Below are 114321 nucleotides of genomic sequence, written 5' to 3'. Positions count from 1 at the left end.
CGCACTCCCTCGGGTGCCTCCAGTGAGAAGCCGCTGCCCCGCCCCTCGACCACGTCGACGATCAGCCGGGTGTGGCTCCACACCTCGTACTGGTTGCGCGACATCCAGAACGTCACCGGCTCCGCCACGCCCTCGACCTGGAGCTCGGCGAGCAGGACGTCCGAGTCGCCGGTGCGGAACTCGCCCTCCGGGTAGCACATCGGCGCGCTGCCGTCGCAGCAGCCGCCGGACTGATGGAACATCAGCGGGCCGTGCGTCGCGCGCAGACGGCGTAGCAGGTCGGCGGCCGCGGGGGTGAGTTCGACGCGCGGGGTCTCCTCATACATGGCAGCAAGGGCAGCACGGGCAACGTTGCGAGAGGGTTGCACGCGGCTAGCGGCGGCCGCCGCCGACGGTGACGAAGCCCGTGGTCCGCGCGCCGGTGACGTTGTCGTAGACCACGTCACCGGTGGACTTCCTCCAGATCCTGATGCGGAAGGTGTCCGGGGCGTCGGTGGCGAAGACGCGGAAGCCGTAGCCACGGCTGTCATTGACCTTGCCGGAGCCCTGGAAGATCGCCCGGGGCCCGCTCACCACGAGCCAGTCGGAGCCGGTGGAGCGGAACTTCAGCCCGGCCCGCGCGAAGTCGAGGTCGGCCTTCCCGATCGGGACGGTGGCTCCCTTCGGGTACGTGGCTGCGAAGGAGAAGGCCGCCTTGCCGGTCAGGCCGGGCCTGGCGGGGCAGGCCCCGGCCGGCGAGGTGATCACGCCCGTGCCCAGCGCGGGGCCGGCGGCGCGGTCGTGGACGACCAGCTCGGGGAGGGCGGTGCTGTCCGAGGCGTCGTCGTTGTCGGTGACGGTGACGACCGGGCGGTGGATGCCGGCCCCGGCGTAGGTGTGCTCGGATCGGCAGGTCGAGCCCTCCGCCGTGCCCGCCGTCGGCTCGGTGCCGTCCTTCCAGTCCACCCGGCAGGTGTGGGAGTCGCCGACGTCGGCGTCACGGAACTCGGCCGTGACGGTGACCCGGTGACCGGCCGGGACGGGGGACGTCGGTCCGGTCGACGAGACGATCGCCGGAGCGCGGTTGACGATCGGGTCGACGCCCTTCAGCGTCGGGACGACCTTCTTGATCAGACCGTCGGAGTCGAACTCCAGCTTGTCGACGGTCGTTTCACGGTGGGTGCCGTCACCGCCCGGGATGGCGAACCGGTGGTAGGCGATGTACCACTCGTCGGTCTTGGGCACATGGACCACCGAGTGATGGCCGGGGCCCTTGATGCCGAGGGAGAGGTCCTTCTCAAGGATCACTCCGTGCTTGGTCCATGGCCCGGTGGGGGACGGGCCGGTGGCGTAGGCGACGCGGTAGTTCTCGTCCCGGGTGTCGTTCTCCGACCACATGAAGTAGTAGGTGCCCTTGCGCTTGATGACGAAGGAGCCCTCGTTATAGCCGCTCGGGGTGATGTCCTCGACCTTCGCGGTGTCGATGGACGTCATGTCGGCGTTCAGGGGCGCCACGTACGCATGCCCGTTGCCCCAGTACAGGTACGACTTCCCGTCGTCGTCGGTGAAGACCGCCGGGTCGATCATCTGGCCGCTGAACTGCCCGGCCCTGAGCAGCGGTCGGCCGAGCGCGTCCCTGAACGGACCCGTCGGTGAGTCGGACACCGCGACCCCGATGTTGGCGTCGGCGCAGAAGTAGAAGTAGTACTTCCCGTCCTTCTCGGCGATCCTCGGCGCCCAGGCCCTGCTGTCCGCCCAGGAGATGTCCGGACCGAGGTCGAGAATGACGCCGTGGTCCTTCCAGTGGACCAGGTCGCTGGAGGAGTACGCCTTGAACCGCGTACCGCTCCAGCCCTCGAAGCCGTCGGTCGTCGGGTACAGGTAGTAGGTGTCGCCGAACCGGACGATGTTCGGGTCGGCGTTGAGACCCGGCAGTACCGGGCTCTTCATGACGAGCGCCGAGACCGTCCAGGTGCGCTTCTTGCCGTCGGAGCCCGTGACCTCGTACGTCACCGGCTTGCTGAAGTCCTGGACGCTGCCGGAGGCCGGGCTGATCGCCGCGCCGTGCGCGAGGGTGAACTCCGGGGCGAGGGCGGTGAGATCGGTGCCCTCCCGCATCGGCAGGGTGATCCTGCCGCCCGCGTTGTCGACGAGCGCGTCGACCTTGAGCGCCGGGTGTGCCGCCTTCGCGATGCCCGCGGTGTTGCCGCTGAGCTCCATCACCTCGGCGGCGGTGAGGGCCCGGTCGTGGACGCGGAAGTCGTCGACCTCGCCGCCGAAGTACGGATCGGCCGCGTACAGGGATCTGCCGAGATAGCCGCTGTAGTCCTTGTTCGCGTCGTACAGCTCGGACGGCTTGACGGTGGTCGTCGTGCGGGCCGCCTCGACGCCGTCCACGTACAGGACCATCGTGCCGGTCGAACCGTCGAGGGTGACGGTGACGTGCCGCCACTCGCCGGGCGTGAGCCGCGAGCCCGCCGTCAGCTTCGACTCCGCCGGCCAACTCGCCTTCGTGAGCGCCGAGTACAGGCTGGCGCCGCCGTTGGAGGGGGTGGCGAAGAGGTACCTGTCGCTGTCGGGACCGAGGCCGAACAGCCACTGGAAGTTGTCGCCGCCCTTCCACTTGGCGAACGTCGAGACGGTGACGCTGTCGGCGTCCTTCAGCACGCCGTTCGGGATCTTCACATACGGCGAGTTCGAGTCACCGGACATCCTGAACGAGCCGCCCTCGACTCCGGTGCCGAAGTGGGGCGTACGGACGTACGTGCCGTGGTGGCCGTGACCGCTGGAGTCGCGGGCGATGGTGCCGCCGGTCTCGTCGAAGTCGTAGTGCAGGAGCAGGTCGGCCGGGGTGCCGGGGCCGTTCTCCGTCACGGTGACCTCGGCGCGGACCGGGATCGCGGCGCCGTCGGACAGGCTGCCGGTCACGGTGAAGGCGCCCGCCTGCGCGTACTTCGACTCCGGGACGTCCTCCCAGGTCACCGCGGCGGGACGCGTCACATCGTCGGCGTATGTGGCGATCACGGTGGCCGGCAGGACGGGCGCCCGGCCGATGCCGGTCCGCACGGAGACATCCTCGACGCCCTCCACCAGCTGGTCCGGCTGGTAGGCGCGCAGCAGGCGGTCGTACTCGGCCAGGGTGACCGGAAGCACCGTGCCGTGGCGGGGCTTGGCCGGGAGGTCGTAGCCGGTGGACGGGGTCCAGGTGCCGGAGGCGAGGTCGGTCGTCTCGAAGGGGATGTAGCCGCGGCCGCCGAACTCGTCCAGGAAGGCGTACCACTTGTCCTCGGTGTTCGACTTGAACACCAGCGGCCCCTCGGCGGCGCTCATCGCGCCCTTGCCGATGCCCGCGGCCACGGCGTCCCAGGACGGATCGAGGAGGGAGTCGCTCCGCTCCTCGAAGATGAACTTGCTGTCGGGGGTGGATGAGGTGTTGTTCCGCTCGTCCTTGGAGAGGCGGAAGCACGTCCCGTCGTGCTGGATCACCGTGGAGTCGATGACCGAGTAGCCGCGGTCGATCCAGACCTTGGGCTCGCTGAAGGTGTAGAAGTCGCGGGTGGTCGCGTACATCATGCGGTTGTACGTGTCGCCGGAGTGCGCCTCGTCGTCGTACAGCTTCGACGCCCAGAAGACGACGTACTCGCCGCGCCGAGCGTCGTAGAAGGCTTCCGGCGCCCAGGTGTTGCCCGCGCTGTCGGGGGAGACCTTGACCAGCCGCTGGTTCGTCCAGTGGACGAGGTCGGTGGACTCCCACACCATGATGGACCTGCTGCCGGTGCGCTGGGCGGCGTCCCAGTCGCCGTTGCCGTAGATCCTGAGGTCGGTGGCGATCTGGTAGAACTTGTCGCCCTCGGGGGAGCGGATGATGAACGGGTCCCGCAGGCCCTTCTCGCCCAGCGTGGAGGTCAGGACGGGCTTGCCGTCGTTCAGCTCCCGCCAGTGCAGCGGGTCGTCGCCCTTGCTGAGCGCTGTGTAGAGCTGTTCGCCGTCGGCCGTGCCCTCGCCGGTGAAGTAGCTGAACATATAGCCCTTGAGGGCCTCTTGCCTCGGCAGCTCCGGCACCTTCGCGGTGAGGACGCGGGTCGTCCGCGCCTCGCCCTTGGTCACGGTGGCGGTCAGTTCGACGGTGGTGGCGCCGGTGCCGTGGGCCGGGCGGTGGACCAGGCCGTCGGAGGTGATGACGTCCGGCTTCGCGGAGGTCCAGGTGACGTCGGTGCCGTGGTCGCCTTGGACGGGCAGCGTCAGATTGCCGCGTACGTCGTCGAGATTGCGGACGGTGAGGGACGCGGCGGCCCGTTCGGTGGCGGTCCGGTCGTCGAAGTCGGGGAGCACGGTGACGTCGAAGGTCTTGGTGTCCGTCACCGTGCCCTTCTTCAGGGTCGCCGTGAGCGTGGCGTGGGCGTCGGGCTGACCGGCGGTGGGACGCGTCACCCTGCCGGAGTCGGACACGACGGCCGGGTTGTCGCTGGCCCAGCCGATCGTGGAGCCGCCGGCCGCACCGGCCCTCGGCAGGTCCAGGTCGGCGACGACGGCACCGGTGTCACCGAGGCTCAGCGCGGCCTTGTCGTCGGCGACGCCCTGGGTGGCGACGGGGAGGGCGAGTTGCTCCACCTCGGCGGCGGCGAGGGCGCGGTCGTGGACCCGGAAGTCACGGATGCGGCCCTTGAAGAGCTTGTCGCCGGAGTAGACCGACCTGCCTATGTAGTTGGCGGTGGTGGTGCCGGAACCGATGGAGCCCGCGGTGATGCTGACGGAGGTGTTGCGGGCGACCTCGACGCCGTCCTCGTACAGGACACCCGTGTTGCCGGTCTGGGTGTAGGTGAGGTGCTTCCAGACCGAGCGGGCCAGGTTGTGGGAGTCGGCGGGTCTGGTGGTCTGCTCGGTCGACCAGTTGCCGCTCGCGATGGAGGTCCGCAGGGAGTTGCCGGTGGTGAAGAGGTAGCCGTTGCCGTTGCCGCCGCTGGAGTTGCCGAAGCCGTAGATGAAGTACGGCGTGGTCTGGGCGGAGTCGACCATCACGTCCAGCGAGACGGAGATCGAGTCCATGCCCTTCATCACGTCGTTCGGCACCTTGAGGTAGGTGTCGGAGCCGTTGAAGGCGAGCCCCTGACCGGTGCCCGACCAGTCGGCGGTGCCGTTCACCGTCGCGTCCCGGCCGTGGCCCGAGGCGTCGGGCACGGTGCTGCCGGAGGCGGCGTCGAGCTTGTACCAGAGGGCGAGACCGTCGGTGATCTGCGTCGCCTCGGCGGCCTGAGCGGGAAGGGCGGGGGCGGTGAGCCCCAGCAACAGCGACGCCGCGGTGAGCCCGGCGAGCCGGCCCGTCAGGCGTCTCGCTCGGACACGGACACGAACACGGGCACGTGCGATGTACGGCATGTCGAGTTCCCTGCTGAGGCATGGCGGGGCCTCGGCCATGGGCACCCTGCCGTTTCGGCTGTGTGACGTCGTGTTGCGAGAGTTTCAATCGGGGCGTGGTGGGTCGTCAAGGGTTTTCGAACGATGTCCGACTGGTCGAACAGCCTTGGTGCCAGGGACCGACCGGCAAAGACGGGCGTGATCAGCGGTCGCGCTTCGCCCGGCGGGCCTCCGTCAGCATGGGGAGCAGCGGCAGCAGGGAGATCACGACGACGAGGGCGACCAGCGGCAGCAGATAGTCGTCGATGTCGGGAACGGACTCTCCGAGGCCGTATCCGGCCAGGACCAGACTCTGCGTCCAAAGCAGCCCGCCGACGATCTGCCAGATGGTGAAGGTCCGCGCGGGCACACCGAGCGCCCCGGCCGCCGGGTGCAGGACGGTCCGCACCATCGGGACGAAACGGCCGATCACCAGGGCCTTGCCGTAGCCGTAGCGGGCCAGCAGCTTCTCCGCCCGTGCCGCCGTGTCGCGAACGCGGCGTCTGGAGGTGCGGGCGAGCAGGGCCCGGCCGCCGTGCCGGCCGATCAGGAACCCGACCTGGCCTCCCACCAGGGCGCCCACCGCCGCGCACAGCAGCACCTGCCACAGGACCAGCCGGGCCGCCCGCTCGGCGCTCGCCGCGCACAGCACACCGGCCGGGAGGAGCAGGGTGTCGCCGGGCAGGAAGAAGCCGACGACCAGCAGGCCGGACTCCGCGAAGATCACCACGAGGACACCGATGGCCCCGAAGGTCGCCAGCACCGCGTCGCTGTCCATCGGGTTGACGGCGATCATCACCCTCACCTCCCGGCCGCCCTCGGAGCTCGCCCTCCGTCCGGCATCTGCCCGCTTCGATCCGCTTCGGTCCGCGAAGCCGGGCGTCAGGCCCGCCCGTGTGCCTCCTGGGAGCGCCGCGACAGCGCGTCGATGACCACGGCGGCGAACAGCACCCCGCCCGTGATCATGAACTGGACGGCGGCGGGGGTGTCCGTGATCGCCATGCCCGATCCGATCGACTGGATCACCAGCATGCCGAGCACAGCCGTCCAGGTCGAACCACGGCCGCCGAACAGGCTGGTGCCGCCGATGACGGCCGCCGCGATGGCGTTGAGGAGCAGCACGCCCTGGCCCGAGGTCTGGCTCACCGACGTGATGCGCGAGGCCAGGAACAGACCGCCGATCGCGGCCATGGTGCCCGAGACGGCGAGTACCGCTGTCTGCACCCCCGTAACCCGCAGGCTGGCGCGCCGGGCCGCCTCGACGCCGCCGCCGAGGGCGTAGACCTGGCGCCCGTAGTGCGTGCGGCGCAGCACGATGTCCAGACCGGCCACCACCACGAGGAAGATCAGGAGGGCGAGCGGCAGGCCCTGGAACCGGTTGAGCAGATACGCCCCGGTGAACGCGATCACCGCGAGCCCTCCCGCACGCAGCACGATGACCTGGAGCGAGCGGTGCGGCATGCCGGCTGCTGTCCGGCGCCGCAGGTCCAGGTAGGAGACCAGGAAGACCATCCCCGCGGCGAGCGCCGCCAGTCCGTAGGCGACGGCGTCGTCGGTGAAGTAGTAGCTGGTCAGCTTGGCGACGAGCCCGTTCTCGTCGAGGTTGATGGTGCCGCTGGTGCCCAGGATGTACAGCATCAGGCCGTTCCAGGTGAGCAGCCCCGCGAGCGTGACGACGAACGCCGGGACGCGGGTCCGGGCGAACGAATAGCCCTGCACCGTGCCCGCCGCCGTGCCCGCGAGCACCGCGACGATGAGCGCCAGCCACTCGGGCACGCCGTTGTTCACGTTCAGCACCGCGAACACGGCCGCCGCGAGGCCGCTGATCGAGCCGACGGACAGATCCAGTTCACCGAGCAGCAGCACGAACACGATGCCGACCGCGATCAGGCCCGTGCCGACGATGTCCACGCTGAGATTGGACAGGTTCCGGGGTGAGAGGAAGTTGTCGTTGAGGGACTGGAACGTGATCCAGACGACGGCGAGGACGAGGATGACGGGGAGCGAACCCACTTCACCGGACCTCAGCTTGCGCCGCGAGAAGGCGACCCAGCTCTCCAGGGTCCGGGCGACGGACGTCCCGCGCTGCGCCTTGCGGGCCTCGGCGGTGGGTGCGGCGGGGTCCGTCTGCGGGTCGTCCGCCTTGTCGCGCGTACTTTTCACCTCGGCGCCTCCTGATGGGCTCACCACGCCGCCTCCTGATGCGCCGGCCGGCGGGGCGTGTTCTCCGTCGCCCCGGTGATGCAGGAGATGATCTGCTCCTGCGAGACGGTGTTCACGTCGAAGAAGCCGTTGTTGCGGCCGAGCCGCAGCACGGCGGCCCGGTCCGCGAGGGCCTTGACGTCGCCCATGCTGTGGCTGATCAGCAGGACACCCAGGCCGCGATCCCGCAGTTCGTCCACCAGGTCCAGGACCTCGTTGGTCTGGTTCAGGCCCAGTGCGGCGGTCGGCTCGTCCAGCAGCAGCACCCGGGGCTCGCCGAGGAGTGAGCGGGCGATGGCGACCGTCTGCCGCTGCCCGCTGGACAGCGACACCACGGGGGCGCGCAGCTCGGGGACGCCCCTGGTCAGGCGCTCCAGCAGGGCCAGGGTGCGGCGCTCCATCTCCATCTCGTCGAGGAAGCCGTATCGGCGGATCTCGCGTCCCAGGAACAGGTTGCCGACGACGTCGAGGTTCCCGCACAGCGCGAGGTCCTGGTAGACGGTGGCGATGCCGAGGTCGCGGGCTTCTTGGGGGCGCCGGATGTGGACGGGACGGCCCTCCCACTCGATGACCCCCCGGTCCGCCGGGGCGACGCCGGAGATCACCTTGACCAGGGTGGACTTGCCGGCGCCGTTGTCGCCCAGGAGCGCGACGACCTGCCCGGCATGGATCTCCAGGTCGATGTCCACGAGGACCTCGACGGCGCCGTAGCGTTTGCACACGCCACGCAACGCCAGCAAGGGGGCGGCAGGCACGGAGCACCATCTCCTTCCCGTGGCCCGGACGGAGCCGGGCCAGAGGTCAGGTCAGCCCGGCCCTGGCACAGGCGGCGTCGAGACCGGGGCTGCAGATCTGCCGGACCGTGTACACGCCGTCCTTCACCAAGGTGTCCCTGATGTTGTCGACGGTCACGGAGATGGGGGTGAGCATGACCGCCGGGACCGTCTTTCCGGTGCTCGTCCTCACCTCGTCCTTGGCCACCCGGTCGAGGTTCTCGCCACGGGCGGCGGCCACGGCCATGGCGGCGCCGGCGGAGGCCTCCGGCCGGAAGGGCTTGTAGACGGTCATGTACTGATCGCCGCCGACGATGCGCCGCACGGCGGAGAGTTCGGCGTCCTGTCCGGTGACCGGGGGCAGCGGGTCGACCTTGTTCGCCTTGAGCGCGGAGATGCTGCCGGCGGCGAGGCCGTCGTTGGCGGCGTAGACCCCCTGGATGTTGCCGACGCCGAGCGCGGAGATGGCGCCGGACATGTTCATGTTGGCGCTCTCGGGCCGCCACTGCAGCGTGTCGTACTCCTTGCCGATCTTCACCTTGTCCGTCAGCACGGACAGCGCGCCCTCCTTGAACAGCACCGCGTTGGGGTCGATGGGATCGCCGTTCATCATGACGATCTGGGCGCCGGGCACCTTGTCGCCCATGGCCTTCAGCAGTGCCTGGCCCTGGAGCCTGCCGACCTCCTGGCCGTCAAAGGAGACATGGCCGGCGATCGGGCCCTCGGCGAGACGGTCGTAGGCGATGACCGGGATACCGGCCTCGTCCGCCTTCTTGACCGTGGTGGCGAGCGATTTGGCGTCCACCGCCACGAGCAGGATGGCGTCGACTCCCTGGGTGATCAACGAGTTCATCTGCTGCTGTTGCATCGCCACGTCACCCTTGGCGTTGCCGTGCTCGATCGTGCACGTGGGGCACAGCTCCTGGATCCTCTTGTTCAGCAGCGGCCGGTCCTGGGTCTCCCAGCGGGCCGTGGTCGCGTCCGGCAGCAGCACACCGATCCGCGGCCCGCTGTCCGTGTCGGAGGCGCTCCCGCCGTCCGTCCCGCAGGCCGCGAGGCCGACAGCGACGGAGATCGCGATCATGGAGAGGGCCGCATTCCGTATGGGGGCCTTCGAACGAGAGATCTCACTGGTGAGCATGGCGACACCTGGCCTTCTCACATGTCGACCACTTGGTCAGTGTGACACCGGGCGTGGTGATCTGCGAACGCAGCGAGGGCGCCCCGCAGGGCGGGCGAGAGAGCAAATATGTCCGGGTCATCCATATATGCGATTCTGGTGGTCGGGCGCCGTTTCGCCGCGCTCGAGCGTGCTGCGAGCGAGGGCGCCCCGATCTCCTTCGGCACCTCCGGCAGGGACGGGAGGAAGGTTGCGGACATGCCTCACGACGGCCGGGCCCGGACCGGAGTTTCGGCGCCGGGGGCATCCGAGGCCGGCACCGCGGACAACGGTTCACCGCCCACCGGGCCTGAGGCCGCCACGAGTGATCGTGCCCTGACCTTCGCCGGAGCGGAACTGTCGGCGCTGTACGTGCCCGCGGCCGGGGGCGAGGAACTCGAACTGCTGGAGACGGCCGGCGGCGTCCCCGAGTACCGGCTGCCGAAGCGGCTGCCCCTGTCCGGCGGCTCGGCCGCGGTCCACGCCTTCCGCACCGACCGGCCCATCTGGCTGAACGCCGCGGCCCTCGCCTCCTATCCCGAGGACGCCCCCTCCTCGCCACGGGCGCGAACGGCGTCGCTCGGCGCGCTGCCGCTGGGGGCGGAGGGGGAGCGACTGGGCTGCCTCGTCGTCGTGGGCGCCCTCGCGGACGGCTTCGACGCCGGGCAGCAGCGTTTCCTGGAGCGGTACGCCGTCGCCGTCGCCCGCGCGCTGCGTGCCGGGGCGGACGAGTCCCCGCTGAGCCGCGCCCTGCGGGGGCTGCGCGTCGGCTCGTTCGTGCTGGTGCCCGACACCGGTCTGATCGAGGCCGACGAGGCGCTGCTCGAACTCGTGGGCATCACGCCGGACGACTTCGACGGCAAGGTGGACACGCTGCTCGCGCACGCGCTCCCCGAGGACATCCCCGCGCTGATGTCGGTGACGGAGCCGTCCCTGCACACGCTCGGCCAACGGGAGCTGGAGTTCCGTGTCCGCCGCCCCACCGGCGAGGTGCGCTGGCTGAGCCTGAGCTGCCGGGTCCCGGCGAGAGCCGGCGACGAACCGGAGCGGGTGCTGGGCGTGGTGACGGCGACGCAGGTCAAGAGCCGCGGCGTCGACGACGTGTCCCGGATCCAGTGGCTGACCGCCGCACTCGACGAGGCCGCGACCGTCGGTGACGTCGGACGGGTCGCCGTCACCGCCCTGCGCGAACCGCTCGGCGCCGACCGGGTGGCGCTCGCCGATGTGCGCGACGAACGGCTCATGGTCACCCTGCTCGACCCGCCGGATCCGGACTCCTGGCCGCAGCTGTGGCGCGCCCAGTGGCGTTCGGAGTGGCCCGACGCACCCGTCAGCGCCCTGCCCACCCTGCAACTGGCCCTGCGGGACGGCCGGATGGATCTCTGGCCCGCCGGCACGGCGCTCGAACCGGGACTCGCGGGCGTCGGCCCCGGCGGACTGGCCGTCCTGCCGCTTCCGGCCAAGGGCAGCGTCGCCGGGGTGTGCCTGGTCGGCTGGGACGAGCCGCACGAGTTCATCCGCGAGGAGCGATCCCTGCTGACCGCCACCGCGGCGCTCGTCGGGCAGGCACTCAAACGGGCGCACGCCCACGACGCCGAGCAGGAACTCGCCACGATGCTGCAGCGCAGTCTGCTGCCCCGGCGCCTGCCCGAACTGCCCGGCGGGACGGCCGTCGCCCGCTATCTGCCGGCCCGGCGGGGGCTCCAGGTCGGTGGCGACTGGTACGACGTCATCGCCCTGTCCGAGGACCGGGTCGCGCTGGTCATCGGCGATGTCCAGGGGCACAGCGCCGCGGCCGCGACGATCATGGGCCAGATGCGCACCGCGGTCAGGGCGTACGCGGTGGAGGGCCACCCGCCCGACGTGGTCGTGTCGCACGCCAACCGTCTCCTCGTCGGCATGGAGACCGACCTGTTCGCCACCTGCTGCTATGTCGAACTGGACCTGGAGGAGGGCACCACCCTGTTCGTCCGGGCGGGCCACCTCTCGCCGCTGCTGCGCCATCCCGACGGCTCCACCGAGGAGGTGCAGATCGAGGGCGGCCCCCCGCTGGGCATTCTGGCGGAGGCGGAGTTCCCCCTGACCGCGGTCGCGCTCACCCCCGGCACGGTGCTCGCCCTGATCACCGACGGTCTGGTCGAAGCCGCCGACCTGCCCCTGGACATCGGCATGGACCGTACGCGCGCCGCGCTCGCCGGGGCCGATCCGGCGGATCCGGCGCGGATGGCCGACGCGCTGCTGGGCGACGGCGGCCGCCGCGAGGACGACGTGGCGCTGTTGCTGCTGCGCTACGACGGCATGAAGACCCGGCCGATCCGGGCCGGCTGGGTGGTGTGGCGACTGCCCGACGCCGTCATGCACGCCCGCCGCTTCACCGCCCGCACCCTGCGCCGCTGGCAGGTCCAGGAAGCCGCCGACGCGGTGCTGCTCGTGGTCTCCGAACTGGTCACCAACGCCCTGATGCACACCCAGGGGTCGGTCCGACTCGACCTGGTGCTGCGCGGCAACCGGGTCCGGGTCAGCGTGAGCGACTCCTCGCCGCGTGCGCCCGCCAAGCCGGTGATCGTGGACTGGGAGTCGACCGGCGGACGGGGCCTGCTGCTGGTCGAGGCGGTGTCGGACGCCTACGGCACGGTGCCGGTGGCCGGTGGCAAGCAGGTGTGGAGCGAGATCACGGTGCCGCGGGGCGAACCGGCCACCGCGGACGCGAAGGCATGAACGGATCGAGGCGAGCTGCGATGAGGAACCGTACGCTGCACGTCGTCGCGGCGCTCGTCGCGGGGCTGATGACGGTGTCCCTGGCCGCCTGCGGAGGGGACGACCAGGCGGGCACGGAGAGTTTCACGGTCGGCCTGCTGCTTCCGAACCGGGTGACCCCCCGCTGGGAGCACGCCGACAAGCCGCTGATCGAGAAGCGGCTCAAGGAGCTGTGCGACGACTGCACCCTGATGTACGCCAACGCCGAGAACGACGCGGCGAGGCAGCGGGAACAGGTGTCGTCCATGATCACCAAGGGGGCCGAGGTCCTGCTCCTCGACCCAGCTGACAGCAGGGCACTGCGCTCGTCGATCCAGGAGGCGCACCAAGCGGGTATCCCGGTCGTCGCGTACGACCGGCTCGCCGAAGGCCCGATCTCGGGCTTCGTCAGTTTCGACGGCGCGAAGGTCGGCAGGATGCAGGGCGAGGCCCTCCTGAAGGCCATGGCGGACCGGGGGAACGGCCGCACCGTCGTGATGATGAACGGTGATCCGAGCAGCGCCAACGCGGCGTGGTTCCGCGAGGGGGTGCTGTCCGTCCTCTCCGGCAGGGCGACGATCGCCAGGTCGTACGACACCGCGGGCTGGAGCCCGGAGAACGCGCACGCCAACATGTCCGCCGCCATCGCCGCCCTGGGGGCGGACCGCATCAGCGGCGTCCTGGCGACCAACGACGCCATCGCCGCGGGCGTCATCTCCGCCTTCAAGAAGGCCGGTGTCAAGGACCTTCCCCCGATCACCGGCCAGGACGCCGACCTGGAGGCCGTGCGGCGCATCGTCAGGGGCGAGCAGTACATGACGGTGTACAAACCGTTCGAGAAGGAAGCCGCCGCGGCCGCCGCCATGGTCGTCGCCCTCGGGCGCGGCGAGGACGCCGAGGACGTCTCGACGACGCAGACCGACAGCACCACCGACCAGGACATCCCCTCCATCCTGCTCACACCGATCGCGGTGACGGCCGCCGACATGGAGAAGACCGTCGTCCGCGACGGCGTCTACACCGTCGAGCAGATCTGCATCCCGAAACTCCGCGCCGCCTGCGACAGGATCGGGCTCACCGGATGAGGAGCACTGGTCGGCGGGCCACGCCGGGCGCAGCATGGGAGAGGAGCGACCAACGGAGGTCAGCCATGAAGACCGAAGCCTCGGACTACGACCGCTGGCTGTACTCTCACACGCCCTCCCAGGCCGAGGGCGAACGCGAGGAGCCGCCTGGGCGTGCGGCCGTGGAGCAGCACCCGGACGTCCCCAGGACCGAGCCGTCCCAGGCCGAGGGCGAGCGGACGGACGACACCAGTACCAAGTGACCGACGAGCCTCCCCGCGTCGACTCGCCCACGCTCGGCGCCGCCCCCCGGCGCTGGATCTTTCGGCATCGCCGATGCATACTTTGAACATGTTCAAAAAGGGGGAACAGGGCATGCGTCAGCAGATGGTGCCGGCTCGGACCGATACGCCCGATTCACCCGCCACCGCCCTGGGGCCCACCGCCCTCGTCCTCGGCCTCGTCTCCACCCTTGGGGCGTTCGTCCTCTTCCCGCTCGCGTGGATCGCCGCGGGCCTTGCCGTCACCTTCGGGGCGTCGGGCATGCACTACGCCCGTCAGGGCATCGGCCGGATGTGGGCCGCCACGCTCGGAACGGCCCTCGGTGTGGCCGGGTTGCTCGGTGTCGTCGCCCTCTTCGGTGTCTAGTTCCGGTCACCCGGCAGCCGGGGTACTGGTGGAACGGCGGGCCCAGGCAGGCGTCCAGAGCTCGCCGTCCGGGCGGTCGTGGCGCACGGAGGTCAGAAACTCGCGGAGTGCGGCGAGGGCCGGGTGCGGGTTGTCGGCTCGCCACAGGAGTGAGTGCGGGTAGACCGGGGTCGGGTCGCGCAACGGGATGAGCCGCATGTCGTAGCCGGCGGGCCGGACCAGGGGTGTCTGTACGCCGAGGAACGTCGCCAGCGTGGAGGAGGCGGCGACCCTCTCGATGAGCGCCTCCACCCCGAAGTTGGGGCCGGTCGCCTCGATCGTCAGCCCGAAATCGGCGGCCAGCGCCTCGTAGTACGCGGTCCACTCCGTGCCGGGGACGTTGCCCGGCATCCAGATCCGGTGCCCGGCCAGCTGGGCCGGGGTGACCGCGGCGGCGCCGGTGAACGCGTGGGCGGGGCCGGTGAACAGGTGGAGCGGCTCGTCGTGGACCGGGGTGATCTCGATGCCGTCGGGGATCAGCTGACCGGGCATGGTCACGGCGCGGAAGGTGGCGTCGATGCTGCCGTCCCGGACCGCGGCGACGGCCTCCGGTGAGCCGGCGAGGGTCACGACGTCCAGATCGATCCCGGGATGGGCGCGATGGAAGTCGCGCAGCAGACCGGCGAGCGAGACCCGACGCCCGATCACATCGACGCGCAGGGCACGACTCCCGGGACGCACGGAGGCCCTCGCCCGCGCCTCCGCCTGGAGCAGGGCACGGGCGTGGTCCAGGAACGCCTGCCCGTCGACGGTGAGCTCCGCGCCACGCGGCGTACGGGTCAGCAGGCGCACCCCCAGCTCCCGTTCCAGCGCCGCGACACGCTTGGAGACGGCCTGCTGGGTGAGGGACAGGTCGACGGCGGCCTTCTGGAACTGACCGGCGTCCGCGACGGCGACGAAGGTTCGGACGGCGTTGAGGTCCACGCGGGCCAACCTATCCGTCCCATCCGTACGTCTCGTTGCGCGTGCGGGGCTTGGCGAGCGCGTACCTCGATACATCGGACGAGTTGGAGAGGCCTGCTGTCGCGGATGCCGCAGCGTCCCCAATGATAGGTCGGTTGACAGGTCCATGAACCCTGCTAGGTTCCGCGATACACCCGATGTATCGAAGATCCGTCAGGTCTGGAGGACAAGGATGACCTCACAGCCGGAGCAACGTGCGAAGGTGGCCCGCCGATCCTTACTGGGCACCGCGCTCGGCGGCGCGGCAGCCGCGGCCCTGCCCGGGACCGCCCACGCGGAAGAGCCCTCGGAGAGGGTGCCGCCTCCCGTGGCGGACGGCACCAGACGCCCCTGGCGACTGCGCGACACCATGGCTGCCGACGGCGCCTGGACGGCATTCCTGCGCGGCCAGGACCTGCGGTGGACCAGGCTGCCCACCCGCTGGTACGAGGGCCCGTTCCTCGGCGACGGGCTGCTCGGCAGCATGATCTACCAGGAGCCGGGCGCGGGCCGGATCCGCTTCACCGTCCAGCACGGCCGGGTCCAGGACCACCGGCCACAGTTCGGCAGCGGCTGGGGCACCTGCCGACTGCCCGTCGGACACCTCACCCTCGACCCGGTCGGCACCGTCACCGCAGTCGACTGGCGGCTGAGCCTGTGGGACGCCGAACTCATCGGCACCATCACCACCACGGTCGGCACCCTCACCCTCGCCGCCCTCATCCACGACGAGGTCCTGGCCGTCCGCGCCAGGGCCGACGGCGACGAACGCGTCGTCTGGACCTTCCACCCCGAGGAGGCCGTCAGCCCCCGCAGGATCAGCGAGGCCCCGCCCACCGGCTACACGGCCAACCCGCCCTGGACCACACGGACCACCCCCGACGGCACCGAGCAGGTCCTCCAACCCCTCACCGGCGGCGGCGGTACCGCCACCGCGTACCGCCGCACCGGCGACGACCTGCTCCTCAGCGTCGGACACGGCTTCCCCTCCGACACCGCCGCCGAGACCGACTCACTGCGCAACCTGCGGCGGGCGACGTCGTACGGCAGCCTGAGGCGACGGCACACCCGCTGGTGGCACGCCTTCTACCGCAAGAGTTTTGTGTCCTTCCCCGACCAGCGGCTGCAGAGCTTCCACTGGATCCAGCTCTACAAGGTCGCCTCCGCCAGCCGGGCGGGCGGCCCCGTCATGGCCACCTCAGGACCCTGGCTGGAACCGACGCCGTGGCCCGCGGTCTGGTGGAACCTCAACGTCCAGCTGGAGTACTGGCTCATCCACGGCTCCAACCACCTGGAACTCGACGCGCTCGCCACCACCGTGCGCCAGAACCAGGAACAGCTCATCGCCAACGTGCCCGCCGCCTACCGCGCCGACAGCGCCGGAGTCGGCCGCAGTTCCGACATGTTCGCCAACCGCGGCGTGGGACAGCCGGGCACCGGAGCCGAGACCGGCGACCTCACCTGGGCGCTGCACAACGTGTGGCTGTCCTACCGCCACTCCATGGACGAGTCCCTGCTGCGCGACACGATCTACCCGGTCCTGCGCCGGGCGATCAACTACTACCTGCACTTCCTCACCCCGGGCAGCGACGGCAGGCTCTACCTGCCGAGCACCCTCTCGCCCGAGTACCCCGTAGTGCCCCCGAAGGACACCAACTACGACCTCGCACTGATCCGCTGGGGCTGCCGAACACTCATCGAGTCGGCCGAACTCCTCGGCATCGACGACGAGTTGACCCCCCGCTGGCAGGAGGTGCTGGCCCGGCTCACGCCGTACCCGGTCGACGGCAACGGCTTCATGATCGGTGCCGACACCCCGTACGCGCAGTCCCACCGGCACTACTCGCACCTGCTGATGGTGTACCCGCTGTACCTCGTCAACTGGGACCAGCCCGAAAGCCGCGAGCTGATCACGAAGTCGGTCGAGCACTGGCACGCGCTCACCGGCGCCCACCGCGGCTACAGCTACACCGGGGCCGCCTCGCTGTACGCGATGACCGGTGACGGCGACACCGCGATCGGCTACCTGAGGAAGTTCTTCGACCCCAGCACCCGCTACCCCTGCCAGGCCAACACCCACTACACCGAGGCCGGTCCGGTCATCGAGACGCCGCTGTCCGCCTCGCAATCCCTGCACGACATGTTCTGCCAGAGCTGGGGCGGGGTGATCCGGGTCTTCCCGGCCGTGCCCACCGCATGGGCGGACGTCACCCTGCACGACTTCCGCGCTCAGGGCGCCTTCCTGGTCAGCGCCGTCCGCAAGGCCGGAACCACCAGGTTCATCCGGATCAGGAGCCTGGCGGGCGAGCCGCTCCACCTCCGCCACGGCCTCACCGGCACCCTCACCGTCCTCCTCGACGACGGCACCCCGGCCCGCACCCGGGACCTGGGCGAGGGCACCCTCGCCATCGAGCTGCCCAAGGGCCGAGAGGTCCTCGTCCACGCCGGCTCGCGCCCCGACCTCGTCATCGCGCCCGTCGCCGTCAGCGAACCGGGTCCGGCCTGGGGACTGCCGTAGCCACCGTCCGAACGGACGCACAACAGGGAGGGTTCACATGGCGTTTCCCCTCAGGACCGCGGTCGCCGTGCTCAGCGCCGGGCTGGTGGCCGCACTTCTCACGAACGGGCCCGCCCGGGCCGACCAACCCGAGCATGTCTGGACCGTGTCCGGCCCCGCCGCGCAGGAACCGACAGCGCGGATACGGCTGGACGACACGACCGGCACCGTCAGTCTCTCGGTGGCCCGCGGCGGTCGTACGGTCATCGAGCCGTCGCCCGTCGGCATCGTCACCGAACAGGCAGACCTGTCAAAGGACTTGAGGTTCCTGCACCGCAAGGACCGGCTGGTCGACGAGCGGTACCGGGCCGAATCCGGCAAACGACTGGACCGCCGGGTCCGCATGAACGAGACCCGGCTGTCCTTCGCCACGTCCGCGGGCGCCCGGCTCGACCTCGTCGTCCGCGCCTCCGCCGACGGCGTCGCCTACCGGTACGTCCTGCCCGCCGGGTACGGCGACGTCCTCGGCGAGTCCTCCGCGTTCAACCTGCCGCCGGACGCGAGCGCTTGGCTCGGCGCCTACCGGGTCGACAACGAGGGCCAGTTCGCGCAGTACACCGCCGGCACGGCACCGACAGGCGAGTACTCCGACCAGGCACTGTTCGAGACCGACGGCGGCTACACCCTGCTCGCCGAGTCCGACCTCACCGGCACCTACTCCGGTGCCCGGCTCGCTCACGACCAGGGCACCGGCACCTACCGCATCAAGCTCGCCGACGAGCGCGTCCCCACCGACGGCCCGCTCGCCACCCCCTGGCGGGCGATGGTCACCGGCGACCTCGCCACCGTCACCCGCTCCACCTTCACCGACGACCTCGCGCCCGCCGCCAAGGTCCCCGACACCTCCTGGATCAAGCCCGGCACCGTGCTGTGGACCTGGCTCGCGGGTGGCAAGGAGGCAGGCAAGAGCCTCGCGGCACAGAAGGCCTACGTCGACTGCGCCGCCGAGCGGAACTGGCCGTACGAGGCAGTCGACGCGGGCTGGTACTTCAAGGCCGACGAGTGGGACACCACCGACCCCGACTGGCAGACCAACAGCTGGATGCCCGAACTCGTCGAGTACGCGCGCGCCAAGGGCGTCGGCATCATCGTCTGGATCCACCAGCGTGACCTCGACACACCGCTGGAGCGCGCCCAGTGGCTGCCCACCCTGGAGCGGTGGGGCGTCAAGGGGGTCAAGATCGACTTCATGAACTCCGAGGCGCAGCCCATGCTCCGGTGGTACGACGCCATCCTCACGGAGACCGCCGCCCACCACCTCATGGTCGACTTCCACGGCTCGACCGTGCCCAAGGGCATCCAGCGCACCTGGCCCCACGTCATGACCCTGGAGGGCGTCGCCGGAGAGGAGAAGCGCACCAACACCGCCGCCCATCTGACCACCCTGCCCTTCACCCGTAACGTCATCGGCTCCATGGACTTCACCCCCGGCGCCTTCCAGCGCGTCGGCCTGCGCCCCAACTCCGACGCAGCCGAGGTCGGACTCACCGTTGCCGCCGAGTCCGGCCTGCAGATGTTCGCGGGCACCCCCGAGTCATACGACGAACGGCCGCTCGCCCGCGCCTACTTCGACCAGGTTCCGGCGGCCTGGGACGACACCCGGCTGCTCGCCGGCCGGCCCGGCCGGGAAGTCGTGCTCGCCCGGCGCAGCGGGGACCGCTGGTTCCTGGGCGGCGTGTACGCCGGCGCCGCACGCACGGCCGAGGTGCCGCTGACCGTCGGTCCCGGGCGGTGGCTGGTCGAGACGGTCGAGGACGGCGCCACCGGGCTCGTACGGAACCGGCGGGTACTGCGGGGCGGCGACACGCTGAGCGTGGAGATCGTCACCAACGGCGGCTTCGCCGGCATCGCCTGCCCTTGGCGCCCACGCATCACCACCTGTCACCGCCCCGCCGGTTCACACTGATGAACATTGCTCACGTGGGTGTACAGCGTCGAGTCCGTCGTGCAAGGCTCGGTCAACTTCGTTCTCCGCCTGAGCAGTTGGAGGAACCGGCATGAGTGTTTCCCGGCGCACTGTGCTGGCTACGGCGGCCGGTGCCGCGGCGCTAGGTGCTTCCGCGGCGCCGGCCGTGGCAGCGGACGCGACCGCCGCTCGGGCACCGGCACCGACCCTGCGCACGTTCCGCGCGGCGGCCGACTACGCCGTCGACAAGCTCCACGCGGTCGCACCGACCGTGACCGCCTTCCCCGTCGGCACCAAGTTCGAGAAGTGGGCCTACTCGCAGAACGGCGACTGGGTCGGCGGGTTCTGGCCGGGCACGCTGTGGATGGCGTGGCTGTACAGCAAGGACGACTCCTTCCGCACCTGGGCGCTGGCGTCGGCGGAGAAGCTGGCCCCCCGCCAGTACGACACCGGCACGCACGACCTCGGATTCCTCTTCTCCCCCTCCTGGGTCACCGCCTGGCGGCTGACCGGCGAGGACAGATGGCGCACCGGTGCCGTCAGGGCGGCCGACTCCCTGATCCAGCGGTACAACCCGCGCGGGCGCTTCATCAGAGCGTGGGGTGCGCTGAACGACGAGCGGAACGCCGGCCGGGTGATCATCGACACGATGATGAACCTCGACCTGCTGGCGTTCGCGAGCGGCGAGACCGGCGACGGGAAGTATCTGGACATCGCCGTGGAGCACGCGAAAACCGCCCAGCGGGTCTTCCCGCGCCCGGACGGCTCGACCCCGCACGTGTACGACTTCGACCCGGCGAGCGGGGCCGCGATCGGCCCGAACACCGTGCAGGGGTACAGCCCCACGTCGTGCTGGTCGCGCGGACAGGCCTGGGGGTTGTACGGATTCACCACGATGTACCGGCGCACCGGGAACCGTGAGTTCCTGGCCACCGCCCGCAAGCTCGCGGACTTCGCGGTGGGGGCCCTGACCCCGGACCACGTCCCCGTGTGGGACTACCGCGCCCCGCAACAGCCGTACGACATCAAGGACGCGTCGGCCGGCGCGATCATGGCGTGCGGACTGCTCGACCTGGCCGTGGCCACCGGCAGGCAGACCTACCGCGAGGTCGCGCTGCGGCTGCTCACCGCGCTGGCGGAGACCTGTCTGACGAGGAACTCGACCCGCGCGGACGCAGTGGTGGCCCGCTGCACACGCAACCGGCCCAGCGAGGACGGGGTCGAGATCTCCCTTCCGTACGCCGACTACTACCTGTTGGAGGGCATCCTGCGGGTGCTCCAGCCGCAGGACGTCGACCGGGCGATCGACCTGTCCACGGTCTGATCGCCCGGTCGGGGCGCCGCTCAGCCCGCGATCGAGTCCAGCTGTTCCGCCGCCGGGCGCAGTACCCACAGGTCGCCGCCCGGCGGCTCCTCCAGCAGTGGTACGGCCCGTTGGGCGTTCCGGTCCCCGGCGTCGGCGGCCGCGTGGACGACGTCGGTCGCCGCGTACCGGCGGAACTCGAGCTCCGGATGCGGCCAGGCGGCGGCACCCGTCGCGGCGGGCAGCAGATAGTCCACCGCCTTGAACAGGCTCTGCCCCTCCGGTCCCCGGTAGGCCCACAGGTCCACCCCGACGTGCCGACCGATGGCCGCGAGCCGGGTGTAGGCGACCAGGTCGAACGTCGAGTAGTGCCAGCTCCTGGTCCGGGTCAGCTCCTGGGGCTGGCTGCCGTCGGGCGCGATCTGCGGCGCGATGCGCCTGGACCGGGCCTCCAGGACCGTTCGGCGGGCGAGGTCCTTGTCACCGGTCGCGTACGCCAGACCCGCGAGCTGCATGTCGTAGAAGGTGCCGTGGTTGTTGGTGGCGGCGGCCTCCTGCTTGCCGAAGTCGCTGTTGCGGAGCCAGTCGCGGAAGTCGGTGTTCCACCTGGTCATGCCGCCGCGGTCCTTCGCCGTCCAGCCCGGGGCGCCGGTCGCCAGGAGGGCGAGTGCGTCGAGGACGCTGGTGTACGACTGCGAGAAGTCGATGATGCCGATGGCGCGACCGTCGTACTTGCACGGGATGAACTGCGCGTGGTTCAGGTTCGGGTTCATCCTCGTGGCCGGATCCAGGAACCAGGTGCGCAGCACCTGCCCGGCCTTCTCGGCGTATCGCCCCTCGCCGGTGTAGTACCAGGCGAGGGAGAGGTCGTAGGCGGAGTCGAAGGTCTTCTCGACGTCCTGACGGTCGGTGCCGGAGTCGACCTCGGGGTTGCGCTCACCGTCGCGCTGGACATAGGGGCAGCCCCAGGGGTTGTCCGGGGTGGGGGCCTTGGCGGGCCACCAGTACGGAGCCTGGCTGAGGTAGTCGTGGACGTCGCCGCCGGGAGCGGGCCGGGGTTTGTCGACGACGGTCCACGGGCCCTGGTCCAGCCACCTGTCGGCGCGGGCCGTCAACGCCGCGACGGCCCGGCGGAGTTGGGGGTCGCCGCTGTCGAGGCGGATCTTCGTCTGCTGGAGGCGTACGCCGTCCAGTACGGCGGTGTGCGGGACGGGAGGCGCGCGGTGGGCCTCTGTCCGGGCCGCGGCGACGGGGGCGACCGCGGTGGTGAACGCGGCCAAGGCCACCAGCAGGACGCCCAGTCGGGGTCGTGCACTCATGTCCGCTCTCCCATGCTCGAGGTTCATGGATATGTCCATGGATATGAACGACGTTCAGGAATGCGTGCGATCGGCGTGAGCATGACATGCGGGTTCGGAAGTGCGAAAGGGGCGTGCGGCGACTTACTGGTTGACCCCCGCCCGGCGCTCCACGATGCTGTGTTGCGGCAGATGAGATGTGTGCCGTAATGAGCAACATCAGCTTCAAGTCTCTCGACCAGCCGAGGAGTGGCCATGACGCACCAGGTCCGTGCTGTCGTCGCGCGGGGCAAGGGCGCCCCCGTCAGCCTGGAGACGATCCTCGTGCCCGACCCGGGCCCGGGCGAGGCACTGGTGAAGGTCGAGGCCTGCGGGGTCTGCCACACCGACCTGCACTATCGCGAGGGCGGCATCAACGACGACTTCCCCTTCCTGCTCGGTCATGAGGCGGCGGGCGTGGTGGAGTCGGTGGGGGAGGGTGTCACCGATGTCGCCCCCGGTGACTTCGTGATCCTCAACTGGCGTGCGGTGTGCGGGCAGTGCCGGGCCTGTCTGCGCGGACGGCCCTGGTACTGCTTCGACACGCACAACGCCAAGCAGAAGATGACCCTGCTGGACGGCACCGAGCTGGCGCCGGCGCTGGGCATCGGCGCGTTCGCGGAGAAGACGCTGGTCGCGGCCGGGCAGTGCACAAAGGTCGACCGGGCCGCCTCGGCGGCCGCCGCGGGGCTGCTGGGCTGCGGGGTGATGGCGGGCATCGGCGCGGCGATCAACACCGGGAGCGTGGGCCGGGGCGACTCGGTCGCCGTGATCGGCTGCGGCGGAGTCGGGGCCGCGGCCGTCGCGGGGGCGAACCTGGCGGGCGCGGCGAAGGTCATCGCGGTGGACATCGACGACCGCAAGCTGGAGACGGCCCGCTCGATGGGCGCCACGCACACGGTCAACTCCCGCGAGACCGATCCGGTCGAGGCGATCCGCGAGCTGACCGGCGGCTTCGGCGCCGACGTCGTCATCGAGGCGGTCGGCCGCCCCGAGACGTACAAGCAGGCCTTCTACGCCCGCGACCTGGCCGGCACGGTCGTACTCGTGGGCGTGCCGACCCCGGAGATGAAGCTCGAACTTCCGCTCCTGGACGTCTTCGGCCGCGGCGGCGCCCTGAAGTCCTCCTGGTACGGCGACTGCCTGCCGAGCAGGGACTTCCCGATCCTCATCGATCTCTATCTCCAGGGCCGCCTTGACCTGGACGCCTTCGTCACGGAGACCATCGCGCTGGACGACGTCGAGAAGGCCTTCGAGCGGATGCACCACGGCGACGTATTGCGCTCGGTGGTGATCCTGTGACGTCGAGCGTCCGTATAGAACGCCTCGTCACCTCGGGCACGTTCTCGCTCGACGGCGGCACCTGGGACGTCGACAACAACGTGTGGCTGGTCGGCGACGACACCGAGGCGATCGTCATCGACGCCGCCCATGACGCCGAGGCGATCGCCGGGGCCCTGGGGGATCGCGCCCTGCGGGCCATCGTGTGCACCCACGCCCACAACGACCACATCGACGCCGCGCCCGAACTGGCCGCGCGCGCCGGCGCCCCGGTCCTGCTCCACGGCGACGACCTGCCGCTGTGGAAGCAGACCCATCCCGACCGGGCACCCGACGGCGACCTGACCGACGGGCAGGTCCTCACGGTGGCCGGGGTGGAACTGACCGTGCTGCACACGCCAGGCCACGCCCCCGGCGCGGTGTGTCTGTACGCGCCGGCCCTGACAGCCCTCTTCAGCGGCGACACGCTGTTCGCCGGTGGCCCGGGGGCGACGGGACGGTCGTACAGCCACTTCCCGACGATCGTCGAGTCGATCAGGGAGCGGCTGCTGACGCTGCCCGGCGAGACGGTCGTGCACACCGGACACGGGGAGACGACCACCGTCGCCGACGAGGCACCGCACCTGGGGGAGTGGCTCGACCGAGGGTTCTGACCGTCGCCGCCGTGGTCGTCGTGGGGCGCCCGTTCCGCCTGTTTCCGCAGGTGGTTCGGGCGCTTCGGGCTGCACGGAGAACGCGCCGCGGACCGGCCCGAAGCGGGCCTTTTGACGCCTTGACAACGCTTCGGAGCCGCCCTCAGACTGGCGTTGCGTCAATCGCAATCCGTTTCGCTATACGCACCGAGGTGTCATGATGATTCCCGCGTGCCGTCTCGCGGATCTCCCGCGAGGCGAGGCCCACCGGCTCGACATCGATCCGCCGGTCTCGGTGTTCCACACCGAGGATGGCGAGCTCTTCGCCATCGACGACACCTGCACCCACCAGGACGCCTCGCTCGCCGACGGCTGGCTGGAGGGCTGCGAGGTGGAATGCCCGCTGCATGCCTCGAAGTTCGACCTGAGGACCGGCGCGGTCGACGCCCCGCCGGCCAAGCTCCCGGTCCGCACCCACGAGGTCGTCGTGGAGGAGGGCATGGTCTACGTCCAGCTCTCCCTGGACGCCCCCAACCTGCCGCCCTGCGTCGCAGCCCGGCTCGCCGGAGGTCCCGCGTGAGGACCGTCGCCGTGGTCGGCGCCTCGCTGGCCGGCCTGTCGGCGGCGCGCTCGCTGCGCAAACAGGGGTACGACGGGCGGCTCGTCGTCATCGGGGACGAGCTGCACCGCCCGTACGACAGGCCCCCGTTGTCCAAGGAGTTCCTGGCCGGCACCCTCGGCGAGGCGGAACTCGCGCTGGAGACGGACGACGAGGACCTGCGGGCCGAGTGGCTGCTGGGCACCCGTGCCGTCGCGCTCGACCGCACCGACCGTGCCGTCCGGCTCGACGACGGACGTGAGGTACGTGCCGACGGCGTCGTCATCGCGACCGGCGCCGCGGCCCGCACCCTCGCCGGTTCCGAGGGGCTGGCCGGGGTGCACACCCTGCGCACCCTGGACGACGCCCGCGCCCTGCGGGACGAACTGGCCCGCGGCGGACGGCTGGTGGTGATCGGCGGCGGGTTCATCGGCGCCGAGGTCGCCTCCACCGCCCGCGCCCTGGGGCTGGACGTGACAGTGGTGGAGGCCGCCCCGACACCGCTCGCCGGACCGCTCGGCGAGACCATGGGCGCCCTTGTCTCCGCCCTGCACACGGACCACGGCGTACGGCTGTTGTGCGGGGTGGGCGTCAAGGGGCTGAGCGGCCGGACCCAGGTCGACGCCGTTCTGCTGGAGGACGGCCGCACCGTTCCCGCCGACATCGTCGTGGTCGGCGTGGGCGCACGCCCCTGCGTCGAGTGGCTGACGGGCTCCGGCGTCGAACTCGACAACGGCGTCAAGTGCGGCGCGGACGGCCGCACCGCCCTGGCCGGCGTGGTCGCGGTCGGCGACTGCGCCAACTGGTACGACCCGCGTGCCGGTCTGCACCGGCGCGTCGAGCACTGGACCGGTGCGCGCGAACGCCCCGACGCCGCGGTCGCCACGCTGCTGGCGGGCGGCGCGACGGCACCGGGAGTGCCCCGGCCGCCGTACTTCTGGTCCGACCAGTACGGCGTGAGGATCCAGTTCGCCGGTCACGCGGCCGGTGCCGACAGCGTGACCGTCGAGGCGGGCGCCGCGGACGACCGCGACGTCCTGGCCGTCTACCGGCGGGCCGGGAACCCGGTCGCCGTGCTCGGGATGAACCAGCCGCGGCTCTTCACCCGCTTCCGTAAGCAGCTCGCAGCCGCGACGTCTTGACACCGGCCTTGCGCCACCCGATGCTGCGGTTTCACATGGCACGCAGCGTTGCTCCATGCACAACGCCGTCCGGAGTCGTTCCTCCCGGCGCGTGAATGACCCCTCCACGACGTTCGACGAGGAGTGCACTGTGACCTCGACCAGCCTGCCGGACAGTCTGATCGCCACCCTCCCCGGCACCGCCTACACCGATCCGGCGGTCTTCGCCCAGGAGCAGGAACGTATCTTCGAGACCATGTGGTTCTGCGTCGCCCGCGCCGCGGATCTGGCCGCGCCCGGCGCGTTCCGCACCGTGGACGTGGGTCGCGAGAGCATCCTCGTCACCCGGGCGCGGGACAAGAGCATCCGTGCGTACTTCAATGTGTGCCGGCACCGCGGAGCCAAGCTCTGCACGGAGGAGTCCGGCGAGGTCAAGCGGGCCTTCCAGTGCCCCTACCACGCCTGGACGTACGACCTGAACGGCAAGCTCGTCGCGGCACCCAACCTCACCAAGATGCCCGACGTCGGCCGCACCGAGTACGGCCTGGCGAGCGTGGCCGTACGCGAATGGCTCGGCTATGTCTGGGTGTGCCTCGCGGAGAACCCGCCCTCCTTCGAGGAGGACGTCATGGGCGAGATCGTCGCCCGCCTCGGCGACGTCGAGTCGATCGACCACTACGACATCGGCAGCCTCTCGGTCGGCGAACGGATCGTCTACGACGTCAGGGCGAACTGGAAGCTGATCATCGAGAACTTCATGGAGTGCTACCACTGCGCCACCATCCACCCCGAACTCACCGAGGTGCTCCCCGAGTTCGCGGACGGCTACGCCGCGCAGTACTACGTCGGCCACGGCGCCAAGTTCGGCGAGGGCGTCCAGGGGTTCACCGTCGACGGCTCCGAGGGCCTGGACCGCATTCCCGGGGTCGGCGAGGACCAGGACCGCCGCTACTACGCGATCACCGTCAGGCCCCAGGTGTTCATCAACCTCGTCCCCGACCATGTGATCTTCCACCGGATGTATCCGGTCTCCGTGGACCGCACGATCGTCGAGTGCGACTGGCTGTACCTCCCGCACGTCGTCGAGAGCGGCAAGGACGTCAGCAGGTCCGTGGAACTCTTCGACCGCGTCAACCGCCAGGACTTCGAGGCGTGCGAACGCACCCAGCCCGGCATGAACTCCCGGATGTACGCCAAGGGAGGAGTGCTGGTGCCCAGCGAGCACCACATCGGTGCCTTCCACGACTGGGTCAACGAGCGGCTGGCCACTCCCCGGCCGTAGTCTGGCCGGTCAGCCCAGATAGCCCATCCGGTGGCTGATCTCCTCGGCGCCCTTGAGCAGCATCGGGGAGAGCTCGTGCAGGCGCTCCTCGGTGAGCCGGTAGGCGGGCCCGGAGGCGCTGAGGGCCGCGATGACCTCGCCGTCCCGGTTGCGGACCGGGGCGGCCATGGCGTGCAGACCGATCTCCAGCTCGTCGAGGGTGAAGGCGTACCCGCGCTCCCGCGCCTCGGCGAGGTTCTTCTCGAGCTTCGTCTTCGCGGTGATGGTGTGCGGGGTGACCTTCTTCATGCCGGCGGCGGACAGCACCGCGGCCCGCTCCTTCGCGGGCAGATGGGCCAGCAGGACCTTGCCGCTCGACGTGGCGTGCAGCGGCGTCAGCTGGCCGACCCAGTTCTGCGCGGTGACCGCCCCCGGGCCGCGCACCTGGTAGAGGTTGATCGCGTAGTGCTCCTGCATGACGGCGATGTTGACGGTCTCGCCGAGCTCCTCGGCGAGGCGCTCGCACACCGGACGGCCCTGCTGCGTGATGTCGATACGGCCGGTGACCGCGCCGGCCAGCCGCACGATGCCGAAGCCCAGCCGGTACTTTCCGCGCTCGCCCGCCTGCTCCACCAGACCGCGCGCCTCCAGGGCGCCGAGTAGCCGGAAGGCGGTGGACTTGTGCACGTCGATCTCGCCCGCCACCTCGCTGACACCGGCCTCGCCACGCTGGGCGAGGATCTCCAGCACACTGATGGCTCGATCGACCGACTGCACTCCGCCGGCCTGCGTGTTCGACGTTTCCGTGTCAGGGCTGTAGTTGCTCACAGTAAAACTATACGCGTAGTAAACAACGTTGCGGCAAGAGACGGACGACTCCATGAACCTGTCGGAAGTTGCGCGCATCGCAACCTGGTGCGTATAGCGATACCGGCGCTAGCATGCCTCGCGTATCTACGGCGCGAGCGAGACGAGGCACCATGGCTCCTGTGCACTACGACTTCGTCATCGTCGGCGGCGGATCGGCCGGCAGCGCACTGGCGAACAGGCTCTCCGCGGACCCGGCGAACCGGGTGCTGGTCCTGGAGGCGGGCCGCTCCGACTACCCGTGGGATGTGTTCATCCACATGCCCGCGGCGCTGACCTACCCGATCGGCAGCCGGTTCTACGACTGGAAGTACGAGTCCGAGCCCGAACCCCACATGGGCGGCCGCCGCGTCTACCACGCCCGCGGCAAGGTGCTGGGCGGCTCCAGCAGCATCAACGGCATGATCTTCCAGCGCGGCAACCCCATGGACTACGAGCGTTGGGCGGCCGACGCCGGCATGGAGAGCTGGGACTACGCGCACTGCCTGCCGTACTTCCGGCGGATGGAGAACTGTCTCGCGGCCGACCCGGACGACGAGTTCCGCGGCCATGACGGCCCCCTCGTCCTGGAGCGCGGCCCCGCGACCAACCCGCTGTTCACCGCCTTCCAGAAAGCCACCGAGGAGGCGGGCTACGCCCCCACCGACGACGTCAACGGCTACCGGCAGGAAGGCTTCGCCAGGTTCGACCGCAACGTCCACCGCGGACGCCGGCTGTCGGCCTCGAAGGCGTACCTCAAGCCCGTGATGAAGCGGCCGAACCTCACGGTGAGGACCCGCTCCCTCGTCACCCGCGTCCTGTTCGAGGGCAAGCGCGCCGTCGGTGTCGAGTACCGGCGCGGCCGCGGCGCGCTCCAGCAGGTCCGTGCCCGTGAGGTCATCCTGTGCGGCGGCGCCATCAACTCCCCGCAGCTGCTCCAGCTCTCCGGCGTCGGCAACGCCGAGGAACTGCGCGCCCTCGGCGTCGACGTCGTGCACGACCTGCCGGGCGTCGGCGAGAACATGCAGGACCACCTGGAGGTCTACGTCCAGTACGCCTGCAAGCAGCCGGTGTCCATGCAGCCGTACATGGCGAAGTGGCGTGCCCCCTTCATCGGGTTGCAGTGGCTCTTCCGCAAGGGCCCGGCCGCCACCAACCACTTCGAGGCGGGCGGCTTCGCCCGCAGCAACGACGACGTGGCCTACCCCAACCTGATGTTCCACTTCCTGCCGGTCGCGGTCCGCTACGACGGCTCCTCGCCGGCCGGCGGGCACGGCTACCAGGTGCACGTCGGGCCCATGTACTCCGACGCCATCGGCTCGGTGAAGATCAAGAGCAAGGACCCGCGCGAGCACGCGGCGCTCCGCTTCAACTACCTCTCCACCGAGCAGGACCGCCGTGAGTGGGTCGAGGCGATCCGCGTGGCCCGCGACATCCTCAACCAGCCCGCGCTCGCCCCCTACAACGGCGGGGAGGTGTCGCCCGGTCCGAAGGTGGCGACGGACGAGGAGATCCTCGACTGGGTCGCGAAGGAGGGCGAGACGGCCCTGCACCCGTCCTGCACCTGCAAGATGGGCACCGACGAGATGGCCGTCGTCGACCCGTCGAGCCTGCGGGTGCACGGGCTTGAGGGCCTGCGTGTCGTGGACGCCTCCGTCATGCCCTACGTCACCAACGGCAACATCTACGCGCCGGTGATGATGATCGCCGAGAAGGCCGCCGACCTGATCCTCGGCAAGGAGCCGCTCGCGCCGTCCAAGGCCGCGTACTACCGCCACTCCGACGCGCAGAAGCAGGCGGAGTAGACGTTGGGCGCCGCAGGGCTGCGGGCACTGCTGCACAGCGTCCGCTATGAGGTGCTGCCCGCCGGGTCGACCGAGGACAAGGTCCTCGCCCATGTGCCGCGCGACATCGCCGTCACCGTGACGGCGTCGCCGGTCAAGGGCCTGGAGCCGACCCTCGGTCTCACCGCCCGGCTCGCGGCGCACGGCTACCGGGTCGTCCCGCATGTGCCGGCACGGCTGTTGCGGGACGACGCCCATCTGAAGGAGGTCGTCGACCGGCTGCGCGAGTCGGGCGTCGACGACCTCTTCGTACCGGCGGGTGACGCCGATCCACCGGCCGGGGCCTACGAAGGCGCCCTGCCCGTGCTGCGCAGGCTCGGTGAACTGGGCAGCCCCTTCACGCACATCGGCGTCACCGGTTACCCCGAGAGCCATCCGCTCATCAGCGACGACGTCACCGTCCAGTCCATGTGGGACAAGCGCGAGCACGCCACGTATCTCGTGAGCAACCTCTGCTTCGACCCGCGGGTGCTGGGGGAGTGGGTCGGCCGGATACGGCGCCGGGGCATCACCCTGCCCTTGTACGTGGGGGTCGCCGGGCCCGTGCAGCGGGCCAAGCTGCTGGCGATGGCGACGAGGATCGGCGTGGGGGAGTCGACACGTTTCCTGGCCAAGCACCCCTCCTGGTTCGTGCGCTTCGCCGCGCCCGGCGGGTACTCGCCCGACCGGCTGCTGCGCCGCGCCGAAGGTGCCCTCACCGCCCCCTCGTCGAGGGTGGCCGGCCTGCACGTGTTCACCTTCAACCAGATTGCGGAGACCGAACGGTGGCGCCGTGCCCTGCTGGAAGGAGTGGGCGGCTGAGACGGGGTAGGGGAGTGGAATGGCCCCCGTCTCCACCTGGCAACTGACCCGAACCTTCACCAGCGCGTCCGGTGACGTCCGCTGGGACCGGCTGGGTCACCCGGACCGCCCGCCCGTCGTCCTGCTGCACGGCACACCGTTCTCCTCGTACGTCTGGCGTGCCGTCGCCCGCTCACTCGCCCGGCACCATCAGGTGTTCGTCTGGGACATGCCCGGCTATGGGACGTCCGAGAAGGCGGCGGACCAGGACGTCTCCCTGGCCGCGCAGGGCCGGGTCTTCACCGAGCTTCTGGGCCACTGGGGCCTTGCGGAACCGCTCGTGGTCGCCCATGACTTCGGCGGGGCCGTCGCCCTGCGCGCCCATCTGCTGCACGGTGCCCGCTACCGCGCCCTGGCGCTGGTGGATCCGGTGGCGCTGGCGCCGTGGGGTTCCCCGTTCTTCCGGCTCGTCGGCGAGCACTCCGACGTCTTCGAGCGGTTGCCGCCCGCACTCCACCGCGCCCTGGTCTATGAGTACGTCGCGTCCGCCAGCAGCCCCGGACTGCGTCCCGGAGTCCTCGACCGGCTCGTCGAGCCCTGGCTGGGCAACCCCGGCCAGGCGGCCTTCTACCGGCAGATCGCCCAGGCCGAACAGCGCCACACCGACGAGATCCAGGGCCACTACGCCGGGATCGACATCCCCACGCTGATCTGCTGGGGTGAGGACGACACCTGGATCCCGGTGGCCAGGGGACGCGAGCTCGCCGCCCTCGTGCCCGGCGCGCGATGGGAGCCCATCGCCGGCGCGGGGCACCTCGTACAGGAGGACGCCCCCGCGGAACTCACCGCCGCACTTCTCGACTTCCTGCGGAGGCAGCTCTGACGGGGGCGCCGTGCACCCACGTATACGACGTCATATGCGACGTCGTATACGACGCTGTATGCGCTGTCGTATACGACGTCGTATACGCCGTCGGATACGAGTCAGCGGAAGACCACCGTGCGGTTGCCGTCCACCATCACGCGGCTCTCGCTGTGCCACTTCACCGCGTGCGCGAGCACCTGCGCCTCCACGTCCCGGCCGACCATGACCAGCTCGCCGGGGTCCAGCGAGTGGTCCACCCTGACCACGTCCTGCTCGATGATCTGCCCCTCGTCCAGGTCCGGCGTCACATAGTGCGCCGTCGCGCCGACCAGCTTCACCCCGCGCGCGTAGGCCTGCTCGTACGGGCGGGCGCCCTTGAAGCTGGGCAGGAAGGAGTGGTGGATGTTGATGGCGCGGCCCTCCAGCCGCTTGCACAGGTCGTCGGAGAGGATCTGCATGTAGCGGGCCAGCACCACCAGATCGATGTCCAGCTCCTCCACCAGCTCCAGCAGCCGCGCCTCGGCCTCCGGCTTGGTGTCCCTCGTCACCGGGATGTGGTGGAAGGGGATGCCGTAGGTCTCCGCGAGCCCCTCGAAGTCCCGGTGGTTGGAGACGATCGCGGGGATCTCGATGTTCAGAGAGCCGGTGCGCCGGCGGAAGAGCAGGTCGTTCAGGCAGTGGCCGAACCTGGACACCAGGATCAGTGTCCGGGTCGGTGTGGCCGCCTCGGTCAGGGTCCAGGAGATGCGGTAGGCCTGGGCGACGGGACCGAAGCGGTAACGCAGACTTTCCAGATCGGCGTTCGGATCGGACACGTCGAAGTGGACCCTCATGAAGAAGCGGTCCTGAAGTCGGTTGTCGAACTGCTGGCTTTCCAGGATGTTTCCGGAGTTCCGGACGAGAAAGCCGCTCACGGCGTGGACCAGACCGGCGCTGTCGGGACAGGAGAGGGTGAGGACGAACTCACGGCCAGGGTGCGGTCGAGGGGACTTGGTGGACACGTCGGCCTCCGTCGGTGCGTATTGCACAACATGGTGAGCGATACGCAACATGGTCGGGTCGGTGCCTCTCGCGGTCAAGGGTGGCAGTGCAAGTGGTCACGCGGCGAAATCGTCACCGGCCACCCCCTTGACGTCTGTCTGGACATTCGCCAGGGTGTTCCACCACAAGCAATCGGGTGCACGATGCGCAACGAATTTCTGTTGAAAGGCTCGGCGCGTGGCAGACCTGTACGTGGATGGTGAATGGCGGGATCCGGTGGCCGGCGGCCTACGGGAGATCCTGTGTCCCGCCGACGGCACCCCCGTCGCGACCGTTTCGGAAGCGACCCGTGCCGACTCCGAGGCGGCGATCGCCGCGGCCCGCCGCGCCTTCGACGCGGGGCACTGGCCGGGCACCCCGGAGCGCGAGCGCGGCGCCCTGCTGCTGCGCACCGCCGACATCGTCGAGCGTGCCGCCAAGGAGTTCGCCCGCGCCGAGTCGCTGGACACCGGCAAGCGGCTGGTGGAGAGCGAGTACGACATCGCCGACGTCGTCTCCTGCTTCCGCTACTACGGCGCCATCGCCGGGACCGACGCCGGCCGTGTGGTGGACACCGGCCGTGACGACGCCGTAAGCCGCGTCGTGTACGAACCCGTCGGGGTGTGCGGCCTGATCACCCCGTGGAACTACCCGCTTCTGCAGGCCAGTTGGAAGGTCGCCCCGGCGCTGCTTGCGGGCAACACGATCGTCCTCAAGCCCAGCGAGTTCACCCCCTCCACCTCGATCCTGTTGATGAAGGCGCTGGAGGAGGCCGGGCTCCCGGCCGGTGCCGCCAACCTCGTCCTGGGCGCCGGACCCGAAGCGGGCGCACCCCTCTCCGAGGATCCCGCCGTCGACCTGGTCTCCTTCACCGGTGGGCTCCAGACCGGCAGGCGCATCATGGCCACCGCCGCCGCGAGCGTGAAGAAGGTGGCGCTGGAACTCGGCGGCAAGAACCCCAACGTCGTCTTCGCGGACGCCGATTTCGACACGGCCGTCGACTTCGCCCTCACCGCCGTCTTCCTGCACTCGGGGCAGGTCTGCTCGGCCGGGGCCCGGCTGATCGTCGAGGACTCCCTGCACGACCGCTTCGTCGACGAGGTCGTGCGCCGCGCCCGGCAGATCCGTCTCGGCGGCCCCTTCAACCCGGAGGCCGAGACCGGAGCGCTGATCTCCGCGCAGCATCGGGAGAAGGTCGAGGCGTATGTCGCGTCCGGCCTCGCCGAGGGTGCCGTACTGCGCTGCGGCGGCGCGCGGCCCGACGACCCCGCGCTGGGAGACGGCCACTACTATCTGCCCACCGTCCTCGACGAGTGCCGGCAGGACATGAGCGTGGTGCACGAGGAGTCCTTCGGACCCGTCCTCACCGTGGAGCGCTTCACCGACGAGGACGACGCCGTACGCATCGCCAACGACACCGAGTACGGACTCGCCGGAGCCGTGTGGACCGAGGACGCCGGCAAGGCTCAGCGGGTCGCCCGGCGGCTGCGCCACGGCACGGTGTGGATCAACGACTACCACCCCTATGTGCCGCAAGCGGAATGGGGTGGCTTCGGGCACTCGGGCGTGGGCCGGGAGCTGGGACCGACCGGCCTGAACGAGTACCGAGAGCCCAAACACATCTGGCAGAACATCCAACCCCGGCCGCAGCACTGGTTCCGCGGCTGAACGCCGAAAAGAGGTCGAACGTGACCACACAGACCGAGGTGCCGCAGCGGCGCGGCACGCCCCAGGACTCGGGCCCCACCCCGGTCATCTCCGTGCGCAGGCTGTGGAAGGTGTTCGGCCCCAAGGCCGACCAGGTGCCGGAATCCGAGGAGCTGCGCGGTCTCACCCGCCGCGAGCTCATGGACCGCACCGGATGCACCGCCGCTGTACGCGACGTCCACTTCGACGTCTCGCCCGGCGAGGTCTTCGTCGTCATGGGCCTGTCCGGCTCCGGCAAGTCCACGCTGGTGCGATGTCTGACCCGGCTGATCGAACCCACCGCCGGTGAGATCGTCTTCGAGGGCGAGGACATCCGCCAGGCGGACGCCGGGCGCCTGCGCGAGCTGCGGCGCCGCAAGTTCTCCATGGTCTTCCAGCACTTCGGTCTGCTGCCCCACCGCCGCGTCGTCGACAACGTGGCGTTCGGGCTGGAGATCCGGGGCATGGGCCGGGCGGAGCGTGTCAAGCGGGCCCAGGAGGTCGTCGAGCTGGTCGGCCTCGAAGGCTACGAGAACTCCTACCCCGACCAGCTCTCCGGCGGTATGCAGCAGCGTGTCGGCCTCGCCCGCGCGCTGGCCGGCGAGCCCGACGTGCTCTTCTTCGACGAGCCGTTCTCGGCGCTCGACCCGTTGATCCGCCGCGACATGCAGAACGAGGTCATCCGCCTGCACCACGAGGTCGGCAAGACGATGGTGTTCATCACCCACGACCTCTCCGAGGCCCTCAAGCTCGGCGACCGCATCCTCATCATGCGCGACGGCAAGATGGTCCAGTGCGGCACCGGCGACGAACTCGTGGGCGCCCCCGCGGACGACTACGTGCGCGAGTTCGTCAAGGACGTGCCGCGCGGCGATGTCCTGACACTGCGCTGGATCATGCGTCCGGCGCAGCCCGACGACGCCCTGGACGGACCCGAGTTGGGTCCCGACGTCGTGGTACGCGAGGCCACGCGTGCCGTACTGGCCGCCGAGAAGCCGGTGAAGGTCGTCGAGGACGGCAAGCTGCTCGGCATCGTCGGCGACGAGGAGATCCTCGCGGTCGTCGCCGGACAGGAAGGCGACGCGTGATGACCGTCGCCATCGAGAAACCCGAGGAGACGGGGACCGCCGGACCACAACCCGCCCCGGCCAAGGGCGCGTTCAAGGTCTCCCGCTCCATGGTCGTCGCCGCGATCCTCGTCGTCTGGCTGGTGCTCTTCGCCGTGCTGCGCGGCAAGCAGACCCTGTCCCTCGCGGCGGCCGACCTGACCGATCTGCACCGCTGGTTCAACGAGGTCAACGACTCGATCGGCGCGAACCGCAACTCCAACCCGCTCTTCCTCTACTTCTTCAACGAGATCCGCCTGGTCATCGACTCCCTCGTGACCTTCGTGCAGGAGCTGATCTCGCAGCCCTCCGCAGACCGCCCCCTGCCGCAGATCGGGTGGCTCGGCGTCGTCGGCATCGTCGGCGGTGTCTCCTGGGCCGTGGGCAACTGGAGGGTCGCGCTGCTGGCGGTGGCCGGCTTCACCTTCCTGGGCCTTCAGGGACTGTGGCAGGAGAGCATGGACACCCTCGCGCTCACCGTCTCCGCCGTCTTCGTGGCGCTGCTGTTCGCGATCCCGCTGGGCGTGTGGGCGGGGCTGTCCGACCGGTTCAACCGGATCGTGACGCCCCTCCTGGACTTCATGCAGACCATGCCGACCTTCGTCTACCTGGCCCCGCTGACTCTGTTCTTCCTCATCGGCCCGGCCTCCGCCACCATCGCCACACTGATCTACGCGGCACCGCCCGCGATCCGTATCACCGCGCACGCCATCCGCTCCGTGTCCAGGACCACGGTCGAGGCCGCCGACTCGCTCGGCGCCACCCGACGGCAGACCCTGACGAAGGTGCTGCTGCCGATGTCCCGGCGGACCGTGGTGATGGGCGTCAACCAGACCATCATGGCCGCCCTGGCGATGGTGACCATCGCCGCCCTGATCGACGCGCCCGGCCTCGGCAAGACCGTCGTCCAGGCGCTCCAGTCGCTCGACGTCGGCACCGCCTTCAACGCGGGTCTCGCCATCGTCGTGATGGCCATCGTGCTGGACCGGGTCACCACCGCGGCGAGCGCACGTGCGGAGGCGGTCCGAAGGTCCCAGAACCGCTTCCAGAACTGGCGACGCCCGCTGCTGGGCGTGGGCGCGGCCGTCACGGCCGTACTGGTCTATCTCTCACACACCTATGTGTGGGCCGCCGAGTTCCCCGGCGAGGGCGGCATCGGAAGTGCCGTGTCCAGGGGAGCGGACAGCGTGACCACCTGGGCGCAGGACAACCTGTCGGGCATCACCAACGCCATCCGCGACGTCCTCACCAACGGTCTGCTCAACCCGTTCCAGACCGTGCTCACCGACTCCCCGTGGTGGCTCGTCGGCGCCGCCCTGATCGCGCTCGGTGCCGTCCTCGGCGGATGGCGAGCCGGCCTCACCACGGCGATCTGCGTCGGCCTGCTGGTCGGCACCGGGGTGTGGTCGGACAGCATGACGACACTGGCCTCGACGGTCGTCGCCACGGTCCTGGTGATGCTGCTCGGCATCGTCTTCGGCGTGTGGATGGGCCGCAGCGCCCTCGTCGACCGGCTGCTCCGGCCCAGCCTGGACGCGGCCCAGGTCATGCCGCCGTTCGTCTACCTCGTGCCGTTCCTCGCACTGTTCGGCGCGACTCGCTTCACGGCCATCGTCGCCGCCGTCGTCTACGCGGCGCCCGTCGCCATGAAGATCATCGCGGACGGGGTGCGCAATGTGCCCGCCACCACCGTGGAGGCGGCCACCGCCGCCGGGTGCAGCACCTGGCAGATCATCACCAAGGTCCAGCTGCCGATGGCACGCAGCGCCCTGACTCTCGCCACCAACCAGGGCCTGATCTATGTGCTGTCGATGGTCGTGGTGGGCGGCCTGGTGGGTGCGGGCGCCCTCGGCTACGACGTCGTGGCCGGCTTCTCGCAGGGCCAGCTGTACGGGAAGGGGCTCGCCGCGGGGCTCGCCATCGTCCTTCTCGGAGTCATGTTCGATCGGATCACTCAGGCAGCGGCTCGCCGCACCATCGCATAAGGAGCACCACATCATGGCAAGACACTGGCGAGCAGGGGCGGTCGGCCTGGCGGTCCTCGGTCTCACCCTCACGGCCTGCGGCGGCGCGAAGGTCGGGGACGACTCCGCGGGGTCCGGCTCGGGCGATTCCGGCAAGTGCGGCACTTTCAATCTCGCGGTCAACCCCTGGGTGGGTTACGAGGCCAACGCGGCGGTCGTCGCCTACGTCGCGGAACACGACCTCGGCTGCAAGGTCGAGCAGAAGGACCTGAAGGAAGAGATCGCCTGGCAGGGCTTCGGGACCGGCGAGGTCGACGCCGTCATCGAGAACTGGGGCCACGACGACCTGAAGAAGAAGTACATCACCGACCAGAAGACGGCCCTCGAGGCCGGCCCGACCGGAAACAAGGGGCTCATCGGCTGGTACGTGCCGCCGTGGCTGGCCAAGGCGCACCCCGACATCACCGACTGGAACAACCTCGACAAGTACGCGGCCGAGTTCAAGACCTCCGAGTCGGGCGGAAAGGGCCAGCTCCTCGACGGCGACCCGTCGTTCGTCACCAACGACGAGGCCCTGGTGAAGAACCTGAAGCTGGACTACAAGGTGGTGTACGCGGGCAGTGAGACCGCGCTCATCCAGGCCTTCCGCAAGGCGGAGAAGAACAAGGAATGGGCGATCGGCTACTTCTACGAGCCGCAGTGGTTCATGTCCGAGGTACCGCTCGTCAAGGTCAAGCTGCCCGAGTACAAGGAGGGCTGCGACGCCGACGCGGAGAAGGTCGCCTGCGACTACCCCGTGTACGAACTGGACAAGATCGTCAGCGCGAAGTTCGCCAAGTCGGGCAGTCCCGCGTACGACCTGGTGAAGAACTTCAACTGGACCAACGACGACCAGAACGCCGTGGCGAAGTACATAGCGGTGGACAAGATGGCCCCCGAGGCGGCGGCCAAGAAGTGGGTCGAGGCCAACCGCGACAAGGTGGACGCCTGGCTCAAGTAGCCCCTTGAGAAACGCCCGGTGGGCGGTGCGCGGAGACGTGCGCCGCCCACCGGGCATTGCTGTTTTCCGGGCCGTTCCCGGACGTCACCGGGCCTCTTGACACCCACCTGCGCGGCGGGCACATTGAGTTGCGCAACCTGAATCACGTTGCGTAGAAAGCAACTGAACCGGAGGTGCGGCGATGGCGGGACCCCGAGTGGTCATCATCGGAGCGGGCGTCGTGGGCGCGGCACTCGCGGACGAGATCTCCGCACGAGGCTGGACCGAAGTGACCGTGGTCGACCAGGGCCCGCTCCCCGCCACCGGGGGCTCCAGCTCGCACGCCCCGGGTCTGGTCTTCCAGACCAACTCCTCCAAGACCATGACCGAGCTGGCCCGCTACACCGTCGAGAAGTTCTGCTCCCTCGAAGTCGACGGCAAGCCCTGCTTCCTCCAGGTCGGCGGCCTGGAAGTGGCGACAACCCCGGAGCGCCTCGCGGAACTGCACCGCCGCCACGGCTGGATCACCGCCTGGGGCATCGAGGCCCGGCTGCTGACCTCCGAGGAGTGCGTCGAGCAGCACCCGCTGGTCGACCGGGACAAGGTCCTCGGCGGCCTCCTCATCCCGACGGACGGGCTCGCCAAAGCCGTCCTCGCCGTCGAGGCGCAGATCCGCCGCGCCACCGAGCGCGGCGTGCGCTTCCTGGCCCGCCACGAGGTCCTCGACGTGCTGAAGGCCGACGGCGCCGTGACCGGCGTCCTGACCGACCAGGGCGAGATCCCCGCCGACATCGTCGTGTGCTGCGCCGGCATCTGGGGCCCGAGGATCGCCCGCATGGTCGGCATGAACCTCCCGCTCACGCCGCTCGCCCACCAACTCGCCTGGACCGGCCCGATCCCGGCCCTCGCCGGCCAGACCCAGGAGGCGGTCCGCCCGATCCTGCGCCACCAGGACGCCGACCTCTACTACCGCGACCGCTTCGACGGCATCGGCATCGGCTACTACGGCCACCGCCCCATGCCGATCTCCGCCGACGACATCCTCTCCGTGGACGAGGCCGACGACATGCCCTCGGTGCTGAAGTTCACCGAGGAGGACTTCGAGGACGCCTGGACCGAAACTCGGTCCCTGCTCCCGGCGACGCGCGAGGCGAAGATCGAGGAGGGCATCAACGGCCTGTTCTCCTTCACCACCGACAACTTCCCCCTCCTCGGCCAGTCCCCGGACGTCCAGGGCTTCTGGGTCGCCGAGGCCGTCTGGGTCACCCACTCCGCGGGCGTGGGCCGTGCGATGGCCGAGTGGCTGGTCGACGGTTACTGCTCGTCCTTCGACCTGCACGAGTGCGACGTCAACCGCTTCGAGCCGCACCAGCTCTCCCCGGAGTACGTCCTGGCCCGCGACTGCCAGAACTTCGTCGAGGTCTACGACATCCTCCACCCCCTCCAGCCGTCCGGGGACCCGCGCCCCATCCGCACCAGCCCCTTCCACCCCCGCCAGCAGGAGCACGGCGCCTTCTTCCTGGAGGCGAACGGCTGGGAACGCCCGCAGTGGTACGAGGCCAACGCGCCGCTGGTCGAAGGCCGTTCCGTGCCCACGCCGGGCGACTGGGCGGCCCAGTACTGGTCGCCCATCGTCGGCGCCGAGGCCCAGGCCACCCGCGAGACCGTCGCGATGTACGACATGACGGCCCTCAAGCGCCTGGAGGTGAGCGGCCCCGGCGCCGCCGACCTCCTGGAGCGCCTGTGCACCGGCAAGGTCGCCAAGTCCGTCGGCTCGGTCACGTACACCCTGCTCCTCGACCACGACGGCGGCATCCGCAGCGACATCACCGTGGCCCGCCTGGCCCGCGACCTCTTCCAGGTCGGCGCCAACGGCAACCTCGACCTCGACTGGTTCACCCGCCACCTCCCCGCCGACGGCACGGTCCAGGTCCGCGACATCACCCCCGGCACCTGCTGTGTCGGCCTGTGGGGCCCGCTCGCCCGCAAGGTCCTCCAGCCCCTGACGGACGAGGACTTCTCGAACGACGGCCTCAAGTACTTCCGCGCCAAGCGCGCCTACATCGGCAGCGTCCCGGTGACGGCGATGCGACTGTCGTACGTCGGTGAACTCGGCTGGGAGCTGTACACCACCGCCGACCAGGGCCTGAAACTGTGGGACACCCTCTGGCAGGCGGCGGGGCCGCTCGGCGGAGTCATCGCCGGCCGCGGAGCCTTCAACAGCCTCCGCCTGGAGAAGGGTTACCGCTCCTTCGGCACCGACATGACCTACGACCACGACCCCTACGAGGCCGGCGTCGGCTTCGCCGTCAAGCTCGACAAGGGCGACTTCATCGGGAAGGCGGCCCTGGAGCGCCGTAAGGCCGACGTCCGACGGAAGCTGACCTGCCTGACCATCGACGACCCGCGGTCGGTCGTCATGGGCAAGGAGCCCGTGTACGACGGCGACCACGCGGTCGGCTACGTCACCAGCGCCGCCTACGGCTACACGATCGGCAAGGGCATCGCCTACGCGTGGCTCCCGACGGCGCTCGCCGTTCCGGGGACCACCGTGCGGATCGGCTACTTCGACCGGCGCGTCGAGGCGGTCGTCGCCGAGGAGCCCCTGTTCGATCCGACCATGTCCCGTCTGCGTGGCTAGGCCCGAGGAAGGAGCACCGCCGGTGACCGCACGACTGCTCGACGGCAAGGCGACCGCGGCGGAGATCCGCCGCGAACTGGCCGAGCGCGTGGCCAAGTTGACCGCGACCGGCGGTCGCACGCCGGGGCTCGGCACGGTCCTGGTCGGCGACGACCCGGGCAGCCGCGCCTACGTCGCCGGAAAGCACCGGGACTGCGCGCAGGTGGGCATCGCCTCCCTCCGCCGGGACCTGCCCGCCGACGCCTCACAGCAGCAGGTCGAGGACGTCATCGACGACCTCAACGCCGACCCGTCCTGCACCGGCTACATCGTCCAACTCCCGCTGCCACGACACCTCGACACGACAGCTGTACTTTCCCGCATGGACCCGGCCAAGGACGCCGACGGTCTGCACCCGGTCAACCTCGGCCGCCTCGTCCTGGGCGTGGAGGCGCCACTGCCGTGCACCCCACGCGGCATCGTCGAACTGCTCCGCCGCCACGGGGTGCCCCTCGCGGGTGCGCGCGTGTGCGTGATCGGCCGGGGCATCACGGTCGGACGCCCTTTGGGACTGCTCCTCACCCGCCGCTCCGAGAACGCCACCGTGACCCTGTGCCACACCGGCACCAAGGGCCTGTCCTGGCACGTGCGCGAGGCCGACATCGTCGTCGCGGCCGCCGGCTCACCCGCCCTGATCACCAAGGACATGCTGCGCCCCGGCGCGGCCGTCCTGGACGTCGGCATCACCCGCACCGACCAGGGGCTGGTCGGCGACGTACACCCGGAGGCGACACAGGTCGCCGGGTGGGTCGCGCCGATGCCCGGGGGAGTGGGGCCGATGACGCGGGCCATGCTGCTTGCCAATGTGGTGGAGGCGGCGGAAGGGCATGCGGATACGCCGAGCCGATGAACGAGCATGCGCCGGCTGATCGCGAGGATGTCAACGTAACGCCTGGCGTATACGGGGGTCAGGCGGCGCTCTTCCGGCGACGGCGGCCGCTCCGGGTGAGGGCGTCGACCAGTTCCTCCCGGCTCATCTTGGAGCGGCCCGCGATGTTCTGCTCGGCGGCTCGTTCGTACAGCTCGGACTTGCTCAGCCGCCGTAGCTCGCTCTTGCCGCCGCCACGGCGGCCTTGCGCCTTCTTCGGCGGGGACTTCTCGCCGGCCGTCTGCTTCGACGAAGGTTTGCGCGCGGGCTTCCGCCGCTGCGAGTCGCGCTTGGTGCCCCGAGCCTCGCCGGCCTGGGCGAGGCTTGTCTCCAGTACGGCCATCAGGTCGATGACGTCGGTCGCCTGCGGCGCCTCCTCGGCGTGGGCGACCTCCTCGCCCTCGGCCTTCGCCCTCACCAGTTCCCGCACCTTGTCCTGGTAGGTGTCGCGATAGCGGGCCGGGTCCCAGGGCGCGCTGAGGGCGTCGATCAGCTGGACGGCCATCTCCCGCTCCTTGCCCTTGGCGGCACGGCCCGAGGGCAGATCCGGCAGCTCCTTGCCGGCGTCGCGGACCTCGTCGGCCCAGTGGAGGGTCTGGAGCACCAGGACCTTCTCCTGTGCCCGCAGCGCGGTCAGATACTGCTTGCCGCGCATCACGAACGTGGCGATCCCGACCTTGTCCGCCTCCGCGAGGGCGGCGCGCAGCAGCTCGTAGACCTTGGTGTACTCCTTGCCGCGCGGCCCGATGTAGTAGGTGCGGCCGAAGTAGACCAGCTCGATGTCGGCGAGGTCGACGAAGTCGCTGATGTCGATCGTCCGGGACCGGCCCGGCGCGATCTCGTCCAGCTCGTCGGGCTCGACGACGATGTACTCGCCGTCGGCCACCTCGTAGCCCTTGACGATGTCCTTGCTCGCCACCTCCTTGCCGGTGCGCTCGTTGACCCGCCGGTTACGGATCCGGTCGGCCGTGCCGCGCTCCAGTTGATGGAAGTGGACCGTGTGATCCTCGGTCGCGGTGAACAGCCCGACCGGAACGCTGACCATGCCGAAAGTGATCACTCCGGTCCAGATCGCGCGTGCCATGACCGACCACTCCCGTCCCGCCTGCCCGCACCGGCAGGCGCACCCGAAACGACTGCCCCTGCTGACCACGCTGGCACGGGCGCACGCGGCGCGCGCGTCGGGAGAGCGGGCCACCGCGTAGGTATGGGAGTCCTACCGCGCGGTCAGGTGGTCGGAGGGCCGAGGTGGACGGGGAGCTGCTGGTGGCCGTTGCTGATGAGGGAGGCCACGGGCTTCAGTTCTGCGGCGGGCACGGCGAGCCGGAGGTCGGGGAAGCGGTCGAAGAGGTGCTGGAGCGCGCAGACGACTTCCAGGCGGGCCAGCGGGGCGCCCAGGCAGAAGTGGATGCCATGGCCGAAGGCCAGGTGGTCCTTGTTCGTACGGGTGGCGTCGAAGGTGTCGGGGTCGGTGTGCCAGCCGGGGTGGCGATTCGCGGCGGCGTAGGAGGCGAGGATGGCTTCGCCGCGGGCGATGGTCCGGCCGTCCGGCAGCGGGATGTCTGCCACGGCGAAGCGCAGGGGCAGGTGCTTGACGGCGGGCTCGTGGCGCAGGGTCTCTTCGACGACGTCGTTCCAGGCGATGGCACCGGTCCGGACCAGCTTCAGTTGGTCCGGGTGCGTCAGCATCGTGAAGACGCTCTGGTCGATGACGTTGACCGTGGTCTCGTACCCGGCACTGATCATCAACAGGAGCATGTCGCGCAGCTCCTGATGGGCGAGGCCGGTGCCGCCGTTCTCGTCGTCCCGGGCTTCGATCAGCAGTGACGTCATGTCATCACCCGGGTCGGCGCGCTTGGCGGCGATCAGCTCGTCCAATTGCCCGTAGAGGCGAGCGGTGTTGGCCTGGGCCTCGGCCGGGCTCAGTGTGGTGTCGAAGACGCCGTCCACGAGCTTCCGGAAGCCGTCACGGCGGCCCTGCGGCACACCCATGAGATGGCCGATCACGGCGATGGGGAGGGGATAGGCCAGGTGCTCGCGCAGGTCCACCACCTCGTGCGCCGGGAGTTCGGCGAGGTGATCGACCAGCTCGGTCACCATGGCTTCGACGGCGGGCTTCATGGCGGCTATGCGCCGCGCGCTGAAGGCCGGCGCGATCAGACGCCGCAGCCTGCGGTGGTCCGGGCCGTAGGCCGTGAACATGTTCTCCACCGCGATCCACAGCGCGAGTGGCCAGCGGGCGACGGTCTCCTGGAAGGCCGGAAAGTGAGTGCGGCCGTCCTTCGACACATCCGGGCTGGTCAGCAGGCGCTTGAGGAGGTCCGGGTCGGTGACGGCCCATGCCGGGACACCGAGGACGTCCACCTGGGCGGCCATTCCCCGTGCGCGCAGCGAGAGGTGCTCGGCATGGCGGTCGGCGCCGGTGGGGTCGAGGACGATCGGAGGCTGCTCGGGCACGGAAGGCTCCTTGCTTCGCGATGGGCGGCCCTCGACAGTCTGACCGGAGCACGAAGGAAGCCTCCCCGGCGGAGGTGTATCCGTCCGGAAAGGCTTCACCGATGCCCTGAATCAGCCGGAGTGCCGGGGGCTGCTTCAACCGGTCGTCCTCGCTCCGTTGCCGTTTCCGGGGACCCCGCCCGGACGGAGCATCTGGCTCGCGGCCAGCTCGCGGTAGAGGGCGCTACCGGCCAGCAACTCCTCATGGCGTCCGCCGGCGGTGGTGCGGCCGTCGTGCAGCACGACGATGTGGTCGGCGTGCTGCACGGTCGACAGTCGGTGCGCGATGACCAGCAGGGCGCACTCCTGGGCGACGTCCTTCATCACGCTGACGAGCGCCGATTCATTGATCGCATCGAGGTGGGAGGTGGGCTCGTCCAGCAGGAGCAGCGAGGGGCGCGCCAGCAACGCACGGGCGACGGCGACGCGTTGGCGTTCGCCACCGGAAAGGGTGCTGCCCTGTTCGCCGACGACGGCGTCCAGTCCGCCGGGCAGCCGGGCGACGACCTCTTCGAGCCGGGCCAGTTCCACCACGCGCCGGATCTCCGCTTCCGTGGCGTCGGGCACGGCGTAGGCGATGTTGTCGCGCAGGGTGCCGTGGACGACGTGGGCGTTCTGGTCGACGACGGCGATACGTCGGCGGCAGGCGTCACGGGTGAGTTCGGTGGTGGGCCGCCCGTCGAAGAGCAAGGTGCCGGCGTCCGGCTCGTAGAACCTCGCCACCAGGGCGAACACCGTGCTCTTGCCGGCTCCCGACCGGCCCACCAGGGCGACGTGCTGCCGGTGCGCCACGGCGAACGAGACGCCGCGGAGCACCGGCCGTTCAGGGTCGTAGCCGAAGCGGACGTCGTGCAGGGCGAGGGCGGGCTGTTCGGGGACGGCGTGCGGCTTCGCCGGCCGCGGCGGTTGCACCTGGCCTCTCGGGATCCGCGGTGCGGTCGGCTCCACAGGCAGGCAGAGTGCCTCTTCGATGCGCTGGTAGGCGCCCATCCCACGCTGGATGAGGCCCACGGCACGGAAGACGGAGGACAGTGGCAGGACGAGATACGAGGCGTACAGCAGGAAGGCGACGAGGTCGCCGAGGGAGCCGGCGTGGCCGTTGACGCGCAGGCCGCCCACCACCAGGACGATGAGGAAGGAGCCCTGCACGGCGAGTTCGACGGCGGGGCTCATGACCGAGGCGAGCTTCGCGGTGCGTACCCCCGCGCCGTAAGCCGCCTCGACACGCGCGCCGATGCCCGCCGCCTCGCGCTCCTCGGCACGATGCACACGGACCATCGGCAGGGCACCGAGTGCGCGCGCGAGGTCGGCGGCGATGGCACCGACCGAGTCCTGCATGCGTTCGGACGCGCATCGGATACTCGTGAGCAGCGAGGCGACGACCAGGGCCGCCGCGGCCACGGTGACGGCGACCAAGAGCAGCAGCAGGGGGTCGAGCCACGCCATGAGGACGATCGCCCCGGCGGCGACAAGGCTTCCGGTCACCAGATCGACCAGGGCCTGCGACACGACCTCCCGCAGGACGGTGGTGTCGGTGGTCACCCGGGAGATGAGGTCGCCGCCCCGGTGACGGCCGTACTCCCTCATCTCCAGCCGGAGCAGCCGCCCCACCAGCCCGTGCCGGAGCTGCCGTACGACGCCTTCGCCCATCCGCTCCAGCAGGAAGCGCCCCACGGCCCCCGTTGCCGCTTCGGCGACGAACAGCGCGCCGAGGAGTGCCAGCAGCGGCCAGATGACCTGCCCGCGGCCGCTCGCGTCCACGACGTGCTTGGCGACGAGCGGCTGGGCCAGTCCCACGGCGGAGGCCACGAGGGTCAATACGGTGGCGACGCCGATGGCCCTCCGGTGCCCTTCCGTGAGCCGGAACATCGTGGCCACCGCCGCCCGGGTGGACTTGTCACCGTCGGCGACCGTGGGGCGGCCGCCGTTCAGAACCGTCGTGCCGGTCATCGGTCCGTCGGCCGTGGCAGGGGGCCGACGACCACCAGCGGGGTGAAGTAGCCCTCCGGCACACCCTCGCCGACGGGACGGCTGTCCGCCTCGATCCAGGCGTGCGCGGTGAAGGGCGGGACGACGCGTACGCCGGTGCACCAGGTCGGCCACGTCCCGCCGAGCCGGCACAGCAGTGCGGCCCCCAATGAGCGCGGCAGGCACCCCTTCGGTCCGGCGCAGCGCAGGCTGGCCGCGCACATGGCGTCGCGCGCGCTCTGGGCCTGCGCGGTGGTGGCGGGTGCGGCACCGCGCCGCAGGATGCCGAGTACGGCGCGGATGTGGCGGGGCGGCAGAAGGGCGAGGGCGACGGCGGGGAACAGGACGAGGTGGGCGGCCAGTCGCCGGGTCAGGGGAACACCGGTGGGTCGCTCCAGCGCGCTGGGTGTCGTCATGAGGCGAGCCCCGAGCTGCGCAGCTGCTCTACGAGCGTCTCGACGTCCTGCCGGGCCTGCGCCTGGTCGATGTCGAACTCCCGGACCAGGGCGGCGGCCGCCTCCGACTCCTCGCCGCCGGCGAGCAGCGTCCGTACCACCAATGTGGCGGTCGGATTCAACTCCCAGTATTCGCCGGCACGTTCGTCCAGCAGCACCGTGCCGTAGTCGGTCTCGGCCGTGGAGACGTTGTCGCCGAACCTCAGGGGCATGTGAGGGCCTTTCTGACGTGTGTGACGTTGTCTGACGCGGGGACGGGTCAGGGTTGTGGGACTCGGGTGGGGCCGTGGGCCATTCCCCGCAGCCACACCTCGGCGGCGATCGTGGAGTAGAGGATGGCGTCGGACAGCCCCTTGGAGGCGGGCCGCCGGGCGAGGCGACGCAGCTCGGCGCCGTCCACCAGGCCCAGCCCCTCCAGCCGCGAGTCCTCCCACAGGGTCATCAGGTCGCCGCGGTGTTGGCGCAGTCCGTTGGCGGCGTCCATGGCGGCCGTCGCCTTGTTGGCCCGCCGCAGGCAGTCCTCGGGCACGATCCCGCGCATCGCGGCGCTCAGGACGGGCTTGTACTGCCAGGGAGTGACACGCTCGCTCGGACGGACGGCGAGAAACGCCTCGATGACGCGGTCGTCGAAGAAGGGGGAGGCCATCGGCAGGCCCGCGCGCGCCGCCATCCGGTCCCACTGCCGGATCACGCGGGTGCACGAGCGGATCTGCTCCAGGTCGGAGTGGAGCCCGCGGTCCGGGTGCAGCGGTGAGGCCGTGGCCGCCGCATCGAGCAGTGCCCGGCGGGCCATCCGCTCGGCCTCGGGAGTCACCCAGTCGAACAGGCGCGGGGCCATGCCCCAGCCGAGACTCGTTGCGACGGACGAGGGCAACGGGCCACGCAGCCGGCGGGCTCCGTCGGCGAGCCACTTCCCGTACGGCCGGGAGTCGGCGAGGGCGCGGGCCGTGCCGCCCAGTGGCCACTGCCACAGTGCCCGGTACCCACGCAACTGGCGCAGGGCGAACAGCGGACGGGTGCGCAGCAGCCGGTGGTAGTACGCGTCGGAGCACCATGCCACGTGGTCGCCGCCGATCCCGGTCAGGTGCAACCGGCTGCCGCGTGCGGCGAGGCCCGGCAGGTGGTGCAGGACCCGGGAGCGGTCCATGACGCCGATGGTGGGCTCGTCGAGGAGGTCGTCGATGCCGAGCAGATCCTCGTAGACCAGCGGCGAGGCGTCGGCGTCCCACACCACGTGTTCGACGTCCGGGAGGTGCCCCATGGCCCGCTCTGCCCAGTGCAGGTCGGTGTCCGCCGGATCGCGGCCCGGCCAGGTACTGGCCACCACGTGGGCGGGGGAACGGTCGGCCAGGAAGCAGATGGAGGTCGAGTCCAGGCCGCCGGACAGATCACAGCTCACCACACCGCCCTGCCGGGTCCGCGCGCCCACGGCCTCCTCCAGCGCCGTCCGGATCAGGGGCGCCGCTTCGGCGAGTGGCCGCACCGGCTCCGGCGGCGTCCACCACCGGCTGTGCCGTACGGTGCGCCCGTCCGCGGCGACGATCACGGCGTCCTGCGGGGGCACGGCGGTGACCGGGCGCCACAGGGAGGTCTCGAACAGGGGGTAGGGGGCCGGCCACAGCAGCCGGACGGCCAGCTCCCGCGGATCGGGGTCGATGCCGAGCACGGCGGCGAGCGTGTCGGCGCGGGTGGCGGCCACCCGTACGCCGTCGATCTCCGCGTGGAAGACCAGCCGCAGGCCCGAGGCGGTGCCCTGCACCCGGACCTGTCCGTCGAGGGCGGCGACGAGGTGGAAGCTGCCAGGGAGGGAGCGGGCCGGCGCGTCGAGCTCCGTCAGGTCCCTCAGCCGTGCGGCCGTACGCCGGAGTTGCACGGCCTCGACGGGGCAGCAGCCGATGACGGCGAGGGTGGCGTTCCCGGCGCTCGCGGTGACGATCTCGTCGTCGTGCCAGTGGCCGACCAGCCAGGGCCGGCCCGACGCGTGTGCGAGGGTCCGGCTACCGGGGCGGGCGAAGGAGCGGGCCACGGCGGCCGCGTCCGCACGGTCTGGGAAGACCGCGAAGTGCGCGTCGCCGGGGCCCGTCCCCGCACTTTCGTGCAGTTCAGTCATGACGTCGGGTCAGTGCCGTCGCCCGTCAGTTCTTGCTGAGGATCAGCCGGTCGTTGCCGGAGCTCTGAAGGAGCCCCGTTTCCTTTCGGAAGGTGCCGAGCCGGACGAGCGTCGGTGCCTCGTAAGCCTTCTTCATGACTACTCCTCACGTGCGGTTTCTCGACCACCTCCCTTACGGCCCAGGGTTCATCGGGAACTTGGGCCAGGAAGTGGACGCAGCACCCAGCTAGCTGCAGAACGTGAGCCCATGGCAAGAGCGTTTACGAAGCTCAGATAATATACAAAATTCCAATTCATTGGGTTGTGCGCCCCCTCCTTGTGGTTGCTTTTGACGCCGCATTTGTTTTGCGGTTCAGGTGTGTGCTCGTTGAAAGAAACGTTTTGATGTGCGTCCTGGCGGCTGTTGTCCGCTTCTTCTTGACGCGCTTGACGACGACCACAGGCGGCGCCGCCTGGCGCACTCCCCGCCCCTGGACATGCGCCGCTTCCCGTTGCTCATTTCCGGAGAAGCTGTCCCCGGGGCCGTGCCGCGTCGAGGCAATCCACACAGGCAGGTCCGGCTGTCGCTGCTCGGCTGAGCGGCGCGACCACGGGAGGCCCGGGCGGCGTGCCCCGTGCTAGCGTTACGCGTTTGCAGTGTCGCTGTGTTGGTGCTCCGTTCGGTGTCTCTGGCTGGTGGCCGCGTCCCTGCCGCGCCTTCCTCGGTACGGTCCCTTCGGAGGAAGGCTCTCTGTGAGCGAATCAGCACGTGCCGATGCCCGGCAGCAGGACGATGTGTCCGAGGCGTCGGGCGCCACTTCGGCAGTGCCCATGGCGGCGTCGTTCGCGCAGCTGGGGCTGCCGGCCGAGGTTCTGCGGACGCTCGATGAGCACGGTGTGACCGTGCCCTTCCCCATCCAGGCGGCGGCGCTGCCGAACGCGCTCGCGGGACGGGACGTCCTGGGCCGGGGCCGCACAGGATCCGGCAAGACGCTCGCCTTCGGCCTGGGGATGCTCGCCCGGACGGCCGGGCAGCGTGCGCAGCCGAAAGAGCCGCTGGCGCTCGTTCTGGTGCCCACCAGGGAGCTGGCGCAGCAGGTCGGTGAGGCGCTCACCCCGTACGTCGAGGCGCTGCGGCTGCGGCTCGCGACCGTGGTGGGCGGAGTGTCCATCGGACGGCAGGCCGCCGTGCTGCGGGATGGCGCCGAGATCGTCGTCGCCACCCCCGGTCGGCTGCATGACCTCATCGAGCGCAAGGGTTGCCGACTGGGGCGGGTGCGCATCGTGGTCCTGGACGAGGCCGACCAGATGTGTGACATGGGGTTCCTGCCGCAGGTCACCGAGATCCTGGACCAGGTGCGTCCCGACGGGCAGCGGATGCTGTTCTCCGCCACCCTCGACCGCGACGTCGACCAGCTGGTGCAGCGCTACCTGCGCGACCCCGCCGTCCACTCCGTGGACCCCTCGTCCAGCGCGGTCTCCGCGATCGAGCACCACGTCTTCGTCGTGCACGGCCCGGACCGGTACGCGGTGACCACGGAGATCGCCGCTCGGGACGGCCGCGTCCTGCTCTTCCTGGACACCAAGCACGGCGTCGACCTGCTCACCCGGCATCTGCGGGCCAGCGGCGTGGCCGCCGCCGCCCTGCACAGCGGGAAGTCCCAGCCGCAGCGCACCCGGACCCTGGCCCAGTTCAAGAACGGGCAGGTCACCGCGCTGGTAGCGACGAATGTCGCCGCACGCGGCCTGCACGTCGACGACCTCGACCTCGTGGTCAACGTCGACCCGGCCGTTGACCCGAAGGACTATCTGCACCGCGCGGGCCGCACGGCCCGGGCCGGCCGCTCCGGCACCGTCGTGACACTCGTCCTGTCCGGACAGCGCCGCGAGACGAGCCAGGTCATGGCGGACGCCGACGTCGCCCCCAAGGTCACCAAAGTGCGGTCAGGCGAGGCGGAGCTGAGCCGGATCACCGGCGCCAAGGCCCCCTCCGGAAAGCCTCTCGACGGCGGACCGGCCGTACCGCGCCCCAAGAACCACAATGCCCCCTTCCGCGGCCTGGGCAGCACCAAGGACGCGAAGGGCGGCTCCGGCGGGAGGTCGTCCCGCAGGAGCAGCGAGGCCCGCGAGCTCGCGGAGGCCCGCAAGGCCGCCCGGGTGCGGCGCGGCGGCTGAGACCGACTTCCCGGACTGCCGGGCGGTGCCTTCGCCTACGCCGCTGGACGGATACGCGGGACCGGAGCTCGGCCGGGGTGCGCGGGACGGCGTCAGGTGCGGCTGACCGTGCGCAGGGGGAGGCGTCGAGGCGATGGAGAACGGCGCGGACCTGCCACGGCGGACCGGTATCTACACCGTCGAGTGAGAGCTGGGGCGAGGGGACGGTCCACCTCGCCCGGTCACGGGGCGGCCGGGCCGTCGCGGTCAAGGTGGCCCGCCCCCGAGCTGGAGGCCCACCCGCACTTCCGTGAACGGTCCGCGCAGAGATCGAGACCGCCCGCGGAGTCCGCGGTTTCCACACGGCTCCGGCACCGACCTCCAGTGCTTCGCCTACGAAGGTCAGAAGCGCCTGAGCGACAGTGGGTACCTACCGTGTCGGTTGCCTGGAGCGCAACGATGCCTCCAGGCAACCGACTTCAGGCTCTAGAAGAAGCCAAGTTTCTGAGTGCTGTAAGAACAAAGAATGTTCTTCGTCTGCTGGTGGTACAGGCGTCAGGTGTCGCTGACCTGCGTAAGACGTGGCCAGGCATGGTTCGTTGGACTGGTCGGCCCGGATGGTCCGGATCTTGTCCTCGGCGAGACGGGCTTGGTCATCTGTCGACGCCGCACCCCTCGGCTCGTGGACTGTTCCGAGCGGATGTGTTGGCCCGTCCAGTGCTACGGCGAGGTGCGCAGGTGCGGGGAGCGGAGCACGAGCAGGGTGATCTCGCTGGGGGCGAAGACGCGGAACGGCGGGCCCCAGAAGCCGGTGCCGCGGCTGGGGTAGAGGAGGGTGCGGGTGCCGTGGTGGCTGAGGCCGGCGAGGGCGGGTTGGTCGATGCGGACCAGGTGGTGGAAGGGCCAGATCTGGCCGCCGTGGGTGTGGCCGGAGAGTTGGAGGTCGATGCCGTCGGCTGCCGCCCGGTCGACGAACTTGGGCTGGTGTGCCAAGAGCAGTACGGGTAGGTCGGGGTCGGCGCCGTCCAGGGCTCCGGCGAGGTGGGCGCGGTGGCCGGCCAGGCCGGAGGACTCGGCGGTGACGTCATCCACGCCGGCGACCACGAGGGTGTCGCCTCCGCGTTCGAGCAGCAGATGGCGGTTGCGCAGCGGCTCCCAGCCCAGCTCGCCCATCAGGTCGACCCAGCCCTGGGCCTCGCTGTAGTACTCGTGGTTGCCGGTGACGTATACACGGGCCCGGGTGGCCCGCACGGTACCGAGTGGGACGGCCTGGGCGCGGCGGCGTTCGGCTGTGCCGTCCGCGATGTCGCCGGTGTGGCAGACCAGGTCGGCTTCCAGAGTGTTCACCGTCTCGCACACCCGCGCCGACCAGCGAGCGCGATCGAGCGGGCCGTAGTGGGTGTCGGTGATGAGGACCACGCGGATGCCGTCCAACCCGGCACCCAGCCGCGGGAGTTGCACGTCGAGGCGGCGCACGCGCGGCACACGGCGGGCCTCGGCGTACCCCCAGGCGAGCAGTACGGCGGTGATGCCGAGGACGACCCAGGTGACGATTCGGGCCCGGTCCTGACTCTCGCCGACGCCGGCCACGGTCAGGGCGATCCGCAATGGGACGCCGAGCAGAATGGACCAGGTGAACAGAACCCAGCTGGAGCCCAGCAGCGTGTCACCGACGATCGCCGCCCGGTCCTGCTGGCGCCGGCCGTGGCCGCGCACCATCGCGAGCGGCATACCGACGAGGCCGAGGGCGAACAGGGCGGTGCCGACCAGCGTGACGGGCAGCGGCCAGTGCTGGCCGGTGTGCACCAGCACCCAGCAGGGCACGGCCCACAGCAGCACGGGGGCGATCAGGGGGAGGTAGCGCATCAGGCGGAGCAGTCGGCTCTGCCGCGGAGCTTGCGCTTCACTGTCGGCGGGTCGGGTGCCGCTGGTGTCGGTCACGCTTCCCCTCACAAACCAGGCTGCCGTCTCGCGCACTGTATCCGGTCGCCCTCGGGCCGGTCGGACGGGCGTTCAGGGGGGCGGCCCCGTGGGGCGAAGGGTTCTCTGCAGGATGGCAAGACGCCGCCGCAACACCTCCCTTGGCGTGAGCTGGAGAGCCAGGTCGTCAACACCGCGCGGTACATGGGCCGGCCTGAGCGCGCGATGTGCGTCGCCTCCAATCGCGGCCATCGCCGCGTGTACGAGCGCATCGCCGCCCACGACCCGAGCGGTGCGGCTGAGGCGATGTTCACCCACATCACCGAAGCCTGGCTCGTCCGCCGCAGCGCACCGGGCGACCCGGTGCGCCTGGACCGTAGGCGAACGCCACCGGTGGCGGCACCGCGTTACGGGACGGCCCTCGGGCTGGTGAGCGTTGCCCGACCCCGCGCTCCGTCGCCGTATGAGCGCTGACGTTGTCGCGTGACCCAGGCGGGCTCGGCCTTCCGCCGAGCCCGCCACGCCGGCTTCCTACCGGAGCCGGACTCGGGTCACGCCGTCAGCGCTGCAGTGTCAGCAGACCCGGACGGTAGGGCAGGAGGCCGTAGTCGCCGCCGGAGTTGGGGCTGCGCCCCTGGTAGAGCAACTGCAGATTGCAGGGATCGACGGTCATGGTCTGATCGGCGCTGGTGCGGATCAGTTCGCCATGGCTGATGTCGTTGGTCCAGGTGGCGCCGCTGTTGGCCTTGCCGGCGAAGGGATTGCTCTCGGTCGCGGCCTGGGGTGTCCAAGAACCGTTCAGACTGGTGGCCGTGAACGAGCGGAAGTAGCGGCCCTGCGAGCCGATCGCCTCGACGATCATGAGGTAGCGGTTCTGGCCCTGCAGCTTGTAGACCTGCGGGGCTTCGAAGAGGTTGTTCGTCGTATCGCTCATGACCACTGTCGAGGTCGTGCCGAAGCTGCCCGGGAAGTTCCCGATCGGCATACTGGCCCGGTAGATCTTGCCGTTGTCACCGGCGAAGAACAGGTACATGTTCGTCCCGTCACCGATGAGCGTCTGGTCGATGGGTCCTGTCCCGGAGTCGCCGATACCGGCGGTGGAGAGCACCTGCTGTGATGACCAGCCATTCGGGTTGGTCGGGTCGTTCGACGTCCGGTAGGAGAAGGCGGTCCCGCCCCACTGGTAGGCGAGCACCCAGATGTTCTTCGGCGCGAAGTAGAAGAGCGTGGGCGCGACGGTGGAGGACGACATCGTGTTCTGGCTGGCCGAGGCCATCTCCGACCAGTTGGTGAACAGGCCGAAGTTCATCGAACCCCAACTCGTCCCCGTGTCGTGCGTCGTCGCATAGACCAGTTGCCTGCCGTTGTAGGGAGCGACGGTGAAGTCCTTGAGCGAGACCCACCCCGGCTTGGGCTGCGCCAGCGCGCCCGTTGATGTCCAGCGATAGGTCGACGGAAGATCGCATGGGCCGGGGGTGTCGCCGCCGACCTTGACGAGTTGCCACTGCTGGTTGGTGCCGCCCCAGTCGTCGTACTGGACGACGTTCGCGCTGTCGGCGGTGGAGGCGCCTTGCACTTCGAGAGCCTTGTTGCTGTGGCGCGAGATGAGCCTCACGTAGCCGTCCGAGCTGTCGGCCAGCCGCCACTGCTGGTTGGTGGCGTTCAGGTCGGTCCACTGGACGATCGCGCCGCCGTTCGCGGTGGACCAGTTGTAGACGTCCAGCACCTTGCCCGAATGGCGGGACTTGATGCGGTAGTAGCCGCCCCCGGAATCGACGAACTGCCACTGCTGCTGGTTCTGATCGTTCCTGGTCCACTGGGTGATGCGGGCGCCGTCGTTGGTCGCCATGTTGTAGACATCCAGGGCCTTGCCGCTGTTGCGGTTGACCAGCACATACGAGGCGTTGGGGTCTACGGTCGCCGCGCCGGCGGGCTGGGCACCGAGGAAGGTTGCCACGAGCAGCAAGGGCGCGAGGACGGCGAGTAAGCGTCTGAGACGGACCGGGGAGGGGTGGCGAAACCACATCAGAGGGTCTCCTTTGGGGGGCGGGGGTGAGGTGACCCCGATGAACCGCGGAGTGGACGTGCAGGTGCAGGGCAATCGCGAAAGTTTCGAAGAATTCCCGGATGCTTCGACGCCACAAGCTAGGAATGCGAGGCTCTCTGGTCAAGGTCTGTCGCTGATCTGTCCACAAACAGTGCCTCCCCCTCTGGGCTTGACAGGATGTCGCGCTGATCAGAAGCGCTCCGGAGTTTGTGATACGGCTTGCCAGTTCAAGGTGTGATTCTCGAATGTTTCGAGCGGAGAATCGAAATTTCTTCTGCGGGAGGTATTGACGGTCCATCGTCAATACCTCAATCATCCCTGCCTGAGAACCCGATCATAGTTCGAGATATCGAACTATGACGGCCCTGGGTCATCTGTGCTGCACGGCAGATCCACGCACAGCTGCACGACAGATCCGCGCACCAAAGCACCTGCGCCACCCCGTCACGTTCCGGTGAGGTTCGCACCAGCGCATCCTGGCTCTTCGCGCAGTCGGAGAGGTACGCGACGGCGCGTGGCGGTCCCCCGGCTGAGCCGCGATGGAGTACCCCCATGCCTGTGTCGAAACACCGCCGCCGCCCGCCGTACGGCACCCGACCGCCGACCGGTGCCGTAAGTGCCGGTTGAGATCGTCCCGATCCCATGACCGCGGGGTCCGGTGACTCCGTGCTGCCCGGGTTCCGGCCCGCCCCGTCCGTCTGCCGAGTGGGAGCGGACGACGCATTCCCCTGCGCTTCAGTCCTTCCGTGATTTCTACCTTGGAGGCACAGCCATGGGCTCGTATGCCCTTCCCAGACCCGTTATCCGCCGGAAGATCCGCGGCCTGCTGTTGGCGCTGGTCGTCGGCGTCGTCGGTACGGTCGCCACGCTGGCCGCGCCACCGCCCGCACACGCCGCAGAGAGCACGCTCGGCGCCGCGGCGGCGCAGAGCGGCCGCTACTTCGGCACCGCCATCGCCTCGGGCAGGCTGGGCGACTCGGCGTACACGACGATCGCGGGCCGTGAGTTCAACTCGGTGACGGCCGAGAACGAGATGAAGATCGACGCCACCGAACCACAGCGCGGCCAGTTCAACTTCACCGCCGGTGACCGCGTGTACAACTGGGCGGTGCAGAACGGCAAGCAGGTGCGCGGCCACACCCTGGCCTGGCACTCCCAGCAGCCCGGCTGGATGCAGAGCCTCAGCGGCAGCACGCTGCGCCAGGCGATGATCAATCACATCAACGGCGTGATGGCCCACTACAAGGGCAAGATCGCCCAGTGGGACGTCGTGAACGAGGCCTTCGCCGACGGCAGTTCGGGAGCCCGGCGCGACTCCAACCTGCAACGCACCGGCAACGACTGGATCGAGGTCGCCTTCCGCACCGCGCGCGCCGCCGACCCGGCCGCCAAGCTCTGCTACAACGACTACAACGTCGAGGACTGGACCTGGGCCAAAACCCAGGCCATGTACGCCATGGTCCGAGACTTCAAGCAGCGCGGCGTGCCGATCGACTGCGTCGGCTTCCAGTCGCACTTCAACAGCGGCAGCCCCTACAACAGCAACTTCCGCACGACCCTGCAGAACTTCGCCGCCCTCGGCGTCGACGTGGCCATCACCGAACTCGACATCCAGGGCGCCCCGGCCACGACCTACGCCAACGTGACCAACGACTGCCTGGCCGTCCCGCGCTGCCTGGGCATCACCGTCTGGGGTGTGCGCGACACCGACTCCTGGCGATCGGAGCAAACGCCGCTGCTGTTCAACGGCGACGGCAGCAAGAAGCCCGCCTACACCGCCGTCCTCAACGCACTCAACGGCGGCTCCACTACGCCCCCTGGGGATTCCGGACTGATCAAGGGCGTCGGATCGGGCCGCTGCCTGGACGTGCCGAACGCCAGTACCACCGACGGCACCCAGGTCCAGCTGTGGGACTGCCACAGCAGCACCAATCAGCAGTGGACGCCAACCGCCGCCGGCGAACTCAGGGTCTACGGCAACAAGTGCCTGGACGCCGCCGGCACCGGCAACGGCACCAAAGTCCAGATCTACAGCTGCTGGGGCGGCGACAACCAGAAATGGCGCCTCAACTCCGACGGATCCATCGTCGGCGTCCAGTCCGGCCTCTGCCTCGACGCCGTCGGAGCCGGCGCCGCCAACGGCACGCTGATCCAGCTCTATGCCTGCTCGAACGGCAGCAACCAACGCTGGACCCGCACGTGAGGGGTCCTGCCGCAAACGAAAGGGTGAATCGATGAAGACCTACGGTGCGGCTTCCCCCGCCCGTCCACGAAGACATCGCTGGTGGTCCCGGGTCGCCGCCGTGGTGGCGGCGACCCTCGCGATCGGCATGCTCGCCGTGTTGAATCCGGCGCCCGCCGAGGCGGCGACGGTGGACACCAATGCCTGGTATGTCCTGGTCAATCGCGACAGCGGCAAGGCGCTGGACGTCTCTGGCACGTCCACCGCCGACGGCGCGCGGGTCAGCCAGTGGACGCGCCACGACGGAGCCAACCAGCAGTGGCAGTTCGTGGACTCCGGCGGCGGCTTCTACCGGCTCAAGGCCCGGCATTCGGGCAAGGTCCTCGACGTGGCCGGCGCCTCGACCGCCGACGGTGCCGCGATCCAGCAGTGGGCCGACCAGAACGGGGCCAACCAGCAGTTCCGCCTGGCCGACTCCGACGCGGGCCACGTCCGGCTGATCAACCGCAACAGCGGCAAGGCAGTGGAGGTGCAGGGCGGTTCCACCGCCGACGGCGCCAACGTCGTCCAGTACACCGACTGGGGCGGCGCCAACCAGCAATGGCAGATGGTCAAGCTGTCGTCTGGTGGCGGTGGCGGTGGCGGATGCGGCAGCGCCCCGACTCTGGCGAGCGGTACGCACACGATTCAGAGCGGCGGTAAGAGCCGCAGCTTCATCCTCAGGGTTCCCGCCAACTACGACAACAGCCACCCCTACCGGCTGATCTTCGCGTTCCACTGGCGGGGCGGAACCGCCGGCGAGGTCGCCGCGGGCGGAACGAGCGGGACCGCCTGGTCCTACTACGGCCAGCAGGAACAGTCGAACAACAACGCCATCCTCGTCGCCCCCCAGGGCCTCGGCAACGGCTGGGCCAATTCGGGCGGTGAGGACGTGACCTTCGTCGACGACATGATCGGGCGAATCGAGGGCGGCCTCTGTGTCAACCCGGCACAGCGCTTCGCCACGGGATTCAGCTGGGGCGGCGGTATGAGCTACGCCCTCGCATGCAGCCGGGCGAACGCCTTCAGGGCCGTCGTGGTCATGTCCGGCGCTCAGATCAGCGGGTGCAGTGGCGGCAACCAGCCCATCGCCTACTTCGGAATCCACGGCGTCAGCGACTCCGTCCTCAACATCGCGCAAGGACGGTCCCTGCGCGACAGATTCGTCAGCAACAACGGCTGCACCCCCCAGAGCCCGCGCGAGCCCGCGCCGGGCAGTCGAACGCACATCACCACCACCTACTCGGGCTGCCGAGCCGGATACCCGGTCCAATGGGCCGCGTTCGACGGAGGCCACGTACCCGGTCCGGTCGACGGCTCCTCCGGCGAAAGCGGCGTCACCACCTGGACGAAAGCAGAGATCTGGAGGTTCTTCGCACAGTTCCGGTGACACGCCCGCACCACGGAGTGGAGCCAGGATGATCCTGGCTCCACTCCATCGCCGTCTATCCCAGATTGAAGGACCCCACGCGGATGTGACTTCTGCGTCGGGTTGCCTGAAGCGCAACGATGTCTCCAGGCAACCGACTTCAGGCTCTAGAAGAACCCGAGCTTCTTAGGGCTGTAGGAACAAAGAATGTTCTTCGTCTGCTGGTAGTGCTCAAGCATCATCTTGTGCGTCTCACGCCCGATGCCCGACCCCTTGTAACCGCCGAACGCCGCGTGCGCCGGGTAGGCGTGGTAGCAGTTCGTCCAGACGCGGCCCGCCTGGATCGCGCGGCCCGCGCGGTACGCGGTGTTGATGTCCCGCGTCCATACGCCCGCGCCGAGGCCGTACAACGTGTCGTTGGCGATCTTGATGGCGTCGTCGAAGTCGTCGAAGGACGTCACCGAGACGACCGGCCCGAAGATCTCCTCCTGGAAGATCCGCATGCGGTTGTCGCCCTCGAAGATGGTGGGCTGGACGTAATATCCACCCTTCAACTCACCGTCGTGCTCGATGCGTTCGCCACCGGTGAGGACCCGGGCGCCTTCCTGACGGCCGATGTCGAGGTAGGAGAGGATCTTCTCCAACTGGTCGTTGGAGGCCTGGGCGCCGATCATCGTGTCCGTGTCGAGCGGATGACCGGTCTTGATCAGCTCGGTACGGGCGATCGCCGCCTCCATGAACTCGGCGTAGTTGCCGCGCTGCACCAGCGCCCGGGACGGGCATGTGCACACCTCGCCCTGGTTGAGCGCGAACATCGTGAAGCCTTCGAGCGCCTTGTCGCGGAAGTCGTCGTTCGCCGCCCAGACGTCGTCGAAGAAGATGTTCGGGGACTTGCCGCCGAGTTCGAGGGTGACCGGGGTGATGTTCTCGGAGGCGTACTGCATGATCAGCCGGCCGGTCGTGGTCTCCCCGGTGAACGCCACTTTGGCCACCCTGGGGCTGGACGCCAGCGGCTTGCCCGCCTCCACGCCGAAGCCGTTGACGATGTTGAGCACGCCGGGCGGGAGCAGGTCGGCGACCAGGCTGAGCCAGTAATGGATGGACGCGGGGGTCTGTTCGGCCGGCTTGAGCACGACGGCGTTGCCCGCGGCCAGCGCCGGAGCCAGCTTCCATGTCGCCATGAGGATCGGGAAGTTCCACGGGATGATCTGCGCGACCACGCCGAGCGGCTCGTGGAAGTGGTACGCCACCGTGTCGTCGTCGACCTCGCCCAGCGAGCCCTCCTGGGCCCTGATCGCGCCCGCGAAGTAGCGGAAGTGGTCGATGGCCAGCGGAATGTCGGCCGCCAGCGTCTCGCGCACCGGCTTGCCGTTCTCCCAGCTCTCCGCGACGGCCAGCTTCTCCAGATTCGCCTCCATACGGTCGGCGATCTTCAGCAGGATGCCGGCGCGCTCGGTCACCGACGTCCGCCCCCAGGCGGGGGCGGCCGCGTGCGCCGCGTCCAGCGCCCGCTCCACGTCCTCCGCGGTGCCCCGCGCGATCTCGGTGAACGGCTGCCCGTTCACCGGCGTCGGGTTGTCGAAGTACTGCCCCCGGATCGGCGGCACGTACTCACCGCCGATGAAGTGGTCGTAGCGCGCCTGGTAGGAGACGATCGCACCCTCGGTGCCGGGCGCCGCGTAACGGGTCATACTGCTCTGCCTCCCGAAGAAGCGCTGCCCGCCGTTGGGCAGCTCTCCGCGTGAGGCTAGGGACGGCGAGGTTGCATGTACGTTGCGTGGGCCGGGGCTCCTGGGGGCGGTGGTTCGATCAGTGCGTCGGCCTCCGATCCCAGGCGGGCGGTGCCGAGAGTTCGGACTCCAGCGAGGCGAGCCGGTACCGAACCGCCGCCGTCGGGCGCACCGCGGCCAGTGCCCGCCATACGTCGATGTCGTCCTCGCCCCACGGCGCGTGCGCCCAGTCCGCCAGCAGGTCGGGATCGTGGCGGGCGATCAGCGCCGTACGCAGTCCGTCGGCGAGAAGACGCCTGAGCCGTACGACCGCCGGCGCCTGGGAACCGGGCAGCAGCGGGCCCGTGTACGCCGTGGCCGCCGCCGTGACCGCGCCGGTCTCCAGGCGGCGTTCGACGACCGTGACATCCGACTCGACCGGTACCGTGAGCCGGTAGGGCCGGGAGTCGAGCAGGCCGGGGCCGAGCATGCGGCGCAGACGGGCCAGTTCGGCGCGCAGGGTCACCGGCGGCACCGACTCGTCTTCGTACAGCGCGCACAGCAACTCGTCGCCGGTCAGCCCCTCCGGGTGACGCGCCAGCAGCACCAGGATCTCGCTGTGCCGGCGACTGAGCCGCACCCGGCGGCCGGCGATGAGCAACTGCGCCTCGTCGCGCCCCAGTGCCGACAGCTCCAGCGTGTCGGCGGCGGGCAGCTGCGGCGCGAGCAGTGCCAGATGGGACTCCGCGGCACGCGCGACCGCCTGCACGAACCCCAGGCTGTGCGGATGCGCCAGCCCGTCACCGCCGGTGATGTCCACCGCCCCGAGCACCCGCCCGGTGCGCGGATCGTGCACCGGCGCCGCCGCACAGGTCCAGGGCTGCACCCGGCGTATGAAGTGCTCGGCCGCGAACACCTGCACCGGACGGTCCACGGCGACCGCCGTGCCCGGCGCGTTCGTCCCGACCGCGCTCTCCGCCCACCGAGCCCCCGGCACGAAGTTCATCCGATCCGCCCTGCGCCGCGTCGTCGGATGGCCCTCGACCCACAGGAGCCTGCCGTGCGCGTCGCACACCGCGAGCAGATGCTCGCCGTCCGAGGCGAACGTGCCCAACAGCTCCCGGAACAGCGGCATCACCCGCGCCAGCGGATGCTCCGCGCGATAGCTGCCGAGGTCGCCGTCGGCCAGCTCCACGCACGCCGTCCCGTCCGGACCGACACCGGCCCGCGCGGAACGCCGCCACGAGTCGGCCACCACGCCACGCACCGGCTTCGGCACGGTGCCCACCTCGGTGAACGTCTCATGCGCACGACGCAGCACCTGTACGCGCTCGGCGGGGTCGGCTCCCGGCTCCAGAGCCACCCACGGATCGGTCAACTCGGCCTCCCGGCGATGCAATGCGGCTGGGGACATCGTCACTCCGAGTACGCGCGCGGACAACCTTTTCGACGAGGGGCACCCGAACGACGGGCACACCGGCGCAGATGTGCGACCCTCAGGCCGCGTTCACCAGCCGTATGTAACGCGTCCAGTCCCAGTGCGGACCGGGATCGGTGTGGTCGGTGCCCGGCACCTCACGGTGCCCGATGATGTGCGTCCGGTCCTTCGGTATGCCGTGCCTGGCGCAGATCGAGGCAGTGAGGCGGGCCGACGTCTCGTACAGGACGTCGGTGAAGTAGGCGGGTTGGTCCACCCAGCCCTCGTGCTCTATGCCGACGCTGCGCGTGTTGTGGTCCCAGTCCCCGGCGTGCCAGGCGATGTCCGCCTCGCGAACGCACTGGGAGGTGTGTCCGTCGGCCGACCGGATGACGTAGTGGGCGGACACCTTGTGCTTGGGGAGCTGGAAGACGGACAGGGTCTTGGGGTAGCGGGTCTGTGTCACGTGGATGATCACCCGGTCGATTGGATGGGTCGTGGGGCGGTTCGCCACCGTGTAGTTGGCGGTGCTCGCCGGCCGCCACTCGGCGAGCGGGTAGTCCGGGCCCGGGACGTGCGTTCCGGCCCGCCATTCGGGGAGCAGGGCGTACGGGACGGCGGCGAGAGCCGTGCCTTGCAGGATCTGCCGGCGGCTGAGATGCAGTCTTGCGCGTTCCAGACGTGGTCTTGCGCGTTGCAGATGTGGTCTTGGGCGTTCCAAAGGGACGATTACCTTTCCGTGTTGTGCTCGGCCGCAGGTCGCTGTCGAGTGGCCGGGCGCTCAGCGAAGCGTCGTCGAGTGCGGTGGGGCGCTCAGTGCAGCGTCGCCGCCGTCTCCCTCAGTCGCGCATGCACTCCGCGGTGCGTCTCGCGCGCGGGCAGCCACTGTTTGCGGATCTTGGCCACACATGTGTAGTTGGTGTCGCACACGTTGGCCAGCGGTGACTCGACCGCCTGCGTCGCGAACTGATACGCGTCCAGCTCACTGAACCCGTAGTCCCGCACCAGCCACCGCACCAGGTCGACCTGGGATATCCGGAACGCGTCCTCCAACGGCCGTGCCGAGCCCGTCGAGATGATGTGTGTGTCCGACTCGATCCGGGGCCAGGGCGTCGCGAGCTCTTTGAGCAGCTCGACGATCACGACGGTGTTCATGGCGCACTCGACCGCGACCCCACAGGTCTCGCCCTCACCCTGCCGGGCGTGGCCGTCGCCGAGGCTGAGCAGCGCGCCCTCGACGTTCACCCCGAGATAGCAGGTGACGCCCGCCCGCATCTCCGGTGTGTCCATGTTCCCGCCGTGCGCGTCGGGCACCAGCGCTGAACGCACCTCCAGATTGGCGGGCGCCACCCCGACGGTGCCGTGCATCGGGTCCATGGGTAGCTCGGCCTCGATGTCACTGTCGTGGGCCTGGAACAGCGCCGTACGCCGCGTCCGGTCGAGCTGCCAGATCCAGACGGTCTCCGGCAGGGGCGGCTGCAGCGTGGCCGTGGTGTGTGTGGAGGTGAGCGCGCCGAACAGCGGGACGGTGGTCGACGCCGCCCAGTCCCGGGCCGGTTCGATCGACACGAAGTGCACGGCGATCGTGTCACCCGGCTCGGCGCCCTCGATGTGGAAGGGCCCCGTCTGGGGGTTGAGGTAAGGGAATTCGCACACCTCCGAGACCAGGTCCTTCTCCGACCGCACCCGTCCCGCGAAGGAGTCCTCCGTGTACAGGTCGAGGACCGTACCAGGCGCGACGCGCGCCACGGGCGGCGCGCCGCCGAACGTCCAGGCGTACTCGCCGGGCTCGGGCCGGACGGTGAGGATCCGGGGGTCGCTCATCGCTGCACAGCTCCGTTCTGCGAAAGTCCGGTCGGGGAGGAGTCGTCGAGGACATCCGCGGTGTCGGCTCTGCGCTCGGGATGACGCCGACACGATGGCTGCGCCTCGCGTGAATCACGTTACGGCGCTGGTGGGTTGGGCAGAAGAGCACGCCGGGTTTCCGTGGACAGCCGTGAGAATGTGGATAACTCGGTCACTCACATGAGTGAACACGGCCTGGATTCGGCCCCGTTGCTCTGGGGTCGGGCCGACCTCGCCCGGAATCAGACCCGTTCCGCCACCGCGGCCGGATCATCCAGCACCGCTCGCACCACGGAGTGCGCGGCCCCCAGCAACGGCCCCTCGGGACCCAGCCGAGACACGGACACCGGACAGGCCGGTCCCGCGGTGCGCCGGTCCAGTTCGGCCTCCAGTGACGGCAGCAGCCAGGGCGCGAGCCCGGCCAGCGCACCGCCCAGCACCACGCTCTCGGGGTCCAGCAGATTGACGGCGCCGGTCAGCGCGATACCGAGCGCCGTTCCCGCGTCGCGCAAGGCACGCCGTACGTCCTCGTCCCCCTCGGCGGCCCGACCGGCGAGCAGTCCGACACGGTCCTCGCCGGGCTCCAGTCCGGCCGCGCGCAGCACCGCCTCCTCACCGGCGTACTGCTCCAGGCAACCGCGCCCCCCGCACGGGCACTCAGGTCCGTCGGGTTGAACGGGCACATGGCCCAACTCGCCCGCGAAGCCGCGCGTTCCACGCAGCAGCCCCCCGTCCACGACGACGCCCGCACCGATGCCGATCTCCGCGGACACATGCAGGAAGTCACGAGGGGTGTCGTCGCCGAGCCAGAGTTCGGCGAGCGCACCGAAATCGGCCTCGTTGCCCACGGTCAGGGGGTAGTCCGCGGGGAGCAGGGCGGCCAGGTCGGTGTCGTGCCAGTCGAGGTTCGGGGCGCGTACGACCGTGCGGGCGTCGCGCGCCACCAGACCCGGCACGGCGACCGCCAGGCCGGCGGGCCACAGCCCTTCGCGTTCGGCTTCGTCGACGACCCGGCGCACCAGCGCGTCGAGTTCCTCGATCACCGGTTCGGGCGCCCGGCCCCGGTTCGCTCCGTGCCGCACCGCCCTGGAGCGCACCTCCCCGCGCAGATCGACGGCACAGACAGCGAGATGGTCGACGCCGATCTCCGCGCCTATCCCGGCCGGACCGTGCCCGCTGACCGCGAGCGCCGACCCGGGACGGCCCACCCGGCCCGGCCGCTCGGGACCGAGTTCCTCCAGCAGCCCCGAGCGGATCAGCTCGTCGACGAGGGTGGACACCGCCGCACGCGTCAGCTCGATACGGGAGGCGACAGCGGCACGGGAGAGCGGCCCCTCGGCGCTGACCGTGTGCATCACCCGCGCGAGATTGCGGCGGCGCATGCCCTGCTGGGTGTTGGGCAGCGCGCGCCCGGCGCCGGTCGGGTGGGCCTGGTGCAGCGGTGCGGTCATTCCTCCGTCAGTCCTCAGTGCGCCTCAGGGCTCCGCTCCAGCAGCGGGGCCGCGTCGGAGAGTACCCCGCTGATCCTGGTCAGCGTCTCCTCGTCCCGCTCGATGGCGTCCAGTACCGGCCCACGCGTGGTGTTCCAGCGCCGGGCGACCGCCGCCGGATCCTCGCCGGTCAGCAGGCCGGCCGCCTGGGCGGCGGCGCCGAGCGCGACCAGTTCCCTGGCCTCGGGGACCTGCACGGGGCGCCCCGACAGCCGTCGTACGGTCTGCTGCCAGGCCGTGCCCCGGGCGCCGCCGCCGATCAGCAGCAGCGGGGCCGAGCGGTCCGCGTCCTCGTCGAGCACCAGGTCGAGGGCGCCCAGCAGGGCGTGCACGGCACCGTCGTAGGCGGCCTGGAGGAGCTGGCCCCCGGTCGTGTCGTGGCGCAGGCCATGCAGGATGCCGGAGGCGTTCGGCAGGTTGGGCGTGCGCTCGCCGTCCAGGTACGGCAGGAGCGTGAGACCGGTGGTGGGCTCCACGGCCTCGCGGTCCAGGCCCAGCAGGGTCGCCAGGCGGTCGACGGCGAGCGTGCAGTTCAGGGTGCAGGCCAGCGGCAGCCAGTCGCCGTGCGCGTCGGCGAAGCCCGCCACCGTCCCGGTCGGGTCGGCGGGGCGCCGCTTCGACACGGCGTACACCGTGCCCGATGTGCCGAGGCTCAGCACGGGCATGCCGGGGCGCAGGCCGAGTCCCAACGCGGCGGCGGCGTTGTCGCCGGTGCCGGGCGCCACCAGGGTGCCCTTGGAGAACGGCAGGTCATGGCTGTCGCGCACGGTGCCCGCGATCTCACCGGGCCGCACCACACGGGGCAGCAGCGCCGGGTCGAGCCCCACGTGCGCGAGGATCTCGTCGTCGTACGACTCCGTCCCGGAGGCCCACCAGCCCGTACCGGAGACGTCGCCCCGGTCGGTCGTGCCCTGCCCCGTGAGGCGTTCGGTGAGGTAGTCGTGGGGGAGGCGTACGGCCTTGGTGGCCCGGACGGACTCCGGCTCGTTCTCGGCCAGCCAGGCCCACTTCGTGACCGTGAAGGACGCGGCAGGGACGGAACCCGTGCGCTCGGCCCAGAACTTCGCGCCGCCGAGCTCCTCCGTCAGACGGCGGGCCTGCGGCGCCGAGCGCACGTCGTTCCACAGCAGCGCCGGACGGACCGGCTCGCCCCGGTCGTCGAGTGTGACCAGGCCGTGCTGCTGCCCGCCGACCGACACCGCGGCGGCCTCGTGCGCGGCGTCGCCGCACTGGCGCAGCGCCTCGCACAGGGCGTCCCACCACTGGCGCGGGTCGCTCTCGCGGCCGGCCCCGGAGGACACCGTGTGCCCGGCCTGGCCGCTCGCGACGACCCGCCCGGTCGACGCGTCGACGACCAGCGCCTTCGTGGACTGGGTGGACGTGTCCACGCCGACGACGAGCGGACCCTCGGCTGCTGACATCGGGCTCTCCCTTTTCCGCGGCTCTACGGGAACGGACCTGCTGTTTCGAGGGTGCCCGGAGTGTCACGACCCGGACCGGACCCCTTCAGGGACATCTTGTCCCTTCCCAGGGACGCGTGGGCATACTAATTTGTAAAGTGCCATGACGAAATAGTCGTAGCGAGTCGTGCAAGCAGTCGTCAGCAAGCAAGGAGCCGCGGCATGAGCCACCAGCCCACCCCCGAGGACAGGTTCACCTTCGGCCTGTGGACCGTCGGCTGGCAGGGACGGGACCCCTTCGGCGACGCCACCCGCCGTGCCCTCGACCCGGTCGAGACGGTGCAGCGCCTGGCCGAGCTCGGCGCCTACGGCGTCACCTTCCACGACGACGACCTGATCCCCTTCGGGTCCTCCGACACCGAGCGCGAGGCGCACATCAAGCGCTTCCGCGAGGCCCTCGACACGACCGGCATGACCGTGCCGATGGCCACCACCAACCTCTTCACGCACCCCGTCTTCAAGGACGGCGCCTTCACCGCCAACGACCGCGACGTCCGCCGTTACGCCCTGCGCAAGACGATCCGCAACATCGACCTCGCGGTCGAACTCGGCGCGCAGACATATGTGGCCTGGGGTGGCCGCGAGGGCGCCGAGTCCGGCGGCGCCAAGGACGTGCGCGTGGCCCTCGACCGCATGAAGGAGGCCTTCGACCTCCTCGGCGAGTACGTCACCTCCCAGGGCTACGACCTGAAGTTCGCGATCGAGCCCAAGCCGAACGAGCCGCGCGGCGACATCCTGCTGCCCACCGTCGGCCACGCGCTGGCGTTCATCGAGCGCCTGGAGCGCCCCGACCTGTACGGCGTGAACCCCGAGGTCGGTCACGAGCAGATGGCCGGGCTGAACTTCCCGCACGGCATCGCGCAGGCCCTGTGGGCGGGCAAGCTCTTCCATATCGACCTCAACGGCCAGTCCGGCATCAAGTACGACCAGGATCTGCGCTTCGGCGCGGGCGACCTGCGTGCCGCCTTCTGGCTGGTCGACCTCCTGGAGAGCGCCGGTTACGCCGGCCCGCGCCACTTCGACTTCAAGCCGCCGCGGACCGAGGACCTCGACGGCGTGTGGGCCTCGGCCGCGGGCTGCATGCGCAACTACCTGATCCTGAAGGAGCGTTCGGCCGCCTTCCGCGCGGACCCGGAGGTTCAGGAGGCGCTGCGTGCCTCTCGTCTGGACGAGCTGGCGCAGCCGACGGCGGCGGACGGCCTCAAGGCGCTGCTCGCGGACCGTACGGCCTTCGAGGAGTTCGACGTCGAGGCGGCCGCCGCGCGCGGGATGGCCTTCGAGCGCCTGGACCAGCTGGCGATGGACCACCTGCTGGGCGCGCGCGGCTGAGGCCGAGGCACGCGCGTGTGCCCGACCGCGTGTGACCGCAGGTCGAGAGACCCGGTCACACGCGGTACGGCTTGACGATCGACTTCCTCGCGCAATGTTCCGGAATCGTGCGATCCATGGCATGGGCGCGTATTAACTCCCCTGTGGGGGTCGCGCCCTGACCCTTACGCGGCGACTCTGGACGGTATGGCCATGCCGCCCGTACCGCCTCAGCCGCCAGGACCGCCTGGTGACACGCCGCCTCCGGGTGGCGGCTTCGGACCGCCTCCCACCGGGGGATACGGGACGCATGGAGGATACGGTCCGCCCCCGGGGAACAGCGGCCCGCCCTCGTACGGTGGCCCGCCGCCCTCGGAACCGCCCGGCGGAGGCGGTGGACCGCGACGGCGGCCCGGTCCGCTCCTCATCCTGCTCGTTGCGATCGTGGCCGTCGGAGCCGTCGTGGCCGTGGTCCTGATGGCAACGGGCAGTGATGGCTCGCCCGACGAGAAACCGCCCGCGGAGAGCAGCACGAGCGGCTCGCCCAGGCCGTCCTTCAGCATCCCGACCGAACTCCCCAGCCGACTGCCGAGCGACCTGCCGACCTCACTGCCGTCCGGGTTCCCGACGGAGCTGCCGAGTGGTTTGCCGAGCGGCTTGGAGTCGCTGCTGCCGCCGCCGGCGGACGAGTTGCCGTAGGAGCCCGGAAGGGAGCGGCACGCGCGCGTACCGCTCCCCGACGCCTTCCGTCTTGAGTGCGACGTCAGATGCCGTGCGGGAGGCGCACGTAGATCACGGACGTCTCGATGCCGCTGTCGACCAGCCGGCCCTCGTCGTCGAACGCGTCCGCGCCGTCCGTCATCCCGAAGTCGTTGTCGTTGATCAGGGCCAGCGTGTCGTGGTCCACGCGCGCGATGCCCTCGATCTTCCCGGGCACACCGGCGACCGTGCCCAGGTCGACGACCAGCCGCTTGCGCAGCACCGGCACACCCGACGTCGCCGGGTCGTCAAGCTGCTCGAGCGACGGAGACGTCGTGTCGTCGTCCCAGCGGCTGCCGAGGATGTTCGCCGCTCGGTCCAGACGTACCAGGTGCAGCCGCGCGGCCTTGTCGGTGCGTTCCTCGACCAACAGCCGGTTCCCGCCGACGGCCACCACCGACGAGATCTTCAGCTCGGAGGTGTCGTCCTCGCTCGGGTCCACCACGTTCACCGGGTCGAAGCGGTACGCGTACTCCGCGGTGATCGCCTTCTTCTTCGGCGAGAAGCGCAGCAGTCGCGTCGTGCGCGACGCCTCCCCGGCCTCCGTGTCGGGCAGGGACAGCGGGCTCTGCACGGCCATCACCAGGTCGCCGCCCGGCAGCTGGGCGAGCCCTTCGAAACCGCGGTTGGTCTTCCGGTGCAGCAGCACGGAGGGCAGCGCCTCCACGACCGGGTAGTCCGCGCCGGTGAGGCCGAGCCCCTCGGGCACGTACCGCGTGAGGACCTTCCCGCGCGCGGAGACGTGCACCAGGGAGGGCCCGTATTCGTCGGCGAGCCAGAAACTCCCGTCGGCGCTCCGGACGATGCCTTCGGTGTCCAGTCCGTTCGGGTTGTACGTGAGGGGAGTGCGCGCGTCATAGGTGTACGGCGCCTCGTCGCGTCCCTGCTGGTTCGGGAGACCGGTGACGGCCTTGCCGGACGCCGTCGTGATGGGAATCGCGTCCAGCACCTTCACGGAGCTTCCGGTCACCCGGATCTTCACGATCGCCGGATCGAAGCCCGGCACGGGGAACGTGCGGCGCTTCACGCCGTCCACCTTGATCTGCCCGTTGGGGCCGCGGTCGGTGACTGTCCAGAACTCGCCCTTGCGGCCCGTCGGGTAGATGTCGCTGCCTATGCCGCCCAGGTCCACGCCCCGGTCGTCGCTCACGGTGCCGGGCAGCAGCGCGTTGCTGAACGCGGCGAGCGGGATGTCGCCGAGAGCGGCCGTACGCACGACGTGCGCGGTGCCGTGCCTGTCCCCGGCGCCGGCCGCGGGCCCGGCAGCCACGAGTGCCGCGATCACGGCGAGGGGTACGCCCCCGGCGACGAAACGGTGAGCACGGCGCCGGCCTGTGGCGTGTGGGGACATTCGGGCCTCCTGAGGACCAAGTTCGCTGACAGCGGCAAGATTTGGAGCCCGCGCGGAACGCCGGACGACCGCAAGGTGAACACGGAACGACGGACGCTCGGCGAGCCGAAGTCACCGACAGGAAAACGAACCGGCCCAGGATGCAAGCCCGTTCGGCCAGTGCTGGGCCTTGCGAAGCGAAAACATCGGATTGTTCCGGCCAGGAGCGCCGCGCCGAGATCGACCGTCACCTCGCCGACACCGCCACGGGGGAGCCCTACGGTTGCTCCTCCTCCGTGTGCCGCACCGACGAGAGCGCCGTCGCCGGATCCCGCGCAGGACCTCCCGCCGGCACCCAGTGGCCCCGTTCCTCGCGGTACGGCCACCAGCGCCCGTCCCGCCCGAGGCGCAGTTGCCCCGGCCCACCCTCGACCGTCCACCGGTTGCCCTCGGCCCGCAGGGCAGGCCGCTCCCCCTCGTCCCAGGCCGACTCCAGGGCGGCACGCGCGCGTGCGAGCGTTTCACCCTCCACGGACCACTCCTCGTCGAGCACGGACAGCGCGGAGACACCGCCGAGTCGCCAAGCGCGTACAGCAGTCGTCAGCCCCTCCCGGCCGCGTCCCGATCCGTCGGTCAGCCGTTCAGCCACGCTCGCGTGGGGAGCGCCGGTGGCGAGGCGCACGGCGTCCTGTTCGAGGCTCAACTGCATTTCTGCGATGTGTTGTTCCGGTTGCGTTCGTAGCGCCTCCACGAGCATGCGATGGGCTTCCGCGGCGGTCCGGGCGGCCAGGAACTCCAGGGCGGCGGGATCGACACCGGGCGCGGGAGGCGTCTCGGCGTCCAGGGAGGGCGGCACTCCCGGCTCGGCGGGCGGCTCGGGCAGTGCGGGCAGCGGCGGGAGGATGTCGCCCGTCGCATACGCCTCCGCGGCGTCCACGCCCTCGGGCTCGGACGGTTCTGATGGTTCGTGCCGGCTGGTGGCGGGTGCGGCGCTGCGGGCCTGGAGGTCGTTCAGGAGATCGCGTTCGCCCCGTCCGCGCATCAGCAGCAGGACGAAGGGATCCTGGTCCAACAGCCGTGCCACCTGGTAGCAGAGGGCCGCTGTGTGCCCGCAGTGGTCCCAGGCGTCGCAGCCGCACCGCGGCTCGAGATCACCCATGCCCGGCAGCAGTTCGATGCCCCTGGCGGCCGCGTCCTCCACCAGGTGCGGCGGCATCTCGCGGTCCAGCAGCGCGGCGACATGCCCGGCCCGCTCCACGGCCATGTCCAGGAAGCGGTCCCACTCGTCCGCGGCCAGCTCCTCCAGCAGCACATCGGCCCGGTGCGCCGTACGGTCGCGGCCCTGCACCACGGCCGTGATGCGCCCCGGGCGCACCGACACCGCCCCGACCGCTCCTGCCCGCGCGAGACTGCGTCCGGCCTTGAGCTGCGTCGAGTCCAGCGCCGTCTCCTCCAGTGCCTTCAGCCAGGCCTGGCCCCACCATGTCTGCGCGAAGCCTCGCCCGTGCGCGGGCGGCAGCGCCGCGAACGTGCGCTCCATGTCACCGTCGTGCCGAGTCATCGCGTGCCCTCTCGCAGTTCCACCAGGTCGGCCAGCTCCGCGTCCGTCAGCTCGGTGAGTGCCGCCTCGCCCGCGCCGAGCACCGCGTCGGCGAGCTCACGCTTGCGGCTCAGCATGTCGGCGATGCGGTCCTCGATGGTTCCCTCGGCGATCAGCCGGTGCACCTGCACGGGCCGGGTCTGGCCGATGCGGTACGCGCGGTCGGTGGCCTGTGCCTCGACGGCGGGGTTCCACCAGCGGTCGTAGTGCACGACATGCTCGGCGCGGGTCAGGTTCAGGCCGGTGCCGGCGGCCTTCAACGACAGCAGGAAGACGGGCACTTCACCGTCCTGGAAGCGCTCCACCAGGGCCTCGCGCTCGGCCACGGGTGTTCCGCCGTGCAGGAACTGCGTGGGCACGCCGCGGGCCGCCAGGTGCTCTTCGATGAGGCTTCCCATCCGCACGTACTGCGTGAACACCAGGACGCTCGCCCCTTCGGAGAGGATGGTGTCGAGCAGTTCGTCCAGCAACTCCAGCTTTCCCGAGCGTCCGGCGATCGTCGGCCGCTCCTCCTTGAGGAACTGCGCCGGGTGGTTGCAGATCTGCTTCAGGCCCGTCAGGAGCTTCACGATCATTCCGCGGCGCGCCATGCTGTCCGCTTCGGAGATCGCCGCCAGTGTCTCGCGGACCACCGCCTCGTACAGGCCCGCCTGTTCCGTGGTGAGGGACACCGCGCGGTCGGTCTCCGTCTTCGGCGGGAGTTCCGGCGCGATCCCCGGGTCCGACTTGCGTCGGCGCAGCAGGAACGGGCGTACGAGCCGGGCGAGCCGCTCCGCGGCGGCCGGGTCATGGCCGCCCTCGACCGCCTGGGCGTAGCGCGCGCGGAACGTGCCGAGACGGCCCAGCAGTCCCGGGGTCGTCCAGTCGAGGATCGCCCACAGCTCCGACAGGTTGTTCTCGACCGGGGTGCCGGTGAGCGCCACGCGCGCGCGTGCGCCGATGGAACGCAACGCCCGCGCGGTAGCGGAGTACGGGTTCTTCACATGCTGAGCCTCGTCCGCCACGACCATGCCCCACGGCACCTCGGCCAGCCGGTGCGCGTCCAGGCGCATCGTGCCGTAAGTGGTCAGCACGAACTCTCCGTCCGCGACGGAGGCCAGTTCGCGGCGCGAGCCGTGGAAGCGACGCACGCGCGTGCCGGGCGCGAACTTCTCGATCTCGCGTTGCCAGTTGCCCATCAGGGACGTCGGACACACCACCAGCGTGGGACCGGCGGACGAGGCGTCGGACTGCCGGTGAAGGTGCAGCGCGATCAGCGTGATCGTCTTGCCCAGGCCCATGTCGTCGGCCAGACAGCAGCCCAGGCCCAGGGACGTCGTGCGAGCCAGCCAGCTCAGGCCGCGCCGCTGGTAGTCCCGCAGCGTGGCCGTGAGCGCGGGCGGCTGGCCCACCTGCTCCTGTCCCTCGGGGTCCGTGAGGCGCTCTCGCAGCGCCGCCAGCCAGCCCGTGGACCGGACCTCGACCTGCCGGCCGTCCACCTCGGTGGAGCCCGTCAGCGCGGCACCGAGCGCGTCGATGGGCGTCACCTTGTGGTCCTGCTGCGCGCGGGCCCGGCGCACCTCGTGCGGGTCGACCAGGACCCACTGGTCGCGCAGCCGCACCACAGGACGGTTCGCCTCCGCCAGATGGTCCAGCTCCTCGCGCGTGAGCTGCTGGTCGCCCAGCGCGAACCGCCAGTTGAAGGCGAGCAGCGCGTCGGCCGACAGGAACGACGGCGTGTCCGACGAGAGCCTGACAGGCGCGGACTCGTCGTCCGGCGGACCGATCACCGCGCGGGCCGTCAGCTCACGGGACAGCTGCCTGGGCCAGTGCACGTCCACACCGACCCCGGCGAGATGCCGCGCGCCCGCCCCCATCAGGTCGGTCACCTCCTCGTCGGAGAGTTCCACGACGTCCGGTACGGCCGCCGAGAGCAGCGGCGTGAGCGGAGGCCAGGCACGGGCCGCGCGTCGCAGTGCCGGCAGGGCGTCCAACAGCGCGCGCGGGCCGAAGCCGTCCGAGCCGGCCCACACGTCGGCGGCGTCCGCGACCAGCGTCGGATCACTCACGCTGTGCACCTGGAGCACCGCCCGGAACGACAGCGCCGCGTCGTCCCGCGTCTCCTCGGCGAGGCCGGGGACCTCGAGCCGCAGGGAGAGCCGCACGCCCGCGTCATGGCCCGCGGCGACATCGGCGGCCCACGCACGCAGCGCGGGCACCTGTTGCGGCTCCTGCGCAGCGTAGGCGGGCCCGCCCGTCACGAGCGCCGCCGCGGGGGAGCGGGGCAGCGCGTCGGCGACCGCGTCCAGGAAGGCCCGCAGCAGCAGCTCCGGATCCGGCAGCCTCAGCGGCTCCACGCCACGCAGCGGCACCGCGTGGGCTTCGGGCGGCATGGCGGCGGCAAGGGCACGGACGCGTTCGACGTCCTCGGGGCGCAGGGGACCGACGCGCCAGGCGTCGTGGTCGTCCGCGGAGAGGCCGGGCAACATCAGTCCACGTGCCACGAGTTGCAGGGCCAGCACGGTGGCCGTGCCCCAGAAGGCACTCGCTCGGGGCGCCTGTGCGAAGGTACGCGCACGCGTGAGCGCGGGCAGGGCGGCACGCACGGGGAGCAGTACGGCCGGCACCCGCACCAGCTCGACACCGTCGTCGCCGGGCAGGACGACGTCCAGATCCTCGACGGATCCGGACGCGACGGGCGGAAGGGCGCCGCCGTCGGCGCGCCAGAAGGCGAACCTTCCGGTGCGTGCCGGATCACCGGGTACGAAGACGGCACAGCAAAGAGCCAGTTCGGAAATCTCGGACGGTGTTGCCTCGGGAAGCCTCGGCACAGCTCTGCGACACTCCTCAAATTTGACTACCCGGATGGGAGTGGTCGAGGGTACAGCACTCGGAAGCCTTCCGGCTTGCGGGTGACGTGGCCTGGGTCACTCCTGTTCGGTATGGGTATCTCAGATGTGCGGAGCCCGGGACTCGACCGAGTGCCGAGCGCGCATCGGCCGTCCCCGGACCTCCGCGACCCGTAGGGGCCGCACCTCAGGGTCGTCTCAGGGTCGCGGTTCGGAACCGCCGGCAACGCGGACCCGTTTTCAGGTCAGAGAGCGGCAGTGGCCGCGAAGGAGGCGACGCACATGTCGAAGAACGCGAAGATCGCCGCGGGAGGTGTGGCGGCCGGTCTCATCCTGTTGATCTGGCTGCCGTGGTGGGCCGCGCTCCTGATAGTCCTGGGAGTCCCGGCCGCCGCGTACCTCACGCTCGACCCGTCACAGCGGCGCAGGCTGCGCCGCGCCACGCGCAAGGAGCTGGGGCGCTGATCCTCACCCGGCCGCCGGTGCGACAGGGCTGGACAGCGCACAGGAGTTGAGCACATCACCGCTCGCGGGCCTGCCCACGGTACGGTCCGCGGGCGGTCGGGTGCCTCGCTCCACCCAGGAGACCAGCGCGTCGAACGCCGACCGGTAGCAGGGCAGGATCGGCCGGAGCCGGTCCGGGTAGGTGTCGTACAGCCCGTCGACGTGCGTGCCGCCCGCGATCGTGAAGTAGCGGTGCAGTGGTCCCCGCCCGCTCGCGTCGATCATCCGGGCGTACACATCGGAGTCGGCCGTCTTCGGCAGCAGCGCGTCCAGATCACCGTGCAGCGTGATCAGGGGTCGGCCGATGCGCCCGGTCAGGGCGACGCGTGCCACCGCGCGATGGACGGAGGCGGGCCGGGAGGCGTAGTCGTACCGGGCGTCGGACGCGCACGGCGCCAGGATCTGCTCCGGTGTGGTCCCGGCGGACGGACCAGGGCAGCCGGGGTCGTACGCCGGGTCGAACTCGGCGCGGTAGATCTTCTGGGTGACTCCCCAGTAAGCCTGCTCGTGGTACGGCCACAGGAACTCGGAGCCAGGTGCGAAGCCGACCGCGTACAGGTCCTCGTCCCGCGCGGAGCCGAGCATGCGCGACACGGCCGTGGGCAAGGAGGTGAGGAGGCTGGGGCCGTCCGCGGTCCACAGGGCGCCCTCCCAGTCGACGCCGCCGTCGTACAGCTCGGGATGGTTCTCGAGCTGCCAGCGCGTCAGGTATCCGCCGTTGGAGATGCCGGTCATGTACGTACGACGGGGAGTGTGGCCGTAGCGCTGGGCCACGGCCTTGCGCGCGGCTCGCGTCAGCTGAGTGGTCCGCGTGTTCCACTCCGCGACCGCGTCACCGGGTCGTTCGCCGTCCCGGTAGAAGTCGGCGCCGCTGTTGCCCTTGTCGGTCGCCGCGTAGGCGTAGCCCAGCGCGAGCACCTGGTCGGAGATCGCCTTGTCCGTCGCGTACTGCCTGCGGGTGCCCGGGGCCCCGGTGACGACCAGTCCGCCGTTCCAGCGGTCCGGCAGCCGGATCACGAACTGCGCGTCGTGACGCAGGCCGTGGGTGTTGTTGAACCGAGAGGAGTCAGGGAAGTAGCCGTCGATCTGAATCCCGGGAATCCCGGACGGCGTCCGGGTGCCCCGTGCCGTCAGCCCGGCCTGGTCGCTGGTGTCGGTGTAGGGCGTGCCGGAGAGCCCCGTCGTGGTCAGATCCGGAAGGCACGTGGTCTGCTGGAAGGCTGCGCCCGGTACCCGTACGCGCTCCTGATGCCCGCAGTGCTCCTCGCCAACATCCGAGGCAACAGCCGCGGCCCTTGCGGGAGTCGGCCCGCTGAGGGCGGTGGCCAGCAGCGTGGCGGCGACGATCGGAACAGCCCTGGACAGGCGCATGGCGGCCTCCTGGCAGAGGGGACACGGGGACATGGGGGAGCGGAACCGCGAAATCTGCCTCATGGTGCGGGTTCGGCTCCGCGCCATCCATGGGTTGGGCCCACATGGAACGTCGCCGTGAGATAGGGCCTCGGGACAGGGCTGCCTGGAGGAGGCCGGCAGTGACACCGCCGTGAGCCCGCTGGCCCTGGAATCGAGGCGCGTCGCGTCGCGCTCCCGGCAGTGCTGCCGTGCCGGGAGCTCACCTGCGGGCGCGCCGACGCGCCGCCCTCAGCGCGGCTCAGATCGGGCGTACGGCCATCTTGTCGAGCGCTTCCAGCAGCCCCGGCAGCTCCGGTCCACGGCCCACCGGCAGGACCTCGCCGGGTTCGTCGTCCATGAGCACGAACGCGATGTCGTCCGTCCTGGCGACCAGTGACCAGCCGGGGCCGTCAGCGCGCAGGGTTCGTGCGTCGCCCGGGGCGAAGGAGGAGCGGACGCGGCCGAGGGGCGGCGGGGAGTCCACGTACGCGCGAGCCTCCGCGAGGACCCGCCGGATGCCGCTGCGACGGCCCTGGCTCTCGGCCTCCTCGCCCTTCTCGGCGTTCGCGGCCTTGTCGCCCTCGCCCTCGCTCGCGTCCGCACCCTCGGCGGCCTCCGACGTGCCGCCCGACGTCGCGAAAGCGGCGTCGTCGACCTGCTCCCGCCACATCGCCCATTGCAGGGCGATCTCGTCCGCGCCCAGGCGTCGCTGCGCCGGACCCCACACGCTCGTGTCCGGCGGGGTCAGCGGCGGGCCGTCCGCGACCTCGGGGTCGGGGTCGTGCGGTGCGGGCACATTGGGGGCGGCGACGGCGACCGCCAGCGGCCACCCGGGCAGGGCGACCACGACCGTACGCTCGTCGGGTGACAGGTCGTACTCCATGCCGCAGTCCCAGGACGCGATGGCGACGGCCACCAGCGAGACGTCGTCGATGACGACCGTCCACCGGGCGCCGTCGCCGTCCTGTCCGAGCACCAGGCCGTAGCCGTCGGCGAGCGGCGCGAGGCCGAGCGACGCGCAGGCCTCCGGATAGTCGTCGCCCAGCACGCTCGGATACTTCGCCGGCGTCAGCAACACCGCCGTGAGCACGTAAAGCGCATCGTCCGCGGCGGCGACGGCCTCCTCGTCCGTCCCGGCCATCCCAGCCTCCCCATCGGTTCGTCCATCGGCGCGCACCCTAGTGCGACCGGAAGCCGCTTGTCACGACTCCCAGACGTACCCGAGCTGCAGCTTTCCGGCCGGACGGGGCGAATCGACCGCGATTTTGCCAACACTGTCAGGCCGCCGGGAGCCCGAGCAGGGACCGGGCCACGCTCTGCGGCGACTCGTCGCGCTCCCGGGCGAGCGCGATGACGGCGCGGCACGCCAGCTCGCTCACCCCGAACGACAGTGCCTCCGGGGACACCCAGCCGGTCGCCTCGTCGATCTGGTCCTGGTCGTCCTCCGCGCAGGCCGACACATACACGGCGGCGGCTTCGAACAGATTGTGTGTGCGCCGCTCCCCGCCGGTGTCCGGCTCCGTGCGAAAGGCGCGGAGGAACCTCGCACACGACTTGCTCACCCTGCCCCACATACTGACCACCTTCCCCCTCTGCGGCTGTCCTGGTTGATCGCTCATCTTCTGCTAATCAACGTAGAGTTGGAGTCCCGGCGGCAGAAGGGCGACGACGCGGTGAAGGGCCCCCGGCCCTGGCCCTCGATGATCCTGGCTCACCGTGCCCGGCGTCGGCCACAGCGTGATGCTCGACAACCCTGACGCCTTCGCCGCGGTCGTCGCCGGACAGGCCTGAGCCGTCAGGTCTCCCGTACAGCGAGCGCCAGGAAGCGGTCGTCCTCGTCGACGTACGACGTCATGCGCCATCCGGAACCGGCCGGCAGCGGCCGGAGGTTGGGCTCGGCCCGCAGGTCGTCCGGGGTGATCTGCCGGCCCTGGCGCGCCGCGAGCGCCGCCCTGCCGATCGGGTGGAACAGCGCGAGCGTGCCACCGGGGCGCACCACGCGGGCCAACTCCCGCAGGTTCTCGGCGGGATGCGCCAGATGCGCGATGAGGCCGGCCGCGAACACGGCGTCGAGCGACTCCGACCGCAGCGGCAGCGTGGCCACGTCGGCGAGCAGCAACTGCCCGTCCTCGTCCCGTCCGGCCCGTACGGCGGCTTCCAGCATGGCCGGGGTCAGATCGGCCCCCAGGACCGCTCCCGAGGGCCCCACGGCGGCACGCAGCGGCGGCAGGGCGCGGCCGGTGCCGCATCCCGCGTCGAGCACCCGAGCCCCCTCGCGCAGGCCGAGCTCGGCGACCGCGGCAGCGTAGGCGGGCCCGTCGTCGGGGAACTTGCGGTCCCAGTCGTCGGCGCGGGCGGTGAAGAACTCCTGCACATGTGTGTGGTCGTCGCTCATGCTCCGCATGATCCCTCACCGGCACGGATGACGCCGCTGTGCACACGTTCGAGCGTGAGGCGGTCGTTCCGGTGCATATCCACGTCATATTCCAACAGCTTTCGAAATGCGCCCCCTTCGTGCGCCCTTGCTCCGGCTAGCGTCCCGGGGCCATGGGACACCTGGACCACGCCGCCCTCGGCTGGCTGACCCCCGTGCTGTCGTACGTGATGGCCTGCACAGGCGCCGCGCTCGGCCTGCGCTGCACCGTCCGCGCCCTCGACGCCACCGGCCGGTCGCGTCGCAACTGGCTCGTCACCGCCGCCTCGGCGATCGGCACCGGCATCTGGACCATGCACTTCGTGGCCATGCTGGGCTTCAGCGTCAGTGGCACCGACATCCGCTACGACGTGCCGCTCACCATCCTGAGCCTCCTCGTCGCCATGATCGTCGTTTGCGCCGGCGTCTTCGCCGTCGGATACGGCCGTGACCGCACGCGCGCGCTCTTCCTGGGCGGACTCACCACCGGGCTCGGCGTCGCGAGCATGCACTACCTGGGCATGGCCGCCGTGCGACTCCACGGCGACGTCACCTACGACCCGCTGCTCGTCGGACTCTCCGTACTGATCGCCGTCGTCGCGGCGACGGCGGCCCTGTGGGCGGCGCTCAACATCAAGTCGCCCGTCGCCGTCACCATCGCCTCGCTGATCATGGGTGCGGCGGTCAGCAGCATGCACTACACCGGCATGTTCGCGGTCGGCGTCGACGTCACACCCGCCGACCAGATCCTGCCCGGGGCCACGGCGATGCAGTTCATCTTCCCCCTCGCCGTCGGCCTCGGGTCCTACCTCTTCCTGACCTCCGCCTTCGTAGCGCTGTCGCCCACGACAGAGGAGCGCGAGGAGTCCGTGGCGGCCAAGAGGTCGGCAGAGAGCGTCCCCGGCTAGCCGCAGGACCGGACCGGCGAGGGCCGGGAAGCACGCCCCGAACCACTTCCGAGCGAGGAGGCCATGCGCCCACCCCGTAGGACCACCGCAGCCGGCGCCGACACGCCGTCCCCGCCTCCGATGCGCGGCCGCCGCGCCCATGCCGGGCCCCCGGCCGACGAAGGCTCGGACGAGCCCGCGGGCAGGGAGCCGGACGATCCACCCACGCCCGCGGTGCGCCGGCACATACGGCCGCGCACAGTCCGCGCCAAGATCATCTGCCTGCTGATGGTGCCCGTCGTCTCGCTGCTGGCCCTGTGGGGCTACGCCACGGTCACCACCGCGCAGGACGTCTCCCGGCTGCGCCAGTTGCAGCAGGTCGACTCCGAGATCAGGACACCCGTCGCGGCCGCAGTGGCCGCGCTCCAGGACGAACGCGGGGCCGCGGTGCGCTTCGCGACCGACCCGTCGGCCGCGCGCGGGGACGACTTGAGGAAGCGCGCGCAGGCCACGGACAGGGCGGTGGCGCGGCTGCGGCTGGGCGAGAACACCACGGTCGCCGACAGCGGGGAATTCCCTGCCGGAGTGGCCCGGCGCCTGGAGGCGTTCGTCAGCGGCACGGAGCAGCTGAGCACGGTACGCAGTGACGTTCTCGACCGCCGTTCGGGCTGGGACGTGGCCTACGGGCGGTACACGCGGACCATCGCGACCGCGTTCTCGGTGGACGGCGCGCTCACCGGCATCCAGGACGCAGAGCTCGGCTCCGACGCGCGCGTACTGCTCGAATTCGCCCGCGCGGGAGAGGCGTTGGCCCAGGAGGACGTGGTGCTGGACAGCGCGCGTCTCGCGGGGCGCCTCGACGGAGTGCGGCTGCGCCTGTTCACCGGCGCCGTCGACACCCGCCGTACCCTCACCGAGTTCGCCGTGGCCGACCTGCGCGGACAGGAGGGCGCGGCCTGGCAGCGGCTCACGGACGGCAGCGACTACGCGACCGTGGTGGCCGCCGAGGACAGGGTCCTCGCCAGCGCACCGGGTGCCCAGGCCGCCGACACGGCGGCTGAGGGCTCCTGGAGCAAGGCACACGCGCGCGTGCAGGACGGAATGCGGACGATCGCGCAGGACGCCGGGCGCGATGTCGCCGATCGTGCCGACCCGTTCGCCCGTGGACTGCTCACCCCGGCCGGCGCCGCCGTGCTCCTCGGGCTCGTCGCCGTCGCCGCCTCACTCGTGATCTCCGTACGCATCGGCCGTGGTCTCGTCGTCGAGCTGGTCAGCCTGCGCAACAGCGCGCTCGACATCGCCCGGCACAAACTCCCCGAAGCGATGCGGAAGCTGCGTGCCGGCGAGGAGATCGACATCCGGGCCGAGGCCCCGCCCGGACCGCCCGCGGAGGACGAGACCGGTCAGGTCGGCGAGGCCCTGGGCACCGTCCACCGCGCCGCGCTCAGGGCCGCCGTGGAGCGCGCCGAGCTCGCCAGCGGCATCTCCGGCGTCTTCGTCAACCTCGCCCGCCGCAGCCAGGTGCTCGTGCACCGTCAACTGAGCCTGCTGGACAGCATGGAGCGGCGTTCCGACGACCCGAACGAGCTGAGCGACCTCTTCCGGCTCGACCACCTCACCACCCGCATGCGACGGCACGCGGAGAGCCTGATCATCCTCTCCGGAGCGGCGCCCGGACGCGCCTGGCGGATGCCGGTCTCCCTCACCGACGTGGTCCGCGCGGCCGTCTCGGAAGTCGAGGACTACGCGCGCGTGGAGGTCCGCCGGCTCCCGGAGGCGTCCGTCATCGGGGCTGCCGTCGCCGACGTCACGCACCTCCTGGCGGAACTCGTCGAGAACGCCGCCCAGTTCTCGCCTCCGCACACGCGCGTGCGCATCACCGGCGAGCCCGTGGGCAACGGATATGCCGTCGAGGTCGAGGACCGCGGCCTCGGCATGGGCAAGGAGACCCTGGCCGAGGCCAACCGGCGCATCGAACAGTCCGAGGCGCTCGACCTGTTCGACAGCGACCGACTGGGCCTCTTCGTGGTCAGCAGGCTCGCCTCCCGGCACGGCATCAAGGTGCACCTGCGCACCTCGCCCTACGGCGGCACGACCGCGGTCGTCCTGCTGCCCACGGCCCTGCTGCACAGCGCGTTGGCGGAACGTTCCCCCGGTGTCACGGCGGACGCCTCGTGGCCCGCGGAACGCGAGCACGCGCGCGTGCCCGCCACCGAACGGCTCCAGGAGCCCGTCCACGCGGCCGCCGACCGGCCCGCCCTGGTGGCCCCGGCACCGACCGCGACGCAGCCCACGAACCACACCCCACCTCCCGGAGTCACCACCTTGAGACTGCACCGCCCACCGGAAGACTCCGAGACCTCCGACGACCTCCCACGCCGTGTGCGGCAGGCGAGCCTCGCCCCCCAACTGCGCGAGGGACGCCCCGAGGAATCGGCAGGGGCGACCCCCTCGAACGACGACCAGCGCACCCCCGAACTCGTCAGGGACCGCATGGCGGCCTACCGCGACGGCTGGGCGCGCGGCGGCGGCAGGCAGCCCGGCCGCTCGGCCACCCCCGACATCCCACCGCGCGGCGACAGCAGCGAAGGAGACCCCGCATGATCCAGGATCCGAGCATGAGAGCCGCCCAGCGGTCCGGCGAACTCGACTGGCTGCTGGACGACTTGGTGCTGCGTGTGAGCGAGGTACGGCACGCCGTGGTGCTGTCCAACGACGGGCTCGCCGTGGGGGCGTCCACGGACCTTCGCCGCGAGGACGCCGAGCACCTCGCCGCGGTCGCCTCCGGCTTCCACAGCCTGGCCAAGGGCGCGGGCCGGCACTTCGGTGCCGGTGGGGTGCGCCAGACCATGGTGGAGATGGACGACGCCTTCCTGTTCGTGGCGGCCGCGGGTGACGGCTCCTGTCTCGCCCTGCTCACCGCCGTGACCGCCGACATCGGGCTGGTGGCGTACGAGATGGCGCGACTGGTCAAGCGGGTCGGCGAGCATCTCTACACGCCCCCACGCGCCGCAGCGCGGCCGCCCGCCGCGGGATGAGCCGGAGAGGCGGCGCGCGCACATGACCGACGAGACGACGGGCGCCCCGCGCGAGCAGGGCAGCCAGTGGTACGACGGCGAGGCCGGGCCCCTGGTCCGCCCGTACGCCATGACCGGCGGACGCACCAAACCCGGCCCCACCGGCATACGTTTCGATCTGATCGCCCTTGTCACGCTGTCCGCCTCCGCATCAGGAGCCGACGACGACCGCGCGCTCGGGCCGGAACACCGGGCCCTGATCGAGCTGTGCCGGCCCGAGACGCAGTCGGTCGCCGAACTCGCCGCGGGCGCCGACCTGCCCGTGGGGGTCGTCAGGGTGCTCCTCGGCGACCTCCTGGAACGTGGGCACGTCACCGTCAGCCGTCCGGTACCCCCCGCACAGCTTCCCGACGAGCGGATCCTGCGCGAGGTGATCGAAGGATTGCGAGCGCTGTAGATGAGATGTCAGAACAGGAAAGAGACGGTCGCATCGGGCAAAAAGCGGTCCAATCCCGCGAAACGCGGCCGCAGTTGCCATGATGCTGACTCGCACACCGACGTCGACCGATGCCGGCACTCCCGAGAGAAGTGATCGATGGTCTCCGAGCACTCCGACGCTTCCGACGCCACCGACGGCGAGACCGCCGCGCTGGCGCTGAAGATACTGGTCGCCGGCGGATTCGGCGTGGGCAAGACCACCCTGGTGGGCGCGGTCAGTGAGATCAAGCCGCTGCGCACCGAGGAACTGCTCAGCCAGGCCGGTCAGTTGGTGGACGACACCGACGGTGTGGATCAGAAGGTCACCACGACCGTCGCCATGGACTTCGGACGCATCACCATCCGGTCCGGCCTGTCCCTGTACCTCTTCGGCACCCCGGGGCAGGACCGCTTCTGGTTCCTGTGGGACGAGTTGTCACAGGGAGCCCTGGGCGCAGTGGTCCTGGCGGACACCCGGCGCCTGGAGGACTGCTTCCCCGCCGTGGACTACTTCGAGCACCGGCACATCCCCTTCGTCGTCGCCGTCAACTGCTTCACGGGCGCCCGGACATACGGCGCTCAGGACGTCTCACGCGCCCTCGACCTGGACGGCGGAACCCCGGTCGTGCTCTGTGACGCTCGGGACCGCGACTCGGGGAAGGAGGTGCTGATCCGACTCGTCGAGTACGCAGGGCGGATGCACACCGCCCGGCTGCTCAACTCGGTCGGCTGACCGGCGAAGGCCGGTCGGCCTCGGGGCGCCGACCGGCCTTCGCGCCCGCCGTCAGTCGGCGACGTCCTGCTCCGCCAGCACCTTGTCGATCGTGACGCGGACGAGGAGTTCACCCGGGACGCCGTTGCGTTTCCCGAACTCCTCCGCGCGCTCCTCGCCCATGTACCGCGCCCCGATCCGACCCGCCCAGTGCCTCAGCTCCTCAAGATCCTCCGAGAGCCGGGCCCGGCCCTGGAGCACCACGAAGGAGTACGGCGGCCGGTCGTCGTCCACGCACAGCGCGACCCGGCCGTCGCGGGCCAGATTGCGGCCCTTCACGCTCGACTTGCCGGTGTTGAAGATCAGGTCCTCGCCGTCGAGTACGAACCAGATCGGCGCCACATGCGGACTGCCGTCGGCGCGCACCGTCGAAAGCTTTCCGGTCCTTGTGCCGTGCGAGACGAACTCCCGCCATTCCTCATCGGTCATCTTCTTCGCCATGCCCCCATCCTCCTTGCCCACGGGCCGGATTGTCGGGAAGGCTGGCAAAGAGATCCTCCGCCGCCGGGGGAGACATCTACACGGGGAGACCGCATCATGGCGCAGAACCAGGGGCTTGACTGGCTGCTGGACGACCTGACCGAGCGCGTCGATCATGTGCGACACGCGCTGGTGCTGTCCAACGACGGTCTGGTGACCGGTGCGAGTACGGGACTGCGACGCGAGGACGCCGAGCATCTCGCCGCCGTCTCGTCCGGACTGCACAGCCTGGCCAAGGGCTCGGGACGGCACTTCGGCGCGGGCCGAGTGCGTCAGACGATGGTCGAGTTCGACGACGCCGTACTGTTCGTCACCGCGGCGGGCACCGGGAGTTGTCTGTGCGTCCTCAGCGGCGCGGAAGCCGACATCGGCCAGATCGGATACGAGATGACCCTGCTGGTCAACCGGGTCGGTGAGCACCTCGACGTGGACCCCCGAAACCCCGAACGGGCACCGCTCACAGACCTCTGACCTGCTCATTCGCCCTCTCCCGTGGAGTTATCCACAGGCCCGCCCGAAGATCAGGCGAACCGGCTACGGTTTTTGTCACGGCGAGCGCACGGAGCGTGAGCCACTGACCGCACGGGGGAGATCGACCATGTCAGGCGACACCATCACGCCAATGCACCGCCCTGTCTGCACGCCGAGTCGCGCGGCACGGGAACTGGGGCTGAAGCGAGGCGAGTTGGATCTCGCCCTTCACCTCGGGCTCATCCGGACCGTGCCCGACGAGGGAGGCGGAGGCCGCCGCATCCCACGGTCCGAGATCCACCGGCTGACTTCGGGGGAGGGCTTCCCGGACGCGTTGCTGGACCGTGTGAAGGCCGTCGGTACGACGCAGGGTGCGGACGTCATGGGCGTGCCCGCCGGCAGGTTCACGCGTCTCGCCCGTCTGGGCCTGGTGGTGCCGGTCACCTTCTATCTGAACCGCTATCGAGCCGTGGTCTGGCTGTATCTGGCCGAGGAGTTGAAGCGGTTCGCCATGGACGAGAAGAACGCCCCACTGCTGAACGACCGCCGTATGCCCGAAGGACTGCGCGCCATGCTGGACGCGGGCGTGGATCTACGTCCACGCAACTGGCGTGGACGCCATCGTGGATTCCTGCTGCGACTGGCCGAGGACCCATGGGAGCGTGCCGGGGCACTGGCCGCGTTCCTCGATCCCGTCCAGATCGCGGAGATCGTCCCGGACCCCTATGAGCGCTCCCATCTGAACCGCTTCCGGCCGGGGCCGCCGGCATCCGGTACACCGGGTTCGCCCTTCGCGCTCATCTCCGAGAGGATCATGACGGCCGACGACCCGGACGAGATCGGACTGCTGCGGGCCGACCTGACGGCGGTTCTGGACGAGGCACGCCAGGCACGGCCCGCGCCGCGTCCCACGGGGGAACGGGCCCCGGTGCCCGCGCATCCAAGGCAGCTCGGCTCGCCCCGGCCCGAGGAGCCGGAACCACCGCGCGGCCTGCTGAGTTGGCTCCGGCGCAGAACTCCACGGGCTACAGCGCTCTGAACAGTCCCTCCTGGACGACGGACACCAGCAGGCGTCCCTCCAGGTCGTAGATCCGTCCACGGGCGAGGCCCCGGCCACCCGTCGCGATCGGCGACTCCTGGTCGTACAGGAACCACTCGTCCGCGCGAAACGGCCGATGGAACCACATGGCGTGGTCCAGCGACGCGATGTCGAAGCTGCGTGGGCCCCAAAGAGGTTCGACGGGGATGCGGACGGCGTCCAGGAGGGTCATGTCGCTGGCGTAGGTCAGCGCGCAGGTGTGCACGACCGGATCGTCGCCCAGCGGTCCGACCGCACGCATCCACACCGCGCTGCGCGGCTCGGCGTCTTTGACGTCCTCCTTGGTCCAGCGCAGCCGGTCGACATAGCGGATGTCGAAGGGCTGACGCCGGGCCATCCGCTCCAACTGCTCGGGCAGCCTACCCAGATGCTCACGGATCTCGTCGCTGACCGTCGGCAGCGACTCCGGGTCCGGGACCTTGCGGGCCGGCGGCAGCTGGTGCTCGAAGCTCCCTTGCTCAGGCTTGTGAAAGGAGGCGGTGAGATTGAAGATCGTGCGTCCCTGCTGCACGGCGGTGACCCGCCGGGTCGTGAACGACCTGCCGTCCCGCACCCGTTCGACCTGGTACACGATCGACACGCCGGGCCGCCCCGGACGCAGGAAGTACGCGTGCAGCGAGTGCACCGGGCGGTCGCCGTCCGTGGTGCGTGCGGCGGCGACCAGCGCCTGGCCGGCCACCTGGCCGCCGAAGACCCGCTGCAAGGACTCCTGCGGGCTGCGGCCCCGGAAGATGTTCACCTCGATCTGCTCCAGGTCGAGCAGGTCGACGAGCCGCTCGGCCGGGTTGGTCGTCATGAGTGGGAGTCTCCTGTGCTCAGAGCTGGCCTACGTCGGTGACGCGGACCACGGCTCGGCCCTCCGCGTCGGATGCGGTGAGGTCGATCTCCGCGCTGATGCCCCAGTCATGGTCGTCGTTGGGGTCGTCAAAGATCTGACGGACCCGCCACAGCCGATTCGCCGGCTCCTCCTCGATCACCAGGAGCTTGGGGCCGCGCGCGTCCGGACCGGTACCGAGGTCGTCGTACTCGTCCCAGTACTTGTCCATCGCCTCGCCCCAGGCCTCGGCGTCCCAGCCGGCGTCGGCGTCCATCTCGCCCAGCTCCTCGACATGGTCGAGCGCGGCGAGTTCGACGCGACGGAACATGGCGTTGCGGACGAGTACGCGGAAGGCACGCGCGTTGGTGGTGACCGGTTTGACCTCGTCGGCCTTCTCCTGGGCCTCCTCGGCGGTCATCTCCTCCGGGTTGGCGAGCTGTTCCCACTCGTCGAGCAGGCTGGAGTCGACCTGGCGCACCATCTCGCCGAGCCACTCGATCAGGTCCTGCAGGTCCTCGGACTTCAGGTCGTCCGGGATGTTGTGGTCGAGGGTCTTGAAAGCGCCGGCGAGGTAGCGCAGCACGATGCCCTCGGTGCGGGCCAGCTCGTAGAAGGACACCAACTCCGTGAAGGACATCGCCCGTTCGTACATGTCCCGGATCACGGACTTCGGCGACAGCGGATGGTCGCCGACCCAGGGGTGGCTCTTGCGGTACGTGTTGTACGCGTGGAAGAGCAGTTCCTCCAAGGGCTTCGGGTACGTGATGTCCTGGAGGCGCTCCATGCGCTCCTCGTACTCGACGCCGTCCGCCTTCATCGCGGCTACGGCCTCGCCCTTCGCCTTGTTCTGCTGGGCGACGAGGATCTGCCGCGGGTCGTCCAGGGTGGACTCGACGACGGACACCATGTCCAGGGCGTAGGACGGCGACTCCGGGTCCAGCAGCTCGAATGCGGCAAGCGCGAACGTGGACAGCGGCTGGTTGAGGGCGAAGTCCTGCTGGAGATCGACCGTGAGGCGGACGATGCGGCCGCTGGCGTCCGGTTCGTCGAGCTTCTCGACGATGCCTCCGTCCAGCAGCGAGCGGTAGATCGCGATGGCCCGCCGGATGTGCCGCAACTGCTGTTTGCGCGGCTCGTGGTTGTCCTCCAGCAGATGCCGCATCGCCTCGAAGGCGTTGCCCGGCCGGGCGATCACCGACAGCAGCATGGTGTGCGTCACCCGGAAACGGGACGTCAACGGCTCGGGCTCGGAGGCGATGAGCTTCTCGAAGGTGTTCTCCGTCCAGGCGACGAAGCCCTCGGGAGCCTTCTTGCGGACGACCTTGCGGCGCTTCTTCGGGTCGTCGCCCGCCTTCGCGAGCGCCTTCTCGTTCTCGATGACATGCTCGGGCGCCTGGGCGACGACGAAGCCCGCCGTGTCGAAACCGGCCCGCCCGGCACGGCCGGCGATCTGGTGGAACTCACGGGCGCGCAAGGTGCGCACGCGGCTGCCGTCGTACTTGGTGAGAGCCGTGAACAGCACCGTGCGGATGGGGACGTTGACCCCCACACCGAGCGTGTCCGTGCCGCAGATGACCTTCAGCAGACCGGCCTGCGCGAGCTTCTCCACGAGGCGCCGGTACTTCGGCAGCATCCCGGCGTGATGGACACCGATGCCGTGCCGGACATAACGCGAGAGGTTGCGGCCGAACTTGGTGGTGAAGCGGAAGTTGCCGATCAGCTCGGCGATCTGGTCCTTCTCCTCGCGCGAGCACATGTTGATGCTCATCAGCGCCTGTGCCCGCTCCACGGCCTGCGCCTGCGTGAAGTGCACGATGTAGACCGGCGCCTGCTTGGTCTCCAGCAGTTCGGTCAGGGTCTCGGTGAGCGGGGTGAACTTGTACTCGTAGGACAGCGGCACGGGGCGGGTCGCCGAGCGGACCACCGACGTCGGGCGGCCGGTGCGCCGGGTGAGGTCCTTCTCGAACATCGAGACATCGCCGAGGGTGGCCGACATCAGGATGAACTGCGCCTGCGGCAGTTCCAGGATCGGGATCTGCCAGGCCCAGCCGCGGTCCCCCTCCGCGTAGAAGTGGAACTCGTCCATGACGACCTGGCCCACGTCCGCCTGCTTGCCGTCGCGCAGCGCGATCGACGCGAGCACCTCGGCGGTGCAGCAGATGACCGGTGCGTCGGCGTTGACGGATGCGTCGCCGGTCAACATGCCCACGTTCTCGGTGCCGAAGATCTTGCACAGCTCGAAGAACTTCTCCGAGACGAGCGCCTTGATCGGAGCGGTGTAGAAGGTGACCTCGTCCCGGGCCAGCGCGGCGAAGTGGGCGCCCGCGGCGATCATGCTCTTGCCGGAGCCGGTGGGCGTCGACACGATCACGTTCGCACCGGAGACCACCTCGATCAGCGCCTCCTCCTGGTGGGGGTAGAGCGTGAGCCCACGCTCCTCGGCCCACGACTCGAAGGCTTCGTAGAGGGCGTCGGGGTCGGCGGTCGGCGGCAGCTGATCGATGAGGGTCACCCCACCATCTTGCCTGCCCTCCTCCCCCATAGGGGAATCGGCTGCGAGCACGAAGATCGTGAACGCTACGCTGTGTCGCCGACAACACGTCAGCGAACCAGGTCAACTGGACAGTGGCACACGAGGAATGGGGCGGACACCGGCCATGATGGGACCAGCACACTCACTGTCGGGCGCCGCCGCCTGGCTCGGCGTCGGAGCGGCCGCCGCGGCGGCCGGGCACGGGATGCCCTGGCCCGTGCTTCTCTCCGGCGCGCTGATCTGCGCCGGTGCCGCACTCGCCCCGGACCTCGATCACAAGGCCGCCACGATCTCGCGGGCCTTCGGTCCGCTGTCGCGCTGGCTGTGCGAGATCGTCGACAAGCTGTCGTACGCCGTCTACAAGGCGACGAAGAAGCAGGGCGATCCGCGCCGCTCCGGTGGGCATCGCACGCTCACCCACACCTGGCTGTGGGCGGCCCTGATCGGAGCGGGCGCCTCCGTGCTGGCGATCACCGGCGGCCGCTGGGCGGTGCTGGCGATCCTGTTCGTGCACATGGTGCTGGCGATCGAGGGCCTGCTGTGGCGCGCGACCCGGGGCTCCAGCGCCGATGTCCTGGTCTGGCTGCTGGCCGCGACCAGCGCGTGGATCCTCGCCGGGGTCCTGGACAAGCCGGGCAACGGCGCGGACTGGCTGTTCACGGCGCCGGGCCAGGAGTATCTGTGGCTGGGGCTCCCGATCGTGCTGGGCGCGCTGGTGCACGACATCGGGGACGCGCTGACGGTTTCCGGCTGCCCGATCCTGTGGCCGATCCCGGTGGGCCGCAAGCGCTGGTACCCGATCGGTCCGCCCAAGGCCATGCGGTTCCGGGCCGGCAGCTGGGTCGAGCTGAAGGTGCTGATGCCGGCGTTCATGCTGCTCGGCGGAGTGGGCTGCGCGGCGGCGCTCAACGTGATCTGAGCGGGTGGGCGCAGGCAGGACACGCCCCCGGTGACGGACCTGCGGGGCCGGGCAGCCGCGCACCATGGACCTGCGGTGCGCTCACCCCCGGCCGTCCGGGATCAGCCGCCCTGTCCCGTGCCACCGCCGTAGCGTCGCTCGAATGCGGCGACGCGGCCCTCCGAGTCCACGGTCCGGGCCTTGCCGGTGTAGAAGGGGTGGCTCTCGGAGGAGATCTCGACCTCCACGACCGGGTAGGTCTCGCCGTCGTCCCAGTCGATCGTCTGATCGCTGGTGGCGGTGGACCGGGTCAGGAAGGCGTAGCCTGCGGCGCGGTCGCGGAAGACGACCGGGTGGTAGTCGGGGTGCTTGTCCTGCTGCATGCGAACTCCTCGGGTGGCGGCGTCGGCAAGGCCGACGGCGTGGGACCCAACGGTCGGGCCGACGGGACGGGGACTGCGGTACGGCGGCGGACGTCGGTCGCAGGGCGTTCACGGACGTCAGCTGCACGAGGGGCACGGGCGTCAGCCGTTCAAGGCGTCCTCGTCGACGATGTGCATGGCGGCCTCCTCGGCGGACGCCGCCGCGCCGTCGATGCCCACGTCCGTCGCGACGAGCGCGCTCTCCTCGTCCTCGTGAGCGCCCTCGTCGGGTGCCACGAGGCGGCCGGAGCGCATGGCGCCGACCTCGTCGTCGAGGAGTTCCCCGTCGGTGCCCTCGGCGTCGCCGATGCCGTCGCCGTCGGGCGCGGGCTGGTCGGGCAGCTCCTCGGCGAGTCGCTGGTCGAGGGTCTCGCCCTGGTGACGCTCGGCGGCCGTGACACCGGTGTGTTCCACCGCCCACGGTCGCTCCGGAGGGGACCAGCCCCGGTCCAGGGGGTCGTCGACGCCGTCGTTCTCCAGGGTGTCCTCGACGTCCAGCAGCCCCGTGTCCTCGCGTTGATCGGATGCGTCGGGCTGGTAGACGTCGTCACCCCATCCGTCGGCGCTGTTCACGGCTACCTCCAGGTGGTGCGGACGGGCCCGAACCCACCGCGGCCGGCGGCAGGCCGCCGCGGCGCGGGGCACAGGCCGCACCCGGCGCGAACCATGAGGTTCCCGGGTGCTCCCCGAACCGGTGCCGCTATCCAGCCTTCCACCCCTTTTCACCCCGGCGCAACGGCACGGGCAGGGGCGAGCTCTCCGGATCCGTCGAGGCCGGTTCCATGGCCGGTTCTATGCCGTCCTGCCGGGTGCGGGCGGCTGGGCCTGTGTCGGGATGTCGGCCGGGGGTGCGTTGCCTGGCCGGTGCTGGGTCTGTGTCGGGTTGCCGGCCGGGGATGCGTTGCCTGGCTTGTGCTGGGCCAGCCTCGGGTTGCCGGCTGGGGACGCGTTGCCTGGTCCGTGCTGGGCCTGCCTCGCGATGCCGGCCAGGGACGCGCCGCCCCGCTCACGCCGGGCTCGCCTCGGGTGGCCGGCCGGGGACGCGCTGACTGGCTCACGCCGTGCCCGCTCTCCAGCCACGCTGAACAGCGTCCCCGGTCACGACGCCACGCTGGTTCGAACACCGGTCCGAGGGGCGCCGGGGTTCCCGGCCTCGGCCGACCGGGTTACCGGCCCGTTCGGCCGAGGCTCTCGTCCTGGCAGGAAGCCCCTCTGGTTCCGGTCTCGCGACGCCCCCGCCCTCGCCGTCAGCCTTCCCGGCCCGAGCCACCACTGGCCCTCTCGCCCCCGGCTGGCCAAGCCACGCCCCTGTCCCGCCGTCCCCGGCGGGCCACGTCGCGCCCCCAGTCCTGCCGTCCCCGGCAGGCCAAGCCGCACCCCCAGCCCGCTCAGCCCCGGCAGCCCAACCAGCAACCCAAGCCCCACCCCCGCCGACCTCGACGAACCGCGGCCCTCACCCCCGCTCACCCATGCCACGACCGCCACAACGCCGCATAGGCCCCGTCCGCCCTGACCAGTTCCTCATGGCTGCCCAGTTCGCTGATCCGGCCGTTCTCCACGACGGCGATGACATCCGCGTCGTGGGCGGTGTGGAGGCGGTGGGCGATGGCGACGACCGTGCGGCCGTCCAGGACGCGGGCCAGGGAGCGTTCCAGATGGCGTGCGGCGCGTGGGTCGAGCAGGGACGTCGCCTCGTCCAGGACCAGCGTGTGCGGGTCGGCCAGTACCAGGCGGGCCAGGGCGATCTGCTGGGCCTGGGCCGGAGTGAGCGCGAAGCCGCCCGAGCCGACCTCGGTGTCCAGGCCCTCATCGAGCGCGCGGGCCCAGGCGTCCGCGTCGACCGCGCCCAGCGCCGCCCACAGCTCGGCGTCGGTCGCGTCGGTGCGGGCCAGCAGAAGGTTGTCGCGCAGGGAGCCGACGAACACGTGGTGCTCCTGGTTGACCAGGGCCACATGCGAGCGGACCCGCTCCGCGGTCATCCGGGACAGTTCGGCGCCGCCGAGGGTGATCCGGCCGTCCCGGGGTGCGTAGATGCCGGCGAGCAGCCGGCCCAGGGTCGACTTGCCGGCGCCGGAGGGGCCGACGAGGGCCAGCCGGGTGCCGGGTGCGACCTCCAGGGAGACCTTGCGCAGCACGTCCACGCCTTCGACGTAGCCGAATTGCACCCGGTCGGCGTGCACGTCACGGCCGTCGGGCGCGAGCCGCGCGTCCCCGGCGTCCGGTTCGATGTCCCGGACGCCGACCAGCCGGGCCAGCGACACCTGGGCCACCTGGAGCTCGTCGTACCAGCGCAGGATCAGCCCCACCGGGTCGACCAGCATCTGCGCGATGAGTGCGCCCGTCGTCAGCTGGCCGACCCCGATCCAGCCCTGGAGGACGAACACCCCGCCGATCATCAGGACGGAGGCGAGGACGGTCACATGGGTGACGTTGATGACCGGGAAGAGCACCGACCGCAGCCAGAGCGTGTAGCGCTCCCAGGCCGTCCACTGCTTGATCCGCAGCTCCGACATCTCGATCCGGCGTCGGCCGAGGCGGTGGGCCTCGACGGTGCGACCGGCGTCCACGGTCTCGGCGAGCGCGGCGGCCACGGCGGCGTACCCGGCGGCCTCCGAGCGGTAGGCGGCCGGCGCCCGCCTGAAGTACCAGCGGCAGCCGGCCACCAGCAGCGGCACGGCGAGCAGCACGGCGGCCGCGAGCGGCGGCGCGGTGACGATGAGCCCGCCCAGCAACAGGGCCGCCCACACCACGCCGATCGCCAGTTGGGGCACCGCCTCGCGCATCGCGTTGGCCAGCCGGTCGATGTCCGTCGTGATCCGGGAGAGCAGGTCGCCCGTGCCGGCCCGCTCCAGCACGCCGGGCGGCAGCCCGACCGACCGTACGAGGAAGTCCTCGCGCAGATCCGCCAGCATCCGTTCGCCGAGCATCGCCCCGCGCAGCCGCACCTCTCGTACGAACACGGCCTGGACGACGAGCGCGGCCACGAACAGCCCGACGATGAGCTCCAGATGGAGTTCACGCTCGGCCACCCCGTCCGACACCCGTTCCACCAGTGCGCCCAGCAGCCAGGGCCCCACCATCGAGGCGACCACGGCGACCGTGTTCACGGCGACGAGGAGCAGGAAGGCAATGCGGTGGCGACGGAACAACTCGACCACGTAGGTGCGTACGGTCGTGGGGGCACCGACCGGCAGGGTGTTCGCCGTTGTCGGGGCCGCCGGGTCGTACGCCGGTGGCGCGACGCCGATCATGCCGACTCCTCGATCTCTTCCAGTTCCTTCAGTACGTCTTCCTTCAGTGCGTCGTTGAGGGCGGACGCCTCGCCCGGCCCGTCGCTGACGCCTGCCTCTTCGTCCCGCACCTTGTTCAGTGCCTCCTCGTCGGTCTCCCGGGTCACCACCGCCCGGTACCGCGGTTCGGCGTGCACCAGCTCGCGGTGGACGCCGACCGCCGCGACCGCGCCCTCGTGGAGGAGCACGACCCGGTCGGCGCGGTCCAGGAGCAGGGGCGAGGAGGTGAAGACCACCGTCGTCCGACCCGCCCGCAGCTCCCGCACGCCCTGCGCGATCCGCGCCTCCGTGTGGGAGTCGACGGCCGAGGTCGGCTCGTCCAGGACGAGCACCTCCGGGTCCGTGATCAGCGACCGGGCGAGCGCGAGGCGCTGGCGCTGGCCGCCGGACAGGGACCGGCCGCGCTCGGTGATACGGGCGTCCATCGGGTCCTCGGCGCCGAGCGAGCCCTGGACCAGCGCGGCCAGCACGTCCGCGCACTGCGCGGCGGTCAGCGCCTCCTCGGCACCGATCTCGCCCGACTTGGGCACGTCGAGCAGTTCGCGCAGCGTGCCGGAGAGCAGCACCGGATCCTTGTCCTGCACGAGGACGGCCGTACGGGCGCTGTCGAGGGGCAGTTCGTCGAGCGGGACGCCGCCCAGGAGCACCGAGGTGCCCTCCTCGGAGGGGTGTCCGCCCAGCCGTTCGGCCAGCCGCCCCGCCGCGTCCGGGTCGCCGCACACCACGGCGGTGAGCCGCCCGGCCGGGGCGAGCAGTCCGGTGGCCGGGTCGTACAGATCCCCGGAGGGCACCTCGGTGCCGTCGCGCGACCCGCCGGTGTCGGTGGCCCGCTCCAGGGCGAGCACACGCGCGGCGCGGCGGGCCGAGGGCCGCGAGAAGGAGTAGGCCATCGCGATCTCTTCGAAGTGCCGAAGCGGATAGGTGAGGATCATGATCGAGCTGTAGACGGCGATCAGTTCGCCGACGCTCACCCGGCCCTGGCGGGCCAGGTGGACGCCGTGCCAGACCACCGCGATCAGCAGCAGCCCCGGCAGCAGCACCTGGATCGCGGAGATCAGGGACCACATCCGGGCGCTGCGCACGGCCGCGTGGCGTACTTCCTGGGAAGCGCGGCGGTAGCGGTCGAGGAAGAGTTCCTCGCCACCGATGCCACGCAGGACGCGCAGGCCGGCGACGGTGTCGGAGGCCAGCTCGGTGGCCCGGCCGGCCTTCTCGCGCTGGAAGTCGGCCCGCCGGGTCGCGGGCGGCAGCAGCGGCAGCACGGCGAGGGCCAGCACGGGCAGGCCCACGGCGACGACCACTCCGAGCGCGGGTTGGTAGACGACCAGTCCGACGCAGACCAGCACGATGGTGACCGCCGCCGCGGTGAACCGGGACCAGGCCTCGACGAACCAGCCGATCTTCTCGACGTCACCGGTGGAGACGGCCACGACCTCACCGGCCGCGACGCGCCGGGTCAGCGCCGAGCCCAGTTGAGCGGTCTTACGGGCCAGCACCTGCTGGACGCGGGCGGCAGCGGTGATCCAGTTGGTGACTGCGGCGCGGTGCAGGAAGGTCTCGCCGATGGCGTTCCCGGCGCAGCACAGCACCAGCAGACCGCCCGCGAGGGCGAGCCGCTCGCCGGAGCGGTCGACGACGGCCTGCACGGCGACACCGACGCAGAACGGCAGCGCGGAGACGGACAGGAAGTGCAGCAGCCCCCAGGCCAGGGCCTTGAGTTGGCCGCCCAGCTGGTTCCTGAAGAGCCACCACAGGAATCGGGGGCCTGAGCGCGCGTCCGGCACACCTGGGTCGGGATACGGAAGGTCGTGAATCTGCATGACGTCCCAGTGGCTCGTGTCAATGGGGGGAGGTAGGGGGGAGTTGGTCGTGAACCGGTGCGCGGAGCGGGCGACGCACGGCGGCAGCAAACCGTGATAGGTTCGCGCCGCAGCGTGTCCGGACGCAAACGGTTTTCCACGAGGCCGCACAGTTGAGGCCGCACAGTTCCGGACCCCGCCGGGTACGCGGTGCGACCATGGAGCGATGCGCAACGGCGGAACATGGCGTGCGGTGACCGCAAAGGCGGCCCTCGGATCCCTTCTGACGACCCTGACGACCCTGACAACCCTGACGGCGTGCGACGGCGCGCGGACCGGCGGCGGGGCGGACGCCGGCAAACCCGCACCTCGGCGTTCGGTCACCGCCGTGCATCCGACCCGCATCCCGGATGTCGGCGACCGCTGGCAGCGACGGATCCCCGCCGACTCCGGCCAGGTCGTGGCGGTCTACGGTGACGGCGAGGACTCGCCGGACGCCACCGTCGTGCTCTACACCAGGCACGGTTCCACCTGGGACCGCGTCCGCGGTTGGCCCGCGCACAACGGCAAGAAGGGCTGGACGACCGATCACCACGAGGGCGACAACCGCAGCCCGGTAGGGGTGTTCACGCTCAGCGACGCGGGCGGGGTGCTCACGGACCCCGGCTCCAAGCTGCCCTACACGCGGTCGGCCGCGTTCGCCGCGCCGCGCTGGTGGGCGAAGCCGTACTGGCACGACTTCGACTACGTCATCGCCATCGACTACAACCGGGTCAAGGGCACCCCGCCCAACGACCCCACCCGTCCCCAGGGTGAGGCCAAGGGGGGCGGTATCTGGTTGCACATGGACCACGGCAGCGGTACGTCGGCCTGTGTGAGTGTGTCCGAATCGGCGATGGGGTATCTGCTGCGCACGCTCGATCCGGATCGGCATCCTGTGGTGGTGATGGGGGACAGGGCGAACCTGAGAGACTCGCGCTGACGGAGAAGGCCTCATTGCGGCGGATGGCCGACTCCCCGTAGAACACGGCCATGAAGAGACGGATCGTCATGTCCATGCTCGCAGGAGCGACCCTCCTGGCGAGCTCACTCCTCGGGGCGTCCCCCGCTCAATCCGCCGATGTGCCGGCCGAGTTCACCACCGACTGGCACGACCCCGTCACCGCCGCCCCGCCGATCGTCAAACCGTCGGGCAAGTCCTGCCAGGTCACCGTGGCCGAGGCGCAGTTCCGCGACTTCACGCCGTACCGAGGCGGCTACACACCGCCCGACGGTTGCGGCGACCGCTGGAGCAAGGTGGTGCTGCGGATGGACGGCAAGGTCAAGGGCCGCCAGTACGACCGGCTCGGCTATCTGCGCATCGGCGGGGTCGAGGTCTTCCGTACGTCGTCTCCGGAGCCGTCGCCCGATGGCATCGAGTGGTCCGTGGAGAAGGACGTCACGCGCTACAGCGACACCTTCCGCCGTGGCCAGGACGTCGAGATGCTGATCGGCAACGTTGTCGACGACACCTACACCGGCGTCATCGACGTCAAGGTCACGCTGACGTTCTACGCCGGCCACGCCGAGCCGACCCCCGACCGCCCCGTCGAGACTCCCGACCGCCCCGCCACGGCCCCCGACCAGGTCCTCACCCTCCACGACGGCACGCTCACCACCCCACGCAACAGCGAACGCATAGTCGCCGAGGTGTACGCCACCGGCTCCGGCGGAGGCTGCGAGGAGTTCTGGTATCTCTCGGCACCCGACCCCGCGCCCTACTCCTGCAAGGCCGCCGGTGGCCCCTACCGCGAGGTGCAGATCAAGGTCGACGGCCAACTGGCCGGAATCGCCGCGCCGTTCCCGCATGTGTGGACGGGCGGCTGGTCCAACCCCTTCCTCTGGTACGTCATCCCGGGGCCGCGCGCCTTCGACGTCAAGCCGATCGAATACGACCTGACGCCGTTCGCCGGCGTCCTCAACGACGGCCGCCCGCACCGGGTAGAGGTCTCCGTCCTCGGCGTCCCCGAGGGGCAGAGCGGGTGGAGCGCACCCGTCAACGTCCTCGTCTGGCAGGACGCGAAGAGCGCGCACGTCACCGGCAGGCTCACCGCGCACCGGGTCGGCGACCTCGCCAACTTCTCGACGTACACGCCCGGTTCGGAGCACCGGGTGGACACCGAGGGTGGCCACCGACTGACCGTCTCCGGATATGTCGACACCTCGCACGGCCGGGTGACGACCACGGTGCGCCGGTCGCTGACGAACGACTCCGCGCACCGCTGGACCGACGGCGAGAACCTGGACGCCCTGGACGCCACCTGGACGGACGACCAGTCGGTCACCGTCGACGGACGCGGCCCGGCCCGGACGACCGGCACGCAGCGGACGTACACGATGGACGGCTCGATCACGATCGGCGCGGGTGACCGACTGCGTACCGTGCTGACCCTCGGTGACAGTGCCGCGGTCGTCACGACCCAGGGCGGACGACGGATCGCGTGGTCGCGGCTCGACGACACCGTCGAGGGCGACGCGTCATGGACGTTGAACGTGCCGCGCGACCAGCGGCACGCTGTCGGCACGACGAGCGAGCGCTACCGGTCGTACGGCACAAGCGGTTGCTACGACCGCTCGCTGACCACCGTCCAAGGGGTGCTCACCGAGGATCGCGGCGGCTGCTGAGGCGAGTTGTGTGCGATGCGTCTCGCGGGGCGTGATTTACGCGGAAGCAACACGGCGGTCTTGTGGGGGAACAACATCACCCGCAAAGTGAACGGCACGGAATCCGCTTTCCGTATGGCAGAAGTCCCCCGTCCCTGGGGACTTCTGTGTGCCGTCGTCCCCAAGGAGTGCCCGTGCCGCCGCCCGTACCGTCCCTGTCGCGACGCGTCGCACGCATGCTGCGTACCTCTCTCTTCGCGCAGGTCGCCTGCGCGCTCGTGCTCGGAATCGTCGTCGGGAAGCTGTGGCCCGGATTCGCCGCGGATCTCCAGCCGCTCGGCGACGGTTTCATCCGGCTCATCAAGACGATCATCTCGCCCCTCGTGTTCTGCGTGGTCGTCGTCGGCATCGCCAAGGCCGGCGATCTGAAGGCGTTCGGCCGGATCGGGTTGAAGGCCCTGATCTGGTTCGAGGTCGCCAGCACGCTCGCGCTGCTCATCGGACTCATCGCCGCCAACCTCGTCCAGCCCGGGGCCGGGATGAACATCGACCCGTCCACGCTCGACACCTCGGCGGTCGACGCGAAGACGGGCGGCGAACACCTGCCCTCCACCAGCGAGTTCGTCCTGAACGCCCTGCCCACCTCCTTCCTCGGCGCCTTCGCCGAGAACTCCCTGCTCCAGGTGCTCGTCCTGGCCTGCCTGGTAGGTGCCGCGCTGCTGCATCTCGGCCACACCAAGGTGCCGCAGGTGCTGCCCGCCATCGAGCAGGCGCAGGAGATCATCTTCGCGATCGTCGGCTTCGTCATGCGGCTGGCCCCGATCGCGGTGTTCGGCGCGATGGCCGTCCTGATCGGCAACTACGGGCTCGGCGTGATCGAGACGTACGGCAAGCTGATCGTGCTGTGCTACGCGGCGGCCGCGCTGTTCATCGCGCTGCTCGCCCTCGCTCTGAAGGTGGTCACCGGGCTCAGCCTGTGGAAGTTCCTGCGCTACATCCGTGAGGAGATGCTGCTCGCGCTGGGCACCGCGTCCACCGAGTCGGTCCTGCCTCGGGTGATGCAGAAGCTGCGCAAGGCCGGCGCCCGAGACGACGCCGTGGGTCTGGTGCTGCCGACGGGCTACTCGTTCAACCTCGACGGCGCCTCGCTCTATCTGTCCATCGGCACGCTGTTCATCGCCCAGGCCGTGGGCGTCGACCTCAGCCTCGGCCAGCAGATCACCGTGGTCCTGGTGCTGATGCTGACCAGCAAGGGCATGGCGGGCATCCCCGGCTCGGCGTTCCTCGCCCTGTCCGCGACCGCGTCCTCGCTGGGAGCCATCCCGGCCGGCGCCGTCGCCCTGCTGCTCGGCGTGGACCGGATCATGGACTCGATGCGCGTCGTCACCAACCTGCTCGGCAACTGCGTCGCCGTCTTCGTCGTGTCCCGCTGGGAGGGCGCGCTCGACAGGGAGCGGGCGAGAAAGGTCCTGGACGGCGAGATCGAGGTCGATGTGGAGGACGGCGAGTCGGAGAAACCGGAACGCCTGGAACTCCCGCAGCCCGAGGGGGCCGAGAAGGCCGAACTCAAGAAGCCCGAGGTGCCCGAGGTGCCTGAGAAGCCGGAATCCGCGAAGCCCGAGGTGCCGACGGCGGCAGCCTCCGAGACCGGCTGACGTTCAAGCACGGCCAGGGCCGCGGCCACCGCTCCAGCACCACGGAGCGGTGGCCGCGGCCCTTCGCGCTCAGCAGCCCCGGCCGGCGGTTCCGTCGATCAGTGTGTCCAGCAACTCACCCAGCACCGCCCGCTGCTCATCCGTCAGCGGCGCCAGGATCTCCTCGGCGGCCGACCGTCGCGCCCCGTGCAGCTCCCGCAAGGCCTTGCGCCCGTCCTCGGTGAGCTCGATCCGGATCACCCGCCGGTTCGTCGGATCCGGCGCCCGCCGTACCTTCCCGCTCGCCTCCAGCCCGTCCACCAGAGTCGTCACCGCGCGCGGGACCACCTCCAGGCGCTCGGCGAGATCGGCCATCCGGGGCGGCGAGTCATAGTGCGCCAGCGTGCGCAACAGGCGTGACTGTGCCGGGGTGACGCCCAGGCCGCGCTCCTGCAAATGCCGTTTCTGGATCCGGTGCACCCGACGGGTGAGGCGCAGCAGTTGCTCGGCGAGCGGGCCGTCGGGATCGGGGGTGGTCATGCGGGAACAATATCAGGACCATGTGCATTGTGAGCATAGGTAACAATGAGCTAAGCTCCGTCAGTCTTCACCGTCACCCCTCCGTAGGAGCCCATGCACCCCGACAACGAACCCACCTGGACGGCACCCGCCGCACCGAAGGAACAGCCCCGGCAGGTCCGCCGCATCCTCAAGCTCTTCCGCCCGTACCGCGGACGGCTCGCCGTCGTCGGCCTCCTGGTCGGCGCCTCGTCGCTGGTCGGCGTCGCCACGCCGTTCCTGCTCAAGGCGATCCTCGACGTCGCGATCCCCGAGGGCCGCACCGGCCTGCTCAGCCTGCTCGCGCTCGGCATGATCCTCAGCGCCGTCCTGACCAGCGTCTTCGGCGTGCTGCAGACATTGATCTCCACGACGGTCGGCCAGCGCGTCATGCACGACCTGCGCACCGCGGTCTACGGCCGCCTCCAGCGCATGTCGCTCGCCTTCTTCACCCGCACCCGCACCGGCGAGGTGCAGTCCCGCATCGCCAATGACATCGGCGGCATGCAGGCCACCGTCACCTCCACGGCGACCTCCCTGGTCTCGAACCTGACCAGCGTGGTGGCCACGATCGTCGCGATGATCGCCCTCGACTGGCGGCTGACCGTCGTATCGCTGCTCCTGCTTCCGTTCTTCGTCTGGATCAGCCGCCGCGTCGGCAACGAACGCAAGAAGATCACCACCCAGCGCCAGAAGCAGATGGCCGCGATGGCCGCCACCGTCACCGAGTCCCTCTCGGTCAGCGGCATCCTGCTCGGCCGCACGATGGGCCGCTCCGACTCGCTCACCGACGCCTTCGCGGACGAGTCCGAGGGACTGGTCGACCTCGAGGTGAGGTCGAACATGGCCGGCCGCTGGCGCATGGCCGTCATCACCGTCGTCATGGCCGCCATGCCCGCGGTCATCTACTGGACCGCGGGGATGGCCCTCCAAGTCGGCGGTCCGCAGGTCTCGATCGGCACGATCGTCGCCTTCGTCTCGCTCCAGCAGGGCCTGTTCCGCCCCGCCGTCAGCCTGCTGTCCACCGGCGTCCAGATCCAGACCTCGCTCGCGCTCTTCCAGCGCATCTTCGAGTACCTCGACCTGCCCATCGACATCACCGAGCGCGACAACCCCGCGCGCCTGGACCGCGTCAAGGGCGAGGTCCGCTTCGAGGACGTGGAGTTCCGCTACGACGGCAAGAGCGGCCCGATCCTCGACGGCATCGACATCACCGTCCCGGCGGGCGGCAGCCTCGCGGTCGTCGGCCCGACCGGCGCCGGAAAGTCGACGCTCGGCCATCTCGTGCCGCGGCTGTACGACGTGACGGGCGGCCGGGTCACCCTCGACGGCATCGACGTGCGCGACCTCGACTTCGACACCCTCGCCCGCGCGGTCGGCGTCGTCTCGCAGGAGACGTACCTCTTCCACGCCTCGGTCGCCGACAATCTGCGCTTCGCCAAGCCGGACGCCACCGACGAGGAACTGCACGCGGCGGCGAAGGCGGCTCAGATCCACGACCACATCGCCTCGCTGCCCGACGGCTACGACACCGTCGTTGGCGAGCGAGGTCATCGCTTCTCCGGCGGTGAGAAACAGCGCCTGGCCATCGCCCGTACGATCCTGCGCGACCCGCCCGTCCTCATTCTCGACGAGGCGACCAGCGCCCTGGACACCCGCACCGAACACGCCGTCCAGGAGGCCATCGACGCCCTGTCCGCCAACCGCACCACGGTCACCATCGCCCACCGGCTGTCCACCATTCGGGGCGCCGACCAGATCGTGGTCCTCGATGCGGGGCGCGTCGCCGAACGAGGCACGCACGAGGAGCTGTTGGCGCGGGAGGGGCGTTATGCGGCGCTGGTCCGAAGGGATGCCCAACTGGAGCCGACGGGGTGACGATATGCCGGGTTTGTGAGCATGTGCGGGTTACCGTTCCCGCATGTACTTGAACACTCCGCCACGGAGCTCGATTCGACTGACGCGCCGGGGACGTATGGCCCTCATCGCCGCCGGCGCCGTCGTGGCCGGCACCGCCGTGGCGGTGCCGCTGCTGGTCATGGACGAGGAGGAGGCCAAGCCGACCTCGCTGGTGATCCCGGAGGGCTGGCGGGCGAGCCAGGTCTACGCCGCCGTCGACAAGGCCCTCACCCTGCCGTCCGGCACGACGAAGAAGTCCCTCGAAAAGCTCGACCTCAAGCTGCCGAACGACGCAGACGGCAACCCGGAGGGCTACCTCTTCCCGGCGACTTATCCGCTTGAACGAGGCGGGAAGAAGGAGACGCCGGATTCGCTGCTGTCGGCCATGGTCGACACCGCCAACAAGAAGTTCAGCGGCGCCCCGATCGCCGCCGGTGCGCAGCGCAACGCCATGAACGTGTATCAGGCGGTCACCATCGCGAGCATCGTCCAGGCCGAGGCCGCCACCAAGGCCGACATGGGCAAGGTGGCCCGGGTCATCTTCAACCGGCTGGAACGCGGCATGCCGCTCCAGATGGACTCCACCATCAACTACGCGCTGAACCGCTCCACCCTCAGGACGACCGAGGCGGACACACGGATCGAGAGCCCCTACAACTCGTACCAGCGCATGGGGCTTCCGCCCACGCCGATCGACAACCCGGGCGAGGAGGCGGTGCGTGCCGCGATCAATCCGGCCGCGGGCGACTGGCTGTACTTCGTCACGGTCCGGCCCGGCGACACCCGCTTCACCGCCGACTACGCCGAACACCAGCGCAATGTCGCCGAGTTCAACGCCCAGCAGAAGAAGGCGAGCCCGAAGCCGGCGAAGTGAGCCGACGGGACATCATGCGGATGCTGGTCCGTCCGGTCGGCGCGTCACGCCGCCACCGGCTCCTCGGCCAGCAACCGCCTGATGTCCCGTACGGCCGCGCGGCCGGCCCGGTTGGCGCCGATCGTGCTTGCGGAGGGGCCGTAGCCGACCAGATGGATACGGGGATCGGCGACCGCGCGCGTGCCCTCCACCCGGATGCCGCCGCCCGGCTCGCGCAGATGCAGGGGGGCCAGGTGGTCCACGGCGGCCCGGAAGCCGGTTGCCCACAGGATGACGTCGGCGTCCACATGCCGCCCGTCGTTCCACTCCACCCCGTCCGGTGTGATCCGGTCGAACATGGGCTGCCGGTCCAGGATCCCGTCCGCGAGCCCCCGCCGGATGGCGTCGTTGAGGGGCAGCCCAGTGACCGAGACCACGCTCTTCGGCGGCAGCCCCTGCCGGACCCGCTCCTCGACCAGAGCGACCGCCGCCCGGCCCACGTCCTCGGTGAAGGGCCCCTCGCGGAACACCGGCGGGCGTCGTGTGACCCACGTCGTGGCGGCGGCGTAGGGCGCGATCTCCAGCAGATGCTGGGTGCCTGAGGCTCCACCGCCCACGACCACGACCCGCTGACCGGCGAACGCCTGGGGTCCGGGGTACTGCGCGGTGTGCAACTGACGGCCCCGGAACGTCTCCTGACCCAGGTAGCGCGGCCAGAACGGCCGGTCCCAGGTGCCGGTCGCGTTGATCAGCGCCCGCGTCGCCCAGGTCCCCGCCGAGGTCTCGACGAGCAGCCGCCCGTCCGGGCCCTCACGCACGGCACGCACATCGACGGGCCGCCGCACCCGCAGGTCGAAGGTGCGCTCGTACGAGTCGAAGTACGCCCCGATGACCTCGGACGACGGCCGCCCGGGATCGGCCTCTGTCAGCTCCATGCCGGGAAGCGAGTGCATCCCGTGCACCTTGCCGTACGTCAACGACGGCCACCGGAACTGCCAGGCGCCGCCCGGACCGGGGGAGTGGTCGAGGACGACGAAGTCGCGGTCCGGCTCGAAGCCGGTGCGCCGCAGGTGATAGGCGCTGGACAGACCCGCCTGACCAGCGCCTATGACGACCACGTCGACTTCCTCGACCACCTCGGCATCGTTCACGCTTCTACTAACCGCCCGGGGGGTGCGGATCTTCCCCCGAGGTCCCGGACCTCAGCGCCCGCCCCCGACCAGCAGCGGAACAGAGGCCTCCGTGGCCGTGCCGTCGAGCAGGCCGCGCGCCGCCAGCTCGGGAACCACCCCCTCCCCGAACCAGTACGCCTCCTCCAGATGCGGATACCCGGACAGCACGAAGTGCTCCACCCCCAGCGCGTGATACTCCTCGATCCGCTCGGCGACCTCGGCATGGCTTCCGACCAGCGCCGTTCCCGCACCGCCCCGGACCAGACCGACGCCCGCCCAGAGGTTCGGGTAGATCTCCAGATCGGCGCGGGAGCCTCCGTGCAGGGCGAGCATGCGCTGCTGCCCCACCGACTCGCTGCGCCCGAGCGTCGCCTGCGCGGCCCTGATGGTGTCCGCGTCGAGGTCGTCGAGCAGCCGGTGGGCGGTCGACCAGGCGTCCGCGGACGAGTCCCGGGAGATGGTGTGCAGCCGGATCCCGAAGCTGACCGTACGGCCCTCCCGCTCGGCGAGCGAGCGGATCCAGTCGATCTTCTCCTTGACCTGCGCGGGCGGTTCGCCCCACGTCAGATACACGTCCGCATGCCGCGCCGCGACCGGCCCGGCCGCCCCGGAGGACCCGCCGAAGAACAGCTGCGGCACCGGGTCCGGCGGCTGCGCGGTCAGCCCGCCGTCGACCTGGTAGTGATCGCCGTGGAAGTCGTACGGCTGACCGCGCCACACCCCGCGTACGACGGACAGGAACTCATCCGTACGGGCATACCGCTGGTCGTGGTCGAGCCGGTCACCGAACCGGCGCTGCTCGGCCGAGTCGCCGCCGGTGACCACGTTGAGCAGCAGTCGCCCCCGCGTGAGGCGCTGGTAGGTCGCCGCCATCTGCGCGGCGAGCGTCGGGGAGATCAGCCCCGGCCGGAACGCGACCAGGAACTTGAGGCGTTCGGTGTGCTGGGCCAGGGCGACCGTGGTCAGCCAGGCGTCCTCGCACCAGGTGCCGGTCGGGGTGAGGACCGCCTCGAACCCCAACCGCTCGGCGGCCTTCGCGATCTGGACCAGGTACTCGATGTCGGGCGCGCGCACGCCGGCCGGCTTCCCGGGCTGGTTGGGGGCGTACGCGTGCCGGTCCACCAGGGTGCGGCCGTCGCCGCCGGTCGGCAGGAACCAGTGAAGATGGACGGTCATGTCAGGAACCCTCCGAGACCCGGGCCCGAGTGGTCGACGGCGGCAGGTCGCCGTTGTACCGCGTGTCCACGAAGTCGCCGAAGTCCACCTTGTTCGGGATGAGCTTCAGCTCGGTGAAGGTGTCGGCGATCTCCTGCTCGGAGGCGATGACCGGCTTGTCGACCGCGACCGAGATCCGGCTGGCGTTGGTGCGCTTGACCGAGGCCAGCGCGACGTCGTACGGCAGCCCGGTGTCCTTTGCCCAGACCTCGGCCCACTCCTCCTGGTGGTCGTGCACCCATGTGGTGGCGCGTCGCAGTCGCTCCAGGTAGTCCTCGATGGCGGCGGCCTTCTTCTTGTCCTTCAGCGCGGCCGGGGCCGCCACCTGGAAGGTAAGACCGTTGGTGATCCCGTCGCCGGTCGTCAGCACCCGGCCCTGCTTGGACAGGAGCACCTGTGAGGTGTAGGGGTCCCACACCGCCCACGCGTCGACCTTGCCGGCGCTGAACGCGGCCAGTGCGTCGGCCGGTTGCAGGTACTTGACCTTGACGTCGTTCAGGCTCAGCCCGGCCTTCCTGAGCGACGCGACCAGCTGGTAGTTGGCGGAGGAGCCCTGCGCCACCGCGATCGACCTGCCCCTGAGCTGCTCGGGCCTGGTCAGCTTCGAGTCGTTCGGCACGAGGATCGCGTCGCCCTTGGAGGTGCCCTTGAAGGCGGCCACCGCCGTGATCTTCGAGCCCGCGCCCGCCGCGAAGACCGGCGGTGTGTTGCCGACGCCGCCGATGTCGACGGCCTTGGCGTTGACGGCTTCGAGCAGTGGCGGTCCGGAGGTGAAGGTGGACCACTTGATCTTGTAGTCGAGGTTCTTCAGCTCTCCGGCGGCGCGCAGGATGGCCTCCGAACCGCCCTTCTGGTCACCGACATTGAGCGTGAGGGAGCCCTTGCCGTCGACGTCGGTCGAGGTCTCGGCTGCCGAGTTCCCGCCACAGGCGGTGAGCAGGAGCGCGAGGGGGAGGAGAAGGGCGGCGGGGACGAGGTGTCGTCGCATGGGGATTCCGTTCAGGGGTGGGGTTGGTCAGGCGGCTTCGGCGGCGGTGTCGACGCCGAGTCGCTCCAGGAGGCCGGCGCGCAGTTCCGCGAACCGGGGGTCGGTGATGTCGCGCGGGCGGTCGAGGTCGATGCGCTGCTCGTGCGCGATCACTCCGCCGTCCATCACCAGGACGCGGTCGGCCAGGAGCACGGCCTCCTCGACGTCGTGCGTGACGAGCAGGACCGCGCAGCCACGCCGCTGCCACAACTCGCCCACCAGGCGCTGGGCCTTGATCCGGGTGAGCGCGTCCAGCGCGCCGAACGGCTCGTCGAGCAGCAGTAGATCGGGCTCACGGACCAACGCGCGTGCGAGGGAGGCGCGTTGGGCCTCGCCGCCGGACAGCGTCTTGGGCCAGGCGTTCGTACGGTGGTCCAGGCCGACCTCCTTGAGCGCCTGCTCGGCGACCGCGCGGCCGGGCTTTCCCGGCAGGCCGAGCAGCACGTTGCGCCACACCCTCTTCCACGGCATCAGCCGCGGCGCCTGGAAGGCGACCGCCTTGCGGCGCGGTACCAGAACGGTGCCCTCGATGTCGCGGTCGAGGCCGGCGAGGATGCGCAGCAGGGTGGACTTGCCGCAGCCGCTGCGGCCGAGGAGGGCGACGAACTCGCCGGGCTGGACGTCGAGTTGGAGGTCGTCGATGACCGCGCGCCCGTCGAAGGAGCGGGTCAGTCCCGCCACATGCACGGCATGGTGGGCCTTGGTGGCCTCGCGGCTCACCGGCCGGTGAACGTCGGTCGCCATTGCAGCAGCAGCCTTTCCAGGGAGCGGACGATGAAATCGGCGAGCAGGCCGAGGAAGGCGTAGACGATCAGGCAGACCACGATCACGTCGGTCCGCAGGAAGTCCCGCGCCTGCACCATGAGGAACCCGATGCCGGAGTCGGCGTTGACCTGTTCCGCGAAGACGAGGGCCAGCCAGGCGATGCCGAGGGAGTAGCGCAGGCCGGTCAGGGCGCCCGGTAGCGCACCGGGCAGCACGACGTGCCGCACAAGCCCCCACCTGGACAGTCCGAGCGACTCCCCGGCCTCGATCAACTGGGCTTCCACGCCGCGGATACCGGCGTACACATTGAGGTAGAGCGGGAAGGTCACGCCGAGCGTGATGATGGCGACCTTGGGCGCCTCGCCGATGCCGAACCAGATGATGAACAGCGGGATGAGCCCGACGAAGGGCACGGTCCGCAGCATCTGCACGGGCGCGTCCACCAGGTCCTCGCCGACCCGGAACAGGCCCGAGACCAGGGCGAGTCCGGTCCCGACGACGGTACCCAGCGCCAGCCCTGCGGCGACACGCTGGAGGGAGGTCCCCATGGCCGAGGTCAGCGAGCCGTCGGCGATCAGATCACCCGCGACCTGGGCGATGCGGCCCGGCGAGGCGAGGAGGTCGGCGGTCAACACACCGGTGGCACTGAGCAGTTACCACAGGATCAGGAGCAGAACGGGGCCGGTGGTGCGGCGCAGCCAGCGGGGGACGCGGGTGCGGCGGGAGGAGGCGGGGACGAGGGGTACGAGGTCGGGTGGTGGTGGGGAGGGGGGCTTGGCGGTGCCGTCACCGGATATATCCGAAATATCCGTCACGGGCGTGTCGGGCGGGGCATGGCTGATGCTCATGAGTGAGTGCTCCACGGGGGCGAGCGACCAGTGGCTGTACGCGGTGTACGCGGTGTGCGCGCTGGGGCACCGCCCCGCCTCACGGAGAGCTCGATGGAGAGCTCAGGCGTACGGGCGGAACGGTGCCGTGACAGCGGAAGCGGTGAGAGAGAGGAAGGGCGTCAGCGGCCGCGGCGACACGCGGCGGAGGCCACCCGCAGCAGGTCGATGTGACCGCGCGTGGTGAGCAGGGCTGAACGCAACATGCCGCAGAAAGTAGCCAGATGGCGCGGCCATGGTCAATGGCGTCTCGCCAAGTGGACCTCGCGTATCACGCCTCGTCCGCCTCCTGACGTGTGAACTCCGCCGTATGGGCGAGGATGGAGGGCATGTCAGACGCCTTCACCACCCGAGTTCTGAATGTCGCCTCCGGCTCCTCGGAGCGGGTCGTGGACCTCACCCGTGACTGCGAGGCCTTCCTGCGGGAGGCTGCGGCGGGCCGCGACGGCCTGCTGAACATCTTCGTGCCGCATGCCACGGCCGGTGTCGCGATCATCGAGACGGGCGCCGGTAGCGACGACGACCTCCTGACCGCCCTGCACACCCTCCTGCCCGCCGACGACCGCTGGCAGCACCGCCACGGCAGCCCCGGCCACGGCCGCGACCACGTCCTCCCGGCGATCGTCCCGCCCCATGCGACGCTGCCGGTGGTGGGCGGGCGGCTGGAACTCGGGACCTGGCAGTCGGTGTGCCTCGTGGACACCAACCGGGACAACCCCGACCGGCAGGTGCGGTTGAGCTTCCTGGGCTGAGCGGGGCGCGCGGATCGCACCGACGCCCCGGGCCGTCACGGCCGTACGCGTCCCCCTGACGCGTACTGACGTACCGGCTGGGGACCAACGGCCGCCGTCTCGACGGGCACCGTCTGGCCGTGCGCGGCGGTCGCGCCGTGTCCCTGGAGGCGGGACAGCTCGCCCGCGCAGCGCTGAAGGGCCACCTCCAGGACCTCCGGCATGTGCAGGCTGCCGGTGCCGTCCGGCGGGACCAGCCAGCGCAGCGCGCCCCAGCGGCAGTGCGGGGCGGGAGCGGCGATCCAGGTGCCGGCGCCGAGCAGGCGCACGCCGGTGCCGATCCACACGGTCTGCGGTTCGGGCGGCAGCAGGAAGCCCACATGACGGCGCCGGGCGTCCAGCAGACAGGGGCCGGGGTCGAGCAACGGCAGCTCCTCCAGGAGGTCGACGACCCGCAGCCCGAGCTGCTCCGGCACGATCAGCACGTCCCAGAACCGTCCGGCTTCCAGAAGCGTGACGCCCGTGCTGCCGTTCTGCCACTCCTGCTTGCAGGCACCGGGGTCCTCCGACGCCGCGGCCAGCCACTCCATCGACCTCGTCCACTCCGTGAGTGCCATAAAGAGCCTCCCTGTGGTGCGCTGACGCCTGGTTGATGCCCTAGTGCACCGGGTGCCAGGTGCCGCGGCCATACGGCGGGAGCTCAATTCCCCGTATGGGGCGAGCGCCCGCGCGCCAAACAGGCAGGTAGCAGGGCGTGCGCCCCCGTACTGTCCGAGCACGCCGGGGACGGGCGCTTGCGCCGGGTGTGCCCGGAGTCACTCCTGCCCGCGGTGTCACCACCCGTACGCTGTCCGTGCTCGCGCTGTGCGCGGCGCCACCGTGGGGGCGCGTGCCGGACGCTGGGCAGTGTGTGCGTCGCCTGTGAGGGTTTGTCACCGTTTTAGGGTGTTTGTTGTGGTGCGCTGGTTCCAGTCGTTTCACAGACCGCCGACGGCCGTGCCCGTCGCCTCCGGCGGCGTACCCGAGCAGAACCTCGTCGTGCCGTCCCGGCTCGCCGCGCTGCGCACCGTACTGGCCAGGATCGGCACCACCCTCGACGAGCACGCCACCTGCGCCGAACTGACCCGGGAGGCGGTCCGGCAGGTCGGCGGCACGGCGGCGGTGCTGCGCCCGGACCGCGAGGCCGAGGCGGAGTACGAGGCCGTCAGCGGCGACCCGGCTCTGCTGCCCGGCGTCCGGTGGGCCATCGCCGCGGCGCGGGAGACCAGCGCGCTGGTGGAGGCCGCGACCCCCATCTCCCACGTCTCCGCCGGCGGGGCCCGACCGGTGCTCTGCGTGCCGCTGAGCACCGACGGACAGCCCTACGGCGGGCTGGTCTGCGCCCGCGACCGGGCACCGTTCACCCCGGCCGAGGCCGAGTTTCTCGGCGTCCTCGCCGAACGCGCCGCGTCCCACATCCGGCACGCCCGGGAGCACCAGCGGGTCAGGGGGATCGTCGGCAACCTCCAGCGGGCGCTGCTCGCCGAGCCCGGCCGCCCGCACCCGAACCTGGACGTCGCCATCCGCCACATGCCCGTCGGTCAGAGCGCCCTGGTCGGCGGCGACTGGTGCGAGACCGTCCGCCTGCACTTCGGCCGCACCCTGCTCGTCGTCGGCGACGTCATGGGGCATGGCATCGAAGCCGCCGTCGACATGACCGCGTACCGCTCCTCGCTGCGCTACATCGCCTCCGCCGACCTGCCGCCGCACCGCGTGCTGCGGCAGCTCGACGACAGCGCCTCCGCGGAGCCCGACCGCCGGCCGGCCACCTGCTTGATCGCCCGCGTGGACCCCAACCGAGGCCAGGTGACCCTGGCCAGCGCAGGCCATCTGCCCCCGGCCGTGATCGACGGACAGGGCCGTACCTCACTGCTGCCGGTACCGGTCGGCCCGCCCCTGGGCACCGGCCTGGGCGGCTATGAGCCGGCCGCCTACCGGCTGGACCCGGCCCAGACGCTGGTGCTGTTCACCGACGGGCTCGTCGAGCGCCGGGGCGAGGACATCGACCAGTCCCTGGACCGGCTGGCCGACGTCGGATTCGAGGCCGCCGCGGACGTCGAGGACGTCCTGGACACCGTGCTCGCCCGCCTCGACGCCCGGCACGCGGAGGACGATGTCGCCGTACTCGCCGCCCAGTTGCACGAGCGCACGCCGCGCGGCGACGGCGTGGGTCCGTGACGCCCCGCCGTCCTCACCAGTCGTCGTCGCCGTCGTCGTACTGCGCACCGGAGACGTAGGGGTCGTGCCGTCGCTCCGACAGCACCGTCGGCGGTGCCGTCGGTGACGGGCTCGCCTCCAGCAGTGCGTCGCACCACGGGCAGTCGGCGGTGTCGTCGCTGTCGTTCCGGTTCATGCAAGCGGCTCCTGTCTCGTTCGAGGGCGGGTGTTGTGTGTCGAGCACGCCATGACTCCATCCGGGGGACCTGCTCACTCGACCGGGTGGTAGCGGAGACGGTTGGCGTACCACCGGCGCACGCCTCGGCGTTGCCCCGGCATGGTGGACAGCACTGAATCGGCGCGGCGCTTCCTACGAGGCGATGCCGCACCCTTGTCGTACGTAGTACCGGCAACCGGCGTCCGGGGGCAGCCGTCGATCTACGCGGCGCTGGTCGCCGAGTGGCGTGCCAAGGGGCGAGCGGTTCCCGGGCGGCGCGACACGGCGTGGGACGGCGCCCCGGTCACCGAGGGCCAGGGGCAGGCCGTCACCGCCTGGGCGGTCGGCCGGTGCGCCGGCCTGACCCCGGCCGTCGAGGCCGGCCCGGCGAGCGCGCGACACGCCGACGGACCCGACCACGTACCGGCCGTCGTCGTGCCCCGGGGCCTTCCCGGACCGATGTTCGTGTGGGAGGGAAGCGCGAGCCGTGGACGCGTCGGCGTCGCCGATCCGCTCACAGCCGACTGACGCGAGCCGCTGCGGCGAACGCGCCACCCGCCTCGCTCAGCGCCAGCCGCACCACATCGGGGTCGTACAGGGCTCCGGTCCCGTCGGGCGGCAGCAGCCACTCCAGCCGCCAGCCACCGGACCGGTGGGGCGGCGGTACGGCGACCCACGACCCCCGGCCGACATGGCGGACGCCGGCCCCCGTCCACTCGGTGCTCGGAGCGGGCGGGATGAAGAAGCCGACCCGGCGTGCCCCGCTGCTCATCAGGACGGGTCCGCACGCCCGCCGTCGTGCGCGCCCCAGCAGATCCAGGGTGCTCAGGCCGAGGTGCTCGGGCACGCTGAGCACGTCCCACAGCCGCCCGGCCTCCAGCAGTACCGCGTCCGCGCCCCGGTCCCACTGCCGTTTGCACGACCGAGGATCCGCCGCGGCCGCCGCGAGCCACTCGACGGCCTGCTTCCCCATCGCGCGCTGCATGTCCTACCCCCAGAAATCTCGGTTCCCGGCCGTTCAGGGCCCCTCATGCTGGTGGATATTTCTATGCGCCGGAAGGGGTGGCGCGGCGTGGCGTTTGCAGTTGATCCGTGCGAAGTTCGCAGGGCAGTTCGGCTCCGGCGAGGCCACGCCGCGTGTGACTGACGGGTCATCCGTTCCCGTCGTTTTACGGTTGTTTGATGCGACTAGTGCCTAGATGGGCCCTGCTCTCGTCGGGCTGTGCGCCTGCCGTACTGATCGCAGGCTGGGCGATCGCGGCCCAGCTCGAAGGGCCCGCCTACGACCCGGCCAGGCAGACGATCAGCGCCCTCGCGTCCTACGGCGCCGCGGGATCCTGGGTGATGACCGCGGCGCTGGCCGCCCTGGGCGTCTGCCACCTGCTCACCGCCCTGGGGCTGCGTGCCGCCGCACTCCCCGGACGGGTGGCCCTGGGCGCCGGGGGAGTGACGGCGTGCGTGGTGGCGTTGATCCCGCCGCCGAGCAGCGGGGGTTCCCTGCGCCACGGCGCGGTCGTGGGCGTGGGATTCGCCCTCCTCGCCGTATGGCCGGTGCTGGCCGCCGACCGTCGCAACGCCGCACCATGGGCGCTACGGGTCGCGCCCTCCGCCATGGCGACCGTCCTGATACTCGTCAGCGCTGCCTGGTTCGTGCTCGAAATGCAGCAGGACGGCCCCGCCGGTGTCGCCGAACGCCTTGTCACGGCCATTCAGTCCCTCTGGCCCTTCGTGGTCGTCGCCTCCTGCCTCCGGCATCGCTATGGAGAAGGCTCTTCGAACTGATCGGAACGGCGGGCAAGGGTCGGGAACTCCCTTGCCCCCGGGCCCGACTCCTGAAGCGGTACGTGCGTCAGGAGGCCGTTGATGAGAGCACCCCAACTTGTGCCGCCCGCCCTCTGCGGGTTTCTGCTGCTGCTCGCTGTGATCTTCACCGCGTCTTACGCCGTCGGAGCCGCCGCCGGTCCCGTCGCGCCCGGCATGCATCGCACCGGAACGAGCGGCGACGGCGGTGGCACGGACACAGGTGGCACAGACACAGGGGAGACGGGCGAGATGGGGAACATGGACATGCGGCACGGGAGCGGTGGCTGATGGAGACCGAACCGGCACCCCCGATGACCGTCACGGACCTGACCGTCGGCGGGATGACCTGTGCCGCCTGTGTACGGCGGGTGGAGAAGAAACTCGCAAAGCTGGCAGGCGTGACCGCGACGGTCAATCTGGCCACCGGGCGCGCCCGGGTCAGCCATCCGCCGGACATCCGCGCCGAGGAACTCGTGGCGACCGTCGAACAGGCGGGATACACGGCCGCGCTGCCCGAACCGCCGAGGAAGCGGCAGAGCCGGGCCGAAGAGGCCGCCGAGGACGGCCGCCCGGAGCGCACCAGGCTGCTCGTCACCGCGCTGCTCGCGGTGCCGGTGCTCGTGCTGTCGATGGTGCCCGCCTGGCAGTTCCGCAACTGGCAGTGGCTGTGCTTCGTGCTGGCCGCGCCGGTCGCCGCGTGGAGCGCCTGGCCGTTCCATGCGAGGGCGCTGCGCGGGCTGCGGCACTCCACGGCCACCATGGACACGCTGGTCTCCCTGGGCGTGGTGGCGTCCTTCGGCTGGTCGGCGTACGCGCTGTTCCTCGGCGGCGCGGGCGAGCCCGGTATGCGGATGCCGTTCAGCCTGCTGCCCTCGGCCCCGGACGGCGTGGCCCACGTCTACCTCGAAGCGGCGGTCGGCGTCCCGCTGTTCGTGCTGGCCGGTCGCTTCCTGGAGGCGCGGGCGCGGCACGGCACCGGGGCGGCGCTGCGCTCGCTCGCCCGGCTCGCCGCCAAGGAGGTGTCGGTCCGCGAGGACAACGGCAGCGAACACCTCGTACCGATCGAGGAGTTGTCGGTCGGACGGACCTTCGTCGTGCGCCCCGGCGAGCGGGTCGCCACCGACGGCGATGTCGTGGAGGGCAACTCCGCCGTCGACCTGTCACTCGTCACCGGGGAGAGCGAGCCGATCGAGGTCGGCCCCGGCTCGGCGGTGGTGGGTGGCGCCGTCAACGCGGGCGGGCTGCTGCTGGTGCGGGCCACCGCCGTGGGCGCGGACACCCAACTCGCCCGGATCACCCGCCTGGTGACCGAGGCCCAGGCAGGCAAAGCGCGGGCGCAACGGCTCGCGGACGCCGTGGCAGGGGTGTTCGTGCCCGCAGTGCTGGCACTCGCCGTCACCGTGCTCGGCTTCTGG

Annotated in this window: 96 protein-coding genes and 1 pseudogene (2 of these 97 running past the window's edge); 48 read left to right on the top strand and 49 right to left on the bottom strand. The window is 70.6% G+C overall.

The window, feature by feature from the left end; translation table 11 throughout:
* The 6 genes from ACZ7NC_RS02420 to ACZ7NC_RS02395 form a co-directional block, all read right to left on the bottom strand.
* Positions 1-326: the 5' portion of a DUF779 domain-containing protein gene (locus ACZ7NC_RS02420; RefSeq protein WP_471484205.1), read on the bottom strand. 34 nt of this gene lie to the left of the window's left edge; the window shows 326 of its 360 coding nt (coding positions 1-326); its start codon is at positions 324-326; the stop codon falls past the left edge of the window.
* 46 nt (positions 327-372) lie between these two features.
* Positions 373-5355 carry a family 43 glycosylhydrolase gene (locus ACZ7NC_RS02415; protein ID WP_471484204.1) on the bottom strand — a complete coding sequence of 1661 codons (4983 nt, stop codon included), beginning with the start codon at positions 5353-5355 and terminating at the stop codon, positions 373-375.
* Between the two features lie 181 nt (positions 5356-5536).
* The gene (locus tag ACZ7NC_RS02410; protein WP_471484202.1) at positions 5537-6169 is read right to left on the bottom strand and encodes a DedA family protein; all 633 of its coding nucleotides are present in this window, start codon (positions 6167-6169) and stop codon (positions 5537-5539) included.
* 86 nt (positions 6170-6255) lie between these two features.
* Entirely contained in the window at positions 6256-7536 is a 1281-nt protein-coding gene (locus tag ACZ7NC_RS02405; protein ID WP_471484200.1) for a sugar ABC transporter permease, read from the bottom strand.
* Between the two features lie 20 nt (positions 7537-7556).
* Positions 7557-8330 (bottom strand): ATP-binding cassette domain-containing protein, encoded by a 774-nt coding sequence (locus ACZ7NC_RS02400; RefSeq protein WP_471484198.1) that lies wholly within the window; start codon positions 8328-8330, stop codon positions 7557-7559.
* 46 nt (positions 8331-8376) lie between these two features.
* Complete coding sequence (locus ACZ7NC_RS02395; RefSeq protein ID WP_471484196.1) at positions 8377-9432, bottom strand: substrate-binding domain-containing protein; 1056 nt, start codon at positions 9430-9432, stop codon at positions 8377-8379.
* 294 nt (positions 9433-9726) lie between these two features.
* Here ACZ7NC_RS02395 and ACZ7NC_RS02390 point away from each other — a divergent pair, with 294 nt between their 5' ends.
* From ACZ7NC_RS02390 to ACZ7NC_RS02375, 4 genes are all read left to right on the top strand, one after another.
* A complete protein-coding gene (locus tag ACZ7NC_RS02390; RefSeq protein WP_471484195.1) occupies positions 9727-12225 on the top strand; it encodes a SpoIIE family protein phosphatase in 2499 nt (832 codons plus the stop codon).
* Between the two features lie 20 nt (positions 12226-12245).
* The gene (locus ACZ7NC_RS02385; protein WP_471484193.1) at positions 12246-13328 is read left to right on the top strand and encodes a sugar ABC transporter substrate-binding protein; all 1083 of its coding nucleotides are present in this window, start codon (positions 12246-12248) and stop codon (positions 13326-13328) included.
* 65 nt (positions 13329-13393) lie between these two features.
* Positions 13394-13570, top strand: coding sequence for a hypothetical protein (locus ACZ7NC_RS02380; protein WP_471484191.1), 177 nt, complete (start codon positions 13394-13396; stop codon positions 13568-13570).
* A gap of 88 nt (positions 13571-13658) precedes the next feature.
* Positions 13659-13955, top strand: coding sequence for a hypothetical protein (locus tag ACZ7NC_RS02375; RefSeq protein ID WP_471484190.1), 297 nt, complete (start codon positions 13659-13661; stop codon positions 13953-13955).
* A 6-nt stretch (positions 13956-13961) separates the two neighbouring features.
* On the opposite strand, the gene ACZ7NC_RS02370 is transcribed toward ACZ7NC_RS02375, so the two are convergent.
* A complete protein-coding gene (locus ACZ7NC_RS02370) occupies positions 13962-14918 on the bottom strand; it encodes a LysR family transcriptional regulator (RefSeq protein WP_471484189.1) in 957 nt (318 codons plus the stop codon).
* Positions 14919-15129: 211 nt separating this feature from the next.
* Here ACZ7NC_RS02370 and ACZ7NC_RS02365 point away from each other — a divergent pair, with 211 nt between their 5' ends.
* From ACZ7NC_RS02365 to ACZ7NC_RS02355, 3 genes are all read left to right on the top strand, one after another.
* A complete protein-coding gene (locus ACZ7NC_RS02365) occupies positions 15130-17454 on the top strand; it encodes a glycosyl hydrolase family 95 catalytic domain-containing protein (RefSeq protein ID WP_471484187.1) in 2325 nt (774 codons plus the stop codon).
* Between the two features lie 37 nt (positions 17455-17491).
* On the top strand, positions 17492-19399 hold the full coding sequence (locus ACZ7NC_RS02360) for a glycoside hydrolase family 97 protein (RefSeq protein WP_471484185.1): 1908 nt from the start codon (positions 17492-17494) through the stop codon (positions 19397-19399).
* A gap of 91 nt (positions 19400-19490) precedes the next feature.
* Entirely contained in the window at positions 19491-20723 is a 1233-nt protein-coding gene (locus ACZ7NC_RS02355) for a glycoside hydrolase family 88 protein (RefSeq protein WP_471484183.1), read from the top strand.
* A 20-nt stretch (positions 20724-20743) separates the two neighbouring features.
* Here ACZ7NC_RS02355 and ACZ7NC_RS02350 read toward each other — a convergent pair whose 3' ends face one another.
* Entirely contained in the window at positions 20744-22021 is a 1278-nt protein-coding gene (locus ACZ7NC_RS02350; RefSeq protein ID WP_471484182.1) for an alginate lyase family protein, read from the bottom strand.
* 234 nt (positions 22022-22255) lie between these two features.
* Here ACZ7NC_RS02350 and ACZ7NC_RS02345 point away from each other — a divergent pair, with 234 nt between their 5' ends.
* The 5 genes from ACZ7NC_RS02345 (at position 22256) to ACZ7NC_RS02325 (ending at position 26953) form a co-directional block, all read left to right on the top strand.
* Entirely contained in the window at positions 22256-23341 is a 1086-nt protein-coding gene (locus tag ACZ7NC_RS02345; RefSeq protein ID WP_471484180.1) for an S-(hydroxymethyl)mycothiol dehydrogenase, read from the top strand.
* Positions 23338-23973 carry an MBL fold metallo-hydrolase gene (locus ACZ7NC_RS02340; protein ID WP_471484178.1) on the top strand — a complete coding sequence of 212 codons (636 nt, stop codon included), beginning with the start codon at positions 23338-23340 and terminating at the stop codon, positions 23971-23973. Before ACZ7NC_RS02345 ends, ACZ7NC_RS02340 begins: the two co-directional genes overlap by 4 nt.
* Before the next feature lie 196 nt (positions 23974-24169).
* Entirely contained in the window at positions 24170-24532 is a 363-nt protein-coding gene (locus ACZ7NC_RS02335; RefSeq protein WP_471484176.1) for a bifunctional 3-phenylpropionate/cinnamic acid dioxygenase ferredoxin subunit, read from the top strand.
* Entirely contained in the window at positions 24529-25692 is a 1164-nt protein-coding gene (locus tag ACZ7NC_RS02330) for an NAD(P)/FAD-dependent oxidoreductase (protein WP_471484175.1), read from the top strand. Before ACZ7NC_RS02335 ends, ACZ7NC_RS02330 begins: the two co-directional genes overlap by 4 nt.
* A gap of 130 nt (positions 25693-25822) precedes the next feature.
* A complete protein-coding gene (locus ACZ7NC_RS02325) occupies positions 25823-26953 on the top strand; it encodes an aromatic ring-hydroxylating oxygenase subunit alpha (RefSeq protein ID WP_471484173.1) in 1131 nt (376 codons plus the stop codon).
* A gap of 9 nt (positions 26954-26962) precedes the next feature.
* Here ACZ7NC_RS02325 and ACZ7NC_RS02320 read toward each other — a convergent pair whose 3' ends face one another.
* On the bottom strand, positions 26963-27709 hold the full coding sequence (locus ACZ7NC_RS02320; protein ID WP_471484482.1) for an IclR family transcriptional regulator: 747 nt from the start codon (positions 27707-27709) through the stop codon (positions 26963-26965).
* 203 nt (positions 27710-27912) lie between these two features.
* On the opposite strand from ACZ7NC_RS02320, the gene betA reads away from it, so the two are divergent.
* The 3 genes from betA to ACZ7NC_RS02305 are packed head-to-tail and all read left to right on the top strand — an operon-like array spanning position 27913 to position 31285.
* Positions 27913-29583 (top strand): choline dehydrogenase, encoded by a 1671-nt coding sequence (gene betA, locus ACZ7NC_RS02315; RefSeq protein WP_471484172.1) that lies wholly within the window; start codon positions 27913-27915, stop codon positions 29581-29583.
* A gap of 3 nt (positions 29584-29586) precedes the next feature.
* A complete protein-coding gene (locus ACZ7NC_RS02310) occupies positions 29587-30423 on the top strand; it encodes a methylenetetrahydrofolate reductase (protein WP_471484170.1) in 837 nt (278 codons plus the stop codon).
* A gap of 19 nt (positions 30424-30442) precedes the next feature.
* Complete coding sequence (locus ACZ7NC_RS02305) at positions 30443-31285, top strand: alpha/beta fold hydrolase (protein ID WP_471484168.1); 843 nt, start codon at positions 30443-30445, stop codon at positions 31283-31285.
* A gap of 101 nt (positions 31286-31386) precedes the next feature.
* On the opposite strand, the gene purU is transcribed toward ACZ7NC_RS02305, so the two are convergent.
* The gene (gene purU / locus ACZ7NC_RS02300; protein WP_471484167.1) at positions 31387-32268 is read right to left on the bottom strand and encodes a formyltetrahydrofolate deformylase; all 882 of its coding nucleotides are present in this window, start codon (positions 32266-32268) and stop codon (positions 31387-31389) included.
* 217 nt (positions 32269-32485) lie between these two features.
* On the opposite strand from purU, the gene ACZ7NC_RS02295 reads away from it, so the two are divergent.
* The 6 genes from ACZ7NC_RS02295 to ACZ7NC_RS02270 all read left to right on the top strand — a co-directional run bounded on the left by ACZ7NC_RS02295 (position 32486) and on the right by ACZ7NC_RS02270 (position 41552).
* Positions 32486-33955 (top strand): aldehyde dehydrogenase family protein, encoded by a 1470-nt coding sequence (locus ACZ7NC_RS02295; RefSeq protein WP_471484165.1) that lies wholly within the window; start codon positions 32486-32488, stop codon positions 33953-33955.
* A 20-nt stretch (positions 33956-33975) separates the two neighbouring features.
* Positions 33976-35061 (top strand): quaternary amine ABC transporter ATP-binding protein, encoded by a 1086-nt coding sequence (locus ACZ7NC_RS02290; protein WP_471484163.1) that lies wholly within the window; start codon positions 33976-33978, stop codon positions 35059-35061.
* On the top strand, positions 35061-37064 hold the full coding sequence (locus ACZ7NC_RS02285) for an ABC transporter permease (RefSeq protein ID WP_471484161.1): 2004 nt from the start codon (positions 35061-35063) through the stop codon (positions 37062-37064). Before ACZ7NC_RS02290 ends, ACZ7NC_RS02285 begins: the two co-directional genes overlap by 1 nt.
* Before the next feature lie 13 nt (positions 37065-37077).
* Positions 37078-38043 carry an ABC transporter substrate-binding protein gene (locus ACZ7NC_RS02280; RefSeq protein ID WP_471484159.1) on the top strand — a complete coding sequence of 322 codons (966 nt, stop codon included), beginning with the start codon at positions 37078-37080 and terminating at the stop codon, positions 38041-38043.
* A gap of 181 nt (positions 38044-38224) precedes the next feature.
* A complete protein-coding gene (locus tag ACZ7NC_RS02275; protein WP_471484157.1) occupies positions 38225-40663 on the top strand; it encodes a GcvT family protein in 2439 nt (812 codons plus the stop codon).
* Positions 40664-40685: 22 nt separating this feature from the next.
* Entirely contained in the window at positions 40686-41552 is an 867-nt protein-coding gene (locus ACZ7NC_RS02270) for a bifunctional methylenetetrahydrofolate dehydrogenase/methenyltetrahydrofolate cyclohydrolase (protein ID WP_471484156.1), read from the top strand.
* Between the two features lie 58 nt (positions 41553-41610).
* Here ACZ7NC_RS02270 and ku read toward each other — a convergent pair whose 3' ends face one another.
* Complete coding sequence (ku, locus tag ACZ7NC_RS02265) at positions 41611-42654, bottom strand: non-homologous end joining protein Ku (protein ID WP_471484154.1); 1044 nt, start codon at positions 42652-42654, stop codon at positions 41611-41613.
* On the opposite strand from ku, the gene ACZ7NC_RS02260 reads away from it, so the two are divergent.
* Entirely contained in the window at positions 42653-42775 is a 123-nt protein-coding gene (locus ACZ7NC_RS02260; protein WP_471484153.1) for a hypothetical protein, read from the top strand. The genes ku and ACZ7NC_RS02260 overlap by 2 nt on opposite strands.
* A gap of 22 nt (positions 42776-42797) precedes the next feature.
* Here the strand turns inward: ACZ7NC_RS02260 and ACZ7NC_RS02255 are convergent, their stop codons facing one another.
* From ACZ7NC_RS02255 to ACZ7NC_RS02230, 6 genes are all read right to left on the bottom strand, one after another.
* Positions 42798-44027: a cytochrome P450 family protein gene (locus ACZ7NC_RS02255; protein ID WP_471484151.1), complete on the bottom strand. Its 1230-nt coding sequence runs from the start codon at positions 44025-44027 to the stop codon at positions 42798-42800.
* A gap of 135 nt (positions 44028-44162) precedes the next feature.
* Positions 44163-46016, bottom strand: a complete 1854-nt coding sequence (locus ACZ7NC_RS02250; RefSeq protein ID WP_471484150.1) for an ABC transporter ATP-binding protein — start codon at positions 46014-46016, stop codon at positions 44163-44165.
* A complete protein-coding gene (locus ACZ7NC_RS02245; RefSeq protein ID WP_471484148.1) occupies positions 46013-46450 on the bottom strand; it encodes a lasso peptide biosynthesis B2 protein in 438 nt (145 codons plus the stop codon). Before ACZ7NC_RS02245 ends, ACZ7NC_RS02250 begins: the two co-directional genes overlap by 4 nt.
* Positions 46447-46701 carry a lasso peptide biosynthesis PqqD family chaperone gene (locus ACZ7NC_RS02240; protein WP_471484146.1) on the bottom strand — a complete coding sequence of 85 codons (255 nt, stop codon included), beginning with the start codon at positions 46699-46701 and terminating at the stop codon, positions 46447-46449. Before ACZ7NC_RS02240 ends, ACZ7NC_RS02245 begins: the two co-directional genes overlap by 4 nt.
* Before the next feature lie 47 nt (positions 46702-46748).
* A complete protein-coding gene (locus ACZ7NC_RS02235; protein ID WP_471484144.1) occupies positions 46749-48599 on the bottom strand; it encodes a lasso peptide isopeptide bond-forming cyclase in 1851 nt (616 codons plus the stop codon).
* A 25-nt stretch (positions 48600-48624) separates the two neighbouring features.
* Positions 48625-48735: a keywimysin-related RiPP gene (locus tag ACZ7NC_RS02230; protein ID WP_107490514.1), complete on the bottom strand. Its 111-nt coding sequence runs from the start codon at positions 48733-48735 to the stop codon at positions 48625-48627.
* Positions 48736-49409: 674 nt separating this feature from the next.
* Between ACZ7NC_RS02230 and ACZ7NC_RS02225 the strand changes: the two genes are divergently transcribed.
* A complete protein-coding gene (locus tag ACZ7NC_RS02225; protein WP_471484481.1) occupies positions 49410-50753 on the top strand; it encodes a DEAD/DEAH box helicase in 1344 nt (447 codons plus the stop codon).
* A 699-nt stretch (positions 50754-51452) separates the two neighbouring features.
* On the opposite strand, the gene ACZ7NC_RS02220 is transcribed toward ACZ7NC_RS02225, so the two are convergent.
* Positions 51453-52673 carry a metallophosphoesterase gene (locus ACZ7NC_RS02220; protein ID WP_471484142.1) on the bottom strand — a complete coding sequence of 407 codons (1221 nt, stop codon included), beginning with the start codon at positions 52671-52673 and terminating at the stop codon, positions 51453-51455.
* A 237-nt stretch (positions 52674-52910) separates the two neighbouring features.
* On the opposite strand from ACZ7NC_RS02220, the gene ACZ7NC_RS02215 reads away from it, so the two are divergent.
* On the top strand, positions 52911-53126 hold the full coding sequence (locus ACZ7NC_RS02215) for a hypothetical protein (protein ID WP_471484140.1): 216 nt from the start codon (positions 52911-52913) through the stop codon (positions 53124-53126).
* Positions 53127-53211: 85 nt separating this feature from the next.
* Here ACZ7NC_RS02215 and ACZ7NC_RS02210 read toward each other — a convergent pair whose 3' ends face one another.
* The gene (locus ACZ7NC_RS02210; protein ID WP_471484138.1) at positions 53212-54678 is read right to left on the bottom strand and encodes a non-reducing end alpha-L-arabinofuranosidase family hydrolase; all 1467 of its coding nucleotides are present in this window, start codon (positions 54676-54678) and stop codon (positions 53212-53214) included.
* A 793-nt stretch (positions 54679-55471) separates the two neighbouring features.
* Between ACZ7NC_RS02210 and ACZ7NC_RS02205 the strand changes: the two genes are divergently transcribed.
* Both ACZ7NC_RS02205 and ACZ7NC_RS02200 read left to right on the top strand, forming a co-directional pair.
* The gene (locus ACZ7NC_RS02205) at positions 55472-56902 is read left to right on the top strand and encodes an endo-1,4-beta-xylanase (RefSeq protein ID WP_471484137.1); all 1431 of its coding nucleotides are present in this window, start codon (positions 55472-55474) and stop codon (positions 56900-56902) included.
* 31 nt (positions 56903-56933) lie between these two features.
* Positions 56934-58310 carry an RICIN domain-containing protein gene (locus tag ACZ7NC_RS02200; protein ID WP_471484136.1) on the top strand — a complete coding sequence of 459 codons (1377 nt, stop codon included), beginning with the start codon at positions 56934-56936 and terminating at the stop codon, positions 58308-58310.
* A 146-nt stretch (positions 58311-58456) separates the two neighbouring features.
* On the opposite strand, the gene adh is transcribed toward ACZ7NC_RS02200, so the two are convergent.
* The 6 genes from adh to xylB form a co-directional block, all read right to left on the bottom strand.
* Positions 58457-59980, bottom strand: a complete 1524-nt coding sequence (gene adh, locus ACZ7NC_RS02195; protein WP_471484135.1) for an aldehyde dehydrogenase — start codon at positions 59978-59980, stop codon at positions 58457-58459.
* Between the two features lie 118 nt (positions 59981-60098).
* A complete protein-coding gene (locus tag ACZ7NC_RS02190) occupies positions 60099-61412 on the bottom strand; it encodes a winged helix-turn-helix domain-containing protein (RefSeq protein ID WP_471484133.1) in 1314 nt (437 codons plus the stop codon).
* 82 nt (positions 61413-61494) lie between these two features.
* Entirely contained in the window at positions 61495-62094 is a 600-nt protein-coding gene (locus ACZ7NC_RS02185; RefSeq protein ID WP_471484479.1) for an N-acetylmuramoyl-L-alanine amidase, read from the bottom strand.
* 134 nt (positions 62095-62228) lie between these two features.
* Positions 62229-63239: an acetamidase/formamidase family protein gene (locus ACZ7NC_RS02180; RefSeq protein WP_471484131.1), complete on the bottom strand. Its 1011-nt coding sequence runs from the start codon at positions 63237-63239 to the stop codon at positions 62229-62231.
* Positions 63240-63502: 263 nt separating this feature from the next.
* A complete protein-coding gene (locus tag ACZ7NC_RS02175) occupies positions 63503-64711 on the bottom strand; it encodes an ROK family protein (RefSeq protein ID WP_471484129.1) in 1209 nt (402 codons plus the stop codon).
* Positions 64712-64725: 14 nt separating this feature from the next.
* On the bottom strand, positions 64726-66171 hold the full coding sequence (gene xylB / locus ACZ7NC_RS02170) for a xylulokinase (RefSeq protein ID WP_471484127.1): 1446 nt from the start codon (positions 66169-66171) through the stop codon (positions 64726-64728).
* Between the two features lie 201 nt (positions 66172-66372).
* Here xylB and xylA point away from each other — a divergent pair, with 201 nt between their 5' ends.
* Together xylA and ACZ7NC_RS02160 are read left to right on the top strand one after the other, a co-directional pair.
* Positions 66373-67539 carry a xylose isomerase gene (gene xylA / locus ACZ7NC_RS02165; RefSeq protein ID WP_471484125.1) on the top strand — a complete coding sequence of 389 codons (1167 nt, stop codon included), beginning with the start codon at positions 66373-66375 and terminating at the stop codon, positions 67537-67539.
* A gap of 423 nt (positions 67540-67962) precedes the next feature.
* Positions 67963-68217: a hypothetical protein gene (locus tag ACZ7NC_RS02160; RefSeq protein ID WP_471484124.1), complete on the top strand. Its 255-nt coding sequence runs from the start codon at positions 67963-67965 to the stop codon at positions 68215-68217.
* 64 nt (positions 68218-68281) lie between these two features.
* Here ACZ7NC_RS02160 and ACZ7NC_RS02155 read toward each other — a convergent pair whose 3' ends face one another.
* The 3 genes from ACZ7NC_RS02155 to ACZ7NC_RS02145 all read right to left on the bottom strand — a co-directional run bounded on the left by ACZ7NC_RS02155 (position 68282) and on the right by ACZ7NC_RS02145 (position 74017).
* Positions 68282-69628, bottom strand: a complete 1347-nt coding sequence (locus tag ACZ7NC_RS02155) for an esterase-like activity of phytase family protein (RefSeq protein WP_471484123.1) — start codon at positions 69626-69628, stop codon at positions 68282-68284.
* Positions 69629-69884: 256 nt separating this feature from the next.
* Positions 69885-71168: an SWIM zinc finger family protein gene (locus ACZ7NC_RS02150; protein ID WP_471484122.1), complete on the bottom strand. Its 1284-nt coding sequence runs from the start codon at positions 71166-71168 to the stop codon at positions 69885-69887.
* A complete protein-coding gene (locus ACZ7NC_RS02145; protein ID WP_471484121.1) occupies positions 71165-74017 on the bottom strand; it encodes a DEAD/DEAH box helicase in 2853 nt (950 codons plus the stop codon). Before ACZ7NC_RS02145 ends, ACZ7NC_RS02150 begins: the two co-directional genes overlap by 4 nt.
* Positions 74018-74317: 300 nt before the next feature.
* On the opposite strand from ACZ7NC_RS02145, the gene ACZ7NC_RS02140 reads away from it, so the two are divergent.
* Positions 74318-74500, top strand: a complete 183-nt coding sequence (locus ACZ7NC_RS02140) for a hypothetical protein (protein WP_062704261.1) — start codon at positions 74318-74320, stop codon at positions 74498-74500.
* Positions 74501-74503: 3 nt separating this feature from the next.
* Here ACZ7NC_RS02140 and ACZ7NC_RS02135 read toward each other — a convergent pair whose 3' ends face one another.
* From ACZ7NC_RS02135 to ACZ7NC_RS02120, 4 genes are all read right to left on the bottom strand, one after another.
* The gene (locus ACZ7NC_RS02135; protein ID WP_471484120.1) at positions 74504-75910 is read right to left on the bottom strand and encodes a tannase/feruloyl esterase family alpha/beta hydrolase; all 1407 of its coding nucleotides are present in this window, start codon (positions 75908-75910) and stop codon (positions 74504-74506) included.
* Positions 75911-76190: 280 nt separating this feature from the next.
* Positions 76191-77072, bottom strand: coding sequence for a hypothetical protein (locus ACZ7NC_RS02130; RefSeq protein ID WP_471484119.1), 882 nt, complete (start codon positions 77070-77072; stop codon positions 76191-76193).
* Between the two features lie 136 nt (positions 77073-77208).
* Positions 77209-77505 (bottom strand): hypothetical protein, encoded by a 297-nt coding sequence (locus tag ACZ7NC_RS02125; RefSeq protein WP_471484117.1) that lies wholly within the window; start codon positions 77503-77505, stop codon positions 77209-77211.
* Between the two features lie 221 nt (positions 77506-77726).
* The gene (locus tag ACZ7NC_RS02120) at positions 77727-78326 is read right to left on the bottom strand and encodes a class I SAM-dependent methyltransferase (protein ID WP_471484116.1); all 600 of its coding nucleotides are present in this window, start codon (positions 78324-78326) and stop codon (positions 77727-77729) included.
* Positions 78327-78478: 152 nt separating this feature from the next.
* Here ACZ7NC_RS02120 and ACZ7NC_RS02115 point away from each other — a divergent pair, with 152 nt between their 5' ends.
* The 5 genes from ACZ7NC_RS02115 to ACZ7NC_RS02095 all read left to right on the top strand — a co-directional run bounded on the left by ACZ7NC_RS02115 (position 78479) and on the right by ACZ7NC_RS02095 (position 83458).
* A complete protein-coding gene (locus ACZ7NC_RS02115; protein ID WP_471484114.1) occupies positions 78479-79252 on the top strand; it encodes an MHYT domain-containing protein in 774 nt (257 codons plus the stop codon).
* A 63-nt stretch (positions 79253-79315) separates the two neighbouring features.
* Positions 79316-81835 (top strand): sensor histidine kinase, encoded by a 2520-nt coding sequence (locus tag ACZ7NC_RS02110; RefSeq protein WP_471484112.1) that lies wholly within the window; start codon positions 79316-79318, stop codon positions 81833-81835.
* Entirely contained in the window at positions 81832-82269 is a 438-nt protein-coding gene (locus ACZ7NC_RS02105; RefSeq protein ID WP_471484110.1) for a roadblock/LC7 domain-containing protein, read from the top strand. Before ACZ7NC_RS02110 ends, ACZ7NC_RS02105 begins: the two co-directional genes overlap by 4 nt.
* A gap of 22 nt (positions 82270-82291) precedes the next feature.
* The gene (locus tag ACZ7NC_RS02100) at positions 82292-82705 is read left to right on the top strand and encodes a DUF742 domain-containing protein (protein ID WP_471484108.1); all 414 of its coding nucleotides are present in this window, start codon (positions 82292-82294) and stop codon (positions 82703-82705) included.
* A gap of 138 nt (positions 82706-82843) precedes the next feature.
* A complete protein-coding gene (locus tag ACZ7NC_RS02095) occupies positions 82844-83458 on the top strand; it encodes a GTP-binding protein (protein ID WP_471484106.1) in 615 nt (204 codons plus the stop codon).
* 51 nt (positions 83459-83509) lie between these two features.
* On the opposite strand, the gene ACZ7NC_RS02090 is transcribed toward ACZ7NC_RS02095, so the two are convergent.
* Positions 83510-83938, bottom strand: a complete 429-nt coding sequence (locus ACZ7NC_RS02090) for a PPOX class F420-dependent oxidoreductase (protein ID WP_471484104.1) — start codon at positions 83936-83938, stop codon at positions 83510-83512.
* A 96-nt stretch (positions 83939-84034) separates the two neighbouring features.
* Here ACZ7NC_RS02090 and ACZ7NC_RS02085 point away from each other — a divergent pair, with 96 nt between their 5' ends.
* Entirely contained in the window at positions 84035-84448 is a 414-nt protein-coding gene (locus ACZ7NC_RS02085) for a roadblock/LC7 domain-containing protein (protein WP_471484102.1), read from the top strand.
* Between the two features lie 127 nt (positions 84449-84575).
* Positions 84576-85487 (top strand): DUF6397 family protein, encoded by a 912-nt coding sequence (locus ACZ7NC_RS02080; protein ID WP_471484101.1) that lies wholly within the window; start codon positions 84576-84578, stop codon positions 85485-85487.
* Here ACZ7NC_RS02080 and ACZ7NC_RS02075 read toward each other — a convergent pair.
* Positions 85474-86343 carry an acyl-CoA thioesterase gene (locus ACZ7NC_RS02075; RefSeq protein WP_471484099.1) on the bottom strand — a complete coding sequence of 290 codons (870 nt, stop codon included), beginning with the start codon at positions 86341-86343 and terminating at the stop codon, positions 85474-85476. The two genes, ACZ7NC_RS02080 and ACZ7NC_RS02075, sit on opposite strands and share 14 nt — an antisense overlap.
* 19 nt (positions 86344-86362) lie before the next feature.
* Positions 86363-88876: a DEAD/DEAH box helicase gene (locus tag ACZ7NC_RS02070; RefSeq protein ID WP_471484098.1), complete on the bottom strand. Its 2514-nt coding sequence runs from the start codon at positions 88874-88876 to the stop codon at positions 86363-86365.
* Positions 88877-89021: 145 nt separating this feature from the next.
* On the opposite strand from ACZ7NC_RS02070, the gene ACZ7NC_RS02065 reads away from it, so the two are divergent.
* Entirely contained in the window at positions 89022-89816 is a 795-nt protein-coding gene (locus ACZ7NC_RS02065) for a metal-dependent hydrolase (RefSeq protein WP_471484097.1), read from the top strand.
* A gap of 101 nt (positions 89817-89917) precedes the next feature.
* Here the strand turns inward: ACZ7NC_RS02065 and ACZ7NC_RS02060 are convergent, their stop codons facing one another.
* The 4 genes from ACZ7NC_RS02060 to ACZ7NC_RS02045 all read right to left on the bottom strand — a co-directional run bounded on the left by ACZ7NC_RS02060 (position 89918) and on the right by ACZ7NC_RS02045 (position 95327).
* Positions 89918-90178 carry a type B 50S ribosomal protein L31 gene (locus ACZ7NC_RS02060; RefSeq protein WP_471484096.1) on the bottom strand — a complete coding sequence of 87 codons (261 nt, stop codon included), beginning with the start codon at positions 90176-90178 and terminating at the stop codon, positions 89918-89920.
* A gap of 141 nt (positions 90179-90319) precedes the next feature.
* Positions 90320-90790 (bottom strand): DUF5709 domain-containing protein, encoded by a 471-nt coding sequence (locus ACZ7NC_RS02055; RefSeq protein WP_471484095.1) that lies wholly within the window; start codon positions 90788-90790, stop codon positions 90320-90322.
* An 890-nt stretch (positions 90791-91680) separates the two neighbouring features.
* Positions 91681-93468, bottom strand: a complete 1788-nt coding sequence (locus ACZ7NC_RS02050) for an ABC transporter ATP-binding protein (RefSeq protein ID WP_471484094.1) — start codon at positions 93466-93468, stop codon at positions 91681-91683.
* On the bottom strand, positions 93465-95327 hold the full coding sequence (locus ACZ7NC_RS02045; RefSeq protein WP_471484093.1) for an ABC transporter transmembrane domain-containing protein: 1863 nt from the start codon (positions 95325-95327) through the stop codon (positions 93465-93467). The genes ACZ7NC_RS02050 and ACZ7NC_RS02045 overlap by 4 nt, the downstream gene beginning before the upstream one ends.
* 205 nt (positions 95328-95532) lie before the next feature.
* Between ACZ7NC_RS02045 and ACZ7NC_RS02040 the strand changes: the two genes are divergently transcribed.
* From ACZ7NC_RS02040 to ACZ7NC_RS02030, 3 genes are all read left to right on the top strand, one after another.
* On the top strand, positions 95533-96288 hold the full coding sequence (locus ACZ7NC_RS02040; RefSeq protein ID WP_471484091.1) for a hypothetical protein: 756 nt from the start codon (positions 95533-95535) through the stop codon (positions 96286-96288).
* Between the two features lie 50 nt (positions 96289-96338).
* Complete coding sequence (locus tag ACZ7NC_RS02035; RefSeq protein ID WP_471484090.1) at positions 96339-97970, top strand: peptide-N4-asparagine amidase; 1632 nt, start codon at positions 96339-96341, stop codon at positions 97968-97970.
* A 173-nt stretch (positions 97971-98143) separates the two neighbouring features.
* Entirely contained in the window at positions 98144-99604 is a 1461-nt protein-coding gene (locus tag ACZ7NC_RS02030) for a cation:dicarboxylate symporter family transporter (RefSeq protein ID WP_471484089.1), read from the top strand.
* A 69-nt stretch (positions 99605-99673) separates the two neighbouring features.
* On the opposite strand, the gene ACZ7NC_RS02025 is transcribed toward ACZ7NC_RS02030, so the two are convergent.
* Entirely contained in the window at positions 99674-100123 is a 450-nt protein-coding gene (locus tag ACZ7NC_RS02025) for a MarR family winged helix-turn-helix transcriptional regulator (RefSeq protein ID WP_471484088.1), read from the bottom strand.
* 93 nt (positions 100124-100216) lie between these two features.
* On the opposite strand from ACZ7NC_RS02025, the gene ACZ7NC_RS02020 reads away from it, so the two are divergent.
* Entirely contained in the window at positions 100217-102019 is a 1803-nt protein-coding gene (locus tag ACZ7NC_RS02020) for an ABC transporter ATP-binding protein (RefSeq protein WP_471484087.1), read from the top strand.
* A 43-nt stretch (positions 102020-102062) separates the two neighbouring features.
* On the top strand, positions 102063-102914 hold the full coding sequence (gene mltG / locus ACZ7NC_RS02015; RefSeq protein ID WP_471484086.1) for an endolytic transglycosylase MltG: 852 nt from the start codon (positions 102063-102065) through the stop codon (positions 102912-102914).
* A 44-nt stretch (positions 102915-102958) separates the two neighbouring features.
* Here the strand turns inward: mltG and ACZ7NC_RS02010 are convergent, their stop codons facing one another.
* The 6 genes and pseudogenes from ACZ7NC_RS02010 to ACZ7NC_RS01985 all read right to left on the bottom strand — a co-directional run bounded on the left by ACZ7NC_RS02010 (position 102959) and on the right by ACZ7NC_RS01985 (position 108165).
* Entirely contained in the window at positions 102959-104044 is a 1086-nt protein-coding gene (locus tag ACZ7NC_RS02010; RefSeq protein ID WP_471484084.1) for an NAD(P)-binding domain-containing protein, read from the bottom strand.
* A 51-nt stretch (positions 104045-104095) separates the two neighbouring features.
* A complete protein-coding gene (locus ACZ7NC_RS02005) occupies positions 104096-105241 on the bottom strand; it encodes an LLM class flavin-dependent oxidoreductase (RefSeq protein WP_471484082.1) in 1146 nt (381 codons plus the stop codon).
* 1 nt (position 105242) lies between these two features.
* Complete coding sequence (locus ACZ7NC_RS02000; RefSeq protein ID WP_471484080.1) at positions 105243-106268, bottom strand: ABC transporter substrate-binding protein; 1026 nt, start codon at positions 106266-106268, stop codon at positions 105243-105245.
* 27 nt (positions 106269-106295) lie between these two features.
* Positions 106296-107051, bottom strand: coding sequence for an ABC transporter ATP-binding protein (locus ACZ7NC_RS01995; protein WP_471484078.1), 756 nt, complete (start codon positions 107049-107051; stop codon positions 106296-106298).
* A pseudogene (locus tag ACZ7NC_RS01990) lies at positions 107024-107920 on the bottom strand (ABC transporter permease). The gene ACZ7NC_RS01995 and the pseudogene ACZ7NC_RS01990 overlap by 28 nt, the downstream one beginning before the upstream one ends.
* 161 nt (positions 107921-108081) lie before the next feature.
* Positions 108082-108165 carry a putative leader peptide gene (locus ACZ7NC_RS01985; RefSeq protein ID WP_313884353.1) on the bottom strand — a complete coding sequence of 28 codons (84 nt, stop codon included), beginning with the start codon at positions 108163-108165 and terminating at the stop codon, positions 108082-108084.
* Positions 108166-108288: 123 nt separating this feature from the next.
* Between ACZ7NC_RS01985 and ACZ7NC_RS01980 the strand changes: the two genes are divergently transcribed.
* The gene (locus tag ACZ7NC_RS01980) at positions 108289-108711 is read left to right on the top strand and encodes a secondary thiamine-phosphate synthase enzyme YjbQ (RefSeq protein ID WP_471484076.1); all 423 of its coding nucleotides are present in this window, start codon (positions 108289-108291) and stop codon (positions 108709-108711) included.
* Positions 108712-108746: 35 nt separating this feature from the next.
* On the opposite strand, the gene ACZ7NC_RS01975 is transcribed toward ACZ7NC_RS01980, so the two are convergent.
* Positions 108747-109307 (bottom strand): hypothetical protein, encoded by a 561-nt coding sequence (locus tag ACZ7NC_RS01975; RefSeq protein ID WP_471484073.1) that lies wholly within the window; start codon positions 109305-109307, stop codon positions 108747-108749.
* A 328-nt stretch (positions 109308-109635) separates the two neighbouring features.
* On the opposite strand from ACZ7NC_RS01975, the gene ACZ7NC_RS01970 reads away from it, so the two are divergent.
* Positions 109636-110907, top strand: coding sequence for a PP2C family protein-serine/threonine phosphatase (locus ACZ7NC_RS01970; protein WP_471484070.1), 1272 nt, complete (start codon positions 109636-109638; stop codon positions 110905-110907).
* A 13-nt stretch (positions 110908-110920) separates the two neighbouring features.
* Here the strand turns inward: ACZ7NC_RS01970 and ACZ7NC_RS01965 are convergent, their stop codons facing one another.
* Complete coding sequence (locus tag ACZ7NC_RS01965) at positions 110921-111082, bottom strand: hypothetical protein (RefSeq protein ID WP_471484068.1); 162 nt, start codon at positions 111080-111082, stop codon at positions 110921-110923.
* Positions 111083-111277: 195 nt separating this feature from the next.
* Here ACZ7NC_RS01965 and ACZ7NC_RS01960 point away from each other — a divergent pair, with 195 nt between their 5' ends.
* Positions 111278-111631, top strand: a complete 354-nt coding sequence (locus ACZ7NC_RS01960) for a hypothetical protein (RefSeq protein WP_471484065.1) — start codon at positions 111278-111280, stop codon at positions 111629-111631.
* Here the strand turns inward: ACZ7NC_RS01960 and ACZ7NC_RS01955 are convergent.
* A complete protein-coding gene (locus tag ACZ7NC_RS01955; protein ID WP_471484064.1) occupies positions 111618-112088 on the bottom strand; it encodes a hypothetical protein in 471 nt (156 codons plus the stop codon). The two genes, ACZ7NC_RS01960 and ACZ7NC_RS01955, sit on opposite strands and share 14 nt — an antisense overlap.
* A 197-nt stretch (positions 112089-112285) precedes the next feature.
* On the opposite strand from ACZ7NC_RS01955, the gene ACZ7NC_RS01950 reads away from it, so the two are divergent.
* The 3 genes from ACZ7NC_RS01950 to ACZ7NC_RS01940 form a co-directional block, all read left to right on the top strand.
* Entirely contained in the window at positions 112286-112885 is a 600-nt protein-coding gene (locus tag ACZ7NC_RS01950) for a DUF998 domain-containing protein (protein WP_471484061.1), read from the top strand.
* Positions 112886-112966: 81 nt separating this feature from the next.
* A complete protein-coding gene (locus ACZ7NC_RS01945; RefSeq protein WP_471484059.1) occupies positions 112967-113194 on the top strand; it encodes a hypothetical protein in 228 nt (75 codons plus the stop codon).
* Positions 113194-114321, top strand: the beginning of a protein-coding gene (locus tag ACZ7NC_RS01940) for a heavy metal translocating P-type ATPase (RefSeq protein WP_471484057.1). 1158 nt of this gene lie beyond the right edge of the window; only the first 1128 of its 2286 coding nucleotides appear in the window; its start codon is at positions 113194-113196; its stop codon lies beyond the right edge, outside the window. The genes ACZ7NC_RS01945 and ACZ7NC_RS01940 overlap by 1 nt, the downstream gene beginning before the upstream one ends.

Source organism: Streptomyces sp. NPDC111802 (genome assembly GCF_055634335.1).
The sequence above is the reverse complement of the archived record's forward strand: the minus strand, read 5'-3'. Positions and strand labels throughout refer to the sequence as shown.

Excerpts from the sequence above, each read along its gene's own strand:
- ACZ7NC_RS02415 (WP_471484204.1), bottom strand. The coding sequence starts at position 5,355 with ATGCCGTACATCGCACGTGCCCGTGTTCGTGTCCGTGTCCGAGCGAGA.
- ACZ7NC_RS02410 (WP_471484202.1), bottom strand. The coding sequence starts at position 6,169 with ATGATCGCCGTCAACCCGATGGACAGCGACGCGGTGCTGGCGACCTTC.
- ACZ7NC_RS02395 (WP_471484196.1), bottom strand. The coding sequence starts at position 9,432 with ATGATCGCGATCTCCGTCGCTGTCGGCCTCGCGGCCTGCGGGACGGAC.
- ACZ7NC_RS02390 (WP_471484195.1), top strand. The coding sequence starts at position 9,727 with ATGCCTCACGACGGCCGGGCCCGGACCGGAGTTTCGGCGCCGGGGGCA.
- ACZ7NC_RS02385 (WP_471484193.1), top strand. The coding sequence starts at position 12,246 with ATGAGGAACCGTACGCTGCACGTCGTCGCGGCGCTCGTCGCGGGGCTG.
- ACZ7NC_RS02380 (WP_471484191.1), top strand. The coding sequence starts at position 13,394 with ATGAAGACCGAAGCCTCGGACTACGACCGCTGGCTGTACTCTCACACG.
- ACZ7NC_RS02375 (WP_471484190.1), top strand. The coding sequence starts at position 13,659 with ATGTTCAAAAAGGGGGAACAGGGCATGCGTCAGCAGATGGTGCCGGCT.
- ACZ7NC_RS02365 (WP_471484187.1), top strand. The coding sequence starts at position 15,130 with ATGACCTCACAGCCGGAGCAACGTGCGAAGGTGGCCCGCCGATCCTTA.
- ACZ7NC_RS02360 (WP_471484185.1), top strand. The coding sequence starts at position 17,492 with ATGGCGTTTCCCCTCAGGACCGCGGTCGCCGTGCTCAGCGCCGGGCTG.
- ACZ7NC_RS02355 (WP_471484183.1), top strand. The coding sequence starts at position 19,491 with ATGAGTGTTTCCCGGCGCACTGTGCTGGCTACGGCGGCCGGTGCCGCG.
- ACZ7NC_RS02350 (WP_471484182.1), bottom strand. The coding sequence starts at position 22,021 with ATGAGTGCACGACCCCGACTGGGCGTCCTGCTGGTGGCCTTGGCCGCG.
- ACZ7NC_RS02345 (WP_471484180.1), top strand. The coding sequence starts at position 22,256 with ATGACGCACCAGGTCCGTGCTGTCGTCGCGCGGGGCAAGGGCGCCCCC.
- ACZ7NC_RS02335 (WP_471484176.1), top strand. The coding sequence starts at position 24,170 with ATGATGATTCCCGCGTGCCGTCTCGCGGATCTCCCGCGAGGCGAGGCC.
- betA (WP_471484172.1), top strand. The coding sequence starts at position 27,913 with ATGGCTCCTGTGCACTACGACTTCGTCATCGTCGGCGGCGGATCGGCC.
- ACZ7NC_RS02305 (WP_471484168.1), top strand. The coding sequence starts at position 30,443 with ATGGCCCCCGTCTCCACCTGGCAACTGACCCGAACCTTCACCAGCGCG.
- ACZ7NC_RS02285 (WP_471484161.1), top strand. The coding sequence starts at position 35,061 with ATGACCGTCGCCATCGAGAAACCCGAGGAGACGGGGACCGCCGGACCA.
- ACZ7NC_RS02280 (WP_471484159.1), top strand. The coding sequence starts at position 37,078 with ATGGCAAGACACTGGCGAGCAGGGGCGGTCGGCCTGGCGGTCCTCGGT.
- ACZ7NC_RS02275 (WP_471484157.1), top strand. The coding sequence starts at position 38,225 with ATGGCGGGACCCCGAGTGGTCATCATCGGAGCGGGCGTCGTGGGCGCG.
- ACZ7NC_RS02260 (WP_471484153.1), top strand. The coding sequence starts at position 42,653 with ATGACCGACCACTCCCGTCCCGCCTGCCCGCACCGGCAGGCGCACCCG.
- ku (WP_471484154.1), bottom strand. The coding sequence starts at position 42,654 with ATGGCACGCGCGATCTGGACCGGAGTGATCACTTTCGGCATGGTCAGC.
- ACZ7NC_RS02250 (WP_471484150.1), bottom strand. The coding sequence starts at position 46,016 with ATGACCGGCACGACGGTTCTGAACGGCGGCCGCCCCACGGTCGCCGAC.
- ACZ7NC_RS02245 (WP_471484148.1), bottom strand. The coding sequence starts at position 46,450 with ATGACGACACCCAGCGCGCTGGAGCGACCCACCGGTGTTCCCCTGACC.
- ACZ7NC_RS02240 (WP_471484146.1), bottom strand. The coding sequence starts at position 46,701 with ATGCCCCTGAGGTTCGGCGACAACGTCTCCACGGCCGAGACCGACTAC.
- ACZ7NC_RS02235 (WP_471484144.1), bottom strand. The coding sequence starts at position 48,599 with ATGACTGAACTGCACGAAAGTGCGGGGACGGGCCCCGGCGACGCGCAC.
- ACZ7NC_RS02230 (WP_107490514.1), bottom strand. The coding sequence starts at position 48,735 with ATGAAGAAGGCTTACGAGGCACCGACGCTCGTCCGGCTCGGCACCTTC.
- ACZ7NC_RS02225 (WP_471484481.1), top strand. The coding sequence starts at position 49,410 with ATGGCGGCGTCGTTCGCGCAGCTGGGGCTGCCGGCCGAGGTTCTGCGG.
- ACZ7NC_RS02210 (WP_471484138.1), bottom strand. The coding sequence starts at position 54,678 with ATGTGGTTTCGCCACCCCTCCCCGGTCCGTCTCAGACGCTTACTCGCC.
- ACZ7NC_RS02205 (WP_471484137.1), top strand. The coding sequence starts at position 55,472 with ATGGGCTCGTATGCCCTTCCCAGACCCGTTATCCGCCGGAAGATCCGC.
- ACZ7NC_RS02200 (WP_471484136.1), top strand. The coding sequence starts at position 56,934 with ATGAAGACCTACGGTGCGGCTTCCCCCGCCCGTCCACGAAGACATCGC.
- adh (WP_471484135.1), bottom strand. The coding sequence starts at position 59,980 with ATGACCCGTTACGCGGCGCCCGGCACCGAGGGTGCGATCGTCTCCTAC.
- ACZ7NC_RS02190 (WP_471484133.1), bottom strand. The coding sequence starts at position 61,412 with ATGTCCCCAGCCGCATTGCATCGCCGGGAGGCCGAGTTGACCGATCCG.
- ACZ7NC_RS02180 (WP_471484131.1), bottom strand. The coding sequence starts at position 63,239 with ATGAGCGACCCCCGGATCCTCACCGTCCGGCCCGAGCCCGGCGAGTAC.
- ACZ7NC_RS02175 (WP_471484129.1), bottom strand. The coding sequence starts at position 64,711 with ATGACCGCACCGCTGCACCAGGCCCACCCGACCGGCGCCGGGCGCGCG.
- xylB (WP_471484127.1), bottom strand. The coding sequence starts at position 66,171 with ATGTCAGCAGCCGAGGGTCCGCTCGTCGTCGGCGTGGACACGTCCACC.
- xylA (WP_471484125.1), top strand. The coding sequence starts at position 66,373 with ATGAGCCACCAGCCCACCCCCGAGGACAGGTTCACCTTCGGCCTGTGG.
- ACZ7NC_RS02155 (WP_471484123.1), bottom strand. The coding sequence starts at position 69,628 with ATGTCCCCACACGCCACAGGCCGGCGCCGTGCTCACCGTTTCGTCGCC.
- ACZ7NC_RS02150 (WP_471484122.1), bottom strand. The coding sequence starts at position 71,168 with ATGACTCGGCACGACGGTGACATGGAGCGCACGTTCGCGGCGCTGCCG.
- ACZ7NC_RS02140 (WP_062704261.1), top strand. The coding sequence starts at position 74,318 with ATGTCGAAGAACGCGAAGATCGCCGCGGGAGGTGTGGCGGCCGGTCTC.
- ACZ7NC_RS02135 (WP_471484120.1), bottom strand. The coding sequence starts at position 75,910 with ATGCGCCTGTCCAGGGCTGTTCCGATCGTCGCCGCCACGCTGCTGGCC.
- ACZ7NC_RS02130 (WP_471484119.1), bottom strand. The coding sequence starts at position 77,072 with ATGGCCGGGACGGACGAGGAGGCCGTCGCCGCCGCGGACGATGCGCTT.
- ACZ7NC_RS02125 (WP_471484117.1), bottom strand. The coding sequence starts at position 77,505 with ATGTGGGGCAGGGTGAGCAAGTCGTGTGCGAGGTTCCTCCGCGCCTTT.
- ACZ7NC_RS02120 (WP_471484116.1), bottom strand. The coding sequence starts at position 78,326 with ATGAGCGACGACCACACACATGTGCAGGAGTTCTTCACCGCCCGCGCC.
- ACZ7NC_RS02115 (WP_471484114.1), top strand. The coding sequence starts at position 78,479 with ATGGGACACCTGGACCACGCCGCCCTCGGCTGGCTGACCCCCGTGCTG.
- ACZ7NC_RS02110 (WP_471484112.1), top strand. The coding sequence starts at position 79,316 with ATGCGCCCACCCCGTAGGACCACCGCAGCCGGCGCCGACACGCCGTCC.
- ACZ7NC_RS02105 (WP_471484110.1), top strand. The coding sequence starts at position 81,832 with ATGATCCAGGATCCGAGCATGAGAGCCGCCCAGCGGTCCGGCGAACTC.
- ACZ7NC_RS02100 (WP_471484108.1), top strand. The coding sequence starts at position 82,292 with ATGACCGACGAGACGACGGGCGCCCCGCGCGAGCAGGGCAGCCAGTGG.
- ACZ7NC_RS02095 (WP_471484106.1), top strand. The coding sequence starts at position 82,844 with ATGGTCTCCGAGCACTCCGACGCTTCCGACGCCACCGACGGCGAGACC.
- ACZ7NC_RS02090 (WP_471484104.1), bottom strand. The coding sequence starts at position 83,938 with ATGGCGAAGAAGATGACCGATGAGGAATGGCGGGAGTTCGTCTCGCAC.
- ACZ7NC_RS02085 (WP_471484102.1), top strand. The coding sequence starts at position 84,035 with ATGGCGCAGAACCAGGGGCTTGACTGGCTGCTGGACGACCTGACCGAG.
- ACZ7NC_RS02080 (WP_471484101.1), top strand. The coding sequence starts at position 84,576 with ATGTCAGGCGACACCATCACGCCAATGCACCGCCCTGTCTGCACGCCG.
- ACZ7NC_RS02075 (WP_471484099.1), bottom strand. The coding sequence starts at position 86,343 with ATGACGACCAACCCGGCCGAGCGGCTCGTCGACCTGCTCGACCTGGAG.
- ACZ7NC_RS02065 (WP_471484097.1), top strand. The coding sequence starts at position 89,022 with ATGATGGGACCAGCACACTCACTGTCGGGCGCCGCCGCCTGGCTCGGC.
- ACZ7NC_RS02060 (WP_471484096.1), bottom strand. The coding sequence starts at position 90,178 with ATGCAGCAGGACAAGCACCCCGACTACCACCCGGTCGTCTTCCGCGAC.
- ACZ7NC_RS02050 (WP_471484094.1), bottom strand. The coding sequence starts at position 93,468 with ATGATCGGCGTCGCGCCACCGGCGTACGACCCGGCGGCCCCGACAACG.
- ACZ7NC_RS02045 (WP_471484093.1), bottom strand. The coding sequence starts at position 95,327 with ATGCAGATTCACGACCTTCCGTATCCCGACCCAGGTGTGCCGGACGCG.
- ACZ7NC_RS02040 (WP_471484091.1), top strand. The coding sequence starts at position 95,533 with ATGCGCAACGGCGGAACATGGCGTGCGGTGACCGCAAAGGCGGCCCTC.
- ACZ7NC_RS02035 (WP_471484090.1), top strand. The coding sequence starts at position 96,339 with ATGAAGAGACGGATCGTCATGTCCATGCTCGCAGGAGCGACCCTCCTG.
- ACZ7NC_RS02025 (WP_471484088.1), bottom strand. The coding sequence starts at position 100,123 with ATGACCACCCCCGATCCCGACGGCCCGCTCGCCGAGCAACTGCTGCGC.
- ACZ7NC_RS02020 (WP_471484087.1), top strand. The coding sequence starts at position 100,217 with ATGCACCCCGACAACGAACCCACCTGGACGGCACCCGCCGCACCGAAG.
- mltG (WP_471484086.1), top strand. The coding sequence starts at position 102,063 with ATGTACTTGAACACTCCGCCACGGAGCTCGATTCGACTGACGCGCCGG.
- ACZ7NC_RS02005 (WP_471484082.1), bottom strand. The coding sequence starts at position 105,241 with ATGACCGTCCATCTTCACTGGTTCCTGCCGACCGGCGGCGACGGCCGC.
- ACZ7NC_RS02000 (WP_471484080.1), bottom strand. The coding sequence starts at position 106,268 with ATGCGACGACACCTCGTCCCCGCCGCCCTTCTCCTCCCCCTCGCGCTC.
- ACZ7NC_RS01995 (WP_471484078.1), bottom strand. The coding sequence starts at position 107,051 with ATGGCGACCGACGTTCACCGGCCGGTGAGCCGCGAGGCCACCAAGGCC.
- ACZ7NC_RS01985 (WP_313884353.1), bottom strand. The coding sequence starts at position 108,165 with ATGTTGCGTTCAGCCCTGCTCACCACGCGCGGTCACATCGACCTGCTG.
- ACZ7NC_RS01980 (WP_471484076.1), top strand. The coding sequence starts at position 108,289 with ATGTCAGACGCCTTCACCACCCGAGTTCTGAATGTCGCCTCCGGCTCC.
- ACZ7NC_RS01975 (WP_471484073.1), bottom strand. The coding sequence starts at position 109,307 with ATGGCACTCACGGAGTGGACGAGGTCGATGGAGTGGCTGGCCGCGGCG.
- ACZ7NC_RS01965 (WP_471484068.1), bottom strand. The coding sequence starts at position 111,082 with ATGAACCGGAACGACAGCGACGACACCGCCGACTGCCCGTGGTGCGAC.
- ACZ7NC_RS01955 (WP_471484064.1), bottom strand. The coding sequence starts at position 112,088 with ATGCAGCGCGCGATGGGGAAGCAGGCCGTCGAGTGGCTCGCGGCGGCC.
- ACZ7NC_RS01950 (WP_471484061.1), top strand. The coding sequence starts at position 112,286 with ATGCGACTAGTGCCTAGATGGGCCCTGCTCTCGTCGGGCTGTGCGCCT.
- ACZ7NC_RS01945 (WP_471484059.1), top strand. The coding sequence starts at position 112,967 with ATGAGAGCACCCCAACTTGTGCCGCCCGCCCTCTGCGGGTTTCTGCTG.